The sequence below is a fragment of the Aquirufa sp. genome, from assembly GCF_044342065.1.
GTDB lineage: Bacteria > Bacteroidota > Bacteroidia > Cytophagales > Spirosomataceae > Aquirufa.
Window position 1 is genome coordinate 1 of record NZ_JBIIQN010000008.1, and the last position, 101,595, is coordinate 101,595.

Genomic DNA, 101,595 nt, shown 5'->3' on the forward strand with positions numbered 1-101,595 from the left:
CTTGAGGAGCACCTTGGTTTACTTCTACTTTGAACTCACGACGCATACGGTCGATGATGATCTCTAAGTGAAGCTCACCCATACCCTTGATAATTGTTTGACCAGTCTCTTCGTTTGATTCAACTTGTAACGTTGGATCTTCTTCGATCAATTTCGTGATCGCTTTAGAGAAGTTATCTGCATCAGCCGTTTTCTTAGGCTCGATTGCATATCCGATAACGGGCTCTGGGAAGTCCATTGCTTCTAGGATGATCGGGTGTTTCTCATCAGAAAGGGTATCACCTGTTTTGATGTCTTTGAAACCTACTACCGCACCGATATCACCAGCACCTAAGCGCTCGATCGCGTTTTGCTTGTTTGCGTGCATTTGGAAGATACGCGAGATACGCTCCTTATTTCCTGAACGGTTGTTCAATACATAAGAACCTGAATCCAATCCACCTGAATACGCACGGATGAAACATAAACGGCCCACGTATGGATCCGTTGCAATTTTAAATGCCAAAGCCGCGAATGGCTCTGACTCACTTGGCTTACGCAAGATTTCAGCACCAGTATCTGGGTGAACTCCTTTAACACCTTCTTTGTCCATTGGAGATGGCAAGATTGCCATCACATAATCCAACATCGTTTGAACACCTTTGTTTTTGAAAGATGAACCACAAAGCATTGGAACGATTTTCATTGAGATCGTAGCGGCACGTAAAGCGGCTAAGATTTCATCTTCTGAGATAGATGCAGGATCTTCGAAGTATTTCTCCATCAAAGACTCATCAAACTCAGCTACTGCTTCTAATAATTTCTCGCGGTATTCAGTCGCCTCTTCCAACATATCATCTGGGATAGGGACCTCAGTGAATGTCATTCCTTTATCTGCCTCGTTCCATTTGATACCACGGAAGTTAACTAAGTCAACTACCCCTTCGAATCCTTCTTCAGCTCCGATAGGTAATTGCAAAGGCACCGCATAGCTGCCTAACATTTCTTTTACTTGCTTACATACGTTTAAGAAATCAGCACCTGAACGGTCCATTTTGTTAACGAAACCGATACGCGCTACGTTGTAGTTGTTCGCCAAACGCCAGTTTGTTTCTGATTGTGGCTCTACACCGTCTACGGCAGAGAACAAAAATACTAGACCATCCAATACACGTAATGAACGGTTTACCTCAACCGTAAAGTCAACGTGACCCGGAGTATCAATGATGTTGATGTGGTAATCTTGATCGCGGTATTTCCAACCTACTGTAGTTGCAGCTGAAGTGATCGTGATACCACGCTCTTGCTCTTGCTCCATCCAGTCCATTGTTGCCGCACCATCATGAACCTCACCGATTTTGTGTGAAACTCCTGCATAATACAGGATACGTTCCGTGGTGGTGGTTTTACCCGCATCAATGTGCGCAGCAATACCGATGTTTCTAGTAAATTTTAAATCGCGTGCCATTTTAAAAGGTTAATTATGAAATGATTTTTTTAATCCGTTTGCTAATTATCAAATACTTGGACAATGATTTGTCTAGGTACTCGTTTAGGGGTGCAAAATTACTGAAACTTAATTAAATACAAAAATATTTTAAAGATGTTTAATGCCTTTTTACAATTGCTTTATCCAAAGCTATGTTTCGCTTGCGAAGACCCCCTTTTTGAGTCAGAAGAATTTATATGTACGCATTGCCGAATCTCCTTAGCTCGAGTCGATTACATGCAAAATTCCCCCTGGTGGTTACGTGCTAAGTTTGATGGACTTTTCAACTATGGGGAGGTTCAAACCTTTTTTATCTTCGCCCCAGGTGGTCGTGTTCAGCACCTTATGCACGCTGTTAAGTATAAGGGGGCTGCAGACTTGGGGGATTTTTTGGGGAATTGGGCTGGACAAGCATTGAAAAAGTCCCATTTTTTTAACGAAGTCGACTGCATCATTCCTATCCCTTTACATGCTAAAAGGCTCAGCGAAAGAACCTATAATCAAGCTGAATGTATTGCCAATGGATTAGCTAAAGGGTTACAAATTCCCATTCTTCCGAACGGACTAGTGAAATTGAGTCAAACGAATTCATTGATTGGGCAGGATCGCTATCACCGCTTTGAACTTCTGAAAGATTCGTTTGAAATACTTGAAGAATTAGCGGGTAAGAATGTACTGTTGGTGGATGACACGCTTACCACTGGTGCCACATTGTTAGCGGCTGCAGAAAAAATAAAGGCTGCCGGTGCTAAGGAAGTTTCCTTTTTCACACTGGCAGCCTTGAAATAAGCTTAATTATCTATCGGTTTGTTCCCGCAGAAATCATCGCACAACGGAATCCAATGGTGGCCGTTGCCGAATCTTGATCTAAGAAACGACGTGAACCTGGAGCTAACCAATAAGCCACATCAGCCCATGATCCTCCTTTGTAAACACGTACTTTATTCGTAATCAACGATTGATTGTTTTTGCTATCATAACGAGACTCTTTATCTTCCTTATCTGTACGACGAACCGGGTTTAAATCGTTAAAGTCTTGGAATGATAAAGGACGATATAAATCTTGTACCCACTCATTTACGTTACCAGCCATTTGGTATAGACCAAAATCATTTGGCGCATATTTGTAGATCTCTGCCGTGATAATCGCTCCGTCATTTGACTTACCTGCAATACCCGCATAATCACCTCGTCCTCGTTTGAAGTTGGCCAACATCGTTCCACGCCCTTTTCCGGATGATTCACGTAAGGATGGACCGTCCCAAGGATAGATACGCTGGTTGACCTGATTTTCATCTTGTTGCTGCGTACCAATCATTGCTTTAGCTGCATATTCCCATTCAGCTTCGGTAGGAAGACGATAGGAAGGTAATACGCGGCCTGATTCAATGGTAAGACGTGCATTCGTATTTGCTCTTGGCGCTGTTGCAGATGCTACCGCGCCTGGTGCCGGTTTCTTAGTTAATTTCGATTTCGATACGGGTGCTGATGCTAAATTGTTGTTCACAGCTGCTGTTCGCCATACACAATAATCGGTCGCTTGTTTCCACGAAACTCCCACCACTGGGTACATACGGAATCCTGGGAAACGTAAATATTGTTCCACATAGGGGTCGTTGAATGCTAAATCATTACGCCATACCGTAGTATCGGGCAGTGCTGATTCGTAAAAATCTTGGGTTGAATCTTTTTGAACGGCATATAAATATTCCAAATAATGCACGTTGGCAATTTCTGTTTCATCCATATAAAAGGATTGAACCGATACCGTACGTTCGATATTATCATGTAATCCCAATACATCTTCTTCTAATGAACCCATGGTAAACCGTCCCCCCTCGATAAATACCAAGTTCGGGCCAGTTTGCTGTCCAGTGAATTTTTTATCTACCTGGAAACCATTTTTATTGTAAGCCAAACCGGTCGTTGTAGAAACGTTACCTATGTTGACACTGTTTGGCTTTGAGCCACTCGCAAGACCTCCTTTTAAGCCACCTGGGCATGAAGTCAGCATAAATAAGCTAGCACAAAGGCCTAGTACATTTAATAATTTAGCAATCATCTATATGCTCTTTCGTCAGAATTTTAAAAACAAAGGTATAAAAATCAATTAAATAGTGCTATCCTATCCTAAAATATCCACTAAAATAGTATTTAATTCTGGTATGGTACTTATTTTGTCAACCTGCAAGATCATTTTTCCCGACTTTTCACGAAGTTGGCAAAGGCCTTTTTTATGGTTGACAAATTGAATTACCTTCAGCACAATTTCTTGAGGAATCTCATGGGAAACGAAATATAGTTTTAAGATATTGTTCTTAAGCGTAATTTTTTCCACGCGCAATACTTGAGCTTTCCATCGGCAACGCACCAAATCAATCATATCTTGAACCTCCACGGGCATTTTGCCAAATCGATCTTCCATTTCGGTAACGAATGTTGCTAAACTTACCTCATCATCGATTTCATCCAAGCGTGTATACAAGCCCAAACGTTCAGAAATGCTCGTAACATATTCCTCAGGAATTAACACCCTTAAATCTGTTTCGATTTGACAATCAACTTTTAACGCCTCTGCGATTTCGGTTAAATCTGTTTCAAAGAGGGCCTTGAATTCATTTTCTTTCAATTCCTGAACAGCTTCATCCAATATTTTATGGTACATATCATAGCCCAAATCGTTAATGAAGCCTGATTGTTCCGCTCCCAATAAATTGCCGGCGCCGCGAATATCCAAATCCCGCATGGCGACCTTGATCCCATCGCCCAAATCCGAAAATTCTTCTAATGCACTTAGGCGCTTGCGCGCATCGCTCGTTAGCGCAGAAAGCGAGGGCGTAACTAAATAGCAATACGCTTTTTTATTCGATCGACCTACCCTACCACGCATTTGGTGTAAGTCAGATAAACCAAAATGATTCGCATTGATAATAAATATCGTATTGGCATTTGGAATATCTAAGCCAGATTCAATGATGTTGGTAGCCACTAAAACATCGTAATTGCCTTCAATAAAGTCCATCATAATTCGCTCGAGTTTATCGCCTTCCATTTGGCCATGGGCTACGCCAATTTTGGCATCGGGAACTAAACGTAAGATTCGATTCGCGGTACTTTCTAATTCATTGATCCGATTGTGTACAACAAAGACTTGTCCGCCTCTAGCCACCTCGTCTCGCACCCCGTCTCGCAATAACTCATCAGTTAAAACCACCAATTTTGTTTCAACGGGTTGACGATTAGGGGGTGGCGTCGCGATAATGGATAAGTCGCGCGCTCCCATTAAGGAGAAATGCAAGGTGCGCGGAATAGGTGTTGCTGTCAATGTTAACACATCTACATCGACACGCATTTCTTTCAAACGGTCTTTGACCTTAACCCCAAACTTCTGTTCCTCATCGATGATCATGAGCCCCAGATTTTTAAATTGAACATCCTTATTAACTAATCGATGTGTACCGATCAAAATATCTGTTTGCCCATTGGCAACCCGTTCTAAAGTCTCTTTGATTTGTTTTGTCGACTTAAATCGATTCACATATTCCACTTTGCAGGGGAATGCCGCTAATCGATCATGAAAAGTCCGATAGTGCTGCATGGCCAATACCGTGGTAGGTACTAAAACAGCAACTTGTTTTGAGTCGGCAACTGCTTTAAATGCAGCGCGAATGGCAATTTCTGTTTTCCCAAAACCCACATCACCACAAACCAAGCGATCCATTGGATGTGGTTTTTCCATATCGGTTTTCACGTCAGACGTTGCTTTAGCCTGATCTGGCGTATCTTCGTATAAAAAAGAAGACTCTAATTCAGCTTGCAAATAGGTATCTCTTGAAAAGGCAAAACCTGGTGCATTTTTACGTTTGGCATATAAAGAAATAAGCTCTTTAGCAATGTCCTTTACTTGCGACTTAACACGGGATTTCTTGTTATCCCATTCAGGAGTTCCCAATTTAGACATAGTAGGAGGGGTACCTTCTTTGCCTGCATATTTGGAAATTTTATGAAGTGAATGGATAGAAACCGACAACACATCGTCATCTCGATAAATTAAGCGGATCACCTCTTGCTCGCCATTTGAGGTTTCAATCAAATTTAATCCAGCAAATCGTCCTATCCCGTAATCTACGTGGGTAACGAAGTCTCCCACCTGAAGGTTTCTTAATTCCTTTAAGGTAAGGGCTTTACTTTTGGAGAACTTATTCTTCTCTTTGGAGCGATGAAAACGATCGAATAGCTGGTGGTCTGGATAAAACGCAATATTTGTTTGCTCGTCTATGAAGCCTTCTCGTAAGGAAATCTGTAAAGGTTTGAATTGGATACGCGTATTTATTTCATTGAAAATCACATCCAAACGCTCGAGTTGTCTGGGGGATTCTGAACAAATGATATTTTGAAAGCCTGTCGTTTGGTTGTCCAATAGTGTATTGGCGAGTCGTTCAAAATCTTTTTGAAAGACTCCCGGGTTTTTAGAAGGATAGAAAATTACTTGGCTATTTTTTAAATGCGTACGCTTTCCAAACTCAATGTTTGTAAATTGTTGCAAGGACTTTTTGATACTTTTATCTGTTTCCCAGCGCTCACCAGGTTTGTTTAATACATTGATATCCGAATTAGTACTGGCTAAATAGGCTGCTTCACCTTTCTCAAAATTAGTCTCTATTGCATCGATTAGCATGCTGTAATCTTTAAGCCAGATGCGCGTGTTTTCAGGTAAAAAGCTAAAGAATGATTCGCGTGTTTCTTGGACCAGCTTGGTTTGCACGTCTGGAATTAGGTGCATGGCTGAAACCGATTGAATGGATAGCTGGGTCTCTGGATGAAAAGTGCGGATACTTTCCACTTCATCTCCGAAGAAATCAAGTCGATAGGGGTATTCTGCGGCATAGGAAAATACATCTAGAATTCCGCCCCTTACGGAATATTGCCCAGCTTCATAAACGAAATCTGTGCGTTCAAAATCATATTCATTTAGCGTTTCTGCTACAAAATTTCGATCAATTTTATCTCCAACGCGGATGGATAGTGTATTTTTTACCAAGGACTTGCGGTTGATTACTTTTTCCGTCATAGCTTCCGGATAGCTGACAATAATCAAGGCTTGTCCACTGTAATTACTCAGAACATTGAGTACTTCGGCTCGCATCAATACATTCGCATTATCCACTTCTTCCCATTCATAAGGCTTTTTATGTGACATAGGGAATAGGATGACTGCCGATTCTCCCAACAGAGATTCTAAATCATTTAAGACGTATTGAGCTTCTTCTTTTGCCTCGCAAATAACAAGGAAAGGATTTTTTTCCTTGAGTAATGCTGCGATTAGAACCGTATCCAAGGCTCCACAAAGACCTTTTATGTAGTTGTTTTCAGAATTGGAACGATGAATTTGCTCAGAAATGTGTTGAACAATTCCGTCAGATTTGTAAATGGAAAGAAATTCTTTGACAATCATAAAATTCTGAACAGGCGAATGGCTTGCAAAGGTAGAAAAATTTATATCTTTGTGCATCCACAAAAAGGGGTGCCTTTAAAAAAGGCTGAGATTATACCCATTGAACCTGATGCAGGTAATGCTGCCGAAGGGATTTTGTCGAGTTTTTAGCGCTGAAAACTCAGAAAAAATCAAAAAATAAGGGTTATTGTTAAATCATACAGGATTTGACTCCTTTACCTGTTGTTAAACTTTTCAACAAATTATGAAAAAGCTAACGACGCTGTTTTTTTTATTACTTACGCATGCCATGTTAGGTCAAAAGATCGAAGGAAGGGTTTTCGATCAAGAAACAAATGCCCCTTTATGGGGAGCTTCTGTTTCCGTGAAAGGAAGTCAGAAAGGAAATGTGACCGATTCGAAGGGGCGATACCAGTTGGCCGTAACGCCTAACGCGACTATTTTAGTCAGCTTTGTAGGCTATGAGCCTGTGGAAGTTTCGGCGGAGAGGGCCACACAAATCGGCTTAAAAAAATCTAATTTCTTGCAGGATGAAGTGGTTGTTCGTGCCACTCGGGCTGATGAAAACTCCGCCATGGCCTATTCCAATGTTTCGGCTACGGAATTGGGCAAAAGTAACCTAGGTCAGGACATGCCTATGTTGCTTAATTTTACCCCATCGGTGGTAACTACCTCAGACGCGGGTGCTGGAATTGGCTATACCGGAATTCGAATCCGTGGCTCTGATGCGACGCGTGTGAATGTGACGGTCAACGGTATCCCGATTAATGACTCGGAATCGCAAGGGACTTTTTGGGTAAATATGCCCGATTTTGCTAGCTCAGTTAATTCGGTGCAAATTCAGCGAGGCGTAGGAACTTCCACAAATGGAGCAGGAGCTTTTGGGGGATCTGTCAACATGCAGACCAACACCTTTGAGCCTAATGCTTATGGGGAGGCGAATGCTTCCGGGGGATCCTTTGGAACCTTAAAGACAACCTTAAAATTCGGATCCGGATTGTTGAAAGGCAAATTTACCTTTGATGGGCGTTTGTCTCGCATTGTATCGGATGGATTTATCGATCGCGCCTCATCTAATTTGATATCTGCCTATTTTTCTGCAGGATATTTTGGAGCGAAGAGCTTCGCTCGTTTTAACTATTTTACGGGAAATGAGAAGACCTACCAGTCATGGTATGGAACTCCAGAAAGTAGAGTTAATGGCTCAGTAGATGAGATGAAAGCCTTTATTGACCGTAACTATTTATCTGAAGCTGACGCTAACAATTTATTGAACAGTGGCCGGAGGTATAACTACTACACCTATGATAATCAAACGGATAATTACGCGCAGGATCATTTTCAATTAATTTCGAATCACCGATTGAACGAGGCGTGGAATTTGGATTTGAACGCGCACTATACCTATGGACGTGGTTATTTTGAAGAATTCAGACCTAACGCGGATTTACAATCGTATGGGCTTGGAGCAAAACCCATCGTCGATGTGGTAAGGCGGAAATGGTTAGATAATGATTTTTATGGGTCGACATTTGCGTTGAATTATGCTGGTTCGCAAAAATTCAAGTTCACATTTGGTGGTGCTTGGAATCGATACATTGGTCGTCATTATGGCTTACTCGTTGCACCAGTTGCTTTTGCTGGTCATGAGTGGTATCGTAGTCGATCGCAAAAAACAGATTTGAATGTATATGCCAAAGCGAATTGGGCTTTGGCAACTGCTTGGAATGCCTACTTTGATGTCCAATTCCGCACCGTGGGTTATCGTATGCTAGGAACTGCCGATAAGTCTTTGACTTTGGATTCAGATAATACGTATTCATTTTTCAATCCGAAATTTGGTCTAACGCATCAAATTTCAGAAAAATCCAAAGTGTACGGTTCCGTTTCTGCGGGTAGCAAGGAGCCTAGTCGGCAAGATTTTGTCGACAATGCTACCGCAGCTCCTCGTCCAGAATACTTACAAGATTATGAGTTCGGGTATGAACGTGCTAGTACAAAATATGCCTTCCAACTGAATGGCTATTTTATGAATTACCAGGATCAATTGGTATTAACCGGAGCTGTTAATTCAACTGGGGATGCCATACGTCAGAATGTAGATGCCAGTTATCGTTTAGGTATCGAGGCCTCGTTAAATTACCAAATTTCTAAGCGCCTATCTTGGAATGGAAATGTTACCTTAAGCCAAAACCGTATCCGTCACTTTAAGGAGGTTATCATTGATTATGATACTTACGATCAAGGCATTATTCATCACACGAATACCGATATTGCCTTTTCGCCTTCAGTCATTTATGGAAGCACATTAACCTACACGGCAGGTGCGTTTGAAGGCAGTATTTTGCGCAAATATGTAGGTAAGCAATATTTGGATAACACATCGAATGACGCTCGTTCACTCGCAGCCTACAATACACATGATATTCGCTTGAAGTACACGATGAAGAAAGGCCCTGCTTTTACATTGTTGTTGAATAATGTATTGAATGAGATGTATTCTTCCAATGGGTACACCTATTCGTATCGATTTGGTGGAGTTACCACAACGGAGAATTTTTACTATCCGCAAGCAGGATTTAACTTCTTGTTAGGTGCGAGTATTCGATTCTAATCATTGTAAAAAGCCTCATTATCTTGCAAGATCTGAGGCTTTTTTTATTAGTTCATTAAATCCCATTTCCATCCCCATTTAGCGAGGCGGTAACGGATTGAATACCAAATTACACCTATTCCGTAAATGGAACTGCGTGTGAAGTTGATGGATGAAGCTTCTTCGAAATATTTTGTTGGGCAGGTAACTTCGCCTACTTCAAATCCCTTCCAGAATATTTGTAAAATCATTTGATTGTCGAAAACAAAGTCATCGTCACATTTAGTGAAGTTGACCGCTTGCAGAACCTCTTTAGAGAATGCTCGGTAGCCTGTATGGTATTCGGATAATTTTTGGTCGATTAAGATGTTTTGGAACAAGGTTAACAGCCGGTTGGCGATGTATTTATAGATCGGCATTCCCCCTTTTAAGGCCCCCTTACCTAAAATTCTTGAGGCGAAGACGACAGGATACAAACCGTTACCAATGATCGAAATCATCGCTTTTAATAGCATCGGGGTGTATTGGTAATCTGGGTGAAGCATAATTACAATATCGCCACCTAGTTCAAGCGCTTTGGTGTAGCAGGATTTTTGATTTCCGCCGTAGCCTTTATTTTTGTCGTGGCGGATGATGTGTTTGATACCAATTTGTTGGGCTACTTCCACGGTATTATCTGGGCTATAGTCATCAACAAGAATTACCTCATCAACCCAATCGTGTGGAATTTCATTATAAGTTTTTTCGAGTGTCAATGCTGCCTTATAAGCTGGCATAACGACGATTACCTTTTTGCCTTCGTACATGAGAAATTGGTCAAATTTTACGACCTTTGTGCCTTTAAAATGTAAAAATACTTATTTATGAGTGAAACTCTATTTTTTCTTGTCTTTTCAATAGCCGTTATCGCTGTAATGCTGGTGGATTTGGGCGTATTTAAAAAAGCAGGAGCGGAAGAGGTGAGTTTTCGAGAGGCCGGGTTTTGGAGCGGTGCATGGGTACTTTTAGCCATCATTTTTTATGTTTTTTTGGGTTATAATGGTGCTTTGGTTCATGGAATTAAAGATTTACCAAGTTTGCATGCTGTTCAGCAGACTTACGCTCCTCACATTGATCTAGGCAAAGGTTCGTTTTATGACCAATTAGAAATTTTTCAAGACAATTTATCCCTAGAGTTTTTAACGGGTTATTTGGTCGAGTATTCTTTGTCGGCTGACAATGTATTTGTCTTCATTTTGATTTTTAATTCGTTTGGTGTTCAGAAGCGGTATTACAAGAAGATATTGGTTTGGGGGATATTGGGCGCGATTATATTAAGATTAGTCTTTATTTTCTTAGGGGCAGCTTTACTTCAGAAGTTTGATTGGATAATTTACCTTTTTGGTGCTTTTTTGGTCTACACGGGGGTGAAGATATTACTTTCCAAAGAGCACGAGGAGTCGATTGATACGAATGAGCATCCAGTAGTTAAATTGTTGTCTAAATACTTTAATGTATATAAGCGGAATGTGATTGGACATTTTTTTGTGCGGTTAAAGAAGTCAGGAAAAATATTCATTACGCCAATTTTTGTGGTTGTTGTCGTCATTGCTTTTACCGATATTTTATTTGCAGTAGACTCGATTCCCGCGATTTTCTCAATTTCAAAGGATCCCTACATCGTATTTTTTAGCAATGTTTTTGCTGTCATGGGCTTGCGTTCCCTTTTCTTTTTCTTATCGAGTTTGATGGGTTTGTTCCGTTTCTTACCGATGGGCTTGGGAGTATTGCTCAGTTTTGTGGGCTTGAAGATGATAGGCCACCACTATTTGGAACTTTGGGGTTTTGGTACTTTAGCTTCCTTGGGTGTGATTGTAAGTATTTTAACGGTAAGTATTGGATTGAGCCTTTTGTTTCCAGCAAAAAAATAAGCACTTCTTTTTCTTTAACACAGCCTATTGGTATTTTCTCTGAAATCTGAAGACATTGGATTAAGTGTTAGTCCAGCTCCCATTCGCGAACTAATTTCCTGTATTGTAAAGGCGTCTCGTTCATGTAATGCTTAAACTGTTTGTTGAAATGTGAAATATTCCCAAATCCACTTTCAAAGCAGATTTCAGCCATGGATTTATTACTTGTACGGAGTAATTGACATGCGTGCTTAATACGGAATTCGGTGACAAGCGAAACAAAGGTTTTATTCGTTACCTTTTTGAAATACCGACAAAATGCAGTTTCCGTCATGTTAGCTAAATGTGCGACTTCATCCAAATGAACCTCTTGTGTATAGTTGGCGATAACATAGGCATAAATACGATTTATACGATCAAGGTCTGTTTTTGACAACTGATAATTGACCTCATTCGTGTCGATTGCCTGTGCATCTGCCCCTGCATTACTGATGGCTTGAAGTATATTTAGTAAGGAAATTAGGCGAGCAAATGGTGGTAAATCCTTTAAACCTAGCATTTCACGAGCTACACGATCTTGTGTAGGGCCTTGGATGGCAAATCCGCCACGTGCTTTATCCAATAGTTGTTTAATAGCTCGGCATTCTGGTTTATTGAAAAACTCAGGTCCAAGAAAATCAGCAGTGAAGTGTATTACCAATGCTTGAGCTTGTTGGGATTCTTCGGTTTCTTTTAGCCAGTCTTGGCGATTATTTTGCCAGCAGTGCGGCAGGTTTGCGCCGAGTAAAACTAAATCACCCGGGTTGAAATCAGTGATTTGGTTACCTACAAATCGTTTACCTTCCCCAGCGATGATTAGGGTTAATTCGAATGCTGAATGATAATGATAGGGCGCATCAAATCGATTTTGAATTACTTCCTTAATCTGAAAAGATGCGTTCTCTTGAGTATCCAAATGCTCTAAACTCGCTTTCATTTTGTTGGGCAATTTAGCTGTATGCTTTAATGATTAAGCCTTATATGGTAAAATTGCATTAATTTTTGCAAAAATAGATGCATTCTATCTCATCTATTTTTAAGAATTTTGTTTCAAATCCTCATGTATGTTAGAATCATTATATTCCATTCAAGACCAACAAATTGCAGATTTCCAGCAAAAAGGACATATTTACCTGCCTGATGTGCTACCTCCAGATGCACTTGAAACTTACCGAAATGCGATTGCTCAGTGGGCGGAAGATTTTCGAAAAAATCAAAAACCCATAGAAGAAAGAGATACCTACGGGAAAGCTTTTTTACAAATGATGAATTTATGGGAAGCGGATTCCACTATTAGAGAATTCGTTTTGGCTAAACGGTTTGGCCAATTAGCAGCTGATTTATTGGGAGTTAAGAAAGTTCGTCTTTATCACGATCAGGCCTTGTTTAAAGAGGCGGGAGGGGGAAATACCCCATGGCACCAAGACCAATATTATTGGCCTTTAAGTACGCCCAAGACGGTAACCATGTGGATGCCTCTAGTGGACATCAGCGAAGATATGGGCATGTTAACTTTTGCCTCGGGCACACAAACGGTTAAACTTCCTCCTATGCCCATTTCGGATGAATCAGAAGCAACCATTGCAGCCTTTGTTCAGGAGCAAGGATTCCCCATTGTTGCACAAAAAACCATGAAAGCTGGTGATGCCACTTTTCACATGGGTTGGACATTACATGCTGCACCAGGAAACCATTCAGGTACCATGCGGGAAGTAATGACCATCATTTTTATGGATGCTGAAATGGAAGTGATTAAGCCTCAAAATGAAAGTCAAGAGGCCGACCGCAAACGCTGGCTAGCTGATAAGCAGCCAGGTACTCGAGCAGATTCTTGGCTTAACCCGGTTATAAATTAGGGCAATCGCATTTTTTGGGTTTCTTTTTAAATAGTCCCCAAAGAAAGCCTTTCTTCTTCTTGTAAACCTTTGGTTTGGCATAGTTTGATACCTTGGACCTAAAAGCTGCTTCACAAACAGGTTCAGCAAAAAACATTCCCAGAAATAATAGAATTGCAAATTTGCGCATGTTACTTTAAACGGGTTTTGAAGTAATTTATTGCCATATTCCAGGCTTCTTCTGTAGCTGATTTGTCAAAATTTGGATTTGATGGATTTGCAAAAGCATGTTCCGCATCGAATGATTTAATTTGAATTCCTTTACCAGCTAACTTCATATTGTCCTCAAATTCTTTCACGACCGCAGGCGAAATGAATTTTTCCCGTCCTGCAAATAATCCCAATACATCAGTATTCAATAATTTCAATTGTTCTACATCTTTAACCGGCGTACCATAGTACATTACACAAGCAGTAGCCTGTGTTCCTGCTAAAATAGATGCTTTCAGGGAAAGCGCTCCACCAAAGCACCAGCCAACAGTCGCGATTTTAGCCTTTGGACCTGCGAATGTAATGGCTCCCTTGATAATATTTTCTAAACGTAATGGATTTGCTCCTCCCATGTATTTCCCTGCATCTTCTCGGGTAGTAGCTACTTTACCATCATACATGTCGATTGCTAACACATTCACATTTCCCAACGTTGTGTAGAAATGTTCGGCCTCACGTTTGATGTGATCATTTAAGCCCCACCATTCTTGAAAAACAAATAGGGTATAATTGGTCGGCTGAACAGCCTTAATGAAGAACGCATTTGCCTGTTGGCCATCCGGTGTCGAAAAGGTAATCATTTCGCCACCTGCCTTACTTACGTGATGATAAGGTTTAGGCAATTTGTGCGAGCGTTGGAAAGCTTTATTGGAAGCCATCAATTGCATCTCATCTTTCGTTACGAAGCAACAAGATTGCCCAAAGGCGTAAACGCTAATGAAAACAAGCGTAATGGTTGTGACTAGTTTGTTCATGATAGAAATATTTGAGGAAATTTATGAATAAAATTTGCTTTTAGCCTATCTTGCAACACCTATTGTTAAAAATAAAAACTATGAAAAAGAATTTGTTCGGCTTAGTCCGATTGATGTTTGCCGCAATCTTAAGCATTTCTTCAATTTACATCGCCTTCGCACAAGAAGCAAACCCCTTAAAAGGTCAAAAAGTTTTGGTCTTTTCATTAACCAAAGGTTTCCGCCACAGCTCCATTAAACCAGGTCAAATAGCCTTGTTTAAAATGGCCAAAGAAAAAGGTTTCTCGGTCGATACGACTGAAAACCCTGCCATGTTTACGGAGAAAAATTTGAAGAACTACCGCGTAGTTGTTTTTATGAGCACGACGGGGAATGTGTTAAATGACCAACAACAAAATGCGTTTGAGCGCTACATTCAAGCAGGAGGAGCCTATTTTGGGGTACACGCTGCTACAGATACGGAATACGACTGGCCTTGGTATAATAAATTAGCGGGTGGTCAATTCGCCTCGCATCCCGGTCGGCCAAATGTTCAAAAGGGTACATTCACGGCTGTGAATCAATCGCACATTTCGACGAAACACATGCCGGCGACCTTCGATCGTACGGATGAATTCTATGATTTCAAAAACTTCAACAAGGATGTCAAGGTATTAATTACCTTGGATGAGAAATCATATAAAGACGGTAAGATGGGTGATTATCACCCGATGGCTTGGTATCATGAATTTGATGGAGGTCGTGCATTTTACACCAACTGGGGTCATACGCATGAGACTTTCGATGAGCCTTTAGTGCTTCAACATATTTGGGGTGGTTTGCAATGGGCAGCATCTGGTCCGGCCATTAATTATAATAAGCCATTGCGTACGGCAACACTACCTGAGGAAAATCGCTTTTCCAAAACGATTCTGGACAAAAATTTAGATGAGCCTACTGAATTAGCTTTGACGGATGGAGGTAAGATTTTCTACGGAGAAAGAAAAGGTAAATTGAAAATGTACGATCCCAAGAAAGGGATGGTTAAAGTTGTAGCTGATTTAAATGTGTTCTCAAAATTTGAGTACGGTTTAATGGGGGTAAATGTTGACCCAAATTACAATAAAAACCACTGGATTTATCTATTCTATTCGCCACAAACAGGGCAGCCTGACACGGCTCAGCATCTATCTCGTTTCGTCTATGATGATGTCAAGGATACCTTGGTGATGGATAGCGAAAAAGTACTATTACGCGTTCCCGTAAAGCGTGACGGTTGCTGCCATACAGGTGGTTCCATCGCTTGGGATAAGATGGGTAATTTGTACTTATCAACAGGCGATGACACAAATCCTTTCGATTCCAATGGCTACGGCCCAATCGATAACCGTGACAAACGTTCGGGTTGGGATGCACGAGCGACCTCATCCAATACAAATGATTTACGAGGAAAAATCTTACGTATTAAACCTACGGAAGATGGAAAATATACAATCCCAGAAGGGAACTTATTTCCAAAAGGTTTATATCACACGAAACCAGAAATTTATGTGATGGGGAATCGTAATCCCTATCGGATTGCGGTAGACCAACATAACGGATTCTTGTATTGGGGTGAAGTAGGACCTGATGCAGGGGAAGATTCTCCAAAGTACGGCGCTAAAGGACATGATGAAGTTAACCAAGCACGCGAGGCGGGCTATTTCGGTTGGCCTTTATTTGTCGCAGATAACCGTCCGTACAACCAAAGAGATTTCAACAAAGATTCTACATGGTCCAAGTTCAATCCTAAGGCACCGGTAAATGATTCTCCACACAATACAGGTTTAGGCCATTTACCAAATGCGCAGAAAGCATTTATCTATTATCCATATGGCGATTCACCTGAATTTCCTTTGATGGGCAAAGGTTCACGAAATGCCATGGCGGCTGGCGTATATTACCATGATGACTATCCAAAAGATTCAAAAGTAAAATTACCCGCTTATTATGATGGCAAATTATTTGCTTACGATTGGGCGCGTGATTTAGTTTATACGGTAAGTATGAAAGCCAATGGAGATTTTATTGAAATGGAACGTTTTCTTCCTGGAACGACATTTTCGCACCCGATGGATTTTGCTTTTTCTAAAGATGGAGCAATCTACGGCTTAGAATATGGTCCAAATTGGTTCGCGCAAAACGAAGAAGCGGTACTTTTTAAATTGGAATATAACGCAGGAAATCGCCCACCAAAAGTAGTTGCATCAGCAAGTAAAAAAGAAGGTGCTGCACCGATGCAGGTGAAGTTCTCATCTGAAGGAACATTGGATTACGACAAAGATCCAATCTCATATTCTTGGAATTTTGGTAATGGACAAAGCAGTTCAGCGGCCAATCCCTCATATACATTTAACTCGCCTGGGATTTACAATGTTGTCCTAAAAGTAAAGGATAATAAAGGCAATACAAGCTCAACGTCAATTCGCGTGAAAGTAGGTAATGACGTGCCTAAAGTTGACGTTCAAATTGAAGGAAACAAAACCTTTTATTGGAATGACAAGACCGTGAATTATCGAGTGGCGGTTGATGATAAAGAAGATGGTTCATTAGCTTCCCGTAAAATTGCAGAAGAGGATGTAGTTCTAAATATCAATTACCTACAAGGGTATGATAAGACCTTAATTGAACAAGGACATAAAAGCAATACTACCATTTCGAATGGAATGCGTTTAATTGATTTATCAGATTGTAAGACATGCCATGCAGTAGAAAAGAAATCAATTGGGCCTTCTTACAAGGAAATTGCTAAAAAGTATCGCGCTAGTTCACAAAATATTGATGAGCTTTCAAAGAAAGTAATTAGTGGAGGTGGTGGTGTTTGGGGAGAGCAAGTAATGGCTGCCCACCCACAAGTTTCGAAAGCTGACGCACGTGAAATGGTGATATATATCTTAGGCCTATCTGATGAAAAGAAAGCATCTCAGCCAGTCAAAGGTTCTTATACGACTTCAGATAAAGGCAAACCAGGAACGTTTATTTTCTCTGCTTCTTATACAGATAAAGGAAATGGCAAAATGGCTCCTGCTACTGGTCAAAAAGTAGTAACCCTACGTGATGCGAAAGTTGCTGCAGGATCTCTAGACGGTAGTGCCAAAATTCTAAAAACCAAAGTTGACGGCTTAGGTGAAATCGTTGTAGCTCTTGGCGATCAAGGCTATGCTTCGTTCAATCAAATTGATTTAACTGGAATCAAGAACATTCAGGTTTCGGCCTTTGTATTAGCCGGTCAAACTGTTGGCGGAAAATTGGAATTACACTTAGGTAGCCCAACGGGAAAACTCGTTAGTAGTGTGGATATCCAAAAAATAGGTCAAGCAACGCTGCCTGTCTCGGTTAATGGCGTCGACGATCTTTATTTCGTGTTTGTAAATCCTGAGGCTGGCGATAAACCATTGTATGCCTTGAAGGAGTTCTTCTTTGAGAACTAGCATGAGGTTTTGAATGGCCCTAGGTTGAAACCTAGGGTTATAAACAAATGAATATTACCCCTAGGCTAAAGCTTAGGGGTTTGATGTAAAACGAAAGAGGCCCTATTGGGGGCCTCTTTTTATTTCGGTGGATGCTCATCCATGCGGATGGCTTTGATGTACAAGTTCTCTACTTTTTTTCGCGCCCAATCCGTTTTGCGTAAAAAGGTTAAGCTTGAATTGATACTGGGCTCATGCGAAAAACAGTTGATGCGGATGCGGCTAGCGAGCCCTTCCCAGCCATACTTGTCAACTAAATATTCCAGTATGAATTTTAGCGTTTTACCTTCTAATGGATCCATTATTTATACTCTTTCAGATAGTTCTAACCAGCGTAATTCTTTTTCTTCTAGGGTGTTTTTAATGGCTTCTATTTCCCTTGCCCAATCAGCCAACAATTGGAAATCATCTGAGCCACTGTTTAACTTTTCAATCAAGGCATCTTTTTCAGATTCCAATTTAGCCATTTCTTTTTCTAAATCTTCAAACTCTTTTTGTTCTTTAAAGCTCAGTTTAGCTCCTTTTTGAACTGAGGCTACAGGTGCTTCAATAACCGCAGCTTTGGGAGCCGGGGCAGGTTCCTTTTCTTTATTTTCAAGTGCAATGCGGTAATCGGTATAATTGCCATTAAAGAAGTTGACTTCTCCTTCGCCTTCCACTAGGATTAATTGATCTACCAAGTTATCCATGAAATAGCGGTCGTGCGAAACGAGCAATAAACAGCCTTGGAATTCACTTAAAAAGTCTTCTAGTAACTGTAGCGTATCCAAATCCAAGTCGTTTGTTGGCTCATCCAGAATCAAGAAATTTGGATTCTTCACCAAGACCTGCATCAACTGCAATCGCTTCTTCTCCCCACCAGATAATTTCGAAACCGGTGTGTATTGTTGGGCCGTAGGGAATAAAAATTTACTTAAAAATTGACTTGGGCTCAATGACTCATTCTTGCCATAGGGAATCACCTCAGCAATCTCTGTAATCGTATCGATGACGCGTTGTTCCGGTTTGAATTCAAAGGGTAATTGGGTATAATACCCGATTACCAAAGTTTCCCCCGGATCAATCGTTCCTGAATCAGGTTGCTCTAAGCCGGTCAATAATTGCAAGAAGGTCGTTTTCCCTGCTCCATTTTTGCCTACGATACCAATGCGGTCTTTTTTCTTAAACGTATAGGTGAAATCATTGACGATTTTCTTCTCTCCCCAAGCCTTTTTCAGGTGGTTGATTTCAATGATTTTATTCCCTAAGCGGGACATTTGAATATTCAATTCCAACTTACTATCATCCACTTTCCGATGCGCCATTTCCTCTGTTTCGGAGAAGGCATCGATGCGGGATTGTGATTTGGTGCCACGCGCTTTCGGTTGGCGACGCATCCATTCTAATTCCTTGCGGTATAAGTTTTTTGCTTTTGCAACGGTGCTCGCTTCGGATGCTTCGCGCTCCGCTTTTTTCTCTAAGAAATACCCGTAATTTCCTTCATAGGTATATATCGACCCGAGGGCCAATTCCATCATTTTATTACAAACCTTATCTAGGAAATATCGATCGTGGGAAACGACTAGAACCGTTACGTTTGGACCGGATAAAATACCTTCTAACCATTCAATGGTTTCAATGTCCAAGTGGTTAGTTGGCTCATCCAAAATCATAATATCCGGACTTTCGATCAACAACTTAGCCAAAGAAAGTCGTTTCTTTTGGCCTCCTGAGAGCGTGGAAACTTGTTGGTCCCCATCTGGAATCCCTAAACGCGTAATGATTTGTTTGGCTCTTGCCTCGTAATCCCAGGCGTTGTTCGACTCCATTAAGGCAAATGAATCTTCTAGCTCTTGTGGATCACCGGACAGCATGGCTTTTTCGTAGGCTTTGATGGCCACGGCACTTGGTAAATCATCCGAAAACAAGTAATTCAAAACACGCTCGTTTTCTTCAAAAATAGGATTTTGGGGAAGGTAACCTACTCGGATTCCATTGCGTATGGTAATTTTACCCTCGTCAGGTGACTGCATCCCCATGATGGATTCCATCAAGGTCGTTTTACCTGTTCCATTTTTTCCGATGAGCGCTACTTTTTCGCCTTTTTGCAAGCCGAAAAATAGGTTTTTAAATACCCAGCGTTCGCCAAGATTTCGCGAAATATTTTCCGCTGATAGATAATTCATAAGGTATTAGTCGTTTGCTTCTGCGGCTTCTTCACGCATTTTTCTGCGCAATACTCGGCCCGAAACGATGATGCTGATCTCATATAATCCGAATAACGGAAAAGCGACGAGCAATTGGGAAATCACATCTGGGGATGGCGTGATAATCGCTGCTACCAACAAGATGACGATTAACGCGTGTTTGCGGTATTCGCGCATGAAGGATGGGGTTAATATCCCTACTTGCGATAATACAAATGCAATCATGGGCAACTGAAAGGTCAATCCGCAGGCTAGTGTTAGCATCGACAATAACGAGATGTAGTCGTTAATGTCAAATTGATTTTGGATGGAAGGATCTAACTTGAAATTAGCTAAGAAATTGATGGCCATCGGGGCTACAATAAAATACCCAAAGGATACCCCGACAAAAAATAACAAAGACACCCAGAAAACTGCCCCGCGTGCCGCTTTCATTTCTTTGGATTTAAGACCTGGACGAATGAATCGCCACACCTCATAAAAGGCATATGGGAATGCGAACATTAAACCCACAATAATGGATTGTGTCAAGGCCATCATGAACTGACCTGAAACCTCACGAGATTGTAAAATGAAGTCGGCTTGCTGCATGCAAAGACTCGTCCAACCTGTGACATCCGCTAAGCGGCAAAGTACCTGATTTGTCCAAAAATCCACTTTAGTTGGCCCCATGATGATGATGCCAAAAATTTCATTTCGGAATATCCAGGCTGCAATCGTAAATATCAAGATCGAGGCGATGGACCGCATAATGTGCCAGCGCAACTCCTCTAAGTGATCAAGAAAAGACATTTCAGTCCCGTCTTTATCCTCATCTAATTCTTCGTCCCAATCTTGATCTAAGGCCATTTTTTAATTATAGATATAATGGGAATTGTTTAACCCATTCATTGACTTCTCCTTTAATTGATTTCAATACTGCTTCGTTGTCATGGTTCATTAAAGCCTTGTCGACCATATCTACGATCTGTGTCATATCGGCCTCTTTCAACCCACGCGTTGTCATCGCAGCAGTACCCACACGCATACCTGAAGTCACAAACGGAGATTTGTCATCAAATGGTACCATGTTTTTGTTAATCGTAATATCGGCTTGAATTAAGGTATTTTCTGCCAATTTACCGCTTAAGCCTTTCGGACGTAAGTCGATGAGCATCAAGTGATTATCAGTTCCGCCTGAGATAATATCGTACCCTTTTGCTAAGAAAGCCTTTGCCATCGCCTGAGCGTTTGCTTGAACTTGTTTCGCGTAGGTTTCGAATGTAGGTGTTAATGCCTCGCCAAAAGCAATGGCTTTTGCTGCAATTACATGCTCTAATGGTCCGCCTTGCGTTCCTGGGAACACGGCGCCGTCTAGGCATGCCGACATTAATTTAAGTTCTCCCTTTAAGGTTTTGAAACCGAATGGGTTTTCAAAATCGTTGCCCATCATGATCAAACCACCGCGCGGTCCACGTAATGTTTTGTGGGTAGTTGTGGTGATGATATGGCAATGTTGGACGGGGTTATTCAATAGACCTTTAGCGATTAATGCCGAAGGATGTGAAATATCTGCTAATAAGATAGCGCCAATTTTATCGGCAATTGCACGCAAACGGACATAATCCCAATCACGTGAGTAAGCAGAAGCACCACAAATAATCAACCTTGGCTTTTCTTTTAAAGCGGTTACCTCTACTTTATCCCAGTCGATTAACCCCGTTTCTTTTTCTACGCCGTAGAAGAATGCTTGAAAATATTTTCCAGAGAAATTTACTGGTGAACCATGCGATAAGTGACCGCCGTGGGATAAGTCAAATCCTAAAATTTTATCGCCTGGATTCAAGAACGAAAGAAAAACAGCTGCATTTGCTTGTGCTCCTGAGTGCGGTTGCACGTTCGCCCACGCAGCACCAAATAATTTTTTTGCACGTTCAATAGCCAAAGTTTCCACCTCATCCACTACTTCGCAACCGCCATAATAACGTTTGCCTGGAAGTCCTTCAGCATATTTATTAGTCAACACACTTCCTTGTGCTTCCATCACTTGTGGGGATGTGAAGTTCTCTGACGCAATTAACTCTATACCAAATTCTTGTCGGTGAGCCTCTTGACTAATTAATGAAAAAATTTCGTTGTCTCTTTGGGTTGGGAATGTGCTAGCAGCCATGAATTGAAGATGTTCTTGAATACGTATTTTAAGGGTGTAAATTTACGTTTTTTTATCTGAATAGAAAAACGAAAAAGGGTGTAACTATCTCGACAAATATCACGTTTGTATCCCAACAAAAAAGCGTAATTTTGCAGGCATTAATTTTTCAACGAATGAAATTAAAATTCTTAGCGCTGTTCTTGTTCTTTTCAGTTCAGCTTTTGGGGCAAAAAATTACACCTGCGAAATGGTCATGGACTTTATCGCCTGCTCAGCCTACGGTTGGACAGGAAGCCGAATTGATCTTCAAGGTAAGCATCGATAAAGGCTGGTACTTATATTCATCTGATTTTGATAAGGAGTTGGGCCCTGTAGTGACTACAGTTACATTAAAGCCGGGTCTAGGTGTTGAGGCAGTTGGTCCTTTGAAAGCGATTAATCCACACAGTAAGGAAGATAAAGAGATATGGGGAGGCACTTACACCTACTTTACGGAATTAGGGGAGTTTCGTCAAAAAATAAAAATTACATCTGATACTTGGGTAATTGATGGGGCCTATGATTCACAAGCATGCTCGAATGAAAGTGGCTTGTGTGTACCTGTAAAAGGCAACTTCAAGATATCTGCTTCCGAGGACTCAAAAAAAAAAACCTCTGATGTAGCCGGAGGAGGATTAATCGAGTTCTTTTTTGTCGCTTTAGGTGCAGGTTTGTTGGCTTTGTTAACACCTTGCGTGTATCCCTTGATTCCGATGACCGTGAGTTTCTTCACGAAGAAACAGGGAGGGAAGCGTCTCGCTTTCTTGTACGGCTTATTTATTGTCTTGATTTATGTGTTTTTTGGGACAATCCTCGCCTTCTTTGCTGGGGCTAGTTTTGCGAACTTCTTGAGTACGCACTGGATTCCGAATTTGCTCTTTTTTGTCATATTTATCTTCTTTGGAATTTCGTTTTTAGGGGCTTTCGAAATCGTTTTGCCTTCGGGTTTGGTAAATTCAGTCGATGCCAAATCGGATAAAGGCGGTTTGATGGGTGTGTTTTTTATGGCCTTTACGCTCGTTTTGGTATCATTTTCATGTACGGGACCTTTGGCTGGATCGATTTTGATTGCAGCTTCACAAGGGGTTTTCTTGAAGCCAATTATCGGGATGTTGGGTTTTTCCCTAGCATTTGCGATCCCGTTCACCATGTTTGCCATTTTCCCTGGGTTTATGAAATCGCTACCTAAATCAGGTAATTGGATGAATGAGGTAAAAGTAGTGTTGGGTTTCTTGGAAATCGCTTTGGCGTTTAAGTTTTTAAGTGTGGCGGATCAGGTGTACCATTGGCATTTATTGGATCGGGAGATTTTCTTAGCGATTTGGATTGCTATTTTCGGAGCTTTGACTTTGTATCTATTTGGTAAGATTTCCTTACCACATGATGGTCCTGCAAAAAACTTATCGGTGCCTCGTGCACTTTTTGCTACGGCTGTTTTAGCTTTTGTGATTTATTTGATTCCTGGGATGTTCGGGGCGCCTTTGAAAGGCTTATCCGGATGGTTACCCCCCTTAAGTTCTCAGGATTTTAAGGGTACGGAAGTTGGTGTTGTGGCTCCAACAAAAATAGATCAAGGTCAAAAGAAATATGCTGATTTTTTAACGCTTCCTTTGGGTTTGCAAGGTTTCTTTGATTTTGAGGAAGCAAAGGCCTATGCGTTAAAAGTAAAAAAACCTTTGTTTATCGATTTTACGGGTCATGGATGTGTGAACTGTCGGAAGATGGAAGAGAACGTTTGGTCGGATCCACAAGTGTTGAAGCGTTTACAGGAGCAATACGTCGTGGTTGCTTTGTATTGTGATGACAAAACGGAATTACCAGCAGATCAATGGTATGTATCCAAGGTAGATGGGCAAGAGAAGAAGACCTTAGGTGATCAAAATCTAGATTTTCAGATTGCCCGATTTGACTCGAATGCGCAACCGCATTATGTGTTATTAGATCCGCGAAATGATGCTGCGCCAATGGTGAAGCCGGTAGCGTTTGATGCCGATATTGCCCATTTTGTTTCCTTTTTAGATCAAGGGGTATCGGTTTATAAAGGCGTAAAGTAATGCATTGGGGAGCTTATTTTGCGGTCATGGCCGCTTCATCGATTAAATTTGTGGCAGGGCCTCTGACGGGTTTTGGTTTGGGTTTATCCATGCTGGAAACGATTCTTTGTACCTGGATAGGCATGATGTTTACGGTGACGGTTATGTTGACGATAGGACGTTTTCTAGTCCAACAAATTAGTCGCTTGCGAGTACAAAAACCCAAATTATTTTCTGGACGCGTTCGTTATGCGGTAAGTATTTGGCAGCGATTCGGGATCAAAGGTATCGCGGTTATGACACCTTTACTTTTTACTCCGATAGGCGGTAGTTTACTTGCCCTCTCTTTTAAAGTTCCTACGCCACGGGTGTTATTTTTTATGGCTATTTCAGGTCTTTTTTGGGCGATTGTCTTTACGGTTTTATTCTACCAATTGACTTTTGTTCGCGATTTAATTATCAAGTAGAGGCACAAAAAAAGCCGATCATTGACCGGCTTAATTTTTAATCTAGTAGCGTATTAATTTCCTTTTGAAATTTCTTTTCCTTGGAATAGTTTTTCTCTAATCGCGTTTGCGCGAACCTCTAATTCAGGCTTAGCTGTATACGTATTTTTAGATTGAACGGCTGCAGAATCTGGATGTACACCATAAACATACTCATTACCTGCATGAACATCTTTTTGTTTGATGCGGTTATACTTTTGATAATCACAGGCGGAAGCCACTAAAGCAATGGCAACAATAGGAAGTAGATTTTTTAATTTCATTGTTCTCTTTAAACTAAAATACGATGCAAAAATAAGGCCATTTTTTGGTTTAAAAAAATTAGCTTTCTTCTATTTGATTAATTTTTTCAACTAGAAAATTCATCAACTCGGCTATGTAGTTTTGGCTAAAATTAAAGGAAATACCCGCTGCGGCATAAATTTCCTTCATCGGTTTGGTATAGCCTAAACTAAGCGCATCTAAATACTGATTCAATGCTTTTTTCGGATCTTGGCAATAATTACGCCAAACAGCAAGTGCGCCTAATTGAGCAATCGCATATTCAATATAGTAAAAGGGCACTTCGAATAAGTGTAATTGTTTTTGCCAAAGCTTTGCTTTTACCTGATTGATACCTGACCAATCCGTAATTGAATCCGAGAATTTTGAGAAGATGCGCTCCCAAGCTGCGCTGCGCTCTTCAATACGATGCGCTGGGTGCTCGTAAATCCAATGCTGGAACGCATCAATTGTTGCCACCCAGGGTAAGGTTTCTAAGATATCTTCTAAATGTTTGATTTTCGCTCGTTTGGCATCTTGAGGATCTTGGAAATACTGGTCCCATTCATCCATGGTAATTAATTCCATACTCATAGACGCGAGTTCTGCCACTTCGGATGGGAAATTTCGGAAGGCATTTAAGCTCAAATCTTTTGTTAAAATGGAATGGACGGCATGACCTCCCTCGTGCAATAAGGTAACCATATCGCGAACTTGGCCTGCGGCATTCATGAAAATGAAGGGGAAACCACTTTCCTCTAATGGATAATTATATCCACCTGGATTTTTGCCTTTGCGGGAGTCTAAGTCAAATCGATCTAGTTTGACCATTTCTCTAAGGCATTCGCTCAAGAATGGATCAATATTTTCAAATACCTGAATGGTTTTGTCTAATAGCTCTTGGCCTGTTTCAAAGGGCTTTAAGGGCTTCCGGCCGAGTACATCCACCGACTTGTCCCAAGGCTTTAAAGCTTCAAGACCCAAAGCCTTTTTGCGCTTTTCGGCTTGTTGGTTGATGATTGGAACAACGGTATTCGCTACCGCCTCATGAAATTCAAAGCAGTCGGCTGGGCCATAATCAAATCGACCAAGACTCGCAAAAGCATAATCACGGTAGTTTGCGAAACCTGCATTGAGTGCGACTTGATTTCGTTTTTCAACCAGTTGATTGAAAAGCAGGTCTAAATTTTCTTGAACAGCCAAGCGTGCATTTGATACTTTTTCATATACGGCTTGGCGTTTTGCTCTGTCGGTTGATTCTAAAAAGGCATTGGCTTGTTGGAGCGTTTTTTCTTCTCCATCTATTTCAACCATAAGAGATCCTGTGGTTGCCCCATATTGGGTCTGTAGATTTTGCAATTCTGTAAATAGTGGAATATTTTCTTCCCTGAAAATCTCTATTGATTTTTTCATGCCGCGTAACATGACTGCATAGCCAATTTCTGGAAGTTCAGAAGCGAAGGGACTTTCAGTTACTAATTTATTCCACGCATCGTCATATACCGACGCATTGGGCATAATCTCATTGACGAATTGCTGGTAACTTACTTGATGCGCCTCATTCTGATTGTCACATGACATTTTAATATAGCGCCAAGCAAAATTTTCCGATAAGTAACTTTCCAATTCCGAGCGGTTTTCACAAAACTGAATTAAATCGGCTAAAGACGTAATTTCCGTTTGGCTCAGCTGTTCAAAATAAGGTAAAACACTTTCCCAAGTGCTAAGCTGGAAATCTTTTGCCAGGTATTTTCTTTCAATAATTTGGGCAGAAACTTGTCGGTTCATCGATGTATTTTTTTGTAAAAATACATCAAATTTGCCTAGCTTTAAATCAAATTTTACTCATATGCGTCTAGAAATACCTTCCATACAATTGAATAATGGGTTTTCAATGCCTACATTGGGTTTAGGTGTTTATGCACCTGAACAGCAAAAGGAAGTTGGCCAAGCTGTTGAAACCGCTTTAATGGTGGGTTACCGGCTATTCGATGCGGCTTCGATTTACGGAAATGAAAAGGAGGTGGGAGATGCTCTTTTACAGGGTGGAGTTCCTCGAAATGAAATATTTGTTACGAGCAAGGTTTGGATAGATGACATGGGTTACGATGCTACCCTTCGAGCGTTTGAAACATCTATGAAAGATTTGTCACTTGATTACCTGGATTTATATTTGATTCATTGGCCGAAAGATCAGCATCGCAAGGATACCTGGAAGGCATTAGAATCGTTGTATGACCAAGGTGTGGTAAAATCAATCGGGGTTTCTAATTATTACCAAAAGCATTTGGAGGAATTATTTGTCTATGCGAATGTTTGTCCGGCGATTAATCAAATCGAGTTGAGCCCCTTTTGTTATTTGCCAGAGGAACTGGCTTTTTGCAAGCAAAATAATATTCAAGTGGAGGGTTATGCACCCGTGGTTCGAGGTCAAAAGAAGGAGCATCCGGTATTGGTTGATATCGCTCGAAAATATGGTAAATCAACTTATCAGATATTAATTCGATGGGTAATAGAACAGGGAGCTGTGACCATTCCGAAATCGATTCAAAAAGATCGAATGATTGAAAATGCGGAGGTGTTTGATTTTGCTTTGGATGCTGAAGATTTGGTTCGTATGGGAGTCTTGTATGACAATACCCGGGTGGCATGGGATCCTAGAGACTTTTAAACCGCTACCTTTGGCAAACCTTGGAGGATTGCCAAAGGTAAAGGGGATAAAGTGACTTTCGCACTTTAAAACTGATAATTTAATCGAGGTCAATCACCACCCCATCGCTCTTCGGATGTGCGACACAGGTTAATACATAGCCTTTGGCAATTTCGCCATCGGTTAGTCCATCTTCTTCATCCATCATGACCGTTCCCGATGTACATAAGCCCATGCAGGCGGTACACATACCCGCCTGACAGGAATAGGGGATATCCAAATCAGCGACAAGCGCTGCTTCTAATATTGTCTCATGAGGCTGTACAGTTACAGCATGAGATTTTCCTTCAAAAATTAGCGTGATTTCCCTTGCTACATCATTGTCAGACTCTGCCGTTTCTACTGAAGGGGCTGTATTAAATAACTCTTTGTGAATTTGGTTGCCTGGAACTTCAAAAATGGCTAAGGCCTTTTGAACTTCTTCCATCATTTCCATGGGCCCACATAAATAGTAATGCGCTTTAGAAATATCGATTCCCAACTCTTGCTTCAAATAATACACCGTCGAGGCCTGATTGATTCTCCCCTTCAAACCAGGCCAATTCGCTGCCGGTTGGCTAATCACATGCAATACCGTAATTCGATTCGGGTATTCCGTTTCTAAAGCATCTAATTGTTTTTTGAAAATGATTTGATCCTCGTGACGTGAACCGTAAATCAGATGAATTTTTGATTTTGGTTCTTTGTAAATAAGGGTTTTAATCATCGCCATCAATGGTGTGATACCTGAACCAGCACCCACAAACACATAATTGTTTGAGGCATCTGGTGCTGGTTCAATCACGAAATTTCCCATAGGCTCAATGACCTCCAGGCTATCTCCTACTTTGATATGGTCACAAAGGTAGTTGGAAACTTGTCCCCCAGGAATGCGTTTTACCGTTATGGCCGGCGACATATCTGTTGCTGGGGATGAAGAAAGCGAATAACTTCTACGCGGCTTTTCTCCCTCGATGCTAGGAATGACTGTCAAAAATTGGCCAGCCAAATAATGTAAGGTATCGTGGATTGGATGCCAAAAATGGAATGTTTTAGTGTCCTTGGTTTCCTCCGTGATATCTTTAACTGTCAAATGTAGAAATCGTAAGCTCATAATTAATTTGAATTTGATACAATCCATTGAATGGTTCCCGCTGGGGACTCATTATGCAGACGATCAAATGCCGTTACGACAAAGCCATGACCAGCTTGCATTTCAGATGTATCGATGATGTATTCGTTTTTTTGTCCTTTATAAATGATATTGGCAGCATTTTCAGTACCCCGAATTCCTTCCGAGCGATGAATGCGATACACAACATAATAGGCTGGTGGATCATTATCTGCACTCGGTTCGCCTGCTTGCCAACGAATAGTCCACTTTTCTGAATTTTTTTGAAGTGAAACTTTATGTGGAGCCGTAGGGGGAATATTGTCAATCCAAGGCATGGTTGGAACCAATGCCATATGCTTATAATGCGTGGTCCGCAAGCTATCACGCCACCCCTTTGCATTATTCGTTAATTGATTCGAACTGAAAAATATAGACCCTTTCACCTCGTTTAAACTGCGTGCTAGCGTTAATTGTTTTGCTAGTTCTGATGAATTCCACTGGCCGTTGAGGTGATAGGTAGCATGACCAATATATACCGGCCTGCCGTATCCATGCGCGCTCCACCATTTTGCTAAAGGGCCAAATGGTGCCACACGGTGCGTACTTCCCCAGTAAAGCTGGGGTGCTAAATAATCAAGCCAGCCGGATTTTGTCCATTTTTCGGTATCGGCATATAGATCATCATAGGATTGTAAACCTTTGCTAGTGGGGGATCCATTTGCTGGATCAGAACTTTTATGGCGCCATATGCCAAAAGGACTTATCCCAAATTTTACGCGTGGGTTAACAGCCTTGATGGTTGTAGAGATTTCTTCAATCAATAAATCAATATTCCTTCTTCGCCAATCTGCCAAGCTTTCATTGGGTAATTTATTCTGGGCATAGGCTTCATCATCATTGAAATGTGCTCCTTTTATTGGGTATGGATAGAAATAATCATCAAAATGTATGCCGTCTACATCGTAATTTTGAACCATATTCTTGACGACCTGTGTGATGTAATGTCGGACGGCGGGAATCCCAAAATTGAACAGATGTTGATTATTGTAAACGACCATCCATTCGGGATGTTTCCGAACGATGTGATTCGCACTTAAAATATTTTTTGTTGATATGCTGGCTCGATTCATATTCAACCAGGCATGAAATTCTATTCCTCGTTCATGCGATTCTTTAATCATGAATGCCAAAGGGTCGTAGTTGGGTTTCGGGGCTTGCCCTTGTAGACCTGATAAATAGGCCGACCACGGTTCATCACTTTTTGCATAAAATGCATCTGCGGCGGTACGCACTTGTACAAAAAGGGCGTTGATACCTGTTTTTTGGTGTGAATTTAGAATTTCCAGAAATTCATCTTGCTGCTTAATCGCATTGTAATTCCTGGCGCTTGGCCAATCAATGTTTTGAACAGTAGCTATCCAAACACCACGTAGTTCGCGTTTGGGTGTTTGGGCAACCAAAGAAAAACTGATTAAGTAAAATAGGAGGGAAAGCCGACTTATCATAAAGCCGCAATTTACCGAAAATCACGGAATTTTATGCCTTATCAATCGAGAATAAATACCCGACTCCTTTCAAGGTTTTGATGTAATGTTCTGGAATTTTTTCGCGCAATTTACGGATGTGTACATCCACGGTACGCTCTACGACATAGACATCTGTACCCCAAACTTTTTCAAGAAGTTCATCCCGATTAAAAACTTTATTCGGGTTTTTGGCGAAATAGGAAAGAAGTTCGAATTCTTTTTTGGGCAAAATGAGTACGCGTCCTTCAAAGGTAGCTGCATATTGCGTGCGGTTAATAACTAAACCGCCAATCTCGATGACATCTTGTGCCTCTTCTGAATTTTCACGTTTAAGTAAAGCATTAATTCGACTTACTAAAGCACGGGGTTTGATGGGTTTAATTATGTAATCATGCGCGCCAGCATCAAATGCCGCAACTTCGGTAAATTCCTCACCACGCGCTGTCAAAAACAATAAAATGGTGTTTTTGAATCCTGGCATGCTTTTCATTTTACGCGCCGTTTCAATGCCATCCATGACAGGCATCATAACATCCATGATAATTAAAGCAGGCTTGAAAGTTTGTGCTATTTCCAGGGCCTCTTTTCCGTCGAATGCTTTTGCTAACTGATAATTTTCCTTTGCTAAATTGTATTCCAATAGCTCGAGAATATCCGGATCGTCGTCGACCAATAAAATTTTCGCTTGCTGTAGCGTTTTACTCATGGTTTTTGCGCGTTGGATTGAAAATGTTACGTCAAAGATAGATAGGTCTAAATTACGAAATTGTTAAATTTTGCGTAATTTCCGTTTATAATTTTCGACAATGTACAAAGATACACCATATCCCCTTCGCTTAGCTGCTGTTTTAATCAGTATTGCTTTGGTTATTTTAGGTTTGTATCTGTTACAAGATTTGCTTATCCTGCTCGCATTCTCGATGATATTAGCCATGTTGGTACTTCCTGTTTGTACTTGGCTGGAATCCAAAGGGCTGCCTCGATCGCTGGCCATTGTGTTATGTCTATTGATTATGTTCGCCTTCATCGGTTTGCTTCTTTTATTAGCTATAGGTCAAATAGCAGAATTCGCTAGTGATTGGCCCATGTTTATCCGCAAATCAGAAAAATGGCTTGCTGGATTACAAAGCTTTTTATCTCAAAACCTCAATATCTCGCGCAAAAAACAAATGGTTGAGGTGAGTAATCAGACCATTAATTTGTTGAAAAACTCCGGTGGAATCATTTCAACGACCTTTGGAACCGCGATTCATGGAATTACCACCATGATTATTGTCCCCATTTTTGTGTTTTTCTTTTTGTATTATCGGCAGTTTTTCTCGGATTTTTTATCACGGGTTTTCCCTACAACTGAACCTGAAACGCTCAAGGGAATAATGCATAAAACTGTATCGGTCGTCCAAAGTTATCTGGTTGGCTTACTAGCTGTCATGTTCATTGTGGCCCTACTTTGTTGTGTAGGATTTTGGTGGATAGGTGTTGATTATTTTATGTTTTTTGGTTGTTTGACGGGTATATTACTGGTTATCCCTTATATCGGAATCTGGATTGGTGCTGCTTTACCGGTCATCTTAACGTTGATAAGCCTTGGGCCTAATTATGCATTGGGTCTAATTGCTTGGGTTGCTTTTGTGCAATTCGTTGAGGCTAACTTCATCACACCGATGGTCATCGGATCAAAAGTAAGTATGAATCCGATGGTTGCGATGCTAGCTTTGTTAGCAGGGGAGATGATTTGGGGGATACCGGGATTGATCTTAGCCTTGCCATTAACGGCAATACTCAAGGTGATTTTCGATCATGTCCCTGCCCTTAAGGCTTATGGATTTTTACTGGGTGAGGCCCCTGATCGATTAAAGCGAGAGTAATTCCTTAAACCGAATCGATTGACGTCTTGAGATTTCAATTTTTTCTCCTTTCCCTGATAAGGTCACCTGCAGACCGCCTGAAAACCAAGGTTCAATTTTATCAATGAAATTCAAATTGATGATATGTTTCCGATTCGCCCGGAAGAATACTTTCGGGTCCAAGCGATCTTCAAGGGCATTCAAAGATTTTAGTACTAAGGGTTTTTGGTCATCAAAAAACAATCGAACATAATTTCCCATTGATTCGCATAAACGAACGCGTTCTAAACGAACAAACCAACAACGTTCTCCATCTTTCACAAAAATCTGATCCATGGCTCCTAATATATGACTAGGTGTCTCGGGAGATTTGACTTGTTGGATAAGCCTTTTTTCCAACTTCTGTATACTTTCACTTAAACGCGTCAGTTCAACGGGTTTTAATACATAATCCAATGCATTCACTTCAAAAGCTTTTAATGCATATTCATCAAACGCCGTAGTAAAAATAACTTCTGGCAGGTATCCATCCCAACTTTCTAACCATTCAAATCCTGTTTTTCCAGGCATTTGAATATCTAAAAATAGCACATCTGGTTGCATGGTTTCTAATAATGCAGATGCTTCATCTGTATTAGCGGCTTCAGCAATAACCTCTATTTGAGGAAAATTTTCTAATAAACGTTTTAATTCATTACGCGCTAAACGTTCGTCATCAATGATGATTGCTTTCATAGGCTTACTTAAATTTCTTCAAGATAGGGCAATGTCACCTTTGCGCAAACTTGATTTTTGTTTAGTGGTTGAAGTTCGATTTGAGCGGTTTTACCATAGATTAATTGCAAGCGATTCTGAGAATTAACAAGTCCAAGTCCTGTCGAAATATCTTTGCTTATTTTTAAATGACCTGGGTTAATTACCGATATTTTAATGAACGAATTTACTATTTCGGCGCTTATTTCAATACAACCTCCCTTGACCGAATGGGATATCCCATGTTTGATTCCATTTTCTACCAGTGTTTGTAATAACATCGGAGGAATTTGTGCTTTTTGACATATTTTATCAATGGTTATCTTCCATTCTAAACGATCCTCATAACGAATTTTTTCTAAGGATAAATAATCAAGTATGGTATCCAATTCTTCTGATAGCGATATGGTTTTTTTGCGTTCCGTTAGCAATGAACTACGCAGTAATTTGGACAATTGATTAATACCCTTCTTTGCTTTTACAGGGTCCTCTGTGATTAATGCTCGAACACTATTTAAGGCGTTAAATACAAAATGGGGGTTCATCTGTGCACGCAAGACTTTGCCTTCCGTTTCTAAAATGGCGCGCTCTAATTGGTCATTCTCGCGTTCCATCTCCAATCGTTTATTGGAGTATTGGAAAAAGAAATAGATTAATGTCCAAATAGCTAATGGCTTAACGAAATTGAAGAAAATTTGAACGATAATAAATGGACTTAAACTGACTTCATAATTTTCTTGAAGAAATAGAAAATCAAGCGGAATATTGAGCGCCATCAGAATAACGGCCATAATGACCAATGCTAAAAAATTATATTGTACCATCCGCCAAATATTCATATCCTGCCATCGATAGCGCAAGGTGATTCGTCGGTATTGGTGAGTCAAAAATATGGCAAGGGCAATATTAGCCAAGGAAGAAAAAAGCCAAACCCATTTCCACCCATATTGATTGGTGTAGAGTAATGCCTCATTTAGCGCCCAGGCAAACCAGCCAGCCAATTGCAATGTCCAATATAGGCGCCTCCTTTTCATGTATTACATTGAATCTGGCAGACCGTGTAAATGCGCGGTATGATTCGATTTGATTTGGTTAAACTTGCCTGTTGTATAGTCATACTGAATATGATATAAACAAAGATTTTGATGTCCAAACGTATCCATTTGATGCAAGGGCTTTTCGAATAAGTGGGTCAATAAAACCCGCATTGCCCTTCCATGCATGGCCACTAAAATGTGGCGTTCCTCTGGTCTTGAAATAATTAAATCAACCACAGGTTTTTGCTTTTCTAATACATCAATAGGGCTTTCCCCTTCCTCTGATGGAATGTGCACATTTCCTTCGCGCCAGGCTCTTACTAAATTCCGATAATAAAGATCGTCATCATTGTTTGGTGTTCGTCCTTCACGGATGCCCCATGAGATTTCATTAAGACCCGCATGTTTTTCCCAAGGCAAGCCCTTTTCAATGAACCCCTGAACTGATTGATGGGTACGTTTTAATGCCGAAGTGTATATTTTGTCAATAGGTAAATCTTGGTAATGCTCATAAAAAGCCTTGGCCTGTCTTTGACCTAATTCATTAAGATCCGCATCTATCCCACTTCCTTGAACTACCCCCATGCGATTATAGTCGGTTTCTCCATGGCGAATTAGGTAAATGTCTTTGATGCTATGCATATAAATTGACTAGATTGAGATTGTTTTCGCTAAATAATTGCGATTTTTGCGCTACAAAAATACAAATATTATGTTTAATACTTCCATAGGCCTTGATGACATTAACGCGTTAAGCCGAGGCAATATGATCGAACACCTTGGTATTGAATTTACGGAAATTACTGCTGGATACATCAAGGCAAAAATGCCCGTAGACCAACGTACTAAGCAACCTTTTGGTTTATTGCATGGAGGAGCATCTGTTGTTTTAGCAGAGACCCTTGGGAGTATTGCCTCAGCATTAGCTGTTTCCGACATGAATCTTTACAAAGGTGTAGGGGTTGAAATCAATGCCAATCACTTGAAATCAGCTAGGGGAGGGTACGTGACTGGAATCTGCGTTCCGTTGCGGATTGGGAAGACTTTGCATGTATACGATATAAAAATTTACGATGAGTCGGAACATTTAATCTGTGCTAGTCGTTTAACAGTAGCCATATTGAAAGTAGATTAATGTTTGACGAAAAGAAGGAGTGGAAACAAATTTGGGATAAAGCGCCACAGGTGGGGGCAGCACTTGCCATGTGGAAACTTCCTTATCAGCGTCAACAATTCTTATTGCAAGATTTGAGCGGTGGAGTTCAAGTAGAAGTTTCTGAATTGGAGCAGTTAGGCCCCGGTTTTTTGATTAGCCCTTTTATCGGTCTTCCCTATTTTTTGAGTGCAAGCCACCTCAGTCAAAGCCTAGTAAATGACAATCCATCGGAGCCTATACCAACGATCAAGCCCGTGGAAGTTTTTGAAGACAAACTTTTATTTCAAGACCAAGTCGCAAGTTCTGTTGAGCAAATCAAGCAAGGCCAATTTCAAAAAGTTGTTTTATCTCGCGTAGATGTCAAAGATTTAGCTGCCAACTTCGATTTAGTTGATGCTTTTGATCGCTTATGCCAAACGTATCCATCCGCTTTTGTTTCAGCAATTTACCTGCCTGCTTTACAGGATGTTTGGCTTTGTGCAACACCGGAGACCTTGGTTTCACAGAATTCAGCAGGAATATTCAAAACGATTTCCTTAGCAGGTACGCAGTCGGCGCTTGATGCTGATGGGAATTTTCTTTCCCCTTCCGAGGCAAGGTGGTCTCAGAAGGAAATCGAGGAACAAGCTTATGTTAGTCGATACATCATCGATTGTTTTAAAAAAATACGCCTACGTGAATATATTGAAAATGGGCCTAAAACGGTCCTGGCTGGCAATTTGATGCATTTGAAAACTGAATACCTAGTCGATACCCGTAAATATTCATATCCGGGTTTAATTACCCAAATGTTGAGCTTATTGCATCCAACTTCTGCTGTGTGTGGCACTCCAAAAGAAGCAGCATTGGAATGGATTTTGCAAACCGAAAGGCATGATCGTGTGTTGTACAGCGGCTATTTGGGCCCAATTAATCAACATGATGAAACCCATTTATTTGTTAATTTGCGTACGGTTCAAATGAAGGGAGAACAAGCATATTATTATGCGGGGTGTGGCATTACGGAGGATTCTGATCCAGAAAAGGAATGGCAAGAAACAGGTATGAAATGCCAAACCCTCCAGCGCGTAATTAATGCTTCGTTTTAGGCTCTTCTTTTTGCGTTAATTTATCAGTAATGATTACTTTAACTGTGTCTATACGCGCATCCGTTACCGTTAATATCTGGAAGTTGAATGGACTTAAAATGATGGTTTCATTTACCTCCGGTATATCTTCATACAAACTAATCAGCATGCCACCTAATGTCTCATAATCGCCCTCGGGTAAATTCCATTCGTATTTCTCGTTGAGGTAATCAATCTCATGCCGTCCGGATAAAACGAAGGTGTTATCATCCAATTGCTTTTCAATCCAATCTTCGGAGTTATCATACTCGTCTTGGATTTCCCCAAAGATTTGTTCCATGACATCCTCCATACTCACTAAGCCTGACGTGCTACCAAATTCATCCACGACAATCGCAAGGGATTTTCGTTCTTTGGAAAATTTAATCATTAAATCGTTCGCTGGCATAGCTTCGGGAACGATGGGAATGGAAGTAAGGATCGATTGTAAATCTTTTGGTTTCTTGAAAAGCGCAAGAGAATGACAATAGCCGATAACCTCTTCTAAGGTTTCTTTATATACCAAAACTTTGGAGTGTCCACTTTCAATAAATGTCTTAGTTAAGCCCTCGATTCCCTCTTCCAGTTCTATGGCGGTAATTTCTGTTCGAGGAATCATGCAATCACGTACCTTGACTTGCTTGAACTCCAGTGCATTATGGAAAATTTTGGTATCCACTTCATTTTCTTCTTCGGTGGAAATTTTGCGATTTAAATTTTGTAAATAATGATTTAGATCGGTTAGTCCAAAAGCCGGCTTCTCCTCAGAATACGTCAAACGCAGTACATTGGTGATAAACCATTTAGATAAACCTACTGTTAACCAAACGAGCGGAAACATCAAGGTATTTATAATCCATATGGGTATGGCTAAAAACTCCAAAATGGCGTCCGGATTAATCAAAAAGACGCTTTTGGGGGTAAATTCAGATGTAGTTAAAATTATAATAGTTGCAAGAACTGTCGCTAATAAACGCGCTAAAATTGCATTAATATCGATGATTGATAGAATCGTATGGTGCAAATATTCCTCCATGAAAATACCATAGGCTACCAGTGAGAGGGTATTCCCGATCAGCATCGTACCAATGAAACGCGAGGGAGTCTTGTTAAAATGCGAGATGATTTTCGCACTTAAAATATTTTGCTTGGCTTTTAATTCGAAATATAATTTGTTGGAAGAAACGAAAGCCATTTCTACGCCTGAGAAAAAGGCTGAGAAAACCATTGAAGTAATTATTCCAATAATTTGGGCACTCTCTATGGTGTGTTCGGGGTCGGGCATATTATTTCTTTTTGTTCTTGTCTTCTTTTGAAATTCGCTCATTTCGAGCGAACTGGTAGTAAAAAAGACAGCCTACGGCAAACATGAGCCAACTGTAATGATAGCCAATTTCTTGCCAAAACAAGCCTTGAATTTCCTTTGGGGTAGGCGAATTTAAATCCAGTATCCAAATAATAAGGAAACCGATGGCAATAAATAGACTTAGTTTTTCCCTGCGGCTCATGAAGCAATGGGTTTTTCTTTTCTACGGAAAGTTGATATGAAAAGACCAATAAATATCATGATTGATCCGATCCAAACCAAATTTATGTACGGTTTTTCAAGGGCTTTAATGATAATCAAATCTTGCTGTGTGGTGTTCACCGCGAAGCTAAATTGTTGTGTCTTGGGGTTAATGGTGGTGAATTTAATCTTAATTCCGGTCTCCTCACTCTCAAATGCCGGCATAGCCACCATACCATCTTTAATAATGAATGTCGGTTTAAGTTCGAATTTTTGGTCATTTTTACCCATAACAAGGAAGTTCGCCTGAACAGCTGCATCATTCACCCCTAATTCAAATCCTTCTACTTGCGTGATTCGGCTTACTTCTTTTAAAACAGCCACAAAATCATTTAAAAATAGCGTGTCACCCACCATGACTGTTGAATTCACTGTTTGACTCCATTGTTTTTCTTCACCAGCTTCAGCTGCTAGACGGGGATCAAGTGAAACATAGGTGTAGATGTCGTGGCTAAATGCATGTTTGATGTCCGGGGAAATAGCTGTACCCATTTTAGGGTTTACTTGCCAGCGAGGAAACAAGGATACGGCTTTGCCTTCCGCATTTTTAAATTCCAACTCATAATAATTGTTTTCAGGTTCTACAATTAAGGTATCTCCTTTTTTTGCTACAGATTCGCCATTCGCTACAACATCGCGCAATGCGACTGCATGGAAATCACCTTCGATAATTTCGAAATCTTTTTTATTGAAATACCCAGGCTTCCCGCGTAAGGCTATTTTACGCCCCTTGTAGGTAACTAAATAATCCTGCATTTGAGCCCCTTGACCTAACCATAGTGGGAGATTTTCTTTGTTCTCTTTATTATTGTCCTTCGTGAATTGCTCTACTTTATTGGAGATAGCAAATCCTGAACGATTTAATGAGACCACTTTGGAGTAGCCGGAAGAAAACAAAATACCAATTAGCATCACGGCTAATCCCACATGTGATAACGCTCCTCCTGCTATGGAAACTTTTTGACGCGCTAAGAACCATAAAATACTACCGTTTGCATATACGGCAAACAAACTTGACCAAAGTAAAATGATGTACGAAATGGTAAATATTTTCCCAAGATTAACGAATAATACGGTCAATAAGGTTGCGACCAAAACGGAATTCCAAAGCGCTTTCCATTGATTTTTATTCTTGATTTTACCCCACCACACAAATTGCCCGACGGCACTCAAAATAGCAACGCCAATGAAAATCCAAATTTGAATTTTGCTATAGTGTTCCACCTGGTCTGCCGGTAATGCAATATTGGAAACCCATCCAAAAGCCTCCGCAATTTTATTGTAAACGGGTATGGAGGTAGTAAATATTAATTGGAAAGCCGAAAGCCCTAAGACAGATGCCCCAACGAATATCCAAAACTCACGTGAGTAAATCCCTAATTCCTTTTCATCCGTTGGCAATTCTTTCCAGCGATACCAAGCTAAAGCAATCGCGCCAATCAAGAATGTTCCCATGTAAAGTAGCAACTGTCCCGATAAGCCTAAATCAGTGAAAGAGTGCACGGAGGCATTGCCTAAAATACCTGAGCGGTTGAGGAACGTAGAATAAAGTACCAAAATAAATGTACTTATCACGAGGATGATGGACGTTTTTAGTGCCGAGCTTGAGTTACGGTAAGCAATCATCGTGTGAATTGCGCCGATCCAAACCAACCAAGGAACAAAACTGGCATTTTCAACCGGATCCCAGTTCCAATATCCGCCAAAATTTAATGTTTCATAAGCCCAATAGGCCCCCATCATGATTCCTACACCAAGAACTCCACCACCAAACAGTGACCAAGGTAAAGCTGGCGTTATCCATTCGGTCAATTGTTTTTTCCAAAGTCCTGCCATTAAAAAGGCAAATGGAACTAAGGTCAAGGCAAAGCCTAGAAAAAGGGTTGGCGGATGTATAACCATCCAATAATTTTGTAACAAAGGGTTTAAGCCGCGGCCGTCCAAAGGGATGAAATTTGGCTGCATGCTCCAAACCGGCAAATCAGGCTGCGCTTCACGCAACAACAAAAACGGAGAAGAACCTATTTTTAATTCAATACTCGGGATAATAACCCCTAGAATCATAGATGTAAGGAATGTTTGCACCAGTGCAAAAACGGTCATTACAGGGCTTTCCCACTTGGGGTTCCTAAACATCAATATAACGCCTAAAAGGGCTTGCCAAAAAATCCAGAGCAAGAAACTTCCTTCTTGACCTTCCCAAAAACATGATACGATGTAGGCAATGGGAAGTGCCTTCGAGGCATGCGTATATGCGTAATGATATTCGAAATAATGATTATAAATGATAATATACAAGGTTGTAGCTACTGCTACAACTGCCACCAAGTGAAGGATAAAGAGTGTTCTTGCGGCCTGTCGCCAATCGTTGTCCAAGCTTTCAGCTTGACTAGATCGATAAAAGGCATACGTTGCTAAAAGAGCGGTTACGAAGGAAACAATAATGAGCGCATGCCCTACTTGTCCAATGGTTTCGTGTATCATAGTTGTTTTTTGGCTTCAAAGGAAGCGCTTGAGTCGGCAGATATTTTCCCTTCCTGGTATTTGGAAGGACATTTTAACAGGATTTTATCACAATAGAAAATCTTATCGGGCTTCATATTACCCACCAAGACAATCTTTTCAGATTTCTCAAAATCTTGCGGTTTCGGAGCGGAGTATATCACTTGGTTTTCTCTTCCTAGGCTATCCTCCACAATGAATTCCAGGCGATTTGCGTCCAATGCGGGATTAAATACCATGCCTACGATTTTCCCGGCAGCATCTTTTTTTAATTTGCCTACAACATGTACTTTTTGGTTAGGATCTTGTTGGCTAATGCGCTCAGCCTCTTCAAAACCCACATAGGTACTCGCGTCACCTGTGGTAATTAAAATAATGCCAATAGCAACGGCAATTAAAATTAGCCCTACGATGTGTGTCTTTTTCATTTGATACGGTTTTCTATATCGGAAATTTTACGATCTAGACGGAATAGGTAGATAAATAGGCCCGTCAGGATAATAGCTACCACGGCAATGACTACATAAATTTTACCATCAGCACGAAATTGGTCGGCCATTTCCACAGTTGATTGCGCTTGCCCAGTAAAGCCTACGAAAAGCATCAAAAGACTTAAGATGAATTTTTTCATGATTAATTTATTTCTTCGATTTTTTGATCTAATTCTTTAATTCGAATGCGCAACCCCGTTATCCAAAATCCTAAAAGGGTCCAACCAAGGATGGCAGGATAAAATACCATGCGCATGCGGTTATCTAAATCCATGGAATTAAATCCCGGATTTCCGCCATTACCGGGATGCAATGAGTCGGTCATACGAGGTAAAATCCAAATCAATACCATAAACACTACAAAGGCAAATATGTTATATACGGAAGAAACGCGCGCTTTTTGAAGCTCGTCAGCAAGCGATGAACGAACCAATAAATACGCAAGGTAAATCAACAGGCCCACCGCGACTGAATTTAATTTTGGATCATTTGTCCACCAGTCACCCCAAGTGAATTTGGCCCAAAAACTACCCGTTGCAAGACCCATTAATGCGAATAACAAACCTGTTTCTACGTAGGCATAAGATTTCAAGTCGGCCATAACATCACCCGTTCGTAGGTATTTAATCGAATGATAAACGGAAGTGCCTAAAAGAAAAATCATACTAAACCACATGGTTACATGGAAATACAAGTTTCTAACGGTTTCGTTCAAGATGGCTTGCCGCGGAACCGTGCCTTCGAATCCCGCATATATCGTGTAATAAAGCAAAATCATGCAAAGGATTTTACCGTAATGTTTTTTTAATGCTTCCATATAAACGGGAATAATATTCCGGATAAAACAATGACGATGGTATCTAATGAACTTAATAGGGCAATTTCATCCCAATTTTCCTGTATGGAGATGCCGTCCATGGCGCTTTTGGCCAACTTTAAAATTAACAGTAAAAGCGGTATAATGACGGGAAAGCTTAAAACGGCCATTAATGTAGCAGAATTTTCTCCTTGTGCAGCAATGCCCGCCATCAGCGATAAGGTAGAGGCAAATCCAATTCCGCCAAGTACAATGGCTACCAAATAAAGCGGGATGTTTCCTACCGGATTTCCCATTACCCATGAATAGAAAAAGAATCCAACCATGGAAATGCCAATCATTACTAGGGAATTGTAAATGATTTTGGAATAAATGATGGCCTCTGGACTAACTATCGTGTAATAAAAAAGGTTACGATGGGTAGATTCTTGTGTAAAGCTTTTCCCGATGGCATTAATGGCAATAAACAACAAAATAATCCAGAAAAGAGTATTCCAGGTTATGGGGTTGATGGCTTGTTGCTTGGCTTTAAACGATAGATAGCAAACAAAAACGGTCGATGCTAAATACAAGAGTAGACCATGTATCGCATAGCGCTGTCTCCATTCCAGATGGAGTTCCTTTTTAACCAACACGTGTATTTCATTCAGGATCATGCCTCGATTTCCATAAAGGACATGCAATTTACAATAGAAAATTTGCTTTAAAGTATATTCCCTTCAGTATTTTAGCTATTTCAAATCAATTCCATCAAAACTGTAACTTATCATTTTTTAGGTCGAAAATACTTAGTACATTTGTCCTAATTTTGAACAATTCTAAATAAGTAAAATTTAATGATGCACACTTTGGCTGATTTACATGTGGGAGAGCAAGCAGAAATCATGGGTTTTACAGATGAGTTACTATCATTAAAATTGTTGGAAATGGGTTGTTTGCCGGGAACTTGGATTGAATTAACGCATCAGGCGCCATTTGGTGATCCTATTGCGATAAAAGTTTCAGGTTACACGCTGAGTATGCGAAAAGAAGAGGCAGCAACCATACAAGTTAAACCCCTATAATTTTGTCCAAACTGCCTAAAATAGCGTTAATCGGGAATCCGAATGCTGGGAAATCGTCTCTATTCAATACCCTCACGGGCTTGAATCAGAAGACAGGTAATTTTCCTGGTGTTACAATGGATAAATTAACAGGTATTTGGGAGCTTGAACCAAATCGGAAAGTCGAAGTCCTTGATTTACCCGGAATTTACAGCATATACCCCAAGTCCATTGATGAGGAGTTGGTGATTAACATCTTGGGTAACCCAACAAACCCTGATTATCCGGATATGGCTATTGTCGTGGCGGATGCATCTAACCTAAAGCGTAATCTTTTATTGTTTTCACAAGTACGTGATTTAGGCATACCTACAGTTTTAGCGCTCAATATGGTCGATGTAGCCGAAAATCAAGGCTTTGTCATCAACTCAATCAAGTTGGCCCGCGAATTAAATATTGAAGTTGCTGAGATTAATGCCAAAAAAGGGATAGGTGTCAATGGCTTACGTTTAGCTGTTGAGAAAACATTAAAAAATCGCTATGCTTCCAATGATGGTCTTCCTTTACCTGTTGGAGAAGATTTATTGGCCGACATTACGGAACAATTTGGCGAGACAGACCCCTATCGTTCTTTATTGTGGCTGATGGAACATGACCGTATGAAGATGTTCACAGATAAGCAGCGTATTGGTTTTGATCGAATTCAAGAAAAATACCATTTCGATGCCAAATCTTACAAGACCTCCGATACGGTCAAAAGGTATGAGGCTTTGTCGGATATTGTTGAACGTTGCGTGATCAACTTAAATCGCCAATGGGATGCGCCACCGGTCAAGACGATGACTGATCGACTGGACAAATTCTTTCTGCACCCCGTTGGAGGCTATTTAATTTTCTTGGGGATTCTATTTTTGATGTTTCAAGCTGTGTTTACTTGGGCAACCTATCCTCAGGATGCCATAGATGGCGGAGTAGCTCAATTGAATAATTACTTAAAAGAAATTTTGCCGGCTTCTGCATTGACAGGTTTATTGACGGATGGGCTTATCGCGGGTATTGGTGGGGTACTAATTTTTGTTCCTCAAATTGCCTTTTTGTTTTTCTTTATATCGATGTTGGAGGAGACGGGTTATATGTCGCGTGTGATGTTTATCATGGATAAATTGATGCGTCGTTTCGGACTAAATGGAAAATCTGTGGTACCCTTGATGTCAGGGGTTGCTTGCGCAGTTCCGGCGATTATGAGTACACGCTCCATTGGATCATGGAAAGATCGTTTAATTACGATTATGGTTACGCCTTTAATGTCTTGTTCGGCACGATTACCTATTTACACGGTATTGATTGCGCTGGTAGTACCCGAAAAAAGCACTTTGTTTGGTATGTTTAATCTTCAAGGATTGGCCTTGTTTGGTTTATACCTATTGGGTTTCTTCATGGCAATTTTATCTGCATGGGTTATGAAATTATTGCTTCAAGTTAAGGAGAAGAGCTATTTCATCATGGAGCTTCCTACTTACAAGAGTCCCCGCTTTAAGCATATTGCCTTGTCTATTTATAACTCAGTAAAGGCATTTGTTTTTGAGGCAGGAAAAATTATTGTTGCGATTTCGATCGTGTTATGGGTATTAGCTAGCTACGGACCAGGGGATAGTTTAGCGAATGTGGAGAAAACAGTACGGGATTCGAACCCAACATTAGACGAATCAGCCATCGTAAATAAAGTGGCTGCTGAGAAATTGGAGCAATCCTATGCAGGGCATTTCGGACATTTTATCGAACCTATCATTAAACCTTTGGGTTACGATTGGAAGATTGGTATTGCCCTTATTACGTCGTTCGCCGCTCGCGAAGTTTTTGTGGGTACCATGTCTACGATTTACAGTTTGGGAGGAGAAGTAGATGATGAAAATGCAACGATCAAAAACCGGATGCGTGCAGAGATTAACCCAGCTACGGGGAAACCGATGTATGATACGGCCCTTGGGTTCTCATTACTGATATTTTATGCTTTTGCCATGCAGTGCATGAGTACGCTGGCAACTACGTATCGCGAAACGAAATCATGGAAATACCCAACGATTCAGTTTGTTTACATGACCACCTTGGCTTATTTGTCAGCCTTTATTGTCTACCAATTACTTTCCTAGAATTTTACAGGAATTGAAGTTGCCGCTAAATTGCTAGAACCTTTAGCGAGTAATTTGCCTTCGGCATTGAAGAGCTTAGCTTCTACGTTGGCAATTTTTTTACCAACTCTAAAGATCTCAGAAACAGCAGTTACTTTCTCGCCGGCTTTTGCACCATATAAAAAATCAACATGCAAGTTGATCGTTACATAGAGATGTTCAATTTCTACTGTTATGAGCGTCATGCCCATGATATCATCCAAAATAGTGGATATAATTCCTCCGTGCATTACTTGAGCATGGTTACACTGATCTTCGCGTACCGTAAATTCAGCGGTAACTGATCCAACAGACGCTTTGATTAATGTGCCATCTAACCAAGTTGTAATTGGATTTGGATTGCCATCTGCAATCTTCTTATTCAAATTTGCATTCAAATAAGAAATGATTTTTTCGTTTGGTTTCATATTTTATACTTAAGCGGTTGTTATTTTGATTAATTTCTAGACCAAGTGGACGTCCTGCCAAACATCGCCATTCCCACAAATCCTCGAATATCAAGTTTTTGATTATTCTCTTTGGCCGTTAAAATACAATCATAAGTTTTACCAGAATTTGGGTCATAAATAGTCCCATTTTCCCATGTACTTCCTTTAAATACAAAGTCTTTTAGGATTACAGCGCCTATTAAATCTCTATTTCGTAAGCGAGCATCCGGATTATTAACATCTTTCCCCGGCTTTTTTCCCCAAGTAATTTTTCCGAAATACCGTTCCCCTTGTTTGAAAATGGTAATCCGTCCATCTTTTTTTTCTGAGATCCATTCCCCTAAAATACTGTCGCCGTTACCGGCTGCCAACAAGGAAACTTGAGAAAGAGTTAAGTAAAGTAGAAAGGCAATTGTTTTTTTCATGGTGTGATAAATTTTGAAACAAATATAGGATGATTTTGGGATTTGTTGATTCCAAATGGTAGAACATAGTGTTTGTCTCAGTCAGATGTTATGCTTATTTTTGTGGGATATTGCCACGAGATTTAATTTCATAACAAGCTATTTTGAAAGTATGAATTACAATTTGAATCAAATACCAGAGAGAACAACCAAACCAAGGCAAAAAGGTTTGACGATGGTGATGGATAAGGGATTAAGCCTACGTCAAGTAGAAGATTTCATAGAAATGGGTGGAGCTCATACTGATATCGTAAAACTAGGATGGGCCACCTCTTATGTAACGCCTAATTTGAAAGAGAAATTAGCTTTATATAAATCGGCAGGAATCCCGGTATATTTTGGTGGAACCTTGTTTGAAGCATTTTATATTCGTGGTCAATTTGATGAGTACCGTCGCGTTTTAGACCAATTTGGAATGGAATATGCTGAAATTTCTGACGGATCGGTCGAAATGGAGTCAGATATAAAGTGTGAATTTATTCGTACCCTTTCCCAGCAGGTTACCGTTTTATCAGAAGTAGGTTCAAAAGATGAAGCAAAAATAATTCCTCCCTATAAATGGATTAAGTTGATGCGGATGGAGTTGGAAGCAGGTTCATGGAAAGTTATCGGTGAAGCGCGAGAAGGAGGTAATGTTGGTCTATTCCGCTCCTCAGGGGAAGTACGTCAAGGCTTAGTAGAAGAAATTTTGACTGAAATTCCAGAGGAAAAGATTATTTGGGAAGCCCCCCAAAAGTCCCAACAAGTATGGTTTGTTAAATTGGTTGGAGCCAATGTTAACGTAGGAAATATCGCGCCCAATGAGGTTATCTCATTGGAAACAATTCGGTTGGGGTTACGTGGCGATACATTTGATCATTTTTTAGATAAGTAAATAAATGGTTCAATTCATTCTTGATTTGCTTCGTGATCCTTTGACATTTTTAAGTGAGTTTATCGCTGCGAATGGATCTTTAACTTATGCCTTGTTATTTGCGATTATTTTTGTAGAAACCGGTTTTGTGGTGATGCCTTTATTGCCCGGGGATTCATTGTTGTTTTCAGTCGGATTATTGGCTGCGGCGAGTGGCCAACTCAGTTTAACGACTGTTATCCCGCTAATGATTATAGCAGCATTAATGGGTGATCAATTAAATTACTACATCGGTAGGAATTTTAGTGATTGGGTAAAGGGTAGAGAAAAAATCTTGTTTCTAAAGCGGGAGCACATAGAAAAAACAGAAGCTTTTTATGCCCAATATGGTTCTAAGATGGTCATTTTAGCTCGATTCGTACCGATTGTTCGCACCGTAGCTCCATTTGTGGCAGGCGCAGGTAGGATGTCCTATCCCGTGTATTTAATTTATGGGGTCTTAGGAGCATGTCTTTGGGTCATCAGTATTACATTGGCAGGATATTTCTTAGGGGATAATGCTTGGATCAAAGCCAATTTTGAAAAAGTGGTGCTGGGAATTGTTGCGGTATCTGTTTTGCCTATTGTTTTTGGTGTCTTGAGGCAACAATTTTCAAAGAAATAATATGGCAACGACCGCGCTATTTGGGTTGATTGGTTATCCCTTGGGACATTCATTTTCTAAGCGTTATTTCACGGAAAAATTTGAGCAAATTGGTTTAGCAGATTCACATGCTTACACGCAATTTGAAATTCCATCAATCGAAGATTATCCTGTTTTATTGAAAACGAAAGGCATTCGTGGGTTTAATGTGACTATTCCATATAAACAACAAATCATACCTTTTTTAGATGAAATAGATCCTGCTGCAGCAAGAATAGGTGCCGTAAATACCATTAAAATATTATCAGACGGTCGGACCCGCGGATACAACACGGATTATTTTGGTTTCCAACAAACGCTGAAAGATTGGTCCGCATATTCAGAATTCAAATCGCGCAAAGCCGTAGTGTTGGGCCAAGGAGGTGCTGCAAAGGCAGTTATTGCGGCGATAGAAGATTTAGGAATTCCTGTCATTAAAGTATCCCGAAAGGCATCTGATGAGGCAGTCTCTTACGAGGCCTTACCAGCGTTAATGGATTCGATCGGACTAATCGTTAATACCACACCACTGGGAATGCACCCTCATGAAGAGGCTTGTCCTGCAATACCGTATGCGAATTTAACGCCCCAACATTACTTGTATGATATTGTTTACAATCCTTTGGAAACGACGTTTTTAAAAAAAGGGATTGAATCAGGAGCAGGAGGTATTCATACAGGGATTCAAATGTTGTATGGACAAGCAGATAAGGCTTGGGAAATTTGGCAGTCTTAAATTACCTCAAATAAACACCTCTTCTAATATCATCGGTAACAATCACTTCCACATGCTCCGCGATGGTCGTAGAAAGTTCATAGCCTTTGTAGTCGGCGGCAATAGGAAATTTGCGGTAATTACGATCAATTAGTACAGCCACTTGAAGCTTTTTAACTGGAATACTTAAGAATGGAGCAAGACTATATGAGAAAGTGCGACCAGTATTCAGTACGTCATCAACGACAATAATTACCTTGTTTTCAAAGGTTTTAATATCCGCGGAAAAACGAACAGGACTTTCATAAGGAACTTCTTTGTTCAATAGAATCTCTACAGGAGTAGCACTAATACTAGAAATTTCTAATAAATGCTTGCTAAGCATGTCAGCCAACGCAAAACCTTGATCACTGACACCAGCGATGATTATTTCATTTTCTTCAAAATTATTTTCGAAAATTTGAAATGCAATCCGTCTGATTTTTTGTAGGAGTGCGGGTCCGTCTAATACTTGTTTTGCCGACATATTCTTTCGCTTATTGTCTAAATTAGCCAACTAAAATTACCCAAAATTATCCAATTTTTGTACCTTTGGTCTTTATTAGCGTTTAAAATTATTACCTATGGCTAAGAATTACGGAGCACAACAACGTGCCCAAATGCAAGCACCTTCCAACCCTTTAGCAATAAAAACGAAGAAATACGGCTTAGAGAAGAATAAATACATCGCTATGTGTATGCGTCAATTATTCTCTAATCAATGGAAATGGGCGTTCCTACCGTTGGCTTTAGTAGGTCTAAATGTCTTTCTTAACTTGTCGGGCACATACAAGAATTACTGGATTTACATCTTTTTAGCGATAGGCGTTATTGGGTATATCTTATTCTGGTTAATTCAATTTACGGGGATTACCCAATTGGCCCAATACAAGCAATTATTCGATAAATACCGGTATGAAATTGACAGCCGTCAGATATTCATGAAGATTTCAGATAAAGAAGGCGGCGTTATCAAATGGGATATGATCTTGTCTGCTTATAAAGATAAGGAAGCCTATGTTTTAGAAATGGGTAAATATCAATTCATTTATTTGCCTTTTGCTATCTTCAATAATGACAATGACCGTAAACTCATGGACAAAATCCTGCGTGATAAGGGTTTAGCCAATTGATATGGGAAGGCTTCTGGCGATTGACTTTGGCTTAAAACGTACCGGTTTAGCGGTTACGGATGCTCTACAAATTATCGCCACAGGTTTAGAAACGGTACCCACGCATACACTACTCGATTATTTACAAGCTTATTTTGCAAAAGAGCCTGTTGATAAGGTTATCATAGGTATGCCAAAGAACTTAGATAGTTCTGACACAGATTCAACCCATGGCGTTCGTGTATTAATCAAGCATTTTAAAAAGAAATTTCCTGCCATGCCCATCATTGAACATGATGAACGCTTTACTTCTCAAATGGCGATGCAAGCCATGGTTTCGGGCGGAATGTCGAAGAAAGACCGCAGGGATAAGGGAACGGTTGATCGCATTTCCGCCACCATAATTTTACAGTCCTTTATGGAATCGCAAGCATAAAAAAAGGCCAATTTACGATTGGCCTTTTTTTTATTTTGTTACCACTTTCGCAAGTCGGTGGTAGAATGGAGTCTTACTATTTGCAGATTTAGGTTTGTATTTCCCGGTAACTATTGGAACGTACATAACGCGACGTCTCGATTTTTCACCCACGTGTGGGGAAACTTCAACCCGATGCCACAAACGCCCATCATGAACGGTTAAATCTCCACGGTCAATTTCAAAAGCTACCTCACGTGAATCAGGACGGTGATCGATGAATTGCTTTTTCCCAAACAACAATTTCAACATGCTTTGATTTTGAGTTCCAGGCAAAACGCGTAAACCCCCATTAGATGAAGGACACTTATCCAAATGAATTCCCACATTCAACATGGGTAAGATTTTTTGTCCTAAAAATAAATCACGAGGGGAGTCCGTGTGCCAACCCATTTGGGTAAATTTTGAATTGGGTTGGTTCACATAGTGGTTGAATACTAAACCGTCTTTTTCATCTATGCCAACTCTTCCTTCATATGGTTCTAATAATTCCAATAACAATTCGAATCTTGGATCTTTTAGGAATTCAGCTAAAACATCGCTGTATTTATTTGTAAAGCACATGCGTTGAATTAGGTCTTTCCCATCAGGGTTTTTACCAAATTTCAGAGGAATTCCATTAACTTTCTCAACTCCCTCCGCTAACCACTTGGCTTCGATTTTGGCTAATTCTTCAATAAAAAGTTCAGTTGTTTCGCTTGAAATAAAGCTTTTAAATTGAATCACCCCATACTTCTTGAAATATGCTTTTTGCTCATCCGTCAAGGCATCCCCAAGGATAAAGGTCTTATATTCAAATTTGGGTGTTGCTATCTTCATTTTGTTACAGGCCATATCAGGCTTTTGTTTCAATTTATAATTTGCAGCGGTTAGGCTTATTTGGACCTGCAATTTACAGCAAGTAAATTTAAAATTTTCTATTGGATTTAAATTTCTAATCAAATTCAAGAAATTATCAGTTTATTCCCTTGAAGTTAACGCAACTTTACCTTTACATATTTCAATCCAAATGTCAAGGTACCTTAGCTTTCTATTGCTTTTTTTACCCTTGTTTGTACATGCGCAACTGGAGGGTCGCGAAGGCTCATACTTCGTCTTTTGGGAGTATAATCGCTCTGATTATCTGACGTCGATATTCGATTTAAAGGGGCTTATACGAATTTGTGGGATGTCCATACCACACGCCAAAAGGGTGATCATGCAGAACAAGTAATTTGGTTTGCTGAATTTTATGGCGCGCTGGGTTTTTATTTTGGTCGCATAAAATAATTTTTAGACCAACCTAAAAAATTTGTATCTTCGCAGCATGCGATTCGGACTTATCATTTTCTTGTTTTTAGGACCAATGGCACTTGCTCAGCAGATTGGCCGTATCGAAACTGACCGGCCAGATCAAACAGAATGTCCTTATATTGTAAAGAAAGGGTACTTTCAAGCAGAAATTGGATTTAATCGTGACGTAGAACAAGGGTCTACAACGTATTTGCTACCAACGAGTTTATTGAAAATAGGTATTCATCCACTTTTGGAATTACGGTATACCGTGTTGCAAGAACCGGGTTTAGGTGTTTCCACGGAGTCTTTTGGCTTTAAGTCACATGTAATTAAAGAGTCGGGCTTTATGCCTCGAACAGCGCTTATTGTACAGTATCATTTGAATCAAGATCGTCGGGATCAAAGTGAACTAAATGCAGTTCCCCATTCGATTGGGGAGACTATTTTGACTTTTCAAAATAGTCTTGGGGGCGCTTGGGGTATCGGGTATAATTTTGGTGCTGAATATCATACGGATGGAACTGTCGAAGGAATTTATCGAATTGCTCCCAATGTCAATATTGGTAAGAACGGCTACGCCTATGCGGAGGTATTTGGGAGATTCCCTCAAACTAAATTTACTGATTCATGGGTGGACGCAGGATTGGCGTATTATTTGTCGGAAAACGTAAAAGCAGATATTTCCGCAGGAAAGAGTATTCAGCAAGGGCAATCTTGGTATGTCGCTTTGGGAATTTCTTTTCGAATGCGTCTGTGGTGATTGCACTTGATTACTTTAATTGTGTAAATTGCGCGGATGCGGTATATTTTCTATTTATTGGGCTTTTTATTAGCCGGGCTTTTGCCTACCAATGCAATATTGGCTCAATCAAAAGAGCATATCGTTGTTCAAATGGGCCCCAAAAGTATTTTGGCGAATGAACAGTTTAGTCTACAGTTTTCCATTCCATTAGGAGAGCAGATGCCAACCTATCAATTTCCTGAGATCAATGGTTTTAGAAAATTGGGCGTCAGTCGTAGCAAAGCTTCGAATTTTGAGAATGAACAAGTGGTTCAGACCTTAACTTTCACCCAGTATTATCAGCCCAATGCGCAAGGAAGCTTCTCGGTTCCTTCAGTAGCGTTGGATGTAAATAAGCATGTATTCGAAATAGAACCCTTTGTTATTCAAGTCTTACCTGCCTTGGAAAAAAAGGATGCGTTATCAGATGAAATCAAAATCCCTGCACAGGTCGATTTAAAAACAAACAAGCCTTTTTTCTTGGTTCGTTCGGACGTATCAAATCCTTTTGTGGGACAAGCATTTACATTAACTATGTCATTGTATGTGCCTGCTGATAATGTTTTAGAAATGAGTTTTGATCATAATGACATTCAAATTCCTGCCTTGATTCAGCAAATTCGTCCTCGAAATTGCTGGGAGGAAAATTTTGGACTTCAGGTCGAGCGTGTTTTACAAGTTACCTTTCGGGGGAAGAAATATACCGAATATCGATTCTTTCAGGCGACTTATTATGCTTTGGATGCCCAGGTAATCCGAATTCCCTCTGTTCGTTTTCGCGTCTTGCAAGGAAATAAGTCAAAAGAGAAAAGCGCGATGTATTTTAATTCTCAAAATTTTACCATTCAGCCTCGTGCACTACCAAAGCATGTGCTTTCAGGCAAGGTGCCAGTAGGCCGCTATTCGCTAGAGGAAACATTAGATCATGAATTGGCTAATACAGGTGATCGCTTACTATATAAATCAAAAGTTATTGGGGATGGGAACAGCATTTTATGGGATACCAAGGAAGTAGCCTCAGATTACTTTTTAAGCTTTAATTTATTGTCTACGGAGCGGATTGTTTTTCCCTTTGGGAATCAAATGTTTGGTAATAAATCGGATGTTGTACGAATTATTCCGGAGCAACCCGGTAAATTTGCGTTAGCCAATTACTTCAGTTGGATTTTCTTTAACGTGGATAAGGAACGATTTGATACCTTAAAATCTAAATTGGTTATAGAGGTAAAAGGTCAGCCGCGTGATCGCAAATTAGATACATCGCTTGAAAAAGGAGGTGTTTATGAAGCTATTGAGCAGTTGGACAGTCTACAAGTACAATGGAATCGCTGGGTCAACTGGCGACAATTAGTTAATTTTGTATTGATTATAATGTTTGGATTCATTGTTTTCCTTTTTTGGAGGGCTTCAAAATAGTAATATGGGGAGTATATACGGTAAGATTTTTCAGATTAGTACCTTCGGTGAGTCACATGGTGCTGCGGTAGGTGTTGTGGTTCAGGGCTGTCCAGCGGGCATTGATTTTGATATGGATTTTATTCAGTCAGAATTAGACCGCAGAAAGCCGGGTCAATCACGAATTACTACGCAACGTAAAGAGGCTGATTCTGTTGAGGTTATTTCGGGGGTTTTTGACGGAAAGACAACCGGAACGCCAATAACGATGTTGGTTTGGAATGGAGATCAGCGTTCCAAAGATTATTCACACATTGCAGACCAGTTCCGTCCTTCTCATGCAGATTATACCTATTTTGCGAAATATGGCTTACGGGATTATCGTGGAGGTGGCAGGTCATCAGCACGAGAGACTGTTGCGCGGGTTGCTGCTGGCGCATTAGCGAAATTGGTTTTAAATCAATTAGGCGTTAAAATTACGGCATACGTATCCCAGGTAGGCACATTAAAATTAGATACGGCGGTTGAGGCCCTCGATTTAAGTTTGGCAGAGACAAATGCCGTGCGTTGCCCGGATCCTATTTTAGCAGAAAAAATGTTCACGTACATTGATGAAATTCGCAAAGCGGGGGATTCGGTTGGGGGTGTTATTTCCGCTTACATCACCGGATGTCCAGTGGGTCTGGGGGAACCAGTATTTGACAAATTACATGCCGAACTAGGCAAGGCCATGTTGAGTATAAATGCGGTAAAAGGATTTGAATATGGCAGTGGTTTTGAAGGTGTTGCATTGCGTGGTTCTCAACACAATGATTTATTTGAGAAGCGTCCTGACGGAAGTTTGAAGACCTTGACCAATCATTCGGGAGGTATACAAGGTGGAATTTCGAATGGCGAACCCATTTACTTCCGTGTGGGCTTTAAACCCGTGGCGACCATCATGCAAGACCAATCAAGTTTGAATGAGCGAGGTGAGGAAATTACGGTATCAGGTAAGGGGCGCCATGACCCTTGTGTCGTTCCGCGTGCCGTGCCCATTGTTGAAGCAATGGCTGCTATTGTGTTACTCGACTTCTATTTGCGTAATCGCGTAATTCAAATGCCTGCTTAATGGTTTTAAATGAGGATATATATTACATGGGTCTAGCACTTCGACAAGCCGAGCAGGCGTTAGCTGAAGATGAGATTCCAGTTGGTGCAGTTGTTGTTTGCCAGGGTAAAATAGTTGCGAAAGCATACAATCAAACCGAAATATTAACTGATGTTACGGCCCATGCAGAAATGCTTGCCATAACTTCTGCCGCCCAAACGATAGGCGGTAAATACTTGAAAGATTGTACTTTATATGTTACTTTGGAGCCCTGTCTCATGTGTGCAGGGGCATTGTATTGGTCGCAATTAGGGAGATTGGTTTTTGGCGCATCAGAAGAGAAGCGGGGTTTTCAGGCGCTTGGAGCTAAGGTATTGCATCCCAAAACAGAAATTGTTGGAGGAATACTCGCCGCGGAATCTGAAGCCTTGTTGAAAGAATTTTTTTCTTCAAAACGGTAAGCATAAACGAACAAATTTTAAATTAAGCTTGTTAAGTAAAATCGGATTATCATTCACAATTTAATACTATAGATATGGCTTTTGAATTAGCACCTTTACCTTATGCGAACAACGCATTAGAACCGCATTTTGATGCATTGACCATGGAAATTCACCATGACCGTCACCACAATGCCTACGTGACAAACTTGAATGCAGCTGTAGCTGGTACGGAATTAGAAGGGAAGTCTTTAGAAGATTTATTTACTTCTATTTCCACATTATCACCAGCAGTTCGTAATAACGGCGGTGGTCACTTTAACCATGATTTATTTTGGAATATTCTATCCCCGAATGGAGGTGGAGTTCCTGTGGGCACCTTGGCGAAAGCAATTGATTCGAAATTTGGTTCTTTTGATGCATTCAAGGAAGAATTTAAAAAGGCGGGTCTTACGCGTTTTGGCTCTGGTTGGGCATGGTTAGTTGCTCAAAAAGATGGTTCTGTCGCTGTTTCCTCTACACCAAATCAGGATAACCCTTTAATGGATGTTGCTGATGTTAAAGGATTTCCAGTAATTGGATTAGACGTTTGGGAGCATGCTTATTATTTGAAGTTTCAAAACAAACGCCCAGATTACATTGATGCATTTTGGAGTGTCGTTGATTGGAATAAAGCGGAAGCTCGTTATTTAGCCGCTCAGAAATAATTTATCGCGGGAGATTTGAAAAATTCTCCCGCTTTTTTTGTTATGGAGTTTGCTTTATTGCGAGCTTTCCGTATTTTTGCAGTCCTAAATGGCGGTTGTAGCTCAGTTGGTTAGAGTAGGCGTTTGTGGTGCGCTTGGTCGTGGGTTCGAGTCCCATCATCCGCCCGTTTCATTTGAAAAGTCCTGGTAAAATGCCAGGACTTTTTTTTATTTTTGCCCATGAACAAATCCAAGCAACGGGTTATCGCATACATTGACGGATCTAATTTATATTTTGGAATGGTTGATGCTGGTCTGAAATATTGTAAATGGCTTGATGTTAAAAAACTCATGATGAGTTTCTTGGATTCCAACCAAGAGTTGATAGCAGTAAAGTTTTTTACCTCTCGATTGACACATGATTTTGCGAAAGAAGCGCGGCAGTCTACTTATTTGGATGCTTTGGCCTTTACGGGTGTCAATTTGGTTTTCGGGTCTTATCACAACAAAACCATTGAGTGCTATCAATGTAATCATAAGTGGATGACGCCAACAGAGAAGATGACGGATGTAAATTTGGCTACGCATTTATTAATGGATGCGCATTTAAATGCTTATGATGTAGCTTTTGTTGTTTCGGGAGATACCGACTTTGCTCCATGTGTGGAGGCTGTGAATGAAAGTTTTGAAGAAAAATCGGTTGTCATGTTGTTTCCGCCATTTCGCGAAAATGATAGCTTGGAAGAGGAGGCTAGATCGAGTCAGTTAATAACGAAAGAAAAATTAATTGAATGTCAGTTACCGATGCAATTACTCGGAGAAGCAGGCATCGAAATTCATAAACCTGCAGGTTGGTAAATTATAAAAAGATATGGATCCACGAGTATTAAAGCGCTTTTTAATTGTCTTGTATGCGGCAGGTTTGTTTGGGATGCATATTCCTGTGACCTCAGCCTTATTCACATCATTGGTTCCATTAACCCTTTGGTTTACCGCATTTATTTGTGTGATATATTATCCAAATCCAAGTAAAAATGCCTACATCATGTTATTTGCACTGGCTATGCTTGGCTGGATGGTTGAAGTTGCAGGTGTTAGAACGGGACGAATATTTGGTCAATACGCTTACGGTAAGACTCTCGGGTTTCAATTGATTGATGTGCCTATTACAATCGGGCTCAATTGGGTAATTTTATTAATTGCTTCGAATGCCGTTGTAGCTGAATGGAATATCACAGGACGAATAGGCAAAGCTGCATTGGGTGCGGGAATAATGACAACCCTGGATTTATTAATTGAACCTGTTGCGATGCATTTTGATTTTTGGCAATGGGCAGGAAATGCCATCCCTGTTCAAAATTTTGGTGCATGGTGGATGGTGAGTTTTTTCTTTCATTGGGTCTATAATTCGGCGGGATTGTCCTCGAAGTCTAGCTTATTTAGACTAATTGCGGCGCTCCAATTTTGCTTCTTTTTAGGACATTGGATATTATTGCAAATCTTTTCTTAAACAATTTTACTTTGCGTTCGTTAGCCTAGTATACCTAAGCGTAAAATGGCCGTATATTCAATCAAAGATTTAGAGAATTTAAGTGGAATCAAAGCGCATACGTTGCGAATTTGGGAGCAGCGCTATGGAATTTTAACGCCCAATCGGACGGATACCAATATCCGTACATACTCCGACGAGGAGTTGAAGCGTGTACTTAATATTGCCCTTTTACAGGATAAAGGAGGATTTAAAATTTCAACAATCGCGAGTATGTCGGAGGCAGAAATGGCCTCACATATTTTGCATTTGTCAGAAAGCCAATTTGATTTTCCAGATCAAATACAGGCGCTCACTTTAGCGATGTTGGATTTGGATGAAGCTAAGTTTCAGTTGTTAACTAGAAATATGGTTCAAACACATGGCTTTGAAAGCTATATGTTGCATGTCATTTATCCTTTCATGCGTCGCTTAGGAACTTTATGGTTGTCGGGTTCCGTTGGACCTGCCCAAGAGCATTTCATTAGTCATTTGATTCGTCAAAAACTTATTGCCAGTATAGACCAACAAGATTTGAGTTTAAAGCCAGATGCGAAGAAGTTTTTATTGTATTTGCCTGAGGGGGAATTGCATGAAATAGGGTTATTATTTGCCAATTATGTCTTTCGGGCTCGAAAACATTCGGTAGTTTATCTTGGCCAGTCACTTCCTTATGATGAATTGTTATTGGCCTATGAAATTCATCAGCCAGATTACATTTTTAGCGTTTTTACTTCGGAACCAAATCCGGAAGAAATTGATGCATACGTTGATCAAATGTCCAAAGATTTGCCTAATTCACAGGTCTTATTAACAGGCTATCTACTATTACAACCGGAACGGAATATTCCTTCGAATATCAAAATTTTACCTGATTTTCAAGCCTTAATTGATTTAGCGAACTCCTAAGAGAATTTCGGGTTCAGATAGGTTGCAGCCTCAACAAATTTTTTCACTTCTTGTTCTTGGTCTTGCGGACAAATCATTAGTGCATTTTCATGCTCAGCGACAATAAAGTTTTGTAGACCTTGTACGACAACTAACTTTTCGCCTGGTGTTTTTATAATACAATTTTGGGTATCAAAGACCATAACGTTTCCGTCGATCACATTTCCAAACGCGTCTTTTTCTTTTATTTCATAGAGGGATTTCCAGGTGCCTAAATCAGACCAACCAATATCCGCTAAAATTACTTTAACGATTTGGGCTTTTTCCATAATTCCATTATCTATGGAGACGCTTTTGCATACTGCGTAGACCTTTCGGATAAAGTCTTGTTCCTCATTTGTGTAATAAAATTCCTCGCCTTCTTCAAATTGTTCAGCTAAGCGAGAAAGATGTTTCTCTAATTCTCTTTTGATGACAGGGATTTTAAAAACAAACAAACCCGCATTCCACACATAATCCCCACTCTCTAAAAATGCCTCAGCTAGTTCCAGGTGTGGTTTTTCGGTAAATGTTTTGACTGTTTTTGCGATAGAATCCCCGGCTTGAAATTGAATATATCCATACCCGGTATCAGGTCTCGTGGGCATGATTCCTAAGGTTACTAATACGTCTTCTTGGGCAGCATCAATCGCATGTCGCACATTATTTTGGAAGGCTATTTCTTTTATAATTACATGGTCTGCCGGCGCAACCACTAAGGTAGCGTTGGGATTTTTTTTGCCAATTTTATATGCTGCATAAGCAATACAAGGAGCTGTATTTTTTCTAAGAGGCTCTTGTAAAATTTGCTCATCACTCAAATAGGGTAATTGTTCTTTAACAATTCCTGCAAATTCTTCACTGGTAACAACGTAAATATTTTCTTGAGGTATAATGCCTTCAAATCGTTCAGCCGTTTGCTGAAGCATCGTTTTCCCAACACCAAGTACATCATGAAATTGCTTTGGATTTGCGCTACGACTAATTGGCCAAAAACGCGTTCCGATGCCTCCAGCCATGATGATTAAGTAGGTATTTTGCATATTAATGTGTTGCTTTTAGATATGCCGTAACGCGGTTTTTTGCATTGTTGCGAATGGGCGCATAAAATAAATTCATGTCCGCTTGATGCCAGTTCTTAATATGAACAAATGATCTACCGAAGACATATGGCGTATTTATCCAAAGGAGACCTTGATGATTTTGTGCATCAGCAAAGTTTTTTACCCATTTGAAGCCATACGATACCCCCCCTTCATTGAGTTCTTTAGGGGCAAAATTCTCATCCAATGTCCATGTGAGTGGATTTGTAGAAACCAGTTCGGTAGGCTTGCCTGGGTGCCACTCAGGAAAAAAACCTTGTTGGAATGTCGTCCAAGCAATAAAACAGCCTGTTTGGTCAGCATTTTTACACGGCTCAACATGTTCAAACGTATTTTTTAGGGTGGCTATACCAATTAGGTAGCCGGCAATGAATTGTTTTTGAAGATTCTTTCCGTCAATATATTCCTTTATCAATCTCGTCGCGTGTATGGTTCCTTGGCTGTGTGATGCAATGATGAATGGTCTTCCTTGGTTGTAATTTTTAAGGTAGTATTCGAATGCCTTTTTAACGTCTGAATACGCTAAAGCTAAGGCAGCTTCTTTGTCCGCTTTGTTTGGGGTAACAAATGCATAATAATGTGCCTGACGATATCTTGGCGCGAAAACTCGTCCAGCGGCATTGAATATAGTTGCTTGATTCAATATACTAGAAGAGTCAACTTTATTATTTAAGTATTGATCTTGAATATTCGCATTCCACTGAAAAGGGGTTGTGGGTTTATAGGTATAGATTGTAGGGTGAACAAAAAATACATCTGCAGGTGAATTTGGTTGTTCATCTTTCAAAGGCGATTTGTTAGGTACAGCGTCAGCAGCATCTTTTCTGTCGGGTAATGCAGCCCAATTCACTGCATCGCCATAGTCAAATTCAGGAGGTATTGGACTCTCATGCCAGGTAATCGTAAGCTTAGCAGGCTCCGGTCTTTTGCAAGAAGCTGCTATACAGATGGTTATAAAAAAAAAGATAAAGGTTTGTTTTGGCAACATGAGCTAAAATATTGGTCAAAGCTAATAAGAATTTATTCGGTAAAGAAGCAGTTTCAGGCGATTAGACGTTAAGATTTGTTTAATATTAAAGTATTTTCCGAAAAATTAGCATATTTTTGATATGAAACATTGGGCAAATTATTAAATCTTGTTTAGCTTTGTTTCAGAAGTGTACAAAACGTTAACAGAAACTTCAAACAAAAATTTTATGAAAAAACTTTTTACTCAAATCTTGCCGATTTTCACGGTGATCTTTTTGCTTGCGTTTGCAGCGGATGCTCAAACAAAAGTAGGTGGAACCATTAAAGATGCGGCTTCAAAAGAACCATTAATCGGGGTTAGTGTTTCGGTTAAAGGAAAGGTAATCGGTACGATTACCGATGCAAATGGTCGTTTTGCATTTACGACTTCAACGCCTGCTCCATTTACGATTTCTGTATCTATGGTGGGTTACGAACGTCAAGAAATTGCGATTTCTGGTTCTAAATCAGACTTAAATATTAGTTTGAAAGAGCAAGCCATGATGGGTCAAGACGTTGTTGTATCAGCTTCTCGTGTGGAGGAGTCAGTGATGCAATCTCCTGTTTCAATCGAGAAAATGGACATTCGTGCCATTCGTGAGACGCCTGCTGCTTCTTTTTATGATGCTTTACGCAATCTAAAAGGGGTAGAAGTAAGTACGCAATCGGTTGCTTTTTCATCTGTCAACATGCGTGGCTTCAATGGAAACGGTAACGTTCGTGTGGTACAATTGATTGACGGTATGGATAACCAAGCCCCAGGATTGAACTTTTCTGTAGGTAACATTGTCGGTATTTCGGAATTGGATTTAGAAGGCGTTGAAGTATTGCCAGGTGCGGCTTCTGCACTTTATGGTCCAAATGCTTTGAACGGTATCATATTAATGAATTCGAAATCTCCCTTTTTGTATCAAGGTTTAAGTGCTCAGGTAAAAGCAGGCGCTATGCATGCATCTAATCGTTCTCAAGCGACCACACCTTATGGAGATATCTCATTCCGTTATGCGAAAGCTATCAATAACAAATGGGCATACAAGGTTAACTTTAATATGTTGAGCGCTGAGGACTGGCAATCAACTGACTTTAGAGATCAAAGTTTATTAAATGGCCGTGGTTTAGGTGATGGAAATCACCGTATGAACGTAGGATATAACGGTGTAAGTATGTTTGGTGATGAGACTAATGTCAACATGTTGTCATCATTAACGCCTTTATTAGGGGTTCCTACACACCCATTGACTGCAGGAATCAATCAAATATCGCGCGCAACTGGTGGAGCATTATCTCCATCGGCAATTTTAGGTTTTATTGCTCCAAATGTAAATGTTTCTCGTCAAGGATATGCTGAAGCTGATTTAGCATCCTATACTAATCGTAACATTAAATTTAATGCAGCCTTGCATTACCGATTCAATGATAAAGTTGAGTTAATCATGCAAGGTTCGTATGGCCAAGGAACTACCTTGTACACAGGAGCGGATCGTTACTCGATTAAGAACTTCTCTATGGGTCAGTATAAGGCGGAGTTAAAAGGAGCTAATTTCTTCTTGCGTGCCTATACAACACAAGAGAATTCAGGTGATGCATATGCCACAGGAACATTAGGAGCTTTAGTTAACGAAGCAGCTAAGCCTTCGACTGCTTGGTATCCAGAATACTTTGGTGCTTTTGCGGGTGCGGCTTTACAGAACTTTGGTACTGTATTACAAACAACACTTGCTACTACTGGCAATCCAAATACGGCCATTGGCTCTGCTATTGCTAGTACACAAGCTTTATTCCCAGCATACCACGCCAATGCGCGTGCAATTGCTGACGCAAATCGTTTGATCCCAGGAACTCCAGCATTCAATACAGCTGTGGCTGCGATTAAGGAAAGACCTTTGCCAGCGGGTGCGAAGTTTACAGATAAATCAGCTTTATATCACTTAGAGGGTATGTACAATTTGACTGAAAAGCTTGGTAATAAGCTTGAGGTAATTGTTGGTGCTAACTTCCGTCGCTATGCGTTGAATTCAGAAGGTACCTTGTTTGCCTTACAAGATAATGGAGATGAATTTACAATCTCAGAATATGGTGCTTATGCACAGTTTGCTAAGAAACTTATTTCTGATAAATTGAAGTTATCTGCTTCACTTCGTTACGATAAGAATGAGAATTTCGATGGTCAATTTAGCCCACGTTTCTCAGGGGTATACACGGAAGGTCGTTCAAATTTCCGTGCTTCGTATCAGACAGGTTTCCGTATCCCAACGACACAAGATCAGTACATCAACTTGCTTACACCATCTGCACGTTTGTTAGGAGGTTTGGCAGTTGTTCAGGATCGTTACAAGTTGTCGGGTAACTCGTTTACCTTACCATCAGTGCTTGCAGGAAAGCCTGAGCCATACACAGCTAAGCCGTGGAAGCCAGAGCAAGTTCGTACCTTGGAAGTGGGTTACAAAGGGTTCCTTGGGGATCGCTTGCTAGCTGACGTTTATGCATATCGTTCAAGCTTTACTAATTTCTCAGCAGGACAAGTAGTAGTTCAGTTGCCTTCACAGCATCAAGATCCTACTGTTCTTGGAAACAAGATTTTCTCTTTCCCATCTAATGTTGAAAGTGAGGTTGTTACACAAGGTTGGGGTGTTAGCTTAGATTACCAACTAGGTAATAACTGGATTGCAGGAACGAACGTATCATACAATGAGTTGAAAGACACTGGTGGACTACCTAATTTCCAAATTGCGTTCAATACGCCTAATTACCGTACAAACGTTTCGCTATCAAACCGTAACATTGGCGGTTCAGGTTGGGGAGTAAGTGCAGTATGGAGATACCAAGAGAAGTTTGTTTGGCAGTCATCGATTGTTAATCAAGTTGTAAACCAACAACAATTGAGTTTAATCCCAGCATTCCATACATTAGATATGCAGGTTAGTAAGAAATTGACTAGCATGAAGTCTATCTTAAAAATTGGTGGAACAAACTTAGGAGGCAGACTTTATCAAACTGGATGGGCGAACCCATTGGTAGGAAGCATGTACTATGTTAGCTTAACATTTGATGAATTGTTGAATTAAGACTAATTCTTATTTTCTTGAGGCTGCCCCGAAAAGGGCAGCCTCTTTTTTTGTACCTTTGTGGATTGAAATTTCAGGAAACTACATGGACTTAACGGGTTTTTCACATATTGAGGTATTGGGTGCAAGAGAGCACAATTTGAAAAATATTGATGTTTCCATCCCTCGGAATCAATTGGTTGTTGTTACCGGAATTTCAGGTTCAGGGAAGTCCTCGTTAGCTTTTGATACGATTTATGCCGAAGGGCAGCGTCGCTACATGGAGAGTTTTTCTGCTTATGCACGTTCTTTTTTGGGTAATATGGAACGACCGGATGTGGATAAGATTGAGGGTTTGTCCCCGGTTATTTCGATTGAGCAAAAAACAACATCGAAGAACCCACGCTCTACGCTTGGCACAGTAACGGAAATATATGATTTCTTACGTTTATTGTATGCACGCGCATCGGAAGCTTATTCCTATTTGAGTGGAGAGAAAATGGTCAAACAATCAATTGACCAAATTATCGGGACATTGTTATCTCAATTTGCGCAAGGGAAAGTGATTTTATTAGCACCCGTTATTAAAGGGCGCAAGGGACATTATCGCGAATTATTTGTTCAGATTGCCAAATGGGGGTATACAAAGGTACGTGTAGATGGGGAGGTAATGGATATCGAACCCAAAATGCAATTAGATCGCTTTAAAGTTCACGATATTGAGGTGGTCGTGGACCGCTTGGTTATATCGGAGGATGAACGCGTTCGTTTGTCCCAGAGTTTGCAGACAGCGATGAATGTGGGGAAAGGGCAAGTCTTTGTCCTAGATGCGTCAAACAAACTGCATTATTTCTCTCAAACTTTAATGGACCCTAAGACGGGTTTGTCTTATGACGAACCTGCTCCAAATACTTTTTCATTTAATAGTCCTTATGGCGCCTGCCCCTGTTGTTCAGGTTTGGGCGTTATTGAAGAAATTACTGAGGAATCGGTGATACCGGATACGTCACTGAGTATTTTGCGCGGTGCGATAGCTCCTATAGGTGAATACCGAGAGTTATGGATTTTTAAGCAATTAGAGGTCTTGTTAAAGCCCTATCAAGTAAGTTTATCCACTCCCATTAGCAAGTTTCCACGAGAAGCTGTTGAGTTGATGTTGTATGGCACAGATGAGCCTGTTCCTGTTCCTTCAAAAAAATATGTTGGATCGGAATGGAATTCAAAATATGATGGGATAATTAATTTTTTAAAGCGCCAGCAGGAGAGTGGGTCGGAGAAGACGCAAGATTGGTTACAAGATTTCTTAGTGATTAAAAAATGTCCAGAATGTCAAGGTTACCGTTTGAAGAGAGAAGCATTACATTTTAAAGTAGCGGATAAGCATATTGGTGAATTAGCCCAAATGGATATCACGGAGCTTGCGACTTGGTTAGCAAATCTCGAATCCCGACTTTCAGAGCGACAAGTTCAAATTGGTTCCGAGGTTTTGAAAGAGATTCGGAAACGGGTATCTTTTTTGACACAGATAGGGTTAACCTATTTAACACTCGACCGACCGATGAAGACCTTGTCGGGTGGTGAGTCTCAACGAATTCGTTTGGCTACGCAAATAGGCACGCAGTTAGTGGGTGTTTTATACATCATGGATGAGCCTTCTATTGGTTTGCATCAGCGGGATAATGAGAAGTTGATTCAGGCTTTGAAGGATCTTCGTGATTTGGGGAATTCTGTTTTGGTTGTCGAGCATGATAAGGATATGATGTTGGAGTCCGACTACATATTGGATATTGGTCCGGGTGCTGGCCGTCATGGCGGTCAGATTGTGGGGAGTGGTACGCCTGCCGAGTTTATTAAACTAGGTACACCTACTGCGCAGTTTTTAAATGGTAGTTTGGCAATTAAAGCTCCGGAAAAGCGACGTATGGGGAATGGTTTTTCAATAGAGCTGAAAGGTGCAACAGGAAATAATTTGAAAGGTGTTTCTGTTAAGTTCCCATTAGGAAAGTTTATATCGGTGACCGGTGTTTCTGGTTCGGGGAAATCGACTTTAATCCATGATACCTTGGTACTGAAATTGAAACAACATTTTGATCGTGCGAAAAGAGACCCGCTTCCATTCAAGTCGATGACTGGATTAGAGCATATAGATAAAATTATTGAGGTTGATCAATCGCCTATTGGTCGTACACCACGCTCTAATCCTGCCACTTACACGAATATGTACACGGATATTCGTGCTTTATATTGTGAGTTGCCAGAATCGAAAATTCGGGGATACAAGGCTGGGAGATTCAGCTTTAATGTCAAAGGGGGGCGCTGTGAGGATTGCGAAGGAGCGGGTCGGAAAAAGATTGAAATGGAGTTTTTACCAGATGTGTTGGTGGCATGTGAAACCTGTAAAGGCAAACGGTTTAATCGGGAGACTTTGGAGGTAAGATTTAAGGGAAAGTCCATATCAGATGTGTTGGATATGACCGTAGAGCAAGCGCTTGAGTTTTTTGAAAATCAACCTCGTATTCACCGGCGTGTACAGACTTTATCGGAGGTCGGTTTAGGATACATCACATTGGGTCAACATGCAACGACATTATCAGGTGGGGAAGCCCAAAGGGTAAAATTGGCGGAGGAATTATCTAAAAAAGATACTGGTAAGACCTTGTACGTATTGGATGAACCTACTACAGGTTTGCATTTTCAAGATGTCAAATTATTATTGGACGTTTTACAAAAACTAGTCGACAAAGGAAATACCGTTTTAATCATTGAGCACAATCTAGATGTGGTTAAAGTGTCGGATTATGTGATTGATATGGGCCCTGAAGGAGGGAATGCTGGTGGTCAATTAGTCGCATCAGGTACACCTGAAGAGATATGTAAGGTAAAGGGGAGTGAAACGGGGCGTTTTTTAAAGAAGGAAATGAAGTAAACGCTGCCGGGGTTGTAAACCCCGGCAGCGTTACCGCTCAAACGACTTATTCGCTAATTTATTCTATCAATAATTTGGATATTTTTTCTTCAGCCAAGGTATCTGTTTCGTGAAATTTTTCAAAAATTTCTAGGTTCCCAAAAAAGTTTAGGCCTTCACATTTATTAATAATCCGAGGTTTGAATTTTAGATAATCGTGATATGAGGAGTAGGGATAGAATTCATAATTACCATAGATTTCGTGCTTTACAGGGTTTAAATGAATGTATTTGATTAAATGCGTTAAGTACATTAATGATTCAACAGGTTTTCTTCTGAAGGGAGATTCGAATAAACCTCCAGTGCGATCGGTTGCTCGATTGAACATTTGTGCGTGAGAATTCATGATATTCCCCAATAATCGACTAATAAATAGGCCAACTGAACCTTTGGGTTTTGGGAGTAATTTTAGATCAGTCAGTTTATCAATCTCTTGATAAGTTTTTACCCGAATTAATAGGTGGAAATGATTACCTAAAAGGCAGAAAGCAAAAGTGTCTACATATGGGCTAACTTTCTTCTGGTATTTCCATAGAAATGAACGGTAGTGTTTGTCTGAAAGAAATATTGGTTTTTTGTCAATACCGCGAGTATAGATATGGAAAACCTTATTTTCTATTAGTGGTTCAGTAAAACTTTTCATCTTTTTTTTATTTCAAATTTGCGAATATGATTTTTGGGTTGTTTGAAATAAATAGATAAAAATTATCATGATATTGATTTTTTTCTCTCATGAATTTGCGGTAGTTTGGTGTTGGATTTCGGTAACGCTGCCGGGGTCGTAGACCCCGGCAGCGTTTACCCAACACACATCAACATGAATCAAATAGTCTTTATCGCGATCCTTTTAGTCATGGGTTATTTAATTGCCCGGCGTTTTGGACAGATTGCAAAAACCATACACTTAGCAAAGCCTGTTCAAGTAACAAATTCCAATGAACGTTGGAGACGTGTTGTTTTACTAGCATTTGGGCAAAAAAAGATGTTTGAGAAGCCTTTAGTGGGCATAATGCACGTATTTATTTACTTGGGATTTGTGCTGATCAACATTGAGATATTAGAAATAGTAGTAGACGGGGTGCTGGGGACGCATCGAATTTTTGCTCCATTTCTTGGTGATTTTTATACGGTCATCATTGATTTTTTTGAGTTACTTGCTGCCGGGGTCTTCCTTGCTTGTGTGGTTTTTGCCACTCGCCGACTGTCCCATCAGATTAAACGATTAGATCCTACTAAACAAGCTGAGTTGAAAGGCTTCCCAGTATTGGATGCGATGCTAATATTGGTCATTGAAATGATTTTAATGACAGCACTTTATGTCATGAATGCCGCTGATCCAGATCGATCTTTTCTTATATCCAAATACCTTAAGCCTCTCTTACCTGCAGGAAGTCTGCACATCATTGAAATAGGTGCTTGGTGGATACACATAATAGGAATTCTCCTATTTGCTTTATACGTTACCTATTCGAAACACCTTCACATCTTTTTTGCTTTTCCTGCTGTCTATTATTCCAAGTTGGATTCCAGTGCACATATGTCCGACATGCCCCACGTAACGAATGAAGTGAATATCATGTTAGGCAAACCTGGGGAACCTAGTAATCCTGACTTAAAATTTGGTGCGCAGGATATCAAAGATTTAACGATCAAAAACGCACTTGATGCCTACAGCTGTACCGAATGTGGACGCTGTACGGAGCAATGTCCGGCTAATCAAACAGGCAAGGCCCTTTCGCCACGTAAAATCATGATGGATACGCGGGATCGTATGGAAGAACTTCAAAAAGATCCTAATTCAAGCAATACCTTACTAGGGAATTACGTAAGCGCGGAGGAATTACGGGCATGTACAACTTGCCAAGCTTGTGAAGAAGCTTGTCCAATTCAATTGTCACCTCTCGAAATAATTTTGGCCTTGCGTCGATATCAAATTATGGAGCAATCTGATGCTCCTGGCGCATGGAATGCCATGTTTGCCAATATTGAGACTAATCAAGCTCCTTGGAAATTTGATCCAAGTGATCGTTTAAATTGGACAAAATCATGAAAAAAATACTCGTTGCTATAATCGTTTTGATTTTATTATATGCCCTAGGACCGCACCCAGAGGCTCCCACGTTGCCTGGGCCAACGTGGAATGATATTCCTGATAATCCACAGGCTATCACGGCTTTTTTGAAAGCGAAAGAAGCGCAGAATGGAAATTTAAAGCCCAACAACGAGGGACAAATTATTTATGCAGATTCTGCTAATCCTAAGAAGACGAAAACGGTCGTTCTCTATATACACGGATTCTCTGCCTCTCCAATGGAAGGTAATCCTTTGCATAAGGAAGTGGCAAAAGCTTTGCGTGCCAATTTAGTATTAGCTCGAATTGAAGACCATGGTGAATTTCCCACTGATTCAACAATGGCTAGAGCAAGTGCAGATAAATTTTATCAGAGTGTTGAGAATTATTATGCTCTTGCCAAAAAGCTTGGTGATGAGGTCATTGTACTCGGAACTTCATTTGGTGGGGCGATGTCATTGGTCTTAGCCACCAAACATCCTGAAATGAAGGCTCTTTTATTGTATGGACCATGTATTGCAATTAAAGACCCAACAGCATCTCTTCTTGATAATCCTTGGGGGCTTCAATTGGCTCGCACAGTTATGCAATCTGATTTTCGTGATATTCCTTCCGTAAGCCCCGGGCATAAGAATTTTTGGAGTTTACATTATCGTCTTGAAGGTATCGTAGCGATACAAAATTTCTTAACGCATGAAATGACCGATGAAACCTTTTCGAAAGTGAAAGTGCCTGTTTTTTTGAGCTATTATTATCAAGACAAGGAACATCAAGATAATGTAGTTTCGGTTCAAGCCATGCGGGATATGTTTCCAAAATTAGGTAGTAAAAACAAGAAAGAGCAAGCATTCCCATTATCGGGCTATCATGTCATTACCTCTGATATTCTTGGTAAACGTGTTGATTTGCCTATTCAAGCATCCTTGGAATTTATTAATAAGCTATGACCCCACAATTGATTTTATATGCGGTTCCCTTTTTTTTAATCACCGTCCTCTTTGAATCGTGGTGGGCTTATAAGGAACAGCGGGATTTTATCGAAGCTAAAGACTCTTTGACATCCATTGGACTTGGATTAGGGAATTTGGCTGTTGGTACTTTAACAAAAAGTCTCGCCTTTGTTACCTATTTTTATGTCTATGATCATTGGCGATTGGCCGACTTTCAGTTTTCTTGGTGGCCGGTTTGGGTATTTGCTTTTTTTGCGGAAGATTTAACCTATTACTGGGTGCATCGGATCTCCCACGAAGTACGATTTTATTGGGCATCTCACATGGTGCATCATTCCTCTCCTAAGTATAATTTAGCAGCTGCTTTACGTCAAACATGGACAGGTAGTGTTACTGGTGGATTTCTGTTTTGGGCCTGGCTACCCTTGTTAGGCGTTCATCCATTTATTGTGTTTTTTTTCCAACAAACAAGCTTGCTTTATCAATATTGGATTCACACCGAATTTATTCAAAAGATGCCCCATTGGTTCGAGCAGTTTTTCAATACGCCATCGCATCATCGTGTACATCACGGGACCGACCTTGATTATTTAGATACGAATTATGCAGGTGTACTAATAATTTGGGATCGTATATTTGGTTCATTTAAATCCGAAAATAAGCGTCCCAATTACGGCCTAACGAAGCAGATTGAAAGCTATAATCCAGCTAAAATTGCGTTTTATGAATGGGTGCAAATTGGTAAAGATTTGATTCATGCTAAAAACCTAAGGCAAATAGCGGGTTATTTATTTGGTCCACCTGGCTGGAGTGACGATGGAACTAGATTAACCGTTCAACAGATGCGCGCACAAGCTAAAAAGGAATAAGTATGGAACTACAGATTACTACCATGGCTGAATGGGCCGCAAAAGGGCAAAGCCCTGATTTATTATTCTGGGTTGGATGTGCAGGTTCTTTTGATGATCGTCACAAAAAAATCACGCGGGCTTTATGTGAAATTCTCAATCATGTAGGTATAAAATTTGCTGTACTTGGGACAGAGGAAGCTTGCACGGGAGATCCGGCTAGAAGAGCAGGGAATGAGTTTTTATTCCAAATGCAAGCCATGCAAAACATTGAAGTTCTGAATATGTATGGCATACAAAAAATTGTAACCGCATGTCCACATTGTTTTAATACCTTAAAAAATGAATACCCCTCCCTTGGTGGTACTTATGAAGTAATCCACCATAGCCAATTACTAGCTGATTTGCTGGCTGAAGGGAAGATTCAATTTAATGAGCAAAAAGAAACGATAGCTTTTCATGATTCCTGTTATCTTGGTCGTGGAAATGGTATATATGAAGCTCCCCGTGAAATCATTAGCGGATTAAAAAAGGAACTGAAAGAGTTAAAAAGTTGTCGGACAAAAGGACTTTGTTGCGGGGCTGGGGGTGCTCAAGTTTTCAAAGAACCCGAGGCAGGCACACAAGATATTCAAGTAAAACGGACCGATGAAATTCTGGAATCTGGCGTAAATAAGGTAGCTTTAGGCTGTCCTTTTTGCATGGTGATGCTTCAAGATGGCTTGAATAAATCGGGCAAAGAACATGAAATCCAAGTAGTTGATTTAGCTGAATTAGTTCAGCAAAGTTTAAAATAAGATGTATATACCTTTTCAAGAAATGCCAAATCAGGCGCGTATTTGGGTTTATCAGGCCTCTCGTAGTTTACAGGCGTCTGAAATCGATCAAATTACGCAAACAATTACAGAGGCATGTCAAGCTTGGGAAGCACATGGAGCCCCTTTACAAGCGTCCTTTGAGATTCGCCATAAACAAGTAATTATTGTGGCCGTTAATGAAGCAATGAACGCTGCATCTGGTTGTTCCATAGATGCCTCTACTCGTTGGTTCAAGACATTAGGTGAGTCTTTTCAGGTAGATTTTTTTAATCGGGATTTGGCTGTTGTGCGCAATGAGCAGGTTACTTTAATTGGTTTAGGCCAATTGAAGTCTTCGATCGAAGCAGGTAATTTGCATCCTGCGGATCAAATCATAACGCCGCTGCTTCAAACGCTAAAGCAATACCGGGAGGCTTGGACTTGTAAAGCAGCAGATTCCTACCTAAAGCGTTATTTTTAATATGGCAGAAGATTTAATTATTCCCCTTGGCTCTCGAAAGGAACAATATGCAGCACTTTTTCCGCAAATTCAAGGGCTTTTAATTGGTGAAAATGACCTAACGGCAAACCTGGCTAATATAGCTGCCGCGATCAAAGAGGTATTTGGTTTTTTTTGGGTGGGTTTTTACATAGTAAAAGAAAATCAATTAGTTCTAGGACCCTTTCAAGGGCCTGTTGCTTGTACTCGAATTCCATTTAATAAAGGCGTTTGTGGACATGCCTATACCACGGCGGAAACCATTATTGTTCCTGATGTGGAACTATTCCCTGGTCACATCGCTTGTGCCTCTGCATCCAAATCAGAAATCGTTTTACCCGTGAAAAATCAGGCTGGTGATGTTACCATGGTTTTGGATGTCGATTCGGATTTGCTAAACGATTTTTCCGAGGTTGACCAGGAAGGACTTGAGAAAATTCTGACCTTAATTAACGAAGCTTGGCAATAACCGTTTCACTACCAACGGGTTTATCACCGATATTTACACATATCTCAGCGTCCAAAGGAAGATAAATATCAATACGACTTCCAAATTTTATAAATCCGAATTCTTGGCCTTGAGTAACTTGATCCCCCTCCTTTACGTACCAGCAAATACGCTTAGCTAGTGCTCCAGCAATTTGACGGAATAAAATTTCTGTCCCATTTTCATGCTTTACTACACACGTAGTACGCTCGTTTTCGGTACTGGATTTGGGATGCCAAGCAACCAAATATTTCCCTGGATGATATTTAAAATAGGAAACTATACCTGAAATCGGATTAAAATTTACATGCACATTGATTGGCGACATGAATATCGAAACTTGCTTTCTTTTCCCCTTGAAATATTCAGGCTCTTCGACTTCTTCTATCACGACAACTTTCCCATCTGCCGGTGCAATGATATGCTTGGGATTAATTTCTGTGTTACGTTTGGGTACCCGGAAGAATTGAAGGATGATTAAATAGAAAAGTGCTGTTACAATAATGACTGCTTCGCGTAAGAAAACTTGTTCTGGGAAAAAATAGGCCATAAGCCCATTTATCACTAAAACGATAAATAATGAACTAATTAATAAGGTTTTTCCTTCCCGGTGTAATGTCATAAATCAAATGTTTTTTATGCTTTTATATAAGCCCAGTGATAAAATTACTACATTTTTTGCGCCCATACCTAAACAATATTCAATTTTTGTATAAAAAAAGTGCATTTTTGAATTATTGTTTTTTGATTTTATGCTACCTAGTTCACGTCAATACTTTCTTCTTTTATTCATTTTTATTGCCCTCTCGGCTCATGCGCAGATTTTCTCATGGCGAGATCCGAATAATTCTACCTGCTACAAGATAGATTTTGTTACGAATCGATGTTATGTATCAAATTCAAAAGGTCTTTGGCAAGACATAGGTAATATCAACTTGCAAGACATCAAATCAGCCGATTTATTTTCAAATGCTGATGCCATAAATCCCGTGAAAGTCCCAGGTAAAAAAGGAACTTATCTATTGATGGAGTGTAGCGGCCAAGTTTATATTTTTGAACCTGATACACGTACGCTAAAGCGTGAAGACCTGACATTTTACCGTGGAGCAAATTGTCAAGCTGTACAATTTAATAGAAATGGGACATTCTATAGTTTTGGTGGGTATGGTTTTTGGCAATCCACCAACATAATTACGCAGTATAATTCCGTTTCAAAAGACTGGACCCATATCTTAGCGCAAGGTAAAATCCCCAATTCGATACATAAAAAATCAGCTGCCTATTTACCCGATCTTGATAAATTCATTGTTGTTGGCTCAAAGCGAATTAATCAAACAGAGTCTGCTGAAGCGCTAGATGTCGACTTCGGTATTTTTGACTATAATTTCACTGATAAAGTATTTAAGCGATTAGGGGAGGTTTACGAGCCCGTTTTACGAACAATCTTAGCGGGCGAAAAAAATAATTTTACGCTTGCCATGGGGCAATATATTGTTATCTCACCTTACAATACGGTCCCAGGGTATAATCACGATCTTCTTTACATAATTGATACCAAAGATTCGTATAAAGGGTATTTATGGACAAATCCTGCACGATTCCAAATTCGAAAATTCATGGAAGATCGAGGTGTTTTGTACAGTGTTTTTACCCGCGGTAATAGCATTTTTCTCCCGCAAGCGCAAGAAACATTTCCTTACGGCAGTTATCAAGTCGCTGAAGTTTCAGCTAAAACCTTATTAGCTGAAAGTAAGCCATTGGGTCCTATCATGGAAAAAACGCTGATTGAAAATGTTCGCGATTTTGTCTTAATCATAATCGTTGTCATTGTTTTCTTTATCGTAGCTCGTTTTTTCATTTTATTGAAACAACGGAGAAAAAAGAGTCAATTGAATTTGTTATTGGGAGCAAACGAGCGACAATTCTTAGATTTCCTTCGGTTAAATTATCGTCAGGGCTATGTATCGGGTCATCAAATTGTTGCTTTCTTTGGTAGGCATAAAAGTAGCCCCGAATCGCAAAGGCAATTCAGGGCTAAATTAATTGATGGATTGACAAAATCACTCGGGCTAATTTACCCTGGTCAACAAATTCTTGATATTCAGGCAGATGATAAGGATCAGCGCATGTTGACCTACCGACTTACCGCGGAAATATTTGAAGAACTAAAAAAATTATAAGTTTTTTTCTAAGAATTTCGTCATCATATTATACAAGTGTAACCGCGTATTCCCTCCAGAAATACCGTGGTTTCGGTTTGGATAATAGAAAGTTTGAAATTGCTTGTTGGCGGATATAAGCGCATCCTCCAAGGCTACCGCATTTTGAAAATGGACATTATCATCCCCTGTTCCATGTACCAGTAGTAAATTCCCTTTCAATTTGTTTACATGAAATACCGGTGAATTTTCATCATACCCTTTTGGGTTTTCCTGTGGCGTTCGTTGATATCTTTCAGTGTAAATAGAATCATAAAAACGCCAATTCGTTACAGGTGCTACCGCGATAGCTGCTTTAAAGACATCAGCACCTTGCATTAAACAATTGGAGGACATAAATCCTCCATAACTCCAACCCCAAATTCCGATGCGACTTGCATCGACATATGGAAGATTACCTATAAACTTAGCCGCATATATTTGGTCTTGAACTTCAATTTTACCCAGATTTTGGTAAGTGATTTTCTTGAATGCTACACCACGACCTCCGGTACCACGATTGTCAACACAATAGATTAAATATCCTTTTTTCAACAACATTTGGTACCAATAAAAATCACCGCCAGGATAGGAATCTAAGACTTGCTGGCTACCAGGACCGCCATATACGTGCATCAATACAGGGTATTTTTTAGAAGGGTCAAAGTTGGCAGGTTTAATCCAATAGGCATTCAAATGATCACCATTTGCCAAGGGGATTTCAAAAAATTCACGTGGGGAAATTTGGTAATCAGTGATTTGCGACTGTAATTTTTGATTATCCTCTAATACGCGTACCAAACCCTTTTCTGCACTAATAAGTGAAATAGTTAAGGGTTTTTTTGCTGAGCTATGGTTCAACATATAATAGGAAAAGTCCGAGCTAAAACTAGCTGAATTAGTTCCCGTTAAGCTAGATAAAGCTTTTTTACCTGTTCCGTTTATGTTAATTGAATAAACTTGCCTACCTATCGGGCTCGTTTCTGCTGAATTGAAATATAAGGTCTTGGTTTTCTCTTGATACCCATAAAAATCATCTACTTCCCAGTTGCCTGTGGTAATCGCCGTAAATTTCCCGGTGCCAATTTCTCCCGCATAGAGGTGTTTATAACCACTACGTTCTGAGCTAAAAATAAATGTTTTACCATCATTAAGATACGTGATGTCATTTCCAATCGCCTCTATTTCAATCGAAGTCTCAGCGCGCTCTTCATAGATTAAACTTGTTTTAGCTTGACTAATCGAATGATGAAGCAATTCCATATGATTTTGAAGACGGTTCAAGCGAATAAATCCAACAACATCTGGATTTTTGGTCCATTTTAAGCGGGGAATGTATTGGTCTTTTTCTGGCCCAACTTGAATTGCTTGTAATTTATTTTCGTCTAAAAGTGCTACAGATAGACTTACGATGGCATTTGCTTCGCCAGCTTTTGGGTATTTATAGCGATAATCTTCAGGGTATAAATCGCCCCACATTTGCATGTTGTATTCAGGTACTTCACTTTCATCGAAGGTATAGAATGCAATTTTCTTACTATCCGGGGACCAAACGAATGCTTTGGCAAAAGAAAACTCTTCTTCGTACACCCAATCACAAGCACCATTAATGATGTGATTAAATTTCCCATTGTGCGTAATCGCCGTTTCTCTTCCTGTTGGTACATCGGTCCAAAACAGATTATTATCCCGGACAAATGCTACACGTTTCCCATCTGGAGATAACGTAGCATGCATTTGTTTACCCCCTGCGGAAAGTTGCTTAAGTGAATTGTTTGTTCGATTGAATAAAAAGTTATTTTCTTTTGAACTCCGTCGGTAGATTTGTTCAGATTCGGTACTAATTAAAATTGTCCGCTCATCTGTAGATAAGGCAAAACCCTGTACGCGAATCGTTCCGCCCGTACTAGTTTTGTGAATAGCCTCATCAAACAAAATTTCAAACTTACTTGGATCCGAGATGCTATATTTAACGATTTTACCTTCCTTGAGCTCCAAATAATTTTGCCCATCCTGCGACCAGTTTAAATTCTGGATATTTTTTTGCCGGAAAGTTGGCTTAGCCCAAATATCTTCTAGGGTAATATCCTTTTGAGCAAAAGTGCTAGAGGAAGCCGCGATTAGGATTCCGAGTAGTAGGTGTTTTATTTTCATTATTTGATGGAATTCGTTTAATCTTGAAATATTACGATGGGGTCAGTTTCTACGACATTGCTGGCTTGTAATGCATTATCTCGTATAAAAATTTGAAATTTTAAGGTATCATTTTTTTCAGTAAATAGAGGAGAATAGCCCTTGTAGAAAGCATATACGAATTGTGTTGAATAATCAACCGTTCCTTCGATAGGGCCTGGCTTTTGGTCTGCTTTGAATTTGAAATTCATTAGACCTCCCAGACTGGGGCTAAAGTTTATCGGGATAAATTTCCCGTTTTTTTGCAACAAAACATTCACTTCAAAATTCCTAAAATCTTTGAATTTCGCTGGATCTGCAATTAAATCAGCTTGCGTAATTCCAAGGTCTCCATCACCATCTTTAAATCGAATCGACATCACCACGGAGTCGATTTTTGCTTTACCGCCAAAACCATCATTGCTTATCTTCGTAATTTTTTGAATTCGACTAAAACTAATTGAGGGTACTGTACTCCATTCAGGTTCTTTCACACATGAAAGTAGCCCAAGAATGCAGCTGATAATTCCCAAAAAACGAATGCCCCATTTCATAATTCGTAAAGTTAATGAATTGGTTTAATTTTGTATGAATATTAAAAAAAAGCCGTGCCTAACGAGTTGGACATTTGGGAGCCTTGGCGCTTGGAACTGAAAAAAAAGGTTCAATCTATGCAATCCGATGATTTTGACTCGATTGCCTTGGAATTGTTTCGCTACACAATGGCATTTAATCCCATTTATCAACGTTATGTTAACTTGTTAGGAGTTGATGTTGATGCAGTTAAAACACGCGATTCTATTCCATTTTTACCCATTGAATTATTTAAAACGAAACGAATTCAGTCGGGTCAAGCCCCTATTTTATTTGATTTTGAAAGCTCAGGTACTACGGGGCAAATTCCGTCTAAACATCCCGTTTGCGACCCTGATTTTTACAAAAAACAGTCCAAACGCATTTTCGAACAACAATATGGCCCGTTAACAGACTACCATATTTTTGCGCTTTTGCCATCTTATTTGGAACGAAGTACTTCTTCGCTCGTGTACATGATGGATCATTTTATCCAAGAATCAGGTTCAACCTTAGCGGGATTTTATCTAAATCAATATGATGTTTTAGTTGCCCAAATTAAACAGGCCCTAAAGACTGAACGTAAAGTTTGGGTGATGGGGGTAACGTTTGGGTTATTGGACTGGGTTGATTCAGGTCAAGATTTTTCGTTTTGGCAGGAAGCTGTCTCGGATGGGCGTTTGATGGTGATGGAAACCGGTGGGATGAAGGGGCGCCGTGAAGAGTGGATTCGGGAACGCGTACATGAATTTTTAAAATCCTCCATGGGCCTTCGTCAAATCGCCTCGGAGTATGGGATGACTGAATTATTTTCCCAAGCATATGCAGATACCGATGGGGTTTTTACACCAGGTGTTTCAATGCGGGTCCAATTACGGGAGGTGACTGATCCATTTGCGAAGGTGACGCAGGCTGGTCGGGTAGGGGGAATTCAAATTATTGATTTAGCCAATATTGATTCATGTCCTTTTATTGAAACCAAAGATTTAGGATCATTGGAAGAAGATGGAATCAGATTTAAAGTCTTAGGTCGCTTTGACAATTCGGAAATTCGTGGTTGTAACTTGATGGTTGATCAAGGGTGGGGCACGAGCCAGGCAGAACCGTCTGTATAAAATTCATTTTTCCAAATAGGAACTTCCTGCTTCAAGGTATCAATCAGCCATTCGCAAGCCTTAAAGGCTTCTGCCCGGTGAACCGCACACACACCAATAATCACAGCGATGTCACCAATTTCCAATTTACCTGTGCGATGCGATACGCTAATTTTCCGAATGGGCCATTGCGCAGCTGCCTCGGTTGCGATTCGCTCCATTTGTTTTTTGGCCATGGCATTGTACGCTTCCATGGTTAAATTTTCAACGTCCTTATTTTGATTTTTATTCCGAATGGTTCCTACAAATAGGCAAATTCCCCCTGCTTCTGGATCTTGTAGGAAAGCATAGCTCTCGTCGATGGATAAAGCTTTGTCGCTTAAGAGGATTTGATTTATCATTTACGTGAATAGGTAATGTAGCTGTATTGATAGGTGTTTTTCTCGTCGGTAATTCCACGTTCTTTTTCCACTGTTTCCCAAGTGTCAGCCGAAATTTCAGGGAAATAAGCGTCACCATCAAAGATGTCATGCAAAAGGGTAACTAAAATTTCATCTGCAAGCGGCATACTCAAAGCATAAATTTCTGCTCCCCCTACGATGAAAATATCTTCTCGTGTCAATGATTTACCTTTTAAAATCGCCTCTTCCACCGAGTTTGCCAGTATTACCCCTTCGATTTGCAAGTCGGTTTGCCTACTAATCACAATGGTCGTGCGGTTAGGTAATGGTTTGCCTATGGACTCAAAGGTCTTACGTCCCATGATGATGACATGACCTGTTGTTAAAGCTTTGAAACGTTTTAGATCAGCAGGTAAATGCCAAATCAACGCGTTGTTTTTTCCAATTACCCGATTTTCATCGAATGCAACTAAGATTTTTAGCACGATTTTAGGTTTTAATTGTCAAAAATAAGGGATTTTTTGACTGGAACATCTTTGTGAATTTTATTTTCAAAAACGCTTCACTTTTCGGGCGCAAAGCCCTAATTTTGTACAATTTTTGAGCCTAGTGTTAAGGACTTACGAATTACTAATCATTACCCTTAAAATTATTACATCTCGTGCCTAAAGATTCCTCGATTAAATCTGTCCTTATTATCGGTTCTGGTCCTATTGTGATTGGTCAAGCCTGTGAATTTGATTATTCTGGTTCTCAAGCGGCTCGCTCCCTACGGGAAGAGGGCATTGAAGTAATCTTGATTAATTCAAATCCGGCCACGATCATGACCGATCCGATGAATGCGGATCATGTGTATTTGAAGCCACTCGAAAAAGCTTCGATTATTCATATTTTAGAGAATCACAAAATCGATGCGGTTTTGCCTACCATGGGTGGTCAAACGGCTTTGAACTTGGCCATCGATTGTGATGCGGCAGGGATTTGGGAAAAATATGGTGTGCGTATTATAGGTGTAGACATAAACGCCATCGAAACAACGGAAGATCGCGAGAAATTCCGGTTAAAGATGATAGAAATTGGCGTGGGCGTTTGTAAAGGACGTACAGCTCGTTCGTTTCTGGAAGGAAAAGAAATTGCACAAGAAACAGGATTCCCGCTAGTAATTCGCCCATCCTTTACATTAGGAGGAACTGGTGGCGGTTTCGTTCATGATCCAAAAGATTTCGATGCTGCCTTAAATAAAGGTTTGCACGCTTCGCCTACCCATGAGGTGTTGGTGGAGCAATCCATTATGGGATGGCAAGAATATGAATTAGAGCTTTTGCGTGATAATTTAGGAAACGTCATCATTATCTGTTCGATCGAGAACTTCGATCCGATGGGTATTCATACCGGGGATTCGATTACCGTGGCGCCAGCGATGACGTTGCCAGATACGATTTACCAGCGCATGCGCGACATGGCCATCAAGATGATGAATGCGATAGGCCAATTTGCTGGAGGGTGTAACGTTCAGTTCTCCTTGAATCCAGAAACAGATGAAATTATTGCGATTGAGATTAACCCTCGGGTATCGCGCTCGTCTGCTTTAGCATCCAAAGCAACGGGGTATCCGATTGCGAAGATCGCTGCCAAAATGGCGATTGGCTATAACTTAGATGAATTAACCAACGCCATTACGGGAACCACCTCGGCCTATTTCGAGCCAGCGTTAGATTACGTGATTGTAAAGGTTCCGCGTTGGAACTTCGATAAATTTAAAGGGGCAGATCGTACACTAGGATTACAAATGAAATCCGTAGGTGAGACTATGGGTATTGGTCGAAACTTCCAGGAAGCACTTCAGAAAGCATGTCAGTCCCTAGAGATTAAGCGAAATGGGATGGGTGCAGACGGAAAGGAATTACGCGATCAGGATGCGATTATGTATTCATTGGCAAATCCTTCTTGGAACCGCTTGTTCCATATCTACGATGCGTTTAAGATGGGGATTTCGTTTAAGACGATCCAGCAATTAACGAAGATCAACAAATGGTTCTTAAACCAAATTGAGGATTTGGTTCGTGTGGAACGCGAAGTCGAGAAATATACCGTTTCAAATATTCCTAAAGAATTGTTGGAAGAAGCGAAACATAAAGGATTCGCAGATCGCCAAATTGCGCATACCTTGCGTTGCCTTGAATCAGAGGTATATGACAAGCGAAATGCGATGGGCATTAAACGGGTGTACAAATGCGTGGATACTTGTGCAGCGGAATTTGAGGCAAAAACACCTTATTATTATTCGACCTTTGGACAAGAAGGCGCTTCGGCAGTAGTAGATAACGAATCTGTCGTTTCAGCTAAGAAAAAAGTAGTTGTTTTAGGTTCGGGCCCGAATCGAATTGGCCAAGGAATTGAATTTGATTATTCATGTGTTCATGGGGTTTTGGCGGCGAAAGAGGCGGGTTATGAGACGATTATGATCAACTCGAATCCAGAGACGGTGTCCACCGACTTTGATATTGCGGATAAATTATATTTTGAGCCCGTTTTCTGGGAGCACGTGTATGACATCATCCAGCATGAGAAACCGGAAGGCGTAATCGTGCAATTGGGTGGGCAAACGGCCTTGAAACTAGCGGAGAAATTAGCTAAATATGGCATTAAAATTTTAGGAACTTCGTTTGAGGCCTTGGATTTAGCGGAAGACCGCGGTGCATTCTCAAGTTTATTGAAAGATTTGGGAATTCCGTATCCGAAATTTGGGGTTTGTGAAGATGCGGATAATGCCGTGGCTTTGGGACGTGAATTAGGATATCCATTATTGGTTCGTCCTTCCTATGTATTGGGTGGCCAGTCGATGAAGATTGTCATCAATGAGCAAGAGTTGGAACAACACGTGGTGGATATTTTACGTGATATTCCGGGAAATAAAATCTTATTAGACCACTTCTTAGAGAACGCGATTGAGGCGGAGGCAGATGCCATTTGTGATGGGGAAGATGTATATATCATCGGTTTAATGGAGCATATTGAGCCAGCGGGGATTCACTCCGGAGATTCGCACTCGGTCTTGCCTCCGTTTGATTTATCGGATAATGTTATTAAGCAGATCGAAGATCATACCCGTAAAATTGCAGTGGCCTTGAAGACGAAGGGCTTATTAAATATACAGTTTGCTGTGAAAGATGAGATCGTATACATCATCGAAGCGAATCCACGTGCGTCTAGAACGGTTCCATTTATTTGCAAGGCCTACCAAGAGCCGTATGTAAATTATGCAACCAAAGTGATGCTCGGTGACAAAAAAGTGAAGGATTTTAATTTCAAGCCAATTAAAAAAGGCTTCGCTATTAAGATTCCTGTGTTTTCTTTCAGTAAATTTCCGAATGTAAATATGGAGTTAGGACCTGAAATGAAATCAACAGGTGAGGCGATTTATTTTATCGATGATTTGAAAGATGACTTCTTCCGCAAGGTATACGGAGAAAGAAATTTATACTTAAGCAGGTAAAATGTTAAAACTTATTGCGCTTATTTTAGTTTTTATCTACGTGGTGATTCCATTACTTCGTTTTTTAATGAAGGCATTTGTCATCACGCAGGTGCACAAAAAGATGTCTGAGCAAGATATTCGCGCAAAACAGGCAGCTTCCAAAGCGCGAAAAGAAGGTACGATTGACGTGGATTATGTTCCGCCGAAGTCGAAAGTTAAGTCAGATGAAGTGGGTGGAGATTATGTCCTATATGAAGAAATAAAAGATTAATATGTTCAAACGCATTTTGCTTTATTTCATGCTGTTTACTTGTCTTTTAACCAAAGATGGAATATCGTATGCGTTTGACTTATTGAAGGAGACAGCAGAGATATCCATGTTTACGGATGTAGAATGGGAAGATGCGAAAGAGGAAGAAGGAACAGCAGAAGACTGGTGGAATCATGGCGCACTAGATAATTTAGTTTTAAACGTACAAATACCTAACCTGCAGAAGACTTCTTTCCCGGAGCGAAATGAGTCTGAATTAAATGTGCTCCTTGAACAAGTGAGTCCCCCTCCCCGCATGGCGTAATACGCCTGCCTTATTGAAACAAAATCATTAAATCTTCTTGTAAACTATGTCTGAGATGACATAGCAATTTATTCGTTATGAAAACATGCGCATTAGCGTCTGCGTTTATTTGTACGATTTTTATAGGCTTTAGTCAAGACAAAAACTACAAAAATCAGATAAACCCGACATTAACAGAAAAAGTTTATTTACAGCGTACCGTGGAAGAAAAGCAAGTAACACCGTCAACGCAAACACCGAAATACCAACAAAAATCGCCCAATTTGGATTGGGCAGACACGGTGAAAAAGAAAAATCAACCCCCTTCCTACAAGCAACATGGAGGAAGGCCTAACTAAGTAGAAATGAAAAAATACCTATTCGGAATATTACTTCTGAGCGCTTGTTCAGCTGAAAAAGAAGAAACAGTTGAAGTCCAAACGCTGGAGGTATCAACTCCTATTGCCATAGATACAACAATCCAACAGGAGTTTGTTGCCGATATTCATGCCGTGCAAAATGTAGAGATTCGTGCACGTGTCAAAGGCTACCTTGATCGAATTTTAGTCGACGAGGGAAAGCAAGTAAGGAAAGGACAGATCATGTTTACGATCAATAGCCAAGAATATGTCGCTGATTTGGCACAAGCAAAAGCGGTACTTAGTCAAGCATCTGCCGAGTTAAAAGCAGAGGAATTGACCTTAGTTAATACCCGTTTGCTTGTGGATAAAAATGTCATTTCTAAAAATCAGTTAGCTATTTCCTTAGCTAAAGTAGATGGCTTAAAAGCCAAACGAGAGGAGGCAACTGCACATGTCCGATCTGCCGAATTGAAGGTTGAAAATTCTAATATCAGGGCACCTTTTGATGGCATAGTAGACCGTTTACCATTTAAGAGAGGCTCTTTAGTAGACGAAGGAACTTTGTTGACGACCTTGTCGGACAATCAAAATGTATATGCCTATTTCAATGTTTCTGAAAAAGAATATTTGGCTTTTAGTGAGCAAGGTGGTGTAAATAAATCAGCAACGGTGGGTCTCGTTTTAGCTAATGGTGAAGCCTATCCTCAAAAGGGGTTGGTAGAAACCATTGAGGGGGAGTTTGATAAGAACACAGGAAATATTGCCTTCCGTGCGCGCTTTTTAAATCCAGATAAACTATTGCGTCATGGAGCATCGGGTAAGGTACAATTGCCTAAGAAGGTATCAGGTTACTGGGCTATCCCGCAAAAATCAGTCTTCGAAATTCAAGAGAAAAGTTATGTTTTCGTGAAGGATCCAAGTGGCGCTGTTAAAATGAAAAGCATCATCCCAGACTTAAGGATTCCGCATTTCTATCTTGTGAAGTCGGGATTCTCAGAAAAAGATACGGTCTTAATTGAGGGGATTCAGCTCGTGAAACAAGGTCAAAAAATCAAGTCGACCTTCAAGCCGATGCGTGAATTATTAACGGAATATAAAGCACTTTAAGATGATCCAACAGTTCATTACCCGACCGGTATTGTCGATCGTTGTATCGATCTTTATTGTGATTTTAGGGGTAATTGCTATGAAGCAATTGCCCATTACACAATTCCCTGATATTGCTCCGCCTGCGGTAACCGTGACCACGAAGTATACGGGAGCAAATGCGGAAGTTTGTGCCAAAGCCGTGGTAACACCGCTCGAACGCGCCATCAACGGCGTAGCTGGAATGGCTTACATGACGTCTGTTTCAGGAAACGATGGAACCAGTATTATTCAAGTCTATTTTCAAGTAGGTACAGATCCCGATGTGGCAGCTGTAAACGTGCAAACTCGTGTGCAAACTGTGCTCGATGAATTGCCCGAAGAGGTTATTAAAGCAGGGGTAATCACCGAGAAAGAGGTGAATAGTATGTTGCTGTATGTGAATCTTTTGAGTGAGGATAAAGACATCGATGAGAAGTTTATTTATAATTTTGCGGACATCAATGTGCTTTCAGAATTGAAGCGTATTGATGGTGTAGGTTTTGCAGATATCATGGGTTCACGTGAATACGCTATGCGTATTTGGTTGCATCCAGATCGTTTATTTGCCTATAAATTATCTGCGGATGATGTTGTTCAGGCTTTGCGGAATCAAAACGTGGAAGCTGCCCCGGGTAAAATTGGGGAGAGTTCCGGTAAACATCCGCAAGCTTTGCAATATGTCATGCGGTATACGGGGAAGTTTACGCAGGTGGCTCAATATGAAAATTTAGTGATTAAGGCGACCGAAACAGGCCAAATTTTACGCTTAAAAGATTTAGCCGATGTGGAATTTGGGTCGCTGGATTACGACGTGCTTTCGAAAGAAAATGGCCGACCGTCCGCCGCGATTCTATTAAAGCAGCGTCCGGGTTCCAATGCCGCGGAGGTTATTGCCAATGTAAAGAAACGTTTAGGAGAGTTAAAGACCACAACCTTTCCTCCGGGCATGGGTTTTACGATTTCGTATGACGTTTCCCGCTTTTTAGATGCATCCATTCAGGAAGTAATCAAGACTTTATTGGAGGCATTTTTACTCGTTGCCCTGGTGGTATTTATCTTCTTGCAGGATTGGCGGGCGACACTGGTTCCTATTATTGCGGTACCCGTTTCGTTGGTCGGGACATTTACATTTATGTTGGCCTTCGGGTTTTCGATTAACTTATTAACCCTGTTTTCCTTGGTATTAGCCATCGGTATTGTGGTGGATAACGCGATTGTCGTAGTGGAGGCGGTCCATGCCAAAATGGAAGAAAAAGACATGCCCGTTTTGGCTGCCACGCAAGAGGCAATGCATGAAATTTCTGGGGCAATTCTAGCAATCACCTTGGTGATGGGAGCGGTGTTTGTTCCGGTGGCGTTTCTTTCTGGGCCGATCGGGGTATTCTTTCGACAGTTTTCAGTGACCATGGCAATATCGATTGCGCTTTCTGGCTTAACTGCCTTGACCTTAACGCCGGCACTTTGTGTGTTGCTTTTGAAAAAGCCAGAACATAACCACAATAACTGGTTGGGCAAATTCTTCCATGCCTTCAATCACCGCTATGATCAAATCGCACAAAAATATTTGGTATGGGTGGGCGCTTTGATTAGCAAACGCTTATTGATGTGGATGATTTTATTGGGCTCTGTCGTTGGAACGGTGGTATTATCAGGCATTGTACCAAGTGGATTTATCCCATCTGAAGATCAGGGAACCTTGTATGTGAATGCGACGACTCCTGCGGGAGCGACATTGGAGCGAACCGAAAGTGTCATGGATCAAGTATATACTTCGATCAAGGGGGTAGATGCAATTGAGTCCTTTTCTACCTTGGCTGGATTTAGTTTATTGACCGATGGATCTGGAGCCTCTTATGGTACCGGTATTATCACCCTTAAACCATGGGAAGAACGTAAGGAGACCGTAGACGAATTAACGGAAATCATTCGTTCAAAGACGAATGGAATTAAGGATGCTAGTATTCAGTTTTTCCCACCTCCGGCTGTTCCAGGTTTCGGAAATGCGTCTGGTTTTGAGTTCCGTATTCAGGACCGAAGTGGTTCGGGGGATTTGCAAAAATTAGCCGCTGTCGCGAATGATTTCGCGAAGAAATTAAATGAAGCACCAGAGATTCAGAATACCTTCTCGAGTTTCGACCCATCTTTTCCACAGTATATGTTGGAAGTAGACCAAGAGGCCGCTGCACAAAAAGGCGTTAATGTCTTGCCTGCGATGGATAACCTGCAGACCTTGTTGGGTAGTTTTTATGCCACCAACTTCATTCGTTTTGGCCAAATGTACAAAGTGATGGTTCAGGTAGATCCGCGTTACCGCGCGCATCCGGATGATGTGTTGAAGTTTTACGCCAAAAACAAGGATGGCGAAATGGTTCCTTACTCTTCTTTTGTGAAGATGAAGCGTGTCTACGGACCAGAGCAATTTACCCGCTACAACATGTTTACCTCGGCGATGGTGAATGGCGAACCTGCTCCTGGATTTAGTTCCGGTGCGGTTTTGGATATTATTCGAGCGCAGGCCTTGAAGAGTTTGCCGCGTGGATATACGCTCGAATGGTCGGGTATGACGCGGGAAGAAGATTTAGCAGGTAACCAAGCCATCTTCATTTTTGCGATCTGTTTATTGTTCGTATATCTATTACTGGCCGCGCAATATGAATCCTTTTTATTGCCATTCCCCGTTTTATTATTCCTACCCATGGGAGCCATGGGGACCTATGCATTCTTGTATATGTTTGGCTTGCAAAACAACATTTATGCGCAAGTAGCGCTCGTGATGTTAATTGGTTTGTTAGGAAAGAATGCCATACTAATCGTGGAGTTCGCCATTGCCAAACAGAAGGATGGAGCCTCCATTATAGAGGCTGCCAAAGAGGGGGCATTCTCACGTTTGCGCCCTATTTTGATGACCTCTTTTGCTTTTGTGGCGGGATTAATTCCATTGATGGTAGCGTCTGGTGCTGGCGCGATCGGTAATCGAACAATTGGTACAGCCTCTGCTGGGGGAATGATTTTAGGCACGGTAGGAGGTTTATTGGTAATCCCGGGATTGTATGTGGTTTTCGCAACACTGTCGGCTAAATGGTCAAAAAATGAGAAATAGATTTTGGATTTTATTGCTTGGCCTAGGAATCGTTTCCTGCCAATCAAACTTGAGCATTCAGAATCGGGTGAATGCAGATTTAGATACGTACCGACAGCCCAATGAGCAAGCCTCCGTTTCGGATGTGCAAGCATGCTGGAAGCGAGACAGTTTATTAGTCCAACTAATTGATTCAGTTTTGGTTCGAAGTAACGACATCAAGATTGGGTTTTTAGAAATGGCCGCCTCGCGGTCAGATTTTATGTACCAGCGCGGGTTGCGTAAGCCGGTCGTTGGAGGTATTATTCAACCAAGTTTACGCCGCTTTGGTAAATATACGATGGATGGCGTCGGTAATTTTGATACGCAATTTTCTCCCAATATCACGAAGGATCAAATTCTCCCAGAAAACTTACCCGACCTGTTGATTGGGGTTCAGTCGAGTTGGGAATGGGATATTTGGGGAAAATTAGCCAAGCGCAAAAAGGCAAGTGCCTTGCGGTATTTGGCAACGGAATCGGGGCAGCAATGGTTAATTACCTCGCTCGTGGCTGAAGTAGCAAGTGCGTATGGTCAGCTGATTGCATTGGACAAAGAAATGGATATTTTGAAAGCCAATATTGATATTCAGCGGAAGGCTTTTGAGTTGGTCAAGGTGCAGAAAGAGGCGGGCGTTGTGAATGAGTCGGCAGTCCAACAACTCGAAGCGCAGTTACTAAATTCACGCGCACAAGAGGGTGATGTTTTGCAGCAAATTACGGTGCTAGAGAATCAGGTACGTTATTATTTGAATAAACCGGGAGCTGTCATCAAGCGTTCGCCATTTCCTTTTCAGTGTTCAATGGATAGTTCTTTGTTTGCGCAGGTTCAGATTGATCAGTTGGAAAGACGGCCAGATATCCGACAAGCTAAATTGAATTTATCTGCGGCATTTGAAACGAAGGAAAGTGCCGCATTAGCGTTAAAGCCATCCATTGTACTATCCGGAGTTTTGGGTGTGCAAGGTTTTCAGCCAGCTTATTTGTTTCAGTTACCAGCGTCCATGGCGTACCAGTTATTGGGCGGAATTACAGCTCCTTGGTTGAATCGATCGGCAATAACAGCGGATATTATACGCTCGGATGCGCAATGGAAGGCGAAGGATTTGGCCTATCAAAATGCCTTGATACAAGGGTATTTGGAATGGGATACCCAAGTTAAATCTTTGGGGTATTTACAGCGCCAAAGCCAGTTGAAGGAACGGGAGGTATTGCTTACCAAAGGGGCAATTAACACCGTGGGAACGCTATTTTTGACTGCGAATGCGAGTTATTTAGAAGTGTTAACGGCTCAGCAAAGTGCCTTACGTTCCGAATTAGATTTACTTGAAATTTCCCGGAAGCGCTGGACGCATGCGATCCAGTTATATCGGGTGTTAGGAGGAGGCTGGTAATACCAGCGATTCGATCACTTGCGGAAAATCGCGGTGCTCGAGGACCTGTCCTTTTTTGGCTACATCTTCCGGAGTATCGCTCGGTAACACGGGGAAAGAGCTCTGGAAGATGATGGCACCTTCGTCGTAATGTTCATTGACATAATGAATTGTAATCCCGGATTCTTTTTCTTTTGCTGCGACTACGGCTTCATGAACAAAATGGCCATACATGCCTTTTCCTCCAAATTTTGGGAGTAATGCGGGGTGTAAATTGATGATTCTTTGGGGAAAGGCTTGAACAAATTCGGAAGGAATAAGCCATAAAAACCCTGCCAAAACAATCCAGTCGGTTTTTAAGGATTGTATTTTTCGTAATACTGTGCCATTTTTATACGCTTCTCTTGAGAAAATACTACAAGGAATTTCTAGTCGTTTGGCCCTTTCAATGACACCTGCTTGAGGATTATTGCAAAAAATATGGGTGATGTTTACGTGTTCGGAATGCTTGAAATGTTCGATAATCTTTTCGGCGTTTGAGCCAGAGCCAGAAGCAAAAATGACAATATTCTTCACAGGAGCTAATTTTATTTTTGCAAATTTAAGGCTAATTCAGGAACCTTTCGGGATTTGTCGTAGTTTTGTTTCCGTTTGAATCTTCAAATATGAAAATAGGAATCATTTGTTATCCCACCTACGGAGGAAGTGGTGTCGTAGCTACCGAGTTAGGGAAGGCATTGGCTTCGGTAGGGCATGAGGTGCATTTTATTACCTATACGCAACCTCCTCGATTGGATTTTTTTAGTGAAAACATTTTCTATCACGAAGTTTCGGTGGCCTCTTACCCTTTGTTTGAATATCTGCCATATGAGTCAGCATTGGCTTCAAAAATGGTGGATGTAACGGTCAATGAACAGTTGGATTTGTTACATGTACATTACGCGATTCCACATGCTTCAGCTGCATATTTGGCGAAGCAAATTTTAAAATATAAGGGCATTCACGTACCGGTTATTACGACTTTACATGGAACGGACATTACTTTGGTCGGTCGGGATCCATCTTTTGAGCCCGTGGTTACGTTTTCGATTAATGAGTCGGATGGGGTAACCGCCGTTTCAGAAAGTTTGCGTAATGATACCTATTCATCCTTTGAGATTTTAAGTAATATCGAGGTGATTCCTAATTTTATTGATTTACAACGCTTTCACAAGCAGCCGAAAGAGCATTTTAAACTGGCGATTTGTCCAAATGGCGAAAAGCTTTTGATGCATACTTCCAATTTCCGGAAGGTAAAACGTATCGAAGATATTGTACAGGTCTTTGCTAAAGTTCGAAAGCAAATTCCTTCAAAGTTGTTACTCGTTGGCGATGGACCTGAACGTTCCGGAATTGAGGCCTTATGTCGTGATTTAGGTGTAGCTGCGGATGTGCGTTTTTTAGGTAAATTGGATACCATTGAGGAGGCCTTGTCACTTGCTGATTTATTCTTTTTGACTTCAGAAAAAGAGAGTTTTGGATTAGCGGCTTTGGAAGCGATGGCTTGTGAAGTACCTGTTATTTCATCTGATGCAGGAGGTATTCCGGAAGTGAATATTCATGGGCAGACTGGTTTTGTTAGTAAGATTGGTGACATTGATGATATGGTAGCGAATACCGTGAAGATTTTGAAAGATGAAACCTTGCATTCACAAATGAAGGCGAATGCATTAGCGCGTGCCAAAGAGTTTTCATTAGAAAAAATCTTGCCTATGTACGAACGTTATTACGAGAAAATTGTAGGTCAAAGTTGGCGCTTCCCCACCCAGAAATTTACGGATTCGGAATAAGGTTAACCGAAAAGTCATCTGTAGCTTCGAGCATTAATTCAGAAATGGTTTTTTTTAACTCGGGATGTTCGAATTCCTTGGCAATTTCATGCATTGGAATCAAAATAAATTTCCGATTATGAATATGCGGATGAGGAATTTGGAGTTTTTCATTTTGTATTTTCAGATTCTCTATGAAGAGAATATCTAAATCCAAGGTTCTGGGTCCCCAAGTCACAAGACGCTCCCTTCCAAACTGCTTTTCAATTGCTTGGATTTCCGTTAGTATTTCGTGTGGATTAAGTGCAGATTCAAGTAGCATCACTTGATTAATAAAATCAGCCTGATCTTTTAAGCCCCATGCTGCTGTGCGGTACAGGCTCGATTTTTGTAAGATTTTCCCAACTTTTTTTTCAATTGCTGGATAACTCTGCTCAAATATTTCCTGAGTATTTCCTAGATTGCCCCCTAAAGAGAGGAAGACGCGCATAGTTTGTTCGTTTAAATTCTCGACAAACATACAAATTTCTTTTCTATGCCGAAGCCATCTGAGTTGAAACCAGGTGTTTTGTTGATTTCTGAGCCTTTTTTGGAAGACCCTTCCTTTAATCGCGCAGTGATTTTGTTATGTGAACACTCAAGTTCTCATTCATTTGGTTTGGTATTGACTCAGCCCCAAGAAGTAATTTTAGATTCCATTATGGACGCGAAAGTGATGGGGGAACTTCCTCTTTTTGCTGGCGGACCGGTGGATCCTACTATTTTACAATTTATTCACCGACGTCCGGACCTCATTCAGGGTGGTCAGGAAATTACACCTGGATTATTTTGGGCGGGAGATTTTGAACAAGCGATTGAAGCGGTGGTAGATGGTACCATTTCATTCCAAGAAATCAAATTTTTTATTGGCTATTCTGGCTGGTCTGCTGGCCAGCTTGATCGTGAGATTAAATCCAATGCTTGGATAATTTCTGACGCAGTAATCTCGGATGTATTCGAAGTTGAACCTGAAAAATTGTGGAGAAAGGTACTTTATCAAAAAGGTGGTAATTTTCGAGTTTTATCAACCTATCCAGACGATCCTCGATTAAATTAAGTTTCCACCTGCTACCTTTGGCAAACCTTGGAGGATTGCCAAAGGTAAGGGAGGTGTTAGCTTATTCGTGCCCAGTTTGTCGTATCTTTTCGCTGCTGCATCACCTGATCTCGAATCATCAAGTGCTTATCCAATGCCAAATTAGGGTCTTCTTCTAATATTTTTATCGCTGTTTCTCGCGCCACTTTTAAGATTTCACTATCTTTTGCTAAATCAGCAATCATTAGATCGATGGCACCACTTTGGCGCGTTCCAGTAATATCACCCGGTCCACGTAATTGTAAATCAACTTCAGCTATCTCAAACCCATTATTTGTTTGGACCATTGTCTCAATCCGTTTTTTTGTATCGGCACCTATTTTATAATCTGTCATTAAAATACAATAACTCTGTTCCGCCCCCCGCCCCACGCGGCCACGTAATTGATGCAATTGAGATAAGCCAAAACGCTCTGCACTTTCAATGATCATAATGGACGCATTAGGGACATTCACACCCACTTCAATCACCGTAGTTGCTACCATAATTTTAGTTTCATTAGCTACAAATCGTGCCATCTCAAAATCCTTATCTGCCGGTTTCATCTTTCCATGTAAAATGCCTAAAGGAACCTTTGGAAAGGCGCGGGTAATACTTTCGTAACCATCCATCAAATCCTTGAAATCCATTTTTTCAGATTCCTCAATCAAGGGATAAACGATATACACCTGACGACCTTTGGCTAATTCATGTTCAATAAAGCCAAAAACCTGCAAGCGATGACTATCATACCGGTGCGTCGTTTGAATGGGCTTTCGCCCTACAGGTAATTCGTCGATTATTGAGACATCCAGGTCCCCATAAAGTGTCATAGCTAATGTTCGCGGAATTGGAGTGGCCGTCATGACCAATACATGCGGATGAATTTCCTTATTTTTATCCCATAATTTGGCGCGTTGAGCTACCCCAAAACGGTGTTGCTCATCTATGATACAAAGACCAAGGTTTTTAAATTTAACTACATCCTCAAAAATGGCATGGGTTCCTACTAAAATTTTTAATTCACCCGATGCAAGGTCTTCTAATAGCCCTACTCGGTCTTTTTTCTTAACTGAGCCGGTAAGTTTAGCGATGCTAATCCCTAAGACATCCGCAAATTTCTTGAGCCCTTGATAATGTTGGTCCGCCAAAATTTCCGTAGGCGCCATAATACAAGACTGTGTGCCATTATCTATGGCGAGTAACATAGAAATAAATGCAACAATGGTTTTTCCTGATCCCACATCTCCTTGAAGCAAGCGATTCATCTGCTTGCCCGTTTTCATATCTTGAAAGATTTCTCGTATTACCTTTTTTTGTGCACCTGTTAAATCAAAGGGCATGTGGTCTTGATAAAATTTTGTCAGTAAGGCGGCAGATGCAAATACTTGTCCCGGGAATTGTTCTTTGCGAATTAAATTCTGTTTGATTAATCGTAATTGATTGTAGAATAATTCCTCAAATTTTAGTCGGCGCCTAGCCTGATGCAACCAGTTTTCACTCTGTGGGTGATGAATGTGATAAAGAGCTTCTTGTTTTGAAACTAGCCGAAATTGTTGGATAATCTCCATTGGAAGCGTTTCGCGTATGTGCGAAAAAGCCATCCCCAACAGCGTTCGTTGTAGCCCAGCAATAACCTTACTATCGATGTATTTTTTTCGCAGTTTCTCTGTTAAGGAATAAACGGGTTGGTAAAACTTTTCCGAATGATTCGCCCCTTTATATACCTCCATCTCAGGATGTGTCATTTGCATTTGTCCATTGAATGAAGTAGGCTTTCCATAAAATAAATAATCAACTCCCGTAACTAAGGATTTTTCCAACCATTTTACTCCTTGAAACCAAACGAGTTCTATACACCCACTTGCATCGCAGCACTCCGCTACAATGCGTTGCTTTGATCCGTTGCCCAATTTTTCTTTATAGCGTATCCGACCAATAAACTGTGCATATTCCATCTGTTCAGATATTTGAGCAATCGGATGAATCTGGGTTCGATCTTCATATCGAAATGGATAGTATTGAATTAGGTCGCCATAGGTAAATAAGCTTAGCTCAGTTTGAAGCAAACTGAGTCGGGTGGGAGTCATGCCGCGTAACTGCGAAAGATCCGTATCGAAAAAATGGCCTTGCGACATAGAACAAAAATTTTGTGAATTTAGGTATATTTACAAAAACTTGACGCGTATCCAAAAATCCTTTATGCTGATTTCCGAATTTTATCAAAAAATCATCTGCACATTATTCTTTTTGGGAATGACATTTGTTGGTATTTCCCAATCTACTCCTACGAATGCTTGCAAGGATGTTTGGGTAGCTACTGATTCAAGAATATTGATGTTTTCTCCCGAGCCTGGTGAGGTAAAAAAGCCTGTACTCGTCCCGGTCAACGGGTCACTAAATCCCGCGATTGAATGGACATGGACGCCTGCTTTAGGTATGGTAGATGCTAATGGAAATGATGGTTCTCGCATTTTAAAACCCTATTTCGATGTTAAAAAACTGGGTGATCTAGGGGGTAATGCATTTAAAACTACTTTTGTTATTACAGGTCGTGCACCCAACTTAGGGTGTAATACCTTTGCTTCCATAGATGTCATTATTTTGGCGCGGGTAAAACCTTATGATGCCATTACTCCCAATGGGGATGATTTAAATGATTATTGGTCAATTGATAATATTTCTTCCTACCCAGAAGCTACCATTACCGTGATTGACCGTTGGGGGGTTCCCGTTTTTGAAGGATCCGGGGCAACTTACGAGGAACGTCCCTTTAGAGGTAAAAAAGATGGCAAATTATTACCTACAGGCGTTTATATGTATCGCATCAAACCGAATGACTACTATCCTGATGTTGTTGGCTCTTTAACAATTATACGCTAGATGAAGAGTTTATTAGACCAGCAATTTCAGGAAGACGGATTTGTCATTACCAAAGTGGAAGACTTATTGAATTGGGCGCGTGCTAGTTCATTATGGCCTATGAGCTTTGGTTTAGCATGCTGCGCCATTGAAATGATGCAAGCATTTGCTTCAGGTTATGATTTGGATCGTTTTGGAGTGTTTCCTCGGCCTTCCCCTCGTCAATCCGATGTTATGATTGTGGCTGGTACGGTTACCTTCAAGATGGCCGACCGAATTAGACGGTTATATGAACAAATGCCTGAACCCCGTTACGTTATTTCCATGGGTTCGTGTGCGAATTGTGGCGGTCCTTACTGGGAACATGGGTATCATGTCGTAAAGGGGGTTGATCGAATCATTCCTGTCGATGTTTATGTGCCAGGTTGTCCGCCACGTCCAGAAGCCCTCATAGGTGGAATATTGAAATTACAAGAAAAAATCAACCAGGAAACCTTGGTAGTTCCTCAACGTATTTTGGATGCCATTACCTAAATAACTGCTATGGAAGTATTGCAAATCAAGAGCTTAATTGAAGATAATTTGGGGTTAAGCGTTGAGCTGAATGAGAAATCGGGACATATGGACGTTGCTACGTCCGATCTTTTTCCTATTTGTGATTTCCTGTGGCGTAACCCGACTACCTATTTTGACTCCTTGTCTTGCATTACGGCCATCGATTTAGGTCCTGATGCGGGCCAAATGGAAGTCATTTATACCCTCTATTCGATTCCTTTTCATGTTACATTGCATTTGCGGGTAACCTTAGATCGAGATAAACCGGAGGTTTTAAGCCTAAGTTCAATTTGGAAAACGGCCGACTGGCACGAACGGGAAGCATATGATTTCTTTGGCATTCAATTCATTGGTCATCCCAATTTAACGCGTATTTTATTGCCTGCCGACTGGGTAGGGCATCCGCTGCGAAAAGATTATGTAGAACAGGAGCGCTATCATGGTATAAAAGTCAAATACGAAGAATGAAAATAGCCGGATTTACATTTATTCGAAATGCGGTTCAGAATGATTATCCCATTGTGGAGGCCATTACTTCGATTTTGCCAATATGTGACGAATTTGTTGTAGCCGTGGGTAATTCCAACGATGCTACTTTAGAATTAATTCAAGCGATTCCTTCCGATAAAATTCGAATTATTGAAACGGTCTGGGATGAGTCTGCCCGAGAAGGTGGGCGTGTTTTCGCTTTGGAAACAAATAAAGCTTACCAAGCTATTTCGGCAGACACCGATTGGGCATTCTATATTCAAGGAGATGAATGTGTGCACGAGGATGATTTGCCTACCATAAAAGCAGCCATGGAAAGCCATGCACATGATTCAAGAGTCGAGGGTTTGTTGTTTAACTACAAACATTTTTATGGTTCCTATGATTACGTTGCCGTTTCGCGTCGTTGGTATCGTAGGGAGATTCGTATTGTTAAGTTTGACCCGCAAGTTCAATCCTACAAAGATGCCCAAGGTTTTCGAAAAGGTGGGAAGAAAATACATGCCAAATTAATAGACGCGTCTATTTACCATTACGGCTGGGTTAAACCACCTTCAGGCCTGAACAACAAGGTGCGCAATTTTACACAATTTTATCATGATGACGCCTGGTTAGCTCAAAACGTTCCTGTAGATTATCAGTTTGACTATGAAAATGCAGAACGCCTGACGCTTTTTGAGGGTTCGCATCCAAGCGTTGTCCAAGCACGAGTCGCTCGTATGCAATGGCCTTTTCAATTTGATCCCAAAGTATTGCGTGATAAGATGAGTTTTCGTCGGAAAGTCTTGCAACAAATTGAAGATTGGACCGGATGGCGAATAGGAGAATATCGGAATTATAAGCTATTATAAGTGGAACAGATTCAATACTTCCCCGCTACCCAAGCACCTAAAAATCCTTATTTTTCCATTCTTATTCCGAGTTGGAATAACTTGGCATTTCTTCAATTATGTATTCGTTCCATTCGTGAACACAGTGTAATTTCCTTTGAATTAATTGTCCATTTAAATGAAGGGACAGATGGGTCTTTAGATTGGGTGCGCGACCAACCAGATATCGCATATACACATTCAAAAACGAATGTGGGTGTTTGCCACGCGATGAACGCGATGCGGGAATTGGCGCAGTCGGATTATTTATTGTATATCAACGATGATATGTATACGTTGCCTGGGTGGGATGAATTGTTGCAGCGTGAGATACAATCCTGTCCTGATGAATTTTTCTTTATTTCTTCCACCATGATTGAGCCTCGTGCCCAAAGTTCTTGTTCGATTGAGTCGAATTTCGGAACAAGTATGGATAGTTTTGAAGAAGCTCGTTTACTGAAAGCTTTTAGCTCTTTTGAAAAATCAGATTGGCAGGGAGCCACCTGGCCTCCCAATGTTGTACATAAGAAAATGTGGGACGCTGTGGGAGGATACAGTGTTGAATTTACGCCTGGAATGTATTCTGACCCCGATTTTTCCATGAAATTATGGCAAAAAGGCGTACGCATTTTTAAAGGACTAGGCCAAAGTCGGGTATATCACTTTGGTTCAATTTCCGTGAAACGCGTCAAACAAAATCGCGGGTATTATCAATTTATTCGTAAATGGGGTATGACCTCTAGTACGCTTTCAAAGTATTATTTACGCCGTGGAGAGCGATTTGATGGACCTTTGGTCAAACAAAATATCCCATTGTTTATTCGTTTGAAGAATTGGTACTACCGAATTAGTACAGCGCGAAAAATAATTTAAAGCAATACGCGAATTTCCCGAAGGCTGATTTCCCTTTATACGCCAACATGTTTTCTCGGTTTTTTAGCGCAATACGTACACGGTCGATTCGATGAGGTATGTTCTTGCCACGGCACGCCATTAAAAATGCTTGAAGAACATCCTGGTTTTTTCCAGCCGGGCAACGTTTTTGTATTAAATCAAGCCGTGCTAAAATGAGTTCATTCCGCTCCTTTCGACTTGTATAGGGTTTAGGTGCTTTTCTTAAATTTGCCCCAATGGTATTGCTTTCATGCTGTCGGTAGTAAACCAAAGGTTCAGGTAAATAGCGTATTCCATTAGCACATGTCGCACCAAAACCAATTAAATAATCATGTGTCACAAAGTCAACCGTAGGAAGAGCGAAGGCTAATAAATCTCGTTTAAATAACATACTATGTCCGGGTGCCCATCCCCCAAACGTGTACATGATAGGGCTGTTATAGGCAATTTGTCGTTTGATTTCCGACATTTTTTGTCCAATTGGTATTCCATCCGCATTTACTAATTCCGAGTCTGCGTAGATCAAAGATGCCTCGCCAATGCCATGCACAAGTCTCGAGATTTTACTGGGTATCCAATAATCATCTTGGTCAGAAAGTGCAATATAATCTCCTTTTGATAGGTTTATCCCTCGTTCAAAGGTTTTCCGATATCCGATGTTGGTTTCATTTCGAACAATAGTCAATCGGGAATCTTGATTAGCATATTTTTCCAAAATTGTCCAAGAAGAATCTTGGGAGGCGTCATCTACGAAGATGAATTCCATGTGGGGATAATCTTGAACCAAAAGGCTTTCGATTTGTATGGCCAGGTATTTTTCACCTTGATAGCAAGCCATCACGATGGAAACGAGGGGATATTCGGACAGGGTAAGCAAAATGTTTATTAAAATTGTCGTAATTTAACTCAAATTTTGAAATAGATTACTTGAAAACTTATTTACGTTTATTGTCATATGCCGTTTCGATTCGAAAATATGTATTCCCATATTTTAGTTTCTCGTTATTGGCAAGTCTATTTGGAATCTTGAATTTCACCTTATTGATTCCTTTGTTGAACGTTTTGTTTAATCAAGCATCATCCAATCAAGCTGCTATTTACCGGACTTTGCCTGCTTTTTCCATAAGTCCGAGTTATTTTTCCTTTGTATTCAATCATTATTTTTATGGGGCCTTGGAGTCTTATGGCCGCTTAGGAGCTTTGCAATACGCCTGTGCTGCAATTTTGATTTCAGTGATATTGGCAAACATCTTTCGTTACTTTTCCCAACGTGTTTTGAAGACGGTGGAGGCTGACATGATAGCTTCTTTACGGCAGGCAGTATTTGCTCGGGCTATTCGATTGGATTTGAGTTATTTTTCCGAACAGCGGAAGGGGAACTTAATGTCTCGCCTAACAACGGATGTGCAGGAGGTTGAAAATAGTATTGGGAGGGCATTTACGGCTACCTTCAAAGAAATATTCACCTTGATGATGTTCTTCGTTTTCTTGGCAAGCATGTCAGTGAAATTGACCTTGTTTTCACTTATCATTTTACCATTATCTGGCGGTGTTATTGCCACAATTACGCGACGTTTGCGGCGTGCCGCAGGAGAAGTGCAGCAGCATTTAAGTGGATTAATTAGTCTGTTGGATGAGACTTTTGGGGCGATGCGGGTGGTAAAGGCATTTCGTGCAGAAAAGGTCATGGATGCTCGTTTTCAAGAGGGAAATGATCGCTATCGAAATTCGTTATTGAAGATGGTTTTCAGACAAGAATTGACTTCTCCTGTTTCGGAAAGTTTAGGTGTATTGGTGGTGACTGGTATATTATTATATGGGGGTAGTTTAGTTATTTCAGGGGATGGGGAATTGAGCGCATCTACATTTATTGCATTTATTGCCACATTTTCTCAAGTTATGCGTCCAGCTAAAGCCATTGCTGACGCCTTTTCAGGGATTCAGCGTGGGGTTGCTTCTGCGGATCGCATTATTGAAATTTTAGATACCGAGTCTGAAATTAAGGTGCTTCAGCCAATTATTCCAATCAAGGAATTTCAAGATAAAATCTCCTTCGAAGAAATCAGTTTTGCCTACCTGAAGGGTCGGCCTGTTTTAAAGTCAGTCAGCTTTGAAATCCCCAAAGGAAAAACCATCGCTTTGGTGGGCGCTTCTGGTGGGGGAAAGTCGACATTGGCCGACTTGTTACCTCGGTTTTACGATCCGACATCCGGAAAGATTATGGTGGATGGAACGCCACTAAATCAAATTCCTTTGGATGATTTACGTGCCTTGATGGGCATCGTTACGCAAGAATCTGTTTTATTTAATGATACGATTTTTAATAACATTGCATTTGGTACCGAAGCCAGTTTGGAGGCCGTTATCGATGCTGCCAAAATCGCTAATGCGCACGAATTCATTGAAGCAAGCGCAGAGGGATATCAAACAATAATCGGAGATCGTGGCTCTAAGTTATCAGGCGGTCAGCGTCAGCGTTTGTCGATAGCACGTGCCGTTCTCAAGAATCCGCCCATTTTGATTTTGGATGAAGCAACGAGTGCCCTTGATAATGAATCTGAAAAGATGGTACAAGCCGCTTTAGGTAATTTGATGAAGAATCGTACGGTATTAGTTATCGCTCACCGTCTGAGTACAATTCAACATGCGGATCAGATTCTTGTGGTAGATCATGGGGAGATTGTAGAACGTGGTACGCATACCGAATTATTGGAAAATGCCAATGGTTTTTACGCCAAATTAAATCAACAACTTTGACCTAGCTTTTTCAGAATTTTGTTAGCTATTAAGCGTTTAAATCGCTAATTTGCGCCCGATTTCAACAATTGTATTTATATATGTCATCATCCTTATTAGCCCAACGCATTCAAGCATTAGAAGAGTCATCCACGTTGGGAATGACAAAGAAAGCCCGCGAATTAGCAGCACAAGGTCATAAAGTAATTAGCCTTTCAGTAGGAGAGCCCGATTTCAAGACGCCTGCTCATATATGTGAAGCAGCAAAAAAAGCCATTGATGATGGTTTTCATGGTTATTCGCCAGTTGCAGGTTATCCGGATTTACGTTTAGCGATTGCGAATAAATTAAAGCGTGATAATGGATTAGAGTGGGGTTCTGAAAATATTGTGGTTTCGACGGGAGCAAAGCACTCGTTGGCTAATGCCATTGCTGCCTTGATCAATCCTGGTGATGAGGTGATTATTTTCTCGCCGTATTGGGTATCTTATTCTGAGATGGTCAAATTGGCGGATGGTGTTTCCGTAGTAGTCCAAGGGGCTTTTGATAATAACTTCAAAGTAACTGCAGCGCAATTTGAAGCAGCTATTACTCCGAGAACGAAAATGGTGATGTTTGCTTCACCGAATAACCCGACGGGTTCGGTGTATACAGAATCTGAATTACGTGATATTGCGAATGTGGTAGCACGTCATCAAAATATATTTGTGCTGGCTGACGAGATTTATGAATACATCAACTTTACGCAGGGTGGTCATTTCTCTATTGGATCAATTCCAGAAATTAAAGACCGCGTAATTACCGTAAATGGAGTTGCCAAAGGCCATGCGATGACGGGCTGGCGAATTGGCTTCATTGCTGCTGCGAAATGGATTGCCGATGGTATTGAAAAGTTGCAAGGTCAAGTCACCTCAGGTACAAATTCAATAGCTCAAAAAGCCGCTGTTGCTGCATTTAATGGTTCATTGGATCATGCCTATGAAATGAAAGCGGCCTACGATCGCCGTCGTAAATTAGTAGTCGGTTTGCTGCGAGAGATTCCAGGATTCAAGGTAAATATGCCGGATGGTGCATTTTATGCGTTTCCAGATATCTCCTTTTATTTCGGAAAATCGGATGGCACGACGACAATTAATGATTCGGACGATTTTTGTACTTGGTTGTTGAACGAGGCCTACGTAGCAACGGTAGCAGGTTCTGGTTTTGGAGCTCCTGATTGCATGCGAATTTCAACGGCTGCGGCTGATGAACAGTTAGTAGAAGCTTGTGAGCGTATCAAAACGGCAGTAGCTAAGTTGAAGTAAAGACTTGTAGTCTATCAACATATTTGAAAGTCAGGGACATCAATCCCTGACTTTCTTATTTATATTTACGGCATGGAAATAATTTCAGTATTCATTTTTGTTATTGGTTATTTAGCGATTGCTTTTGAACACCCCTTAAAAATCAATAAAACAGCTACGGCCTTAGTAACGGGCGTTCTCGTTTGGGTTGTTTTTGCTTTAGTTCGTGGGCCACATGAATTGCACTCATTATCCCATCATTTAGGATCTACTTCTGAAATTTTATTTTTCCTGCTTGGTGCCATGACACTGGTTGAATTAGTCGATGCGCATCAAGGGTTCTATTTTGTTAGTCGGTTGATTAAAACCAAAAATCCTGCCACCATGATGTGGATTGTGGGATTACTCACATTCTTTTTGTCGGCAGTATTGGACAACCTAACTACAGCGATTGTCATGGTAACGTTGTTACGAAAATTGGTGACTGATTCGGCAACTCGTAAGTACTTTGTTGGGGTTGTGGTTATAGCTGCCAACGCCGGTGGGGCATGGTCACCTATAGGTGATGTGACGACTACGATGCTTTGGATTGGAGGGCAGATTTCAGCTTTGGGAATTGTGAAAAATTTATTAATTCCATCTAGTATTTCATTAGTGGTTCCTTTAGCAGTTGCCGCATTTTGGGTGCGAAATAGTCCATTAGGAGAATTGAAAAAGGAGAAGGCGATGACCACAGAAGAGGAGCTTCATGGACGAATTATGCTTTTCGCTGGCCTTATCAGTTTATTAGGAGTTCCTGTGTTTAAGACCATTACGCATTTACCACCCTACATGGGAATATTGTTGGCTCTTGGCTTGATTTGGATTCTATCTGAATTCTTACATGCTGATAAAGATGAAGAATTGAGGAAACCGTATACCGTCGGTCATGCCTTAACTAAAATCGATACGTCGAGCGTCTTGTTCTTTTTAGGAATTTTATTGGCGATCGGGGCTTTGGAGTCCTTTGGCTTTTTGGGTCAACTCGCTACGTACCTGGAGTCAAGTCTTGGCAATCAATTTGTCATTGTAACAGCCATTGGCATTGC

General features: G+C 40.6%; 94 protein-coding genes, 1 tRNA gene and 1 riboswitch. Of the genes, 54 read left to right on the forward strand and 41 right to left on the reverse strand.

Annotated elements, in window-relative coordinates; translation table 11 throughout:
• Positions 1 to 1,447: elongation factor G (gene fusA / locus ACIQZ2_RS04575; protein ID WP_395767663.1), on the reverse strand; the 1,447-nt coding region annotated here is incomplete at its 3' end.
• A 258-nt stretch (positions 1,448 to 1,705) separates the two neighbouring features.
• Between fusA and ACIQZ2_RS04580 the strand changes: the two genes are divergently transcribed.
• Positions 1,706 to 2,257 carry a ComF family protein gene (locus ACIQZ2_RS04580; RefSeq protein WP_395767664.1) on the forward strand — a complete coding sequence of 184 codons (552 nt, stop codon included), beginning with the start codon at positions 1,706 to 1,708 and terminating at the stop codon, positions 2,255 to 2,257.
• A gap of 10 nt (positions 2,258 to 2,267) precedes the next feature.
• Here the strand turns inward: ACIQZ2_RS04580 and gldJ are convergent, their stop codons facing one another.
• Both gldJ and mfd read right to left on the reverse strand, forming a co-directional pair.
• Positions 2,268 to 3,482, reverse strand: coding sequence for a gliding motility lipoprotein GldJ (gene gldJ, locus ACIQZ2_RS04585; RefSeq protein ID WP_395767756.1), 1,215 nt, complete (start codon positions 3,480 to 3,482; stop codon positions 2,268 to 2,270).
• Positions 3,483 to 3,593: 111 nt separating this feature from the next.
• Positions 3,594 to 6,923, reverse strand: coding sequence for a transcription-repair coupling factor (gene mfd / locus ACIQZ2_RS04590; protein ID WP_395767665.1), 3,330 nt, complete (start codon positions 6,921 to 6,923; stop codon positions 3,594 to 3,596).
• Between the two features lie 55 nt (positions 6,924 to 6,978).
• Positions 6,979 to 7,073: riboswitch (TPP riboswitch) on the forward strand.
• Positions 7,074 to 7,167: 94 nt separating this feature from the next.
• Between mfd and ACIQZ2_RS04595 the strand changes: the two genes are divergently transcribed.
• Positions 7,168 to 9,537 carry a TonB-dependent receptor gene (locus ACIQZ2_RS04595; RefSeq protein ID WP_395767666.1) on the forward strand — a complete coding sequence of 790 codons (2,370 nt, stop codon included), beginning with the start codon at positions 7,168 to 7,170 and terminating at the stop codon, positions 9,535 to 9,537.
• 47 nt (positions 9,538 to 9,584) lie between these two features.
• Here ACIQZ2_RS04595 and ACIQZ2_RS04600 read toward each other — a convergent pair whose 3' ends face one another.
• The gene (locus ACIQZ2_RS04600; RefSeq protein ID WP_395767667.1) at positions 9,585 to 10,322 is read right to left on the reverse strand and encodes a glycosyltransferase family 2 protein; all 738 of its coding nucleotides are present in this window, start codon (positions 10,320 to 10,322) and stop codon (positions 9,585 to 9,587) included.
• A 57-nt stretch (positions 10,323 to 10,379) separates the two neighbouring features.
• Here ACIQZ2_RS04600 and ACIQZ2_RS04605 point away from each other — a divergent pair, with 57 nt between their 5' ends.
• Positions 10,380 to 11,426, forward strand: a complete 1,047-nt coding sequence (locus ACIQZ2_RS04605; RefSeq protein ID WP_395767668.1) for a TerC/Alx family metal homeostasis membrane protein — start codon at positions 10,380 to 10,382, stop codon at positions 11,424 to 11,426.
• Between the two features lie 67 nt (positions 11,427 to 11,493).
• Here ACIQZ2_RS04605 and ACIQZ2_RS04610 read toward each other — a convergent pair whose 3' ends face one another.
• Positions 11,494 to 12,381 carry an AraC family transcriptional regulator gene (locus tag ACIQZ2_RS04610; RefSeq protein WP_395767669.1) on the reverse strand — a complete coding sequence of 296 codons (888 nt, stop codon included), beginning with the start codon at positions 12,379 to 12,381 and terminating at the stop codon, positions 11,494 to 11,496.
• 127 nt (positions 12,382 to 12,508) lie between these two features.
• Here ACIQZ2_RS04610 and ACIQZ2_RS04615 point away from each other — a divergent pair, with 127 nt between their 5' ends.
• Positions 12,509 to 13,300, forward strand: a complete 792-nt coding sequence (locus ACIQZ2_RS04615; RefSeq protein WP_395767670.1) for a phytanoyl-CoA dioxygenase family protein — start codon at positions 12,509 to 12,511, stop codon at positions 13,298 to 13,300.
• A gap of 170 nt (positions 13,301 to 13,470) precedes the next feature.
• Here ACIQZ2_RS04615 and ACIQZ2_RS04620 read toward each other — a convergent pair whose 3' ends face one another.
• Positions 13,471 to 14,304 carry a dienelactone hydrolase family protein gene (locus tag ACIQZ2_RS04620; RefSeq protein ID WP_395767671.1) on the reverse strand — a complete coding sequence of 278 codons (834 nt, stop codon included), beginning with the start codon at positions 14,302 to 14,304 and terminating at the stop codon, positions 13,471 to 13,473.
• An 80-nt stretch (positions 14,305 to 14,384) separates the two neighbouring features.
• Between ACIQZ2_RS04620 and ACIQZ2_RS04625 the strand changes: the two genes are divergently transcribed.
• Positions 14,385 to 17,753: a ThuA domain-containing protein gene (locus tag ACIQZ2_RS04625; RefSeq protein WP_395767672.1), complete on the forward strand. Its 3,369-nt coding sequence runs from the start codon at positions 14,385 to 14,387 to the stop codon at positions 17,751 to 17,753.
• Between the two features lie 119 nt (positions 17,754 to 17,872).
• On the opposite strand, the gene ACIQZ2_RS04630 is transcribed toward ACIQZ2_RS04625, so the two are convergent.
• From ACIQZ2_RS04630 to glyA, 4 genes are read right to left on the reverse strand one after another with little or no spacing between them, the layout of a single operon-like run.
• Complete coding sequence (locus ACIQZ2_RS04630) at positions 17,873 to 18,094, reverse strand: VF530 family DNA-binding protein (RefSeq protein ID WP_395767673.1); 222 nt, start codon at positions 18,092 to 18,094, stop codon at positions 17,873 to 17,875.
• A 3-nt stretch (positions 18,095 to 18,097) separates the two neighbouring features.
• Positions 18,098 to 19,957 carry an ABC-F family ATP-binding cassette domain-containing protein gene (locus ACIQZ2_RS04635; protein WP_395767674.1) on the reverse strand — a complete coding sequence of 620 codons (1,860 nt, stop codon included), beginning with the start codon at positions 19,955 to 19,957 and terminating at the stop codon, positions 18,098 to 18,100.
• A gap of 6 nt (positions 19,958 to 19,963) precedes the next feature.
• The gene (tatC, locus tag ACIQZ2_RS04640; RefSeq protein WP_395767675.1) at positions 19,964 to 20,827 is read right to left on the reverse strand and encodes a twin-arginine translocase subunit TatC; all 864 of its coding nucleotides are present in this window, start codon (positions 20,825 to 20,827) and stop codon (positions 19,964 to 19,966) included.
• A gap of 7 nt (positions 20,828 to 20,834) precedes the next feature.
• Positions 20,835 to 22,127, reverse strand: a complete 1,293-nt coding sequence (gene glyA / locus ACIQZ2_RS04645; protein WP_395767676.1) for a serine hydroxymethyltransferase — start codon at positions 22,125 to 22,127, stop codon at positions 20,835 to 20,837.
• Between the two features lie 155 nt (positions 22,128 to 22,282).
• Between glyA and ACIQZ2_RS04650 the strand changes: the two genes are divergently transcribed.
• Together ACIQZ2_RS04650 and ACIQZ2_RS04655 are read left to right on the forward strand one after the other, a co-directional pair.
• Positions 22,283 to 24,202 (forward strand): cytochrome c biogenesis protein CcdA, encoded by a 1,920-nt coding sequence (locus ACIQZ2_RS04650; protein WP_395767677.1) that lies wholly within the window; start codon positions 22,283 to 22,285, stop codon positions 24,200 to 24,202.
• On the forward strand, positions 24,202 to 24,648 hold the full coding sequence (locus ACIQZ2_RS04655; protein ID WP_395767678.1) for a hypothetical protein: 447 nt from the start codon (positions 24,202 to 24,204) through the stop codon (positions 24,646 to 24,648). Before ACIQZ2_RS04650 ends, ACIQZ2_RS04655 begins: the two co-directional genes overlap by 1 nt.
• 53 nt (positions 24,649 to 24,701) lie before the next feature.
• Here ACIQZ2_RS04655 and ACIQZ2_RS04660 read toward each other — a convergent pair whose 3' ends face one another.
• Positions 24,702 to 24,950: a hypothetical protein gene (locus tag ACIQZ2_RS04660; protein WP_395767679.1), complete on the reverse strand. Its 249-nt coding sequence runs from the start codon at positions 24,948 to 24,950 to the stop codon at positions 24,702 to 24,704.
• Between the two features lie 58 nt (positions 24,951 to 25,008).
• Positions 25,009 to 26,736, reverse strand: a complete 1,728-nt coding sequence (locus ACIQZ2_RS04665; protein ID WP_395767680.1) for a M3 family oligoendopeptidase — start codon at positions 26,734 to 26,736, stop codon at positions 25,009 to 25,011.
• 61 nt (positions 26,737 to 26,797) lie between these two features.
• On the opposite strand from ACIQZ2_RS04665, the gene ACIQZ2_RS04670 reads away from it, so the two are divergent.
• Entirely contained in the window at positions 26,798 to 27,619 is an 822-nt protein-coding gene (locus ACIQZ2_RS04670) for an aldo/keto reductase (RefSeq protein WP_395767681.1), read from the forward strand.
• Positions 27,620 to 27,698: 79 nt separating this feature from the next.
• Here the strand turns inward: ACIQZ2_RS04670 and ACIQZ2_RS04675 are convergent, their stop codons facing one another.
• From ACIQZ2_RS04675 to ACIQZ2_RS04685, 3 genes are read right to left on the reverse strand one after another with little or no spacing between them, the layout of a single operon-like run.
• Positions 27,699 to 28,751 (reverse strand): 2Fe-2S iron-sulfur cluster-binding protein, encoded by a 1,053-nt coding sequence (locus tag ACIQZ2_RS04675; protein WP_395767682.1) that lies wholly within the window; start codon positions 28,749 to 28,751, stop codon positions 27,699 to 27,701.
• Positions 28,752 to 28,753: 2 nt separating this feature from the next.
• The gene (locus ACIQZ2_RS04680) at positions 28,754 to 30,256 is read right to left on the reverse strand and encodes a glycoside hydrolase family 10 protein (RefSeq protein WP_395767683.1); all 1,503 of its coding nucleotides are present in this window, start codon (positions 30,254 to 30,256) and stop codon (positions 28,754 to 28,756) included.
• A 31-nt stretch (positions 30,257 to 30,287) separates the two neighbouring features.
• The gene (locus ACIQZ2_RS04685) at positions 30,288 to 30,983 is read right to left on the reverse strand and encodes a response regulator transcription factor (protein ID WP_395767684.1); all 696 of its coding nucleotides are present in this window, start codon (positions 30,981 to 30,983) and stop codon (positions 30,288 to 30,290) included.
• 100 nt (positions 30,984 to 31,083) lie between these two features.
• On the opposite strand from ACIQZ2_RS04685, the gene ACIQZ2_RS04690 reads away from it, so the two are divergent.
• Positions 31,084 to 32,145 (forward strand): AI-2E family transporter, encoded by a 1,062-nt coding sequence (locus ACIQZ2_RS04690; protein WP_395767685.1) that lies wholly within the window; start codon positions 31,084 to 31,086, stop codon positions 32,143 to 32,145.
• On the opposite strand, the gene ACIQZ2_RS04695 is transcribed toward ACIQZ2_RS04690, so the two are convergent.
• The 3 genes from ACIQZ2_RS04695 to ACIQZ2_RS04705 are packed head-to-tail and all read right to left on the reverse strand — an operon-like array spanning position 32,131 to position 34,556.
• Positions 32,131 to 32,859 carry a LytR/AlgR family response regulator transcription factor gene (locus ACIQZ2_RS04695; RefSeq protein ID WP_395767686.1) on the reverse strand — a complete coding sequence of 243 codons (729 nt, stop codon included), beginning with the start codon at positions 32,857 to 32,859 and terminating at the stop codon, positions 32,131 to 32,133. The genes ACIQZ2_RS04690 and ACIQZ2_RS04695 overlap by 15 nt on opposite strands.
• A gap of 8 nt (positions 32,860 to 32,867) precedes the next feature.
• The gene (locus ACIQZ2_RS04700) at positions 32,868 to 33,911 is read right to left on the reverse strand and encodes a sensor histidine kinase (protein WP_395767687.1); all 1,044 of its coding nucleotides are present in this window, start codon (positions 33,909 to 33,911) and stop codon (positions 32,868 to 32,870) included.
• Between the two features lie 3 nt (positions 33,912 to 33,914).
• Positions 33,915 to 34,556 (reverse strand): histidine phosphatase family protein, encoded by a 642-nt coding sequence (locus tag ACIQZ2_RS04705; protein ID WP_395767688.1) that lies wholly within the window; start codon positions 34,554 to 34,556, stop codon positions 33,915 to 33,917.
• A gap of 70 nt (positions 34,557 to 34,626) precedes the next feature.
• Here ACIQZ2_RS04705 and ACIQZ2_RS04710 point away from each other — a divergent pair, with 70 nt between their 5' ends.
• Positions 34,627 to 35,049 carry a hotdog fold thioesterase gene (locus tag ACIQZ2_RS04710; protein WP_395767689.1) on the forward strand — a complete coding sequence of 141 codons (423 nt, stop codon included), beginning with the start codon at positions 34,627 to 34,629 and terminating at the stop codon, positions 35,047 to 35,049.
• Complete coding sequence (locus ACIQZ2_RS04715; protein WP_395767690.1) at positions 35,049 to 36,158, forward strand: chorismate-binding protein; 1,110 nt, start codon at positions 35,049 to 35,051, stop codon at positions 36,156 to 36,158. The genes ACIQZ2_RS04710 and ACIQZ2_RS04715 overlap by 1 nt, the downstream gene beginning before the upstream one ends.
• Here the strand turns inward: ACIQZ2_RS04715 and ACIQZ2_RS04720 are convergent.
• From ACIQZ2_RS04720 to ACIQZ2_RS04750, 7 genes are read right to left on the reverse strand one after another with little or no spacing between them, the layout of a single operon-like run.
• Positions 36,142 to 37,461 (reverse strand): hemolysin family protein, encoded by a 1,320-nt coding sequence (locus ACIQZ2_RS04720; RefSeq protein ID WP_395767691.1) that lies wholly within the window; start codon positions 37,459 to 37,461, stop codon positions 36,142 to 36,144. The two genes, ACIQZ2_RS04715 and ACIQZ2_RS04720, sit on opposite strands and share 17 nt — an antisense overlap.
• 1 nt (position 37,462) lies before the next feature.
• Entirely contained in the window at positions 37,463 to 37,684 is a 222-nt protein-coding gene (locus ACIQZ2_RS04725; RefSeq protein ID WP_395767692.1) for a hypothetical protein, read from the reverse strand.
• Positions 37,681 to 40,227, reverse strand: coding sequence for a cytochrome c biogenesis protein CcsA (gene ccsA, locus ACIQZ2_RS04730; protein ID WP_395767693.1), 2,547 nt, complete (start codon positions 40,225 to 40,227; stop codon positions 37,681 to 37,683). Before ccsA (ACIQZ2_RS04730) ends, ACIQZ2_RS04725 begins: the two co-directional genes overlap by 4 nt.
• A complete protein-coding gene (locus tag ACIQZ2_RS04735) occupies positions 40,224 to 40,673 on the reverse strand; it encodes a cytochrome c maturation protein CcmE (protein ID WP_395767694.1) in 450 nt (149 codons plus the stop codon). The genes ccsA (ACIQZ2_RS04730) and ACIQZ2_RS04735 overlap by 4 nt, the downstream gene beginning before the upstream one ends.
• Positions 40,670 to 40,876, reverse strand: coding sequence for a CcmD family protein (locus tag ACIQZ2_RS04740; RefSeq protein ID WP_395767695.1), 207 nt, complete (start codon positions 40,874 to 40,876; stop codon positions 40,670 to 40,672). The genes ACIQZ2_RS04735 and ACIQZ2_RS04740 overlap by 4 nt, the downstream gene beginning before the upstream one ends.
• Positions 40,877 to 40,878: 2 nt before the next feature.
• Entirely contained in the window at positions 40,879 to 41,553 is a 675-nt protein-coding gene (gene ccsA / locus ACIQZ2_RS04745; protein ID WP_395767696.1) for a cytochrome c biogenesis protein CcsA, read from the reverse strand.
• Complete coding sequence (locus ACIQZ2_RS04750; RefSeq protein ID WP_395767697.1) at positions 41,541 to 42,209, reverse strand: heme exporter protein CcmB; 669 nt, start codon at positions 42,207 to 42,209, stop codon at positions 41,541 to 41,543. The genes ccsA (ACIQZ2_RS04745) and ACIQZ2_RS04750 overlap by 13 nt, the downstream gene beginning before the upstream one ends.
• Before the next feature lie 180 nt (positions 42,210 to 42,389).
• Between ACIQZ2_RS04750 and ACIQZ2_RS04755 the strand changes: the two genes are divergently transcribed.
• Together ACIQZ2_RS04755 and feoB are read left to right on the forward strand one after the other, a co-directional pair.
• The gene (locus tag ACIQZ2_RS04755; RefSeq protein ID WP_395767698.1) at positions 42,390 to 42,617 is read left to right on the forward strand and encodes a ferrous iron transport protein A; all 228 of its coding nucleotides are present in this window, start codon (positions 42,390 to 42,392) and stop codon (positions 42,615 to 42,617) included.
• 2 nt (positions 42,618 to 42,619) lie between these two features.
• Complete coding sequence (gene feoB / locus ACIQZ2_RS04760; protein WP_395767699.1) at positions 42,620 to 44,746, forward strand: ferrous iron transport protein B; 2,127 nt, start codon at positions 42,620 to 42,622, stop codon at positions 44,744 to 44,746.
• On the opposite strand, the gene ACIQZ2_RS04765 is transcribed toward feoB, so the two are convergent.
• Complete coding sequence (locus ACIQZ2_RS04765; protein WP_395767700.1) at positions 44,743 to 45,192, reverse strand: PaaI family thioesterase; 450 nt, start codon at positions 45,190 to 45,192, stop codon at positions 44,743 to 44,745. The two genes, feoB and ACIQZ2_RS04765, sit on opposite strands and share 4 nt — an antisense overlap.
• A gap of 29 nt (positions 45,193 to 45,221) precedes the next feature.
• Complete coding sequence (locus ACIQZ2_RS04770; protein ID WP_395767701.1) at positions 45,222 to 45,638, reverse strand: DUF2147 domain-containing protein; 417 nt, start codon at positions 45,636 to 45,638, stop codon at positions 45,222 to 45,224.
• A gap of 151 nt (positions 45,639 to 45,789) precedes the next feature.
• On the opposite strand from ACIQZ2_RS04770, the gene ACIQZ2_RS04775 reads away from it, so the two are divergent.
• The 3 genes from ACIQZ2_RS04775 to ACIQZ2_RS04785 are packed head-to-tail and all read left to right on the forward strand — an operon-like array spanning position 45,790 to position 47,948.
• The gene (locus ACIQZ2_RS04775) at positions 45,790 to 46,551 is read left to right on the forward strand and encodes a phosphosulfolactate synthase (RefSeq protein ID WP_395767702.1); all 762 of its coding nucleotides are present in this window, start codon (positions 45,790 to 45,792) and stop codon (positions 46,549 to 46,551) included.
• Positions 46,552 to 46,555: 4 nt separating this feature from the next.
• Positions 46,556 to 47,194, forward strand: coding sequence for a VTT domain-containing protein (locus ACIQZ2_RS04780; RefSeq protein WP_395767703.1), 639 nt, complete (start codon positions 46,556 to 46,558; stop codon positions 47,192 to 47,194).
• A 1-nt stretch (position 47,195) separates the two neighbouring features.
• Complete coding sequence (locus ACIQZ2_RS04785) at positions 47,196 to 47,948, forward strand: shikimate dehydrogenase family protein (protein ID WP_395767704.1); 753 nt, start codon at positions 47,196 to 47,198, stop codon at positions 47,946 to 47,948.
• Position 47,949: 1 nt separating this feature from the next.
• Here the strand turns inward: ACIQZ2_RS04785 and ACIQZ2_RS04790 are convergent, their stop codons facing one another.
• Entirely contained in the window at positions 47,950 to 48,453 is a 504-nt protein-coding gene (locus tag ACIQZ2_RS04790) for a phosphoribosyltransferase family protein (protein ID WP_395767705.1), read from the reverse strand.
• A gap of 97 nt (positions 48,454 to 48,550) precedes the next feature.
• On the opposite strand from ACIQZ2_RS04790, the gene ACIQZ2_RS04795 reads away from it, so the two are divergent.
• Together ACIQZ2_RS04795 and ruvX are read left to right on the forward strand one after the other, a co-directional pair.
• Entirely contained in the window at positions 48,551 to 49,099 is a 549-nt protein-coding gene (locus ACIQZ2_RS04795; protein ID WP_395767706.1) for a YcxB family protein, read from the forward strand.
• 1 nt (position 49,100) lies between these two features.
• A complete protein-coding gene (gene ruvX, locus ACIQZ2_RS04800; protein ID WP_395767707.1) occupies positions 49,101 to 49,514 on the forward strand; it encodes a Holliday junction resolvase RuvX in 414 nt (137 codons plus the stop codon).
• Positions 49,515 to 49,544: 30 nt separating this feature from the next.
• On the opposite strand, the gene ACIQZ2_RS04805 is transcribed toward ruvX, so the two are convergent.
• Positions 49,545 to 50,372, reverse strand: coding sequence for a phytanoyl-CoA dioxygenase family protein (locus ACIQZ2_RS04805; protein WP_395767708.1), 828 nt, complete (start codon positions 50,370 to 50,372; stop codon positions 49,545 to 49,547).
• Positions 50,373 to 50,859: 487 nt separating this feature from the next.
• On the opposite strand from ACIQZ2_RS04805, the gene ACIQZ2_RS04810 reads away from it, so the two are divergent.
• From ACIQZ2_RS04810 to ACIQZ2_RS04850, 9 genes are all read left to right on the forward strand, one after another.
• A complete protein-coding gene (locus tag ACIQZ2_RS04810) occupies positions 50,860 to 51,588 on the forward strand; it encodes a transporter (RefSeq protein WP_395767709.1) in 729 nt (242 codons plus the stop codon).
• A gap of 36 nt (positions 51,589 to 51,624) precedes the next feature.
• The gene (locus ACIQZ2_RS04815) at positions 51,625 to 53,025 is read left to right on the forward strand and encodes a BatD family protein (RefSeq protein ID WP_395767710.1); all 1,401 of its coding nucleotides are present in this window, start codon (positions 51,625 to 51,627) and stop codon (positions 53,023 to 53,025) included.
• A 4-nt stretch (positions 53,026 to 53,029) separates the two neighbouring features.
• Entirely contained in the window at positions 53,030 to 54,115 is a 1,086-nt protein-coding gene (gene aroC / locus ACIQZ2_RS04820) for a chorismate synthase (RefSeq protein WP_395767711.1), read from the forward strand.
• Positions 54,115 to 54,555, forward strand: coding sequence for a nucleoside deaminase (locus tag ACIQZ2_RS04825; protein ID WP_395767712.1), 441 nt, complete (start codon positions 54,115 to 54,117; stop codon positions 54,553 to 54,555). Before aroC ends, ACIQZ2_RS04825 begins: the two co-directional genes overlap by 1 nt.
• 74 nt (positions 54,556 to 54,629) lie before the next feature.
• Positions 54,630 to 55,241, forward strand: coding sequence for a superoxide dismutase (locus ACIQZ2_RS04830; RefSeq protein ID WP_395767713.1), 612 nt, complete (start codon positions 54,630 to 54,632; stop codon positions 55,239 to 55,241).
• A 91-nt stretch (positions 55,242 to 55,332) separates the two neighbouring features.
• A tRNA-His gene (locus tag ACIQZ2_RS04835) sits at positions 55,333 to 55,406 on the forward strand.
• 54 nt (positions 55,407 to 55,460) lie between these two features.
• Entirely contained in the window at positions 55,461 to 56,078 is a 618-nt protein-coding gene (locus ACIQZ2_RS04840; RefSeq protein WP_395767714.1) for an NYN domain-containing protein, read from the forward strand.
• A gap of 13 nt (positions 56,079 to 56,091) precedes the next feature.
• Complete coding sequence (locus ACIQZ2_RS04845; RefSeq protein ID WP_395767715.1) at positions 56,092 to 56,730, forward strand: carotenoid biosynthesis protein; 639 nt, start codon at positions 56,092 to 56,094, stop codon at positions 56,728 to 56,730.
• A gap of 45 nt (positions 56,731 to 56,775) precedes the next feature.
• Entirely contained in the window at positions 56,776 to 57,657 is an 882-nt protein-coding gene (locus ACIQZ2_RS04850) for a MerR family transcriptional regulator (RefSeq protein ID WP_395767716.1), read from the forward strand.
• Here the strand turns inward: ACIQZ2_RS04850 and ACIQZ2_RS04855 are convergent.
• Positions 57,654 to 58,718, reverse strand: coding sequence for a mannose-1-phosphate guanylyltransferase (locus ACIQZ2_RS04855; protein WP_395767717.1), 1,065 nt, complete (start codon positions 58,716 to 58,718; stop codon positions 57,654 to 57,656). The genes ACIQZ2_RS04850 and ACIQZ2_RS04855 overlap by 4 nt on opposite strands.
• Position 58,719: 1 nt before the next feature.
• A complete protein-coding gene (locus ACIQZ2_RS04860; protein WP_395767718.1) occupies positions 58,720 to 59,766 on the reverse strand; it encodes a DUF3089 domain-containing protein in 1,047 nt (348 codons plus the stop codon).
• Between the two features lie 208 nt (positions 59,767 to 59,974).
• Between ACIQZ2_RS04860 and ACIQZ2_RS04865 the strand changes: the two genes are divergently transcribed.
• Positions 59,975 to 62,851 carry a TonB-dependent receptor gene (locus ACIQZ2_RS04865; RefSeq protein ID WP_395767719.1) on the forward strand — a complete coding sequence of 959 codons (2,877 nt, stop codon included), beginning with the start codon at positions 59,975 to 59,977 and terminating at the stop codon, positions 62,849 to 62,851.
• Positions 62,852 to 62,936: 85 nt separating this feature from the next.
• Positions 62,937 to 65,756 (forward strand): excinuclease ABC subunit UvrA, encoded by a 2,820-nt coding sequence (gene uvrA, locus ACIQZ2_RS04870; RefSeq protein ID WP_395767720.1) that lies wholly within the window; start codon positions 62,937 to 62,939, stop codon positions 65,754 to 65,756.
• Between the two features lie 58 nt (positions 65,757 to 65,814).
• Here the strand turns inward: uvrA and ACIQZ2_RS04875 are convergent, their stop codons facing one another.
• Positions 65,815 to 66,438 (reverse strand): transposase, encoded by a 624-nt coding sequence (locus ACIQZ2_RS04875; protein WP_395767721.1) that lies wholly within the window; start codon positions 66,436 to 66,438, stop codon positions 65,815 to 65,817.
• Positions 66,439 to 66,549: 111 nt separating this feature from the next.
• On the opposite strand from ACIQZ2_RS04875, the gene ACIQZ2_RS04880 reads away from it, so the two are divergent.
• The 6 genes from ACIQZ2_RS04880 to ACIQZ2_RS04905 are packed head-to-tail and all read left to right on the forward strand — an operon-like array spanning position 66,550 to position 71,429.
• On the forward strand, positions 66,550 to 67,845 hold the full coding sequence (locus ACIQZ2_RS04880) for a 4Fe-4S dicluster domain-containing protein (protein ID WP_395767722.1): 1,296 nt from the start codon (positions 66,550 to 66,552) through the stop codon (positions 67,843 to 67,845).
• Positions 67,842 to 68,813, forward strand: a complete 972-nt coding sequence (locus ACIQZ2_RS04885) for an alpha/beta hydrolase (RefSeq protein ID WP_395767723.1) — start codon at positions 67,842 to 67,844, stop codon at positions 68,811 to 68,813. Before ACIQZ2_RS04880 ends, ACIQZ2_RS04885 begins: the two co-directional genes overlap by 4 nt.
• Positions 68,810 to 69,685, forward strand: a complete 876-nt coding sequence (locus tag ACIQZ2_RS04890; protein ID WP_395767724.1) for a sterol desaturase family protein — start codon at positions 68,810 to 68,812, stop codon at positions 69,683 to 69,685. The genes ACIQZ2_RS04885 and ACIQZ2_RS04890 overlap by 4 nt, the downstream gene beginning before the upstream one ends.
• A gap of 2 nt (positions 69,686 to 69,687) precedes the next feature.
• The gene (locus ACIQZ2_RS04895; protein WP_395767725.1) at positions 69,688 to 70,461 is read left to right on the forward strand and encodes a (Fe-S)-binding protein; all 774 of its coding nucleotides are present in this window, start codon (positions 69,688 to 69,690) and stop codon (positions 70,459 to 70,461) included.
• Between the two features lies 1 nt (position 70,462).
• Positions 70,463 to 70,942, forward strand: coding sequence for a hypothetical protein (locus ACIQZ2_RS04900; RefSeq protein ID WP_395767726.1), 480 nt, complete (start codon positions 70,463 to 70,465; stop codon positions 70,940 to 70,942).
• A 1-nt stretch (position 70,943) separates the two neighbouring features.
• Positions 70,944 to 71,429 (forward strand): GAF domain-containing protein, encoded by a 486-nt coding sequence (locus ACIQZ2_RS04905; RefSeq protein WP_395767727.1) that lies wholly within the window; start codon positions 70,944 to 70,946, stop codon positions 71,427 to 71,429.
• On the opposite strand, the gene ACIQZ2_RS04910 is transcribed toward ACIQZ2_RS04905, so the two are convergent.
• Positions 71,410 to 72,069, reverse strand: a complete 660-nt coding sequence (locus ACIQZ2_RS04910) for a phosphatidylserine decarboxylase family protein (protein WP_395767728.1) — start codon at positions 72,067 to 72,069, stop codon at positions 71,410 to 71,412. The genes ACIQZ2_RS04905 and ACIQZ2_RS04910 overlap by 20 nt on opposite strands.
• Positions 72,070 to 72,199: 130 nt before the next feature.
• Here ACIQZ2_RS04910 and ACIQZ2_RS04915 point away from each other — a divergent pair, with 130 nt between their 5' ends.
• Positions 72,200 to 73,627: a hypothetical protein gene (locus ACIQZ2_RS04915; protein WP_395767729.1), complete on the forward strand. Its 1,428-nt coding sequence runs from the start codon at positions 72,200 to 72,202 to the stop codon at positions 73,625 to 73,627.
• Here the strand turns inward: ACIQZ2_RS04915 and ACIQZ2_RS04920 are convergent.
• Complete coding sequence (locus ACIQZ2_RS04920; protein ID WP_395767730.1) at positions 73,622 to 75,799, reverse strand: S9 family peptidase; 2,178 nt, start codon at positions 75,797 to 75,799, stop codon at positions 73,622 to 73,624. The two genes, ACIQZ2_RS04915 and ACIQZ2_RS04920, sit on opposite strands and share 6 nt — an antisense overlap.
• A 17-nt stretch (positions 75,800 to 75,816) precedes the next feature.
• The gene (locus ACIQZ2_RS04925) at positions 75,817 to 76,371 is read right to left on the reverse strand and encodes a hypothetical protein (RefSeq protein WP_395767731.1); all 555 of its coding nucleotides are present in this window, start codon (positions 76,369 to 76,371) and stop codon (positions 75,817 to 75,819) included.
• Between the two features lie 54 nt (positions 76,372 to 76,425).
• Here ACIQZ2_RS04925 and ACIQZ2_RS04930 point away from each other — a divergent pair, with 54 nt between their 5' ends.
• Positions 76,426 to 77,505 (forward strand): acyl transferase, encoded by a 1,080-nt coding sequence (locus tag ACIQZ2_RS04930; RefSeq protein ID WP_395767732.1) that lies wholly within the window; start codon positions 76,426 to 76,428, stop codon positions 77,503 to 77,505.
• On the opposite strand, the gene ACIQZ2_RS04935 is transcribed toward ACIQZ2_RS04930, so the two are convergent.
• Positions 77,466 to 77,885, reverse strand: a complete 420-nt coding sequence (locus tag ACIQZ2_RS04935) for a molybdenum cofactor biosynthesis protein MoaE (RefSeq protein ID WP_395767733.1) — start codon at positions 77,883 to 77,885, stop codon at positions 77,466 to 77,468. The genes ACIQZ2_RS04930 and ACIQZ2_RS04935 overlap by 40 nt on opposite strands.
• The gene (locus ACIQZ2_RS04940; RefSeq protein WP_395767734.1) at positions 77,882 to 78,370 is read right to left on the reverse strand and encodes a dihydrofolate reductase; all 489 of its coding nucleotides are present in this window, start codon (positions 78,368 to 78,370) and stop codon (positions 77,882 to 77,884) included. Before ACIQZ2_RS04940 ends, ACIQZ2_RS04935 begins: the two co-directional genes overlap by 4 nt.
• 176 nt (positions 78,371 to 78,546) lie before the next feature.
• On the opposite strand from ACIQZ2_RS04940, the gene carB reads away from it, so the two are divergent.
• The 7 genes from carB to ACIQZ2_RS04975 all read left to right on the forward strand — a co-directional run bounded on the left by carB (position 78,547) and on the right by ACIQZ2_RS04975 (position 87,918).
• Complete coding sequence (gene carB, locus ACIQZ2_RS04945; RefSeq protein ID WP_395767735.1) at positions 78,547 to 81,381, forward strand: carbamoyl-phosphate synthase large subunit; 2,835 nt, start codon at positions 78,547 to 78,549, stop codon at positions 81,379 to 81,381.
• A 1-nt stretch (position 81,382) separates the two neighbouring features.
• Positions 81,383 to 81,634 carry a hypothetical protein gene (locus ACIQZ2_RS04950; RefSeq protein ID WP_395767736.1) on the forward strand — a complete coding sequence of 84 codons (252 nt, stop codon included), beginning with the start codon at positions 81,383 to 81,385 and terminating at the stop codon, positions 81,632 to 81,634.
• Position 81,635: 1 nt separating this feature from the next.
• A complete protein-coding gene (locus ACIQZ2_RS04955) occupies positions 81,636 to 81,938 on the forward strand; it encodes a hypothetical protein (protein ID WP_395767737.1) in 303 nt (100 codons plus the stop codon).
• Between the two features lie 77 nt (positions 81,939 to 82,015).
• The gene (locus ACIQZ2_RS04960) at positions 82,016 to 82,276 is read left to right on the forward strand and encodes a hypothetical protein (RefSeq protein ID WP_395767738.1); all 261 of its coding nucleotides are present in this window, start codon (positions 82,016 to 82,018) and stop codon (positions 82,274 to 82,276) included.
• 6 nt (positions 82,277 to 82,282) lie between these two features.
• The gene (locus tag ACIQZ2_RS04965) at positions 82,283 to 83,386 is read left to right on the forward strand and encodes an efflux RND transporter periplasmic adaptor subunit (protein WP_395767739.1); all 1,104 of its coding nucleotides are present in this window, start codon (positions 82,283 to 82,285) and stop codon (positions 83,384 to 83,386) included.
• 1 nt (position 83,387) lies between these two features.
• Positions 83,388 to 86,507: an efflux RND transporter permease subunit gene (locus ACIQZ2_RS04970; protein ID WP_395767740.1), complete on the forward strand. Its 3,120-nt coding sequence runs from the start codon at positions 83,388 to 83,390 to the stop codon at positions 86,505 to 86,507.
• Positions 86,497 to 87,918, forward strand: coding sequence for a TolC family protein (locus ACIQZ2_RS04975; protein WP_395767741.1), 1,422 nt, complete (start codon positions 86,497 to 86,499; stop codon positions 87,916 to 87,918). Before ACIQZ2_RS04970 ends, ACIQZ2_RS04975 begins: the two co-directional genes overlap by 11 nt.
• On the opposite strand, the gene purN is transcribed toward ACIQZ2_RS04975, so the two are convergent.
• On the reverse strand, positions 87,901 to 88,473 hold the full coding sequence (gene purN / locus ACIQZ2_RS04980; RefSeq protein WP_395767742.1) for a phosphoribosylglycinamide formyltransferase: 573 nt from the start codon (positions 88,471 to 88,473) through the stop codon (positions 87,901 to 87,903). The genes ACIQZ2_RS04975 and purN overlap by 18 nt on opposite strands.
• Before the next feature lie 89 nt (positions 88,474 to 88,562).
• Here purN and bshA point away from each other — a divergent pair, with 89 nt between their 5' ends.
• The gene (gene bshA / locus ACIQZ2_RS04985; RefSeq protein WP_395767743.1) at positions 88,563 to 89,726 is read left to right on the forward strand and encodes an N-acetyl-alpha-D-glucosaminyl L-malate synthase BshA; all 1,164 of its coding nucleotides are present in this window, start codon (positions 88,563 to 88,565) and stop codon (positions 89,724 to 89,726) included.
• Here bshA and folK read toward each other — a convergent pair.
• Positions 89,710 to 90,195 carry a 2-amino-4-hydroxy-6-hydroxymethyldihydropteridine diphosphokinase gene (folK, locus tag ACIQZ2_RS04990; protein ID WP_395767744.1) on the reverse strand — a complete coding sequence of 162 codons (486 nt, stop codon included), beginning with the start codon at positions 90,193 to 90,195 and terminating at the stop codon, positions 89,710 to 89,712. The two genes, bshA and folK, sit on opposite strands and share 17 nt — an antisense overlap.
• 45 nt (positions 90,196 to 90,240) lie before the next feature.
• Here folK and ACIQZ2_RS04995 point away from each other — a divergent pair, with 45 nt between their 5' ends.
• Positions 90,241 to 90,801: a YqgE/AlgH family protein gene (locus ACIQZ2_RS04995; RefSeq protein ID WP_395767745.1), complete on the forward strand. Its 561-nt coding sequence runs from the start codon at positions 90,241 to 90,243 to the stop codon at positions 90,799 to 90,801.
• 56 nt (positions 90,802 to 90,857) lie between these two features.
• Here the strand turns inward: ACIQZ2_RS04995 and recG are convergent, their stop codons facing one another.
• A complete protein-coding gene (gene recG, locus ACIQZ2_RS05000) occupies positions 90,858 to 92,957 on the reverse strand; it encodes an ATP-dependent DNA helicase RecG (protein WP_395767746.1) in 2,100 nt (699 codons plus the stop codon).
• A gap of 64 nt (positions 92,958 to 93,021) precedes the next feature.
• On the opposite strand from recG, the gene ACIQZ2_RS05005 reads away from it, so the two are divergent.
• Genes ACIQZ2_RS05005 through ACIQZ2_RS05025 form a run of 5 tightly spaced genes read left to right on the forward strand, consistent with a single transcriptional unit; the run spans position 93,022 to position 96,467 of the window.
• Positions 93,022 to 93,702, forward strand: a complete 681-nt coding sequence (locus ACIQZ2_RS05005) for a gliding motility-associated C-terminal domain-containing protein (RefSeq protein WP_395767747.1) — start codon at positions 93,022 to 93,024, stop codon at positions 93,700 to 93,702.
• Complete coding sequence (locus ACIQZ2_RS05010; protein WP_395767748.1) at positions 93,703 to 94,215, forward strand: NADH-quinone oxidoreductase subunit B; 513 nt, start codon at positions 93,703 to 93,705, stop codon at positions 94,213 to 94,215.
• A gap of 9 nt (positions 94,216 to 94,224) precedes the next feature.
• Complete coding sequence (locus ACIQZ2_RS05015) at positions 94,225 to 94,704, forward strand: NADH-quinone oxidoreductase subunit C (RefSeq protein ID WP_395767749.1); 480 nt, start codon at positions 94,225 to 94,227, stop codon at positions 94,702 to 94,704.
• Positions 94,701 to 95,576, forward strand: a complete 876-nt coding sequence (locus ACIQZ2_RS05020; protein WP_395767750.1) for a glycosyltransferase family 2 protein — start codon at positions 94,701 to 94,703, stop codon at positions 95,574 to 95,576. The genes ACIQZ2_RS05015 and ACIQZ2_RS05020 overlap by 4 nt, the downstream gene beginning before the upstream one ends.
• Positions 95,577 to 96,467: a glycosyltransferase family 2 protein gene (locus ACIQZ2_RS05025; protein WP_395767751.1), complete on the forward strand. Its 891-nt coding sequence runs from the start codon at positions 95,577 to 95,579 to the stop codon at positions 96,465 to 96,467.
• Here the strand turns inward: ACIQZ2_RS05025 and ACIQZ2_RS05030 are convergent.
• The gene (locus ACIQZ2_RS05030) at positions 96,442 to 97,365 is read right to left on the reverse strand and encodes a glycosyltransferase (RefSeq protein WP_395767752.1); all 924 of its coding nucleotides are present in this window, start codon (positions 97,363 to 97,365) and stop codon (positions 96,442 to 96,444) included. The two genes, ACIQZ2_RS05025 and ACIQZ2_RS05030, sit on opposite strands and share 26 nt — an antisense overlap.
• 50 nt (positions 97,366 to 97,415) lie before the next feature.
• Between ACIQZ2_RS05030 and ACIQZ2_RS05035 the strand changes: the two genes are divergently transcribed.
• From ACIQZ2_RS05035 to nhaD, 3 genes are all read left to right on the forward strand, one after another.
• Positions 97,416 to 99,245, forward strand: a complete 1,830-nt coding sequence (locus tag ACIQZ2_RS05035) for an ABC transporter ATP-binding protein (protein WP_395767753.1) — start codon at positions 97,416 to 97,418, stop codon at positions 99,243 to 99,245.
• A gap of 80 nt (positions 99,246 to 99,325) precedes the next feature.
• Positions 99,326 to 100,528, forward strand: coding sequence for a pyridoxal phosphate-dependent aminotransferase (locus tag ACIQZ2_RS05040; RefSeq protein ID WP_395767754.1), 1,203 nt, complete (start codon positions 99,326 to 99,328; stop codon positions 100,526 to 100,528).
• Between the two features lie 72 nt (positions 100,529 to 100,600).
• Positions 100,601 to 101,595, forward strand: a 995-nt coding sequence (nhaD, locus tag ACIQZ2_RS05045; RefSeq protein ID WP_395767755.1) for a sodium:proton antiporter NhaD, incomplete at its 3' end; no start/stop codon positions are given.

Bases quoted from the DNA above. Each gene is read 5' to 3' on its own strand.
- ACIQZ2_RS04895 (WP_395767725.1), top strand. From the start codon at position 69,688: ATGGAACTACAGATTACTACCATGGCTGAATGGGCCGCAAAAGGGCAA.
- ACIQZ2_RS05005 (WP_395767747.1), top strand. From the start codon at position 93,022: ATGCTGATTTCCGAATTTTATCAAAAAATCATCTGCACATTATTCTTT.
- ACIQZ2_RS04715 (WP_395767690.1), top strand. From the start codon at position 35,049: ATGTTTGACGAAAAGAAGGAGTGGAAACAAATTTGGGATAAAGCGCCA.
- ACIQZ2_RS04655 (WP_395767678.1), top strand. From the start codon at position 24,202: ATGCATTGGGGAGCTTATTTTGCGGTCATGGCCGCTTCATCGATTAAA.
- ACIQZ2_RS05015 (WP_395767749.1), top strand. From the start codon at position 94,225: ATGGAAGTATTGCAAATCAAGAGCTTAATTGAAGATAATTTGGGGTTA.
- ACIQZ2_RS04960 (WP_395767738.1), top strand. From the start codon at position 82,016: ATGAAAACATGCGCATTAGCGTCTGCGTTTATTTGTACGATTTTTATA.
- ACIQZ2_RS04885 (WP_395767723.1), top strand. From the start codon at position 67,842: ATGAAAAAAATACTCGTTGCTATAATCGTTTTGATTTTATTATATGCC.
- ACIQZ2_RS04595 (WP_395767666.1), top strand. From the start codon at position 7,168: ATGAAAAAGCTAACGACGCTGTTTTTTTTATTACTTACGCATGCCATG.
- ACIQZ2_RS04660 (WP_395767679.1), bottom strand. From the start codon at position 24,950: ATGAAATTAAAAAATCTACTTCCTATTGTTGCCATTGCTTTAGTGGCT.
- ACIQZ2_RS04735 (WP_395767694.1), bottom strand. From the start codon at position 40,673: ATGAAAAAGACACACATCGTAGGGCTAATTTTAATTGCCGTTGCTATT.
- ACIQZ2_RS04765 (WP_395767700.1), bottom strand. From the start codon at position 45,192: ATGAAACCAAACGAAAAAATCATTTCTTATTTGAATGCAAATTTGAAT.
- ACIQZ2_RS04710 (WP_395767689.1), top strand. From the start codon at position 34,627: ATGTTTAATACTTCCATAGGCCTTGATGACATTAACGCGTTAAGCCGA.
- ACIQZ2_RS04690 (WP_395767685.1), top strand. From the start codon at position 31,084: ATGTACAAAGATACACCATATCCCCTTCGCTTAGCTGCTGTTTTAATC.
- ACIQZ2_RS04600 (WP_395767667.1), bottom strand. From the start codon at position 10,322: ATGTACGAAGGCAAAAAGGTAATCGTCGTTATGCCAGCTTATAAGGCA.
- ACIQZ2_RS04855 (WP_395767717.1), bottom strand. From the start codon at position 58,718: ATGCAAAATACCTACTTAATCATCATGGCTGGAGGCATCGGAACGCGT.
- aroC (WP_395767711.1), top strand. From the start codon at position 53,030: ATGGGGAGTATATACGGTAAGATTTTTCAGATTAGTACCTTCGGTGAG.
- bshA (WP_395767743.1), top strand. From the start codon at position 88,563: ATGAAAATAGGAATCATTTGTTATCCCACCTACGGAGGAAGTGGTGTC.
- ACIQZ2_RS04580 (WP_395767664.1), top strand. From the start codon at position 1,706: ATGCAAAATTCCCCCTGGTGGTTACGTGCTAAGTTTGATGGACTTTTC.
- ACIQZ2_RS04685 (WP_395767684.1), bottom strand. From the start codon at position 30,983: ATGAGTAAAACGCTACAGCAAGCGAAAATTTTATTGGTCGACGACGAT.
- ACIQZ2_RS04850 (WP_395767716.1), top strand. From the start codon at position 56,776: ATGGCCGTATATTCAATCAAAGATTTAGAGAATTTAAGTGGAATCAAA.
- ACIQZ2_RS04925 (WP_395767731.1), bottom strand. From the start codon at position 76,371: ATGAAATGGGGCATTCGTTTTTTGGGAATTATCAGCTGCATTCTTGGG.
- ACIQZ2_RS04975 (WP_395767741.1), top strand. From the start codon at position 86,497: ATGAGAAATAGATTTTGGATTTTATTGCTTGGCCTAGGAATCGTTTCC.
- glyA (WP_395767676.1), bottom strand. From the start codon at position 22,127: ATGGCTGCTAGCACATTCCCAACCCAAAGAGACAACGAAATTTTTTCA.
- ACIQZ2_RS04840 (WP_395767714.1), top strand. From the start codon at position 55,461: ATGAACAAATCCAAGCAACGGGTTATCGCATACATTGACGGATCTAAT.
- ACIQZ2_RS04780 (WP_395767703.1), top strand. From the start codon at position 46,556: ATGGTTCAATTCATTCTTGATTTGCTTCGTGATCCTTTGACATTTTTA.
- ACIQZ2_RS04635 (WP_395767674.1), bottom strand. From the start codon at position 19,957: ATGAATTATCTATCAGCGGAAAATATTTCGCGAAATCTTGGCGAACGC.
- ACIQZ2_RS04970 (WP_395767740.1), top strand. From the start codon at position 83,388: ATGATCCAACAGTTCATTACCCGACCGGTATTGTCGATCGTTGTATCG.
- ACIQZ2_RS05020 (WP_395767750.1), top strand. From the start codon at position 94,701: ATGAAAATAGCCGGATTTACATTTATTCGAAATGCGGTTCAGAATGAT.
- ACIQZ2_RS04725 (WP_395767692.1), bottom strand. From the start codon at position 37,684: ATGAGCCGCAGGGAAAAACTAAGTCTATTTATTGCCATCGGTTTCCTT.
- ACIQZ2_RS04750 (WP_395767697.1), bottom strand. From the start codon at position 42,209: ATGATCCTGAATGAAATACACGTGTTGGTTAAAAAGGAACTCCATCTG.
- ACIQZ2_RS05010 (WP_395767748.1), top strand. From the start codon at position 93,703: ATGAAGAGTTTATTAGACCAGCAATTTCAGGAAGACGGATTTGTCATT.
- ACIQZ2_RS04805 (WP_395767708.1), bottom strand. From the start codon at position 50,372: ATGAAGATAGCAACACCCAAATTTGAATATAAGACCTTTATCCTTGGG.
- ACIQZ2_RS04900 (WP_395767726.1), top strand. From the start codon at position 70,463: ATGTATATACCTTTTCAAGAAATGCCAAATCAGGCGCGTATTTGGGTT.
- ACIQZ2_RS04770 (WP_395767701.1), bottom strand. From the start codon at position 45,638: ATGAAAAAAACAATTGCCTTTCTACTTTACTTAACTCTTTCTCAAGTT.
- ACIQZ2_RS04965 (WP_395767739.1), top strand. From the start codon at position 82,283: ATGAAAAAATACCTATTCGGAATATTACTTCTGAGCGCTTGTTCAGCT.
- ACIQZ2_RS04720 (WP_395767691.1), bottom strand. From the start codon at position 37,461: ATGCCCGACCCCGAACACACCATAGAGAGTGCCCAAATTATTGGAATA.
- ACIQZ2_RS04695 (WP_395767686.1), bottom strand. From the start codon at position 32,859: ATGAAAGCAATCATCATTGATGACGAACGTTTAGCGCGTAATGAATTA.
- ACIQZ2_RS04665 (WP_395767680.1), bottom strand. From the start codon at position 26,736: ATGAACCGACAAGTTTCTGCCCAAATTATTGAAAGAAAATACCTGGCA.
- ACIQZ2_RS04950 (WP_395767736.1), top strand. From the start codon at position 81,383: ATGTTAAAACTTATTGCGCTTATTTTAGTTTTTATCTACGTGGTGATT.
- ACIQZ2_RS04675 (WP_395767682.1), bottom strand. From the start codon at position 28,751: ATGAGCTTACGATTTCTACATTTGACAGTTAAAGATATCACGGAGGAA.
- ACIQZ2_RS04795 (WP_395767706.1), top strand. From the start codon at position 48,551: ATGGCTAAGAATTACGGAGCACAACAACGTGCCCAAATGCAAGCACCT.
- ACIQZ2_RS04625 (WP_395767672.1), top strand. From the start codon at position 14,385: ATGAAAAAGAATTTGTTCGGCTTAGTCCGATTGATGTTTGCCGCAATC.
- ACIQZ2_RS04670 (WP_395767681.1), top strand. From the start codon at position 26,798: ATGCGTCTAGAAATACCTTCCATACAATTGAATAATGGGTTTTCAATG.
- ACIQZ2_RS04620 (WP_395767671.1), bottom strand. From the start codon at position 14,304: ATGAACAAACTAGTCACAACCATTACGCTTGTTTTCATTAGCGTTTAC.
- ruvX (WP_395767707.1), top strand. From the start codon at position 49,101: ATGGGAAGGCTTCTGGCGATTGACTTTGGCTTAAAACGTACCGGTTTA.
- ACIQZ2_RS04700 (WP_395767687.1), bottom strand. From the start codon at position 33,911: ATGAAAAGGAGGCGCCTATATTGGACATTGCAATTGGCTGGCTGGTTT.
- ACIQZ2_RS04995 (WP_395767745.1), top strand. From the start codon at position 90,241: ATGCCGAAGCCATCTGAGTTGAAACCAGGTGTTTTGTTGATTTCTGAG.
- tatC (WP_395767675.1), bottom strand. From the start codon at position 20,827: ATGGCCTTAGATCAAGATTGGGACGAAGAATTAGATGAGGATAAAGAC.
- ACIQZ2_RS04830 (WP_395767713.1), top strand. From the start codon at position 54,630: ATGGCTTTTGAATTAGCACCTTTACCTTATGCGAACAACGCATTAGAA.
- ACIQZ2_RS04915 (WP_395767729.1), top strand. From the start codon at position 72,200: ATGCTACCTAGTTCACGTCAATACTTTCTTCTTTTATTCATTTTTATT.
- ACIQZ2_RS04845 (WP_395767715.1), top strand. From the start codon at position 56,092: ATGGATCCACGAGTATTAAAGCGCTTTTTAATTGTCTTGTATGCGGCA.
- ACIQZ2_RS04790 (WP_395767705.1), bottom strand. From the start codon at position 48,453: ATGTCGGCAAAACAAGTATTAGACGGACCCGCACTCCTACAAAAAATC.
- ACIQZ2_RS04785 (WP_395767704.1), top strand. From the start codon at position 47,196: ATGGCAACGACCGCGCTATTTGGGTTGATTGGTTATCCCTTGGGACAT.
- ACIQZ2_RS04615 (WP_395767670.1), top strand. From the start codon at position 12,509: ATGTTAGAATCATTATATTCCATTCAAGACCAACAAATTGCAGATTTC.
- mfd (WP_395767665.1), bottom strand. From the start codon at position 6,923: ATGATTGTCAAAGAATTTCTTTCCATTTACAAATCTGACGGAATTGTT.
- folK (WP_395767744.1), bottom strand. From the start codon at position 90,195: ATGCGCGTCTTCCTCTCTTTAGGGGGCAATCTAGGAAATACTCAGGAA.
- ACIQZ2_RS04955 (WP_395767737.1), top strand. From the start codon at position 81,636: ATGTTCAAACGCATTTTGCTTTATTTCATGCTGTTTACTTGTCTTTTA.
- ACIQZ2_RS04740 (WP_395767695.1), bottom strand. From the start codon at position 40,876: ATGAAAAAATTCATCTTAAGTCTTTTGATGCTTTTCGTAGGCTTTACT.
- ACIQZ2_RS04860 (WP_395767718.1), bottom strand. From the start codon at position 59,766: ATGTTGCCAAAACAAACCTTTATCTTTTTTTTTATAACCATCTGTATA.
- ACIQZ2_RS04755 (WP_395767698.1), top strand. From the start codon at position 42,390: ATGATGCACACTTTGGCTGATTTACATGTGGGAGAGCAAGCAGAAATC.
- ACIQZ2_RS04865 (WP_395767719.1), top strand. From the start codon at position 59,975: ATGAAAAAACTTTTTACTCAAATCTTGCCGATTTTCACGGTGATCTTT.
- ACIQZ2_RS04650 (WP_395767677.1), top strand. From the start codon at position 22,283: ATGAAATTAAAATTCTTAGCGCTGTTCTTGTTCTTTTCAGTTCAGCTT.
- ccsA (WP_395767696.1), bottom strand. From the start codon at position 41,553: ATGGAAGCATTAAAAAAACATTACGGTAAAATCCTTTGCATGATTTTG.
- ACIQZ2_RS04705 (WP_395767688.1), bottom strand. From the start codon at position 34,556: ATGCATAGCATCAAAGACATTTACCTAATTCGCCATGGAGAAACCGAC.
- ACIQZ2_RS04680 (WP_395767683.1), bottom strand. From the start codon at position 30,256: ATGATAAGTCGGCTTTCCCTCCTATTTTACTTAATCAGTTTTTCTTTG.
- recG (WP_395767746.1), bottom strand. From the start codon at position 92,957: ATGTCGCAAGGCCATTTTTTCGATACGGATCTTTCGCAGTTACGCGGC.
- ACIQZ2_RS04935 (WP_395767733.1), bottom strand. From the start codon at position 77,885: ATGATAAATCAAATCCTCTTAAGCGACAAAGCTTTATCCATCGACGAG.
- ACIQZ2_RS04775 (WP_395767702.1), top strand. From the start codon at position 45,790: ATGAATTACAATTTGAATCAAATACCAGAGAGAACAACCAAACCAAGG.
- ACIQZ2_RS04920 (WP_395767730.1), bottom strand. From the start codon at position 75,799: ATGAAAATAAAACACCTACTACTCGGAATCCTAATCGCGGCTTCCTCT.
- ACIQZ2_RS04610 (WP_395767669.1), bottom strand. From the start codon at position 12,381: ATGAAAGCGAGTTTAGAGCATTTGGATACTCAAGAGAACGCATCTTTT.
- ACIQZ2_RS04825 (WP_395767712.1), top strand. From the start codon at position 54,115: ATGGTTTTAAATGAGGATATATATTACATGGGTCTAGCACTTCGACAA.
- gldJ (WP_395767756.1), bottom strand. From the start codon at position 3,482: ATGCTGACTTCATGCCCAGGTGGCTTAAAAGGAGGTCTTGCGAGTGGC.
- ACIQZ2_RS04815 (WP_395767710.1), top strand. From the start codon at position 51,625: ATGCGGTATATTTTCTATTTATTGGGCTTTTTATTAGCCGGGCTTTTG.
- ACIQZ2_RS04810 (WP_395767709.1), top strand. From the start codon at position 50,860: ATGCGATTCGGACTTATCATTTTCTTGTTTTTAGGACCAATGGCACTT.
- ACIQZ2_RS04605 (WP_395767668.1), top strand. From the start codon at position 10,380: ATGAGTGAAACTCTATTTTTTCTTGTCTTTTCAATAGCCGTTATCGCT.
- ccsA (WP_395767693.1), bottom strand. From the start codon at position 40,227: ATGATACACGAAACCATTGGACAAGTAGGGCATGCGCTCATTATTGTT.
- uvrA (WP_395767720.1), top strand. From the start codon at position 62,937: ATGGACTTAACGGGTTTTTCACATATTGAGGTATTGGGTGCAAGAGAG.
- ACIQZ2_RS04875 (WP_395767721.1), bottom strand. From the start codon at position 66,438: ATGAAAAGTTTTACTGAACCACTAATAGAAAATAAGGTTTTCCATATC.
- ACIQZ2_RS04890 (WP_395767724.1), top strand. From the start codon at position 68,810: ATGACCCCACAATTGATTTTATATGCGGTTCCCTTTTTTTTAATCACC.
- ACIQZ2_RS04910 (WP_395767728.1), bottom strand. From the start codon at position 72,069: ATGACATTACACCGGGAAGGAAAAACCTTATTAATTAGTTCATTATTT.
- ACIQZ2_RS05040 (WP_395767754.1), top strand. From the start codon at position 99,326: ATGTCATCATCCTTATTAGCCCAACGCATTCAAGCATTAGAAGAGTCA.
- ACIQZ2_RS04905 (WP_395767727.1), top strand. From the start codon at position 70,944: ATGGCAGAAGATTTAATTATTCCCCTTGGCTCTCGAAAGGAACAATAT.
- ACIQZ2_RS04630 (WP_395767673.1), bottom strand. From the start codon at position 18,094: ATGGATCCATTAGAAGGTAAAACGCTAAAATTCATACTGGAATATTTA.